The 113,423-nt window shown below is 58.3% G+C and carries 116 protein-coding genes and 6 tRNA genes (2 of these 122 cut by a window edge); 84 read left to right on the top strand and 38 right to left on the bottom strand.

The annotated features are described in order from the left end of the window. Positions 1-93, top strand: the final stretch of a protein-coding gene (locus TR36_RS04420) for a DedA family protein (RefSeq protein WP_045389848.1). Its footprint begins 444 nt before the window's first position; only the last 93 of its 537 coding nucleotides appear in the window; the start codon falls outside the window, past its left edge; the stop codon is at positions 91-93. 65 nt (positions 94-158) lie between these two features. Next, positions 159-1,166: an LLM class flavin-dependent oxidoreductase gene (locus TR36_RS04425; protein WP_045389845.1), complete on the top strand. Its 1,008-nt coding sequence runs from the start codon at positions 159-161 to the stop codon at positions 1,164-1,166. A gap of 19 nt (positions 1,167-1,185) precedes the next feature. Here the strand turns inward: TR36_RS04425 and TR36_RS04430 are convergent, their stop codons facing one another. After that, positions 1,186-2,781, bottom strand: a complete 1,596-nt coding sequence (locus TR36_RS04430; protein ID WP_052362572.1) for a glucan biosynthesis protein — start codon at positions 2,779-2,781, stop codon at positions 1,186-1,188. 168 nt (positions 2,782-2,949) lie between these two features. Here TR36_RS04430 and TR36_RS04435 point away from each other — a divergent pair, with 168 nt between their 5' ends. Continuing rightward, on the top strand, positions 2,950-3,810 hold the full coding sequence (locus TR36_RS04435) for a FliM/FliN family flagellar motor switch protein (RefSeq protein ID WP_192841313.1): 861 nt from the start codon (positions 2,950-2,952) through the stop codon (positions 3,808-3,810). Here TR36_RS04435 and TR36_RS04440 read toward each other — a convergent pair. Then, positions 3,807-4,235: a TIGR01244 family sulfur transferase gene (locus TR36_RS04440; RefSeq protein WP_045389842.1), complete on the bottom strand. Its 429-nt coding sequence runs from the start codon at positions 4,233-4,235 to the stop codon at positions 3,807-3,809. The two genes, TR36_RS04435 and TR36_RS04440, sit on opposite strands and share 4 nt — an antisense overlap. A gap of 57 nt (positions 4,236-4,292) precedes the next feature. Next, a complete protein-coding gene (locus TR36_RS04445) occupies positions 4,293-4,508 on the bottom strand; it encodes a hypothetical protein (protein WP_045389840.1) in 216 nt (71 codons plus the stop codon). Positions 4,509-4,588: 80 nt separating this feature from the next. Here TR36_RS04445 and TR36_RS04450 point away from each other — a divergent pair, with 80 nt between their 5' ends. Next, on the top strand, positions 4,589-5,182 hold the full coding sequence (locus TR36_RS04450) for a malonic semialdehyde reductase (protein ID WP_045389839.1): 594 nt from the start codon (positions 4,589-4,591) through the stop codon (positions 5,180-5,182). Between the two features lie 9 nt (positions 5,183-5,191). Next, the gene (locus TR36_RS04455; protein ID WP_045389838.1) at positions 5,192-5,446 is read left to right on the top strand and encodes a DUF2312 domain-containing protein; all 255 of its coding nucleotides are present in this window, start codon (positions 5,192-5,194) and stop codon (positions 5,444-5,446) included. Positions 5,447-5,449: 3 nt separating this feature from the next. Here the strand turns inward: TR36_RS04455 and TR36_RS04460 are convergent, their stop codons facing one another. Further along, entirely contained in the window at positions 5,450-6,325 is an 876-nt protein-coding gene (locus TR36_RS04460) for a hypothetical protein (protein ID WP_153010491.1), read from the bottom strand. Between the two features lie 121 nt (positions 6,326-6,446). Between TR36_RS04460 and TR36_RS04465 the strand changes: the two genes are divergently transcribed. From TR36_RS04465 to TR36_RS04480, 4 genes are all read left to right on the top strand, one after another. Beyond that, positions 6,447-6,522, top strand: a tRNA-Thr gene (locus tag TR36_RS04465). A 101-nt stretch (positions 6,523-6,623) separates the two neighbouring features. Then, positions 6,624-6,950, top strand: coding sequence for a hypothetical protein (locus TR36_RS04470; protein ID WP_045389836.1), 327 nt, complete (start codon positions 6,624-6,626; stop codon positions 6,948-6,950). Positions 6,951-7,034: 84 nt separating this feature from the next. Next, positions 7,035-7,646, top strand: a complete 612-nt coding sequence (locus TR36_RS04475; RefSeq protein ID WP_045389835.1) for an N-acetylmuramidase family protein — start codon at positions 7,035-7,037, stop codon at positions 7,644-7,646. Continuing rightward, positions 7,643-7,936 (top strand): hypothetical protein, encoded by a 294-nt coding sequence (locus TR36_RS04480; RefSeq protein ID WP_045389834.1) that lies wholly within the window; start codon positions 7,643-7,645, stop codon positions 7,934-7,936. Before TR36_RS04475 ends, TR36_RS04480 begins: the two co-directional genes overlap by 4 nt. A 201-nt stretch (positions 7,937-8,137) precedes the next feature. On the opposite strand, the gene TR36_RS04485 is transcribed toward TR36_RS04480, so the two are convergent. After that, positions 8,138-8,323: a hypothetical protein gene (locus tag TR36_RS04485; RefSeq protein WP_045389833.1), complete on the bottom strand. Its 186-nt coding sequence runs from the start codon at positions 8,321-8,323 to the stop codon at positions 8,138-8,140. 155 nt (positions 8,324-8,478) lie between these two features. Here TR36_RS04485 and TR36_RS04490 point away from each other — a divergent pair, with 155 nt between their 5' ends. The 3 genes from TR36_RS04490 (at position 8,479) to TR36_RS04500 (ending at position 10,161) form a co-directional block, all read left to right on the top strand. Then, on the top strand, positions 8,479-9,891 hold the full coding sequence (locus TR36_RS04490; protein ID WP_045389832.1) for a YdiU family protein: 1,413 nt from the start codon (positions 8,479-8,481) through the stop codon (positions 9,889-9,891). Positions 9,892-9,974: 83 nt separating this feature from the next. Continuing rightward, positions 9,975-10,051: transfer RNA gene (locus TR36_RS04495), tRNA-Asp, on the top strand. 33 nt (positions 10,052-10,084) lie between these two features. Further along, positions 10,085-10,161, top strand: a tRNA-Asp gene (locus TR36_RS04500). Positions 10,162-10,259: 98 nt separating this feature from the next. Here the strand turns inward: TR36_RS04500 and TR36_RS04505 are convergent. Next, positions 10,260-11,633 carry a M20/M25/M40 family metallo-hydrolase gene (locus tag TR36_RS04505; RefSeq protein WP_045390055.1) on the bottom strand — a complete coding sequence of 458 codons (1,374 nt, stop codon included), beginning with the start codon at positions 11,631-11,633 and terminating at the stop codon, positions 10,260-10,262. Between the two features lie 102 nt (positions 11,634-11,735). Here TR36_RS04505 and TR36_RS04510 point away from each other — a divergent pair, with 102 nt between their 5' ends. The 4 genes from TR36_RS04510 (at position 11,736) to ispG (ending at position 16,119) form a co-directional block, all read left to right on the top strand. After that, positions 11,736-12,284, top strand: a complete 549-nt coding sequence (locus TR36_RS04510; RefSeq protein ID WP_045389831.1) for a hypothetical protein — start codon at positions 11,736-11,738, stop codon at positions 12,282-12,284. Positions 12,285-12,419: 135 nt separating this feature from the next. Beyond that, positions 12,420-13,640, top strand: coding sequence for a 5-aminolevulinate synthase (hemA, locus tag TR36_RS04515; protein ID WP_045389830.1), 1,221 nt, complete (start codon positions 12,420-12,422; stop codon positions 13,638-13,640). A 106-nt stretch (positions 13,641-13,746) separates the two neighbouring features. Further along, positions 13,747-14,913: a helix-turn-helix domain-containing protein gene (locus TR36_RS04520; RefSeq protein WP_045389829.1), complete on the top strand. Its 1,167-nt coding sequence runs from the start codon at positions 13,747-13,749 to the stop codon at positions 14,911-14,913. Positions 14,914-14,982: 69 nt separating this feature from the next. Continuing rightward, a complete protein-coding gene (gene ispG, locus TR36_RS04525) occupies positions 14,983-16,119 on the top strand; it encodes a flavodoxin-dependent (E)-4-hydroxy-3-methylbut-2-enyl-diphosphate synthase (RefSeq protein ID WP_045389826.1) in 1,137 nt (378 codons plus the stop codon). On the opposite strand, the gene TR36_RS04530 is transcribed toward ispG, so the two are convergent. Continuing rightward, positions 16,116-16,862 carry a DsbA family protein gene (locus tag TR36_RS04530; RefSeq protein ID WP_045389825.1) on the bottom strand — a complete coding sequence of 249 codons (747 nt, stop codon included), beginning with the start codon at positions 16,860-16,862 and terminating at the stop codon, positions 16,116-16,118. The two genes, ispG and TR36_RS04530, sit on opposite strands and share 4 nt — an antisense overlap. 108 nt (positions 16,863-16,970) lie before the next feature. Here TR36_RS04530 and TR36_RS04535 point away from each other — a divergent pair, with 108 nt between their 5' ends. The 4 genes from TR36_RS04535 (at position 16,971) to prfB (ending at position 23,092) form a co-directional block, all read left to right on the top strand. Continuing rightward, entirely contained in the window at positions 16,971-18,116 is a 1,146-nt protein-coding gene (locus TR36_RS04535) for a pyridoxal phosphate-dependent aminotransferase (protein ID WP_045389824.1), read from the top strand. Then, positions 18,113-19,294, top strand: a complete 1,182-nt coding sequence (locus TR36_RS16405) for an N-acetylmuramoyl-L-alanine amidase (RefSeq protein WP_045389822.1) — start codon at positions 18,113-18,115, stop codon at positions 19,292-19,294. Before TR36_RS04535 ends, TR36_RS16405 begins: the two co-directional genes overlap by 4 nt. Positions 19,295-19,387: 93 nt before the next feature. Beyond that, on the top strand, positions 19,388-21,901 hold the full coding sequence (locus tag TR36_RS04545; protein WP_045389819.1) for a penicillin-binding protein 1A: 2,514 nt from the start codon (positions 19,388-19,390) through the stop codon (positions 21,899-21,901). A gap of 66 nt (positions 21,902-21,967) precedes the next feature. After that, positions 21,968-23,092, top strand: coding sequence for a peptide chain release factor 2 (gene prfB / locus TR36_RS04550; RefSeq protein WP_045389817.1), 1,125 nt, complete (start codon positions 21,968-21,970; stop codon positions 23,090-23,092). Positions 23,093-23,139: 47 nt separating this feature from the next. On the opposite strand, the gene TR36_RS04555 is transcribed toward prfB, so the two are convergent. The 4 genes from TR36_RS04555 to TR36_RS04570 form a co-directional block, all read right to left on the bottom strand. Continuing rightward, the gene (locus tag TR36_RS04555; protein ID WP_045389815.1) at positions 23,140-23,661 is read right to left on the bottom strand and encodes a polymer-forming cytoskeletal protein; all 522 of its coding nucleotides are present in this window, start codon (positions 23,659-23,661) and stop codon (positions 23,140-23,142) included. Further along, entirely contained in the window at positions 23,651-24,973 is a 1,323-nt protein-coding gene (locus TR36_RS04560; protein ID WP_045389813.1) for a M23 family metallopeptidase, read from the bottom strand. The genes TR36_RS04555 and TR36_RS04560 overlap by 11 nt, the downstream gene beginning before the upstream one ends. 198 nt (positions 24,974-25,171) lie before the next feature. Then, a complete protein-coding gene (locus TR36_RS04565; RefSeq protein WP_237763517.1) occupies positions 25,172-25,975 on the bottom strand; it encodes a ferritin-like domain-containing protein in 804 nt (267 codons plus the stop codon). After that, complete coding sequence (locus tag TR36_RS04570; protein WP_045389811.1) at positions 25,972-26,418, bottom strand: peroxiredoxin; 447 nt, start codon at positions 26,416-26,418, stop codon at positions 25,972-25,974. Before TR36_RS04570 ends, TR36_RS04565 begins: the two co-directional genes overlap by 4 nt. Positions 26,419-26,503: 85 nt before the next feature. Here TR36_RS04570 and TR36_RS04575 point away from each other — a divergent pair, with 85 nt between their 5' ends. From TR36_RS04575 to lpdA, 5 genes are read left to right on the top strand one after another with little or no spacing between them, the layout of a single operon-like run. Continuing rightward, the gene (locus TR36_RS04575; protein ID WP_192841314.1) at positions 26,504-29,788 is read left to right on the top strand and encodes a DUF3971 domain-containing protein; all 3,285 of its coding nucleotides are present in this window, start codon (positions 26,504-26,506) and stop codon (positions 29,786-29,788) included. After that, positions 29,785-30,831 carry a tRNA preQ1(34) S-adenosylmethionine ribosyltransferase-isomerase QueA gene (gene queA / locus TR36_RS04580; RefSeq protein WP_062762526.1) on the top strand — a complete coding sequence of 349 codons (1,047 nt, stop codon included), beginning with the start codon at positions 29,785-29,787 and terminating at the stop codon, positions 30,829-30,831. Before TR36_RS04575 ends, queA begins: the two co-directional genes overlap by 4 nt. An 8-nt stretch (positions 30,832-30,839) precedes the next feature. Next, positions 30,840-32,096, top strand: coding sequence for an MFS transporter (locus tag TR36_RS04585; RefSeq protein WP_062762528.1), 1,257 nt, complete (start codon positions 30,840-30,842; stop codon positions 32,094-32,096). A 48-nt stretch (positions 32,097-32,144) separates the two neighbouring features. Beyond that, a complete protein-coding gene (locus tag TR36_RS04590; RefSeq protein ID WP_045389805.1) occupies positions 32,145-32,744 on the top strand; it encodes a DUF924 family protein in 600 nt (199 codons plus the stop codon). A gap of 33 nt (positions 32,745-32,777) precedes the next feature. Next, positions 32,778-34,169: a dihydrolipoyl dehydrogenase gene (lpdA, locus tag TR36_RS04595; protein ID WP_045389803.1), complete on the top strand. Its 1,392-nt coding sequence runs from the start codon at positions 32,778-32,780 to the stop codon at positions 34,167-34,169. 15 nt (positions 34,170-34,184) lie between these two features. Here lpdA and TR36_RS04600 read toward each other — a convergent pair whose 3' ends face one another. Genes TR36_RS04600 through glmU form a run of 3 tightly spaced genes read right to left on the bottom strand, consistent with a single transcriptional unit; the run spans position 34,185 to position 38,002 of the window. Further along, a complete protein-coding gene (locus TR36_RS04600) occupies positions 34,185-34,850 on the bottom strand; it encodes a DNA alkylation repair protein (RefSeq protein ID WP_062762530.1) in 666 nt (221 codons plus the stop codon). Further along, the gene (glmS, locus tag TR36_RS04605) at positions 34,847-36,658 is read right to left on the bottom strand and encodes a glutamine--fructose-6-phosphate transaminase (isomerizing) (RefSeq protein ID WP_062762532.1); all 1,812 of its coding nucleotides are present in this window, start codon (positions 36,656-36,658) and stop codon (positions 34,847-34,849) included. The genes TR36_RS04600 and glmS overlap by 4 nt, the downstream gene beginning before the upstream one ends. Before the next feature lie 3 nt (positions 36,659-36,661). Then, positions 36,662-38,002 carry a bifunctional UDP-N-acetylglucosamine diphosphorylase/glucosamine-1-phosphate N-acetyltransferase GlmU gene (gene glmU, locus TR36_RS04610; protein WP_045389797.1) on the bottom strand — a complete coding sequence of 447 codons (1,341 nt, stop codon included), beginning with the start codon at positions 38,000-38,002 and terminating at the stop codon, positions 36,662-36,664. A 94-nt stretch (positions 38,003-38,096) separates the two neighbouring features. Between glmU and TR36_RS04615 the strand changes: the two genes are divergently transcribed. The 22 genes from TR36_RS04615 to TR36_RS04720 all read left to right on the top strand — a co-directional run bounded on the left by TR36_RS04615 (position 38,097) and on the right by TR36_RS04720 (position 58,419). Next, positions 38,097-38,762, top strand: a complete 666-nt coding sequence (locus tag TR36_RS04615; protein ID WP_045389795.1) for an HAD hydrolase-like protein — start codon at positions 38,097-38,099, stop codon at positions 38,760-38,762. Between the two features lie 175 nt (positions 38,763-38,937). Continuing rightward, a complete protein-coding gene (locus TR36_RS04620; protein ID WP_045389793.1) occupies positions 38,938-39,303 on the top strand; it encodes an NADH-quinone oxidoreductase subunit A in 366 nt (121 codons plus the stop codon). Continuing rightward, complete coding sequence (locus tag TR36_RS04625; protein WP_045389791.1) at positions 39,294-39,827, top strand: NADH-quinone oxidoreductase subunit B family protein; 534 nt, start codon at positions 39,294-39,296, stop codon at positions 39,825-39,827. Before TR36_RS04620 ends, TR36_RS04625 begins: the two co-directional genes overlap by 10 nt. A gap of 11 nt (positions 39,828-39,838) precedes the next feature. Further along, entirely contained in the window at positions 39,839-40,441 is a 603-nt protein-coding gene (locus TR36_RS04630) for an NADH-quinone oxidoreductase subunit C (protein ID WP_045389790.1), read from the top strand. Between the two features lie 6 nt (positions 40,442-40,447). Continuing rightward, complete coding sequence (locus TR36_RS04635) at positions 40,448-41,269, top strand: sulfotransferase (RefSeq protein WP_045389788.1); 822 nt, start codon at positions 40,448-40,450, stop codon at positions 41,267-41,269. 5 nt (positions 41,270-41,274) lie between these two features. Further along, positions 41,275-42,489: an NADH-quinone oxidoreductase subunit D gene (locus TR36_RS04640; protein ID WP_045390046.1), complete on the top strand. Its 1,215-nt coding sequence runs from the start codon at positions 41,275-41,277 to the stop codon at positions 42,487-42,489. Next, positions 42,489-43,391: an NADH-quinone oxidoreductase subunit NuoE gene (gene nuoE, locus TR36_RS04645; RefSeq protein WP_045389786.1), complete on the top strand. Its 903-nt coding sequence runs from the start codon at positions 42,489-42,491 to the stop codon at positions 43,389-43,391. The genes TR36_RS04640 and nuoE overlap by 1 nt, the downstream gene beginning before the upstream one ends. Next, entirely contained in the window at positions 43,388-43,585 is a 198-nt protein-coding gene (locus TR36_RS04650) for a DUF5337 family protein (protein WP_045389784.1), read from the top strand. Before nuoE ends, TR36_RS04650 begins: the two co-directional genes overlap by 4 nt. A 16-nt stretch (positions 43,586-43,601) precedes the next feature. Further along, positions 43,602-44,897 (top strand): NADH-quinone oxidoreductase subunit NuoF, encoded by a 1,296-nt coding sequence (gene nuoF, locus TR36_RS04655; protein ID WP_045389782.1) that lies wholly within the window; start codon positions 43,602-43,604, stop codon positions 44,895-44,897. 23 nt (positions 44,898-44,920) lie between these two features. Then, positions 44,921-45,241, top strand: coding sequence for a hypothetical protein (locus TR36_RS04660; protein WP_153010492.1), 321 nt, complete (start codon positions 44,921-44,923; stop codon positions 45,239-45,241). A gap of 22 nt (positions 45,242-45,263) precedes the next feature. Then, complete coding sequence (nuoG, locus tag TR36_RS04665; RefSeq protein WP_045389779.1) at positions 45,264-47,276, top strand: NADH-quinone oxidoreductase subunit NuoG; 2,013 nt, start codon at positions 45,264-45,266, stop codon at positions 47,274-47,276. A gap of 26 nt (positions 47,277-47,302) precedes the next feature. Beyond that, on the top strand, positions 47,303-47,677 hold the full coding sequence (locus TR36_RS04670) for a hypothetical protein (protein ID WP_153010493.1): 375 nt from the start codon (positions 47,303-47,305) through the stop codon (positions 47,675-47,677). Positions 47,678-47,689: 12 nt separating this feature from the next. Next, positions 47,690-48,727, top strand: a complete 1,038-nt coding sequence (gene nuoH, locus TR36_RS04675) for an NADH-quinone oxidoreductase subunit NuoH (protein ID WP_045389773.1) — start codon at positions 47,690-47,692, stop codon at positions 48,725-48,727. 1 nt (position 48,728) lies between these two features. Then, the gene (nuoI, locus tag TR36_RS04680; RefSeq protein WP_045389770.1) at positions 48,729-49,226 is read left to right on the top strand and encodes an NADH-quinone oxidoreductase subunit NuoI; all 498 of its coding nucleotides are present in this window, start codon (positions 48,729-48,731) and stop codon (positions 49,224-49,226) included. A 79-nt stretch (positions 49,227-49,305) separates the two neighbouring features. Next, complete coding sequence (locus TR36_RS04685) at positions 49,306-49,920, top strand: NADH-quinone oxidoreductase subunit J (RefSeq protein ID WP_045389767.1); 615 nt, start codon at positions 49,306-49,308, stop codon at positions 49,918-49,920. A gap of 39 nt (positions 49,921-49,959) precedes the next feature. Next, positions 49,960-50,265, top strand: coding sequence for an NADH-quinone oxidoreductase subunit NuoK (nuoK, locus tag TR36_RS04690; protein ID WP_062762536.1), 306 nt, complete (start codon positions 49,960-49,962; stop codon positions 50,263-50,265). A gap of 4 nt (positions 50,266-50,269) precedes the next feature. Next, on the top strand, positions 50,270-52,258 hold the full coding sequence (nuoL, locus tag TR36_RS04695; RefSeq protein ID WP_045389763.1) for an NADH-quinone oxidoreductase subunit L: 1,989 nt from the start codon (positions 50,270-50,272) through the stop codon (positions 52,256-52,258). Further along, the gene (locus TR36_RS04700; protein ID WP_045389762.1) at positions 52,258-53,808 is read left to right on the top strand and encodes an NADH-quinone oxidoreductase subunit M; all 1,551 of its coding nucleotides are present in this window, start codon (positions 52,258-52,260) and stop codon (positions 53,806-53,808) included. Before nuoL ends, TR36_RS04700 begins: the two co-directional genes overlap by 1 nt. Next, complete coding sequence (nuoN, locus tag TR36_RS04705) at positions 53,805-55,241, top strand: NADH-quinone oxidoreductase subunit NuoN (protein WP_062762538.1); 1,437 nt, start codon at positions 53,805-53,807, stop codon at positions 55,239-55,241. Before TR36_RS04700 ends, nuoN begins: the two co-directional genes overlap by 4 nt. Then, positions 55,225-55,983: a biotin--[acetyl-CoA-carboxylase] ligase gene (locus TR36_RS04710; protein ID WP_045389758.1), complete on the top strand. Its 759-nt coding sequence runs from the start codon at positions 55,225-55,227 to the stop codon at positions 55,981-55,983. Before nuoN ends, TR36_RS04710 begins: the two co-directional genes overlap by 17 nt. After that, positions 55,967-56,746 carry a type III pantothenate kinase gene (locus tag TR36_RS04715; RefSeq protein WP_045389756.1) on the top strand — a complete coding sequence of 260 codons (780 nt, stop codon included), beginning with the start codon at positions 55,967-55,969 and terminating at the stop codon, positions 56,744-56,746. Before TR36_RS04710 ends, TR36_RS04715 begins: the two co-directional genes overlap by 17 nt. Further along, positions 56,743-58,419: a ribonuclease J gene (locus TR36_RS04720; protein ID WP_045389755.1), complete on the top strand. Its 1,677-nt coding sequence runs from the start codon at positions 56,743-56,745 to the stop codon at positions 58,417-58,419. Before TR36_RS04715 ends, TR36_RS04720 begins: the two co-directional genes overlap by 4 nt. Before the next feature lie 50 nt (positions 58,420-58,469). Here TR36_RS04720 and TR36_RS04725 read toward each other — a convergent pair whose 3' ends face one another. Further along, positions 58,470-59,912: a DEAD/DEAH box helicase gene (locus TR36_RS04725; protein WP_045389753.1), complete on the bottom strand. Its 1,443-nt coding sequence runs from the start codon at positions 59,910-59,912 to the stop codon at positions 58,470-58,472. 142 nt (positions 59,913-60,054) lie between these two features. Then, the gene (locus TR36_RS04730; RefSeq protein ID WP_062762740.1) at positions 60,055-61,653 is read right to left on the bottom strand and encodes a peptide chain release factor 3; all 1,599 of its coding nucleotides are present in this window, start codon (positions 61,651-61,653) and stop codon (positions 60,055-60,057) included. 94 nt (positions 61,654-61,747) lie between these two features. Between TR36_RS04730 and TR36_RS04735 the strand changes: the two genes are divergently transcribed. The 5 genes from TR36_RS04735 (at position 61,748) to TR36_RS04755 (ending at position 65,075) form a co-directional block, all read left to right on the top strand. Then, positions 61,748-62,527: an SDR family oxidoreductase gene (locus TR36_RS04735; protein ID WP_062762540.1), complete on the top strand. Its 780-nt coding sequence runs from the start codon at positions 61,748-61,750 to the stop codon at positions 62,525-62,527. A 100-nt stretch (positions 62,528-62,627) separates the two neighbouring features. Continuing rightward, entirely contained in the window at positions 62,628-62,849 is a 222-nt protein-coding gene (locus tag TR36_RS04740; protein WP_045389749.1) for a twin-arginine translocase TatA/TatE family subunit, read from the top strand. A gap of 14 nt (positions 62,850-62,863) precedes the next feature. Next, entirely contained in the window at positions 62,864-63,367 is a 504-nt protein-coding gene (gene tatB / locus TR36_RS04745) for a Sec-independent protein translocase protein TatB (protein ID WP_062762543.1), read from the top strand. Continuing rightward, a complete protein-coding gene (gene tatC / locus TR36_RS04750) occupies positions 63,364-64,239 on the top strand; it encodes a twin-arginine translocase subunit TatC (protein WP_045389747.1) in 876 nt (291 codons plus the stop codon). Before tatB ends, tatC begins: the two co-directional genes overlap by 4 nt. After that, the gene (locus TR36_RS04755) at positions 64,236-65,075 is read left to right on the top strand and encodes an ATP-binding protein (protein WP_045389745.1); all 840 of its coding nucleotides are present in this window, start codon (positions 64,236-64,238) and stop codon (positions 65,073-65,075) included. The genes tatC and TR36_RS04755 overlap by 4 nt, the downstream gene beginning before the upstream one ends. Positions 65,076-65,083: 8 nt before the next feature. Here the strand turns inward: TR36_RS04755 and TR36_RS04760 are convergent, their stop codons facing one another. From TR36_RS04760 to TR36_RS04775, 4 genes are all read right to left on the bottom strand, one after another. Next, positions 65,084-66,157, bottom strand: coding sequence for a M23 family metallopeptidase (locus TR36_RS04760; RefSeq protein WP_045390036.1), 1,074 nt, complete (start codon positions 66,155-66,157; stop codon positions 65,084-65,086). A 14-nt stretch (positions 66,158-66,171) separates the two neighbouring features. Beyond that, positions 66,172-66,831 carry a protein-L-isoaspartate(D-aspartate) O-methyltransferase gene (locus TR36_RS04765; RefSeq protein WP_045389742.1) on the bottom strand — a complete coding sequence of 220 codons (660 nt, stop codon included), beginning with the start codon at positions 66,829-66,831 and terminating at the stop codon, positions 66,172-66,174. Then, the gene (gene surE, locus TR36_RS04770) at positions 66,828-67,610 is read right to left on the bottom strand and encodes a 5'/3'-nucleotidase SurE (RefSeq protein WP_045389739.1); all 783 of its coding nucleotides are present in this window, start codon (positions 67,608-67,610) and stop codon (positions 66,828-66,830) included. Before surE ends, TR36_RS04765 begins: the two co-directional genes overlap by 4 nt. A gap of 64 nt (positions 67,611-67,674) precedes the next feature. Then, entirely contained in the window at positions 67,675-68,055 is a 381-nt protein-coding gene (locus TR36_RS04775; RefSeq protein ID WP_045389736.1) for a response regulator, read from the bottom strand. 134 nt (positions 68,056-68,189) lie between these two features. Here TR36_RS04775 and paoA point away from each other — a divergent pair, with 134 nt between their 5' ends. The 5 genes from paoA to TR36_RS04800 are packed head-to-tail and all read left to right on the top strand — an operon-like array spanning position 68,190 to position 73,419. Beyond that, positions 68,190-68,852, top strand: a complete 663-nt coding sequence (paoA, locus tag TR36_RS04780) for an aldehyde dehydrogenase iron-sulfur subunit PaoA (protein ID WP_082714856.1) — start codon at positions 68,190-68,192, stop codon at positions 68,850-68,852. Then, on the top strand, positions 68,849-69,799 hold the full coding sequence (locus TR36_RS04785; RefSeq protein ID WP_062762546.1) for a xanthine dehydrogenase family protein subunit M: 951 nt from the start codon (positions 68,849-68,851) through the stop codon (positions 69,797-69,799). The genes paoA and TR36_RS04785 overlap by 4 nt, the downstream gene beginning before the upstream one ends. A 4-nt stretch (positions 69,800-69,803) precedes the next feature. After that, positions 69,804-71,987 carry an aldehyde oxidoreductase molybdenum-binding subunit PaoC gene (paoC, locus tag TR36_RS04790; protein WP_062762548.1) on the top strand — a complete coding sequence of 728 codons (2,184 nt, stop codon included), beginning with the start codon at positions 69,804-69,806 and terminating at the stop codon, positions 71,985-71,987. Beyond that, complete coding sequence (locus TR36_RS04795) at positions 71,984-72,871, top strand: XdhC family protein (protein ID WP_062762550.1); 888 nt, start codon at positions 71,984-71,986, stop codon at positions 72,869-72,871. The genes paoC and TR36_RS04795 overlap by 4 nt, the downstream gene beginning before the upstream one ends. Continuing rightward, on the top strand, positions 72,868-73,419 hold the full coding sequence (locus tag TR36_RS04800; RefSeq protein WP_082714857.1) for an NTP transferase domain-containing protein: 552 nt from the start codon (positions 72,868-72,870) through the stop codon (positions 73,417-73,419). The genes TR36_RS04795 and TR36_RS04800 overlap by 4 nt, the downstream gene beginning before the upstream one ends. 17 nt (positions 73,420-73,436) lie before the next feature. On the opposite strand, the gene TR36_RS04805 is transcribed toward TR36_RS04800, so the two are convergent. Continuing rightward, positions 73,437-75,098, bottom strand: a complete 1,662-nt coding sequence (locus TR36_RS04805) for a BCCT family transporter (RefSeq protein WP_045389725.1) — start codon at positions 75,096-75,098, stop codon at positions 73,437-73,439. A gap of 520 nt (positions 75,099-75,618) precedes the next feature. Here TR36_RS04805 and TR36_RS04810 point away from each other — a divergent pair. From TR36_RS04810 to dusA, 5 genes are all read left to right on the top strand, one after another. After that, positions 75,619-76,593, top strand: a complete 975-nt coding sequence (locus TR36_RS04810; protein ID WP_062762552.1) for a bile acid:sodium symporter family protein — start codon at positions 75,619-75,621, stop codon at positions 76,591-76,593. A gap of 113 nt (positions 76,594-76,706) precedes the next feature. Next, the gene (gene ilvD, locus TR36_RS04815) at positions 76,707-78,542 is read left to right on the top strand and encodes a dihydroxy-acid dehydratase (protein WP_062762555.1); all 1,836 of its coding nucleotides are present in this window, start codon (positions 76,707-76,709) and stop codon (positions 78,540-78,542) included. A gap of 83 nt (positions 78,543-78,625) precedes the next feature. After that, a complete protein-coding gene (gene fdhD / locus TR36_RS04820; RefSeq protein ID WP_045389721.1) occupies positions 78,626-79,405 on the top strand; it encodes a formate dehydrogenase accessory sulfurtransferase FdhD in 780 nt (259 codons plus the stop codon). Between the two features lie 68 nt (positions 79,406-79,473). Further along, complete coding sequence (locus tag TR36_RS04825; RefSeq protein WP_045389719.1) at positions 79,474-81,768, top strand: FdhF/YdeP family oxidoreductase; 2,295 nt, start codon at positions 79,474-79,476, stop codon at positions 81,766-81,768. Between the two features lie 72 nt (positions 81,769-81,840). Continuing rightward, complete coding sequence (dusA, locus tag TR36_RS04830) at positions 81,841-82,875, top strand: tRNA dihydrouridine(20/20a) synthase DusA (RefSeq protein ID WP_082714858.1); 1,035 nt, start codon at positions 81,841-81,843, stop codon at positions 82,873-82,875. Here the strand turns inward: dusA and ruvX are convergent. The 4 genes from ruvX to TR36_RS04850 form a co-directional block, all read right to left on the bottom strand. Beyond that, entirely contained in the window at positions 82,855-83,313 is a 459-nt protein-coding gene (gene ruvX / locus TR36_RS04835; protein WP_062762559.1) for a Holliday junction resolvase RuvX, read from the bottom strand. The two genes, dusA and ruvX, sit on opposite strands and share 21 nt — an antisense overlap. Next, positions 83,306-84,454, bottom strand: a complete 1,149-nt coding sequence (gene ccmI / locus TR36_RS04840) for a c-type cytochrome biogenesis protein CcmI (protein ID WP_082714859.1) — start codon at positions 84,452-84,454, stop codon at positions 83,306-83,308. The genes ruvX and ccmI overlap by 8 nt, the downstream gene beginning before the upstream one ends. A 19-nt stretch (positions 84,455-84,473) precedes the next feature. Further along, positions 84,474-85,163: a ribulose-phosphate 3-epimerase gene (gene rpe, locus TR36_RS04845; RefSeq protein ID WP_045389712.1), complete on the bottom strand. Its 690-nt coding sequence runs from the start codon at positions 85,161-85,163 to the stop codon at positions 84,474-84,476. Between the two features lie 76 nt (positions 85,164-85,239). Continuing rightward, positions 85,240-86,406: an NAD(P)/FAD-dependent oxidoreductase gene (locus tag TR36_RS04850; RefSeq protein WP_045389709.1), complete on the bottom strand. Its 1,167-nt coding sequence runs from the start codon at positions 86,404-86,406 to the stop codon at positions 85,240-85,242. Between the two features lie 104 nt (positions 86,407-86,510). On the opposite strand from TR36_RS04850, the gene TR36_RS04855 reads away from it, so the two are divergent. Then, positions 86,511-86,585, top strand: a tRNA-Gln gene (locus TR36_RS04855). Between the two features lie 148 nt (positions 86,586-86,733). Here TR36_RS04855 and aroB read toward each other — a convergent pair. Together aroB and TR36_RS15455 are read right to left on the bottom strand one after the other, a co-directional pair. Further along, positions 86,734-87,831, bottom strand: coding sequence for a 3-dehydroquinate synthase (gene aroB / locus TR36_RS15450; protein ID WP_062762563.1), 1,098 nt, complete (start codon positions 87,829-87,831; stop codon positions 86,734-86,736). Then, positions 87,832-88,371 (bottom strand): shikimate kinase, encoded by a 540-nt coding sequence (locus TR36_RS15455; protein ID WP_045389702.1) that lies wholly within the window; start codon positions 88,369-88,371, stop codon positions 87,832-87,834. Positions 88,372-88,514: 143 nt separating this feature from the next. Here TR36_RS15455 and TR36_RS16330 point away from each other — a divergent pair, with 143 nt between their 5' ends. The 4 genes from TR36_RS16330 to TR36_RS04880 all read left to right on the top strand — a co-directional run bounded on the left by TR36_RS16330 (position 88,515) and on the right by TR36_RS04880 (position 91,950). Beyond that, positions 88,515-88,649, top strand: a complete 135-nt coding sequence (locus TR36_RS16330; protein WP_255357345.1) for a hypothetical protein — start codon at positions 88,515-88,517, stop codon at positions 88,647-88,649. Then, entirely contained in the window at positions 88,639-90,156 is a 1,518-nt protein-coding gene (locus TR36_RS04870; protein WP_062762565.1) for a hypothetical protein, read from the top strand. The genes TR36_RS16330 and TR36_RS04870 overlap by 11 nt, the downstream gene beginning before the upstream one ends. Before the next feature lie 3 nt (positions 90,157-90,159). Beyond that, entirely contained in the window at positions 90,160-91,095 is a 936-nt protein-coding gene (locus TR36_RS04875; RefSeq protein WP_045389697.1) for a tyrosine recombinase, read from the top strand. A gap of 219 nt (positions 91,096-91,314) precedes the next feature. Further along, positions 91,315-91,950 (top strand): invasion associated locus B family protein, encoded by a 636-nt coding sequence (locus tag TR36_RS04880; RefSeq protein WP_045389694.1) that lies wholly within the window; start codon positions 91,315-91,317, stop codon positions 91,948-91,950. Positions 91,951-91,981: 31 nt separating this feature from the next. On the opposite strand, the gene lpxD is transcribed toward TR36_RS04880, so the two are convergent. Beyond that, positions 91,982-93,076, bottom strand: coding sequence for a UDP-3-O-(3-hydroxymyristoyl)glucosamine N-acyltransferase (gene lpxD, locus TR36_RS04885; protein ID WP_045389691.1), 1,095 nt, complete (start codon positions 93,074-93,076; stop codon positions 91,982-91,984). Positions 93,077-93,352: 276 nt separating this feature from the next. Here lpxD and TR36_RS04890 point away from each other — a divergent pair, with 276 nt between their 5' ends. Further along, positions 93,353-93,922 carry a DUF882 domain-containing protein gene (locus TR36_RS04890; RefSeq protein WP_237763518.1) on the top strand — a complete coding sequence of 190 codons (570 nt, stop codon included), beginning with the start codon at positions 93,353-93,355 and terminating at the stop codon, positions 93,920-93,922. A gap of 6 nt (positions 93,923-93,928) precedes the next feature. Here the strand turns inward: TR36_RS04890 and TR36_RS04895 are convergent, their stop codons facing one another. Together TR36_RS04895 and TR36_RS04900 are read right to left on the bottom strand one after the other, a co-directional pair. Next, positions 93,929-94,651 (bottom strand): RlmE family RNA methyltransferase, encoded by a 723-nt coding sequence (locus TR36_RS04895; RefSeq protein WP_062762567.1) that lies wholly within the window; start codon positions 94,649-94,651, stop codon positions 93,929-93,931. Further along, complete coding sequence (locus tag TR36_RS04900; protein WP_045389682.1) at positions 94,648-95,754, bottom strand: Ppx/GppA phosphatase family protein; 1,107 nt, start codon at positions 95,752-95,754, stop codon at positions 94,648-94,650. The genes TR36_RS04895 and TR36_RS04900 overlap by 4 nt, the downstream gene beginning before the upstream one ends. A gap of 112 nt (positions 95,755-95,866) precedes the next feature. Between TR36_RS04900 and TR36_RS04905 the strand changes: the two genes are divergently transcribed. Both TR36_RS04905 and TR36_RS04910 read left to right on the top strand, forming a co-directional pair. Continuing rightward, positions 95,867-96,343: a fasciclin domain-containing protein gene (locus tag TR36_RS04905; RefSeq protein WP_045389678.1), complete on the top strand. Its 477-nt coding sequence runs from the start codon at positions 95,867-95,869 to the stop codon at positions 96,341-96,343. Between the two features lie 42 nt (positions 96,344-96,385). Continuing rightward, a tRNA-Gly gene (locus TR36_RS04910) sits at positions 96,386-96,459 on the top strand. A 406-nt stretch (positions 96,460-96,865) separates the two neighbouring features. Here TR36_RS04910 and TR36_RS04915 read toward each other — a convergent pair. The 5 genes from TR36_RS04915 to TR36_RS04925 all read right to left on the bottom strand — a co-directional run bounded on the left by TR36_RS04915 (position 96,866) and on the right by TR36_RS04925 (position 98,589). Continuing rightward, positions 96,866-97,096 (bottom strand): hypothetical protein, encoded by a 231-nt coding sequence (locus tag TR36_RS04915; protein WP_045389675.1) that lies wholly within the window; start codon positions 97,094-97,096, stop codon positions 96,866-96,868. A 252-nt stretch (positions 97,097-97,348) separates the two neighbouring features. After that, on the bottom strand, positions 97,349-97,552 hold the full coding sequence (locus TR36_RS15460; protein WP_153010495.1) for a hypothetical protein: 204 nt from the start codon (positions 97,550-97,552) through the stop codon (positions 97,349-97,351). Beyond that, positions 97,549-97,716: a hypothetical protein gene (locus TR36_RS15710; RefSeq protein WP_192841315.1), complete on the bottom strand. Its 168-nt coding sequence runs from the start codon at positions 97,714-97,716 to the stop codon at positions 97,549-97,551. Before TR36_RS15710 ends, TR36_RS15460 begins: the two co-directional genes overlap by 4 nt. A 332-nt stretch (positions 97,717-98,048) precedes the next feature. After that, positions 98,049-98,255 (bottom strand): cold-shock protein, encoded by a 207-nt coding sequence (locus TR36_RS04920; protein WP_045389672.1) that lies wholly within the window; start codon positions 98,253-98,255, stop codon positions 98,049-98,051. 257 nt (positions 98,256-98,512) lie between these two features. Beyond that, positions 98,513-98,589, bottom strand: a tRNA-His gene (locus TR36_RS04925). Between the two features lie 102 nt (positions 98,590-98,691). Here TR36_RS04925 and TR36_RS04930 point away from each other — a divergent pair. Beyond that, the gene (locus tag TR36_RS04930) at positions 98,692-98,916 is read left to right on the top strand and encodes a DUF6324 family protein (protein WP_045389667.1); all 225 of its coding nucleotides are present in this window, start codon (positions 98,692-98,694) and stop codon (positions 98,914-98,916) included. Here TR36_RS04930 and TR36_RS04935 read toward each other — a convergent pair. After that, complete coding sequence (locus tag TR36_RS04935) at positions 98,913-99,383, bottom strand: MmcB family DNA repair protein (protein ID WP_045389664.1); 471 nt, start codon at positions 99,381-99,383, stop codon at positions 98,913-98,915. The two genes, TR36_RS04930 and TR36_RS04935, sit on opposite strands and share 4 nt — an antisense overlap. Before the next feature lie 131 nt (positions 99,384-99,514). Here TR36_RS04935 and TR36_RS04940 point away from each other — a divergent pair, with 131 nt between their 5' ends. Genes TR36_RS04940 through TR36_RS04965 form a run of 6 tightly spaced genes read left to right on the top strand, consistent with a single transcriptional unit; the run spans position 99,515 to position 105,199 of the window. Next, complete coding sequence (locus tag TR36_RS04940; RefSeq protein WP_045389661.1) at positions 99,515-100,165, top strand: paraquat-inducible protein A; 651 nt, start codon at positions 99,515-99,517, stop codon at positions 100,163-100,165. Further along, entirely contained in the window at positions 100,162-100,764 is a 603-nt protein-coding gene (locus TR36_RS04945) for a paraquat-inducible protein A (protein ID WP_045389658.1), read from the top strand. Before TR36_RS04940 ends, TR36_RS04945 begins: the two co-directional genes overlap by 4 nt. A gap of 3 nt (positions 100,765-100,767) precedes the next feature. Then, complete coding sequence (locus TR36_RS04950) at positions 100,768-102,861, top strand: intermembrane transport protein PqiB (protein ID WP_052362556.1); 2,094 nt, start codon at positions 100,768-100,770, stop codon at positions 102,859-102,861. A gap of 11 nt (positions 102,862-102,872) precedes the next feature. Continuing rightward, on the top strand, positions 102,873-103,427 hold the full coding sequence (locus tag TR36_RS04955) for a membrane integrity-associated transporter subunit PqiC (RefSeq protein WP_045389655.1): 555 nt from the start codon (positions 102,873-102,875) through the stop codon (positions 103,425-103,427). A 24-nt stretch (positions 103,428-103,451) separates the two neighbouring features. Further along, complete coding sequence (locus TR36_RS04960; RefSeq protein WP_062762569.1) at positions 103,452-104,309, top strand: DMT family transporter; 858 nt, start codon at positions 103,452-103,454, stop codon at positions 104,307-104,309. Further along, positions 104,309-105,199: a lysophospholipid acyltransferase family protein gene (locus tag TR36_RS04965; RefSeq protein WP_062762572.1), complete on the top strand. Its 891-nt coding sequence runs from the start codon at positions 104,309-104,311 to the stop codon at positions 105,197-105,199. Before TR36_RS04960 ends, TR36_RS04965 begins: the two co-directional genes overlap by 1 nt. Here TR36_RS04965 and TR36_RS04970 read toward each other — a convergent pair. Next, positions 105,196-105,897 carry a thioredoxin family protein gene (locus TR36_RS04970; protein WP_045389647.1) on the bottom strand — a complete coding sequence of 234 codons (702 nt, stop codon included), beginning with the start codon at positions 105,895-105,897 and terminating at the stop codon, positions 105,196-105,198. The genes TR36_RS04965 and TR36_RS04970 overlap by 4 nt on opposite strands. Before the next feature lie 206 nt (positions 105,898-106,103). Here TR36_RS04970 and acnA point away from each other — a divergent pair, with 206 nt between their 5' ends. The 7 genes from acnA (at position 106,104) to TR36_RS05005 (ending at position 111,975) form a co-directional block, all read left to right on the top strand. Beyond that, a complete protein-coding gene (gene acnA, locus TR36_RS04975) occupies positions 106,104-108,809 on the top strand; it encodes an aconitate hydratase AcnA (protein ID WP_045389644.1) in 2,706 nt (901 codons plus the stop codon). Between the two features lie 55 nt (positions 108,810-108,864). After that, complete coding sequence (gene ccmA / locus TR36_RS04980; protein ID WP_045389642.1) at positions 108,865-109,479, top strand: heme ABC exporter ATP-binding protein CcmA; 615 nt, start codon at positions 108,865-108,867, stop codon at positions 109,477-109,479. Beyond that, the gene (gene ccmB, locus TR36_RS04985; RefSeq protein ID WP_062762574.1) at positions 109,476-110,132 is read left to right on the top strand and encodes a heme exporter protein CcmB; all 657 of its coding nucleotides are present in this window, start codon (positions 109,476-109,478) and stop codon (positions 110,130-110,132) included. The genes ccmA and ccmB overlap by 4 nt, the downstream gene beginning before the upstream one ends. Positions 110,133-110,168: 36 nt before the next feature. Next, positions 110,169-110,897 carry a heme ABC transporter permease gene (locus tag TR36_RS04990; protein WP_045389637.1) on the top strand — a complete coding sequence of 243 codons (729 nt, stop codon included), beginning with the start codon at positions 110,169-110,171 and terminating at the stop codon, positions 110,895-110,897. Beyond that, on the top strand, positions 110,898-111,047 hold the full coding sequence (gene ccmD, locus TR36_RS04995; RefSeq protein WP_045389634.1) for a heme exporter protein CcmD: 150 nt from the start codon (positions 110,898-110,900) through the stop codon (positions 111,045-111,047). Further along, a complete protein-coding gene (locus tag TR36_RS05000; protein ID WP_153010496.1) occupies positions 111,044-111,568 on the top strand; it encodes a DsbE family thiol:disulfide interchange protein in 525 nt (174 codons plus the stop codon). The genes ccmD and TR36_RS05000 overlap by 4 nt, the downstream gene beginning before the upstream one ends. Before the next feature lie 62 nt (positions 111,569-111,630). Next, entirely contained in the window at positions 111,631-111,975 is a 345-nt protein-coding gene (locus TR36_RS05005; protein ID WP_045389631.1) for a RidA family protein, read from the top strand. Here TR36_RS05005 and pgi read toward each other — a convergent pair. Continuing rightward, positions 111,972-113,423, bottom strand: the 3' portion of a protein-coding gene (pgi, locus tag TR36_RS05010; RefSeq protein ID WP_062762576.1) for a glucose-6-phosphate isomerase. Its footprint extends 138 nt past the window's final position; only the last 1,452 of its 1,590 coding nucleotides appear in the window; its start codon lies off the right edge, out of view; the stop codon is at positions 111,972-111,974. The two genes, TR36_RS05005 and pgi, sit on opposite strands and share 4 nt — an antisense overlap.

Genomic DNA, 113,423 nt, shown 5'->3' on the forward strand with positions numbered 1-113,423 from the left:
ATCGGTGCCTTGGCATGGGCCTTTGTCATCCCGAAATCCGGTGAAATCGGCGGGAACGTCGTGGCGTGGCTCTGGCAGCTTTTGACCAGCTAGATCTTCCCACCCCTTTAACCGAACGATCGGTTGCTTATATCCGGGCAAAGAAAAAGGGGTCTGCCATGCAGAAGTTTTCAATTCTGGATCTGTCGCCTGTGCCGGAGGGGTCCACGACCGCCGAAGCGCTGGCGCAAACCGTGGACCTTGCGCAGCACGCCGAAACGCTGGGGTACCACCGTTTCTGGTTGGCTGAACATCACAACATGGCAGGAATCGCATCTGCCGCCACCTCGGTCGTGATCGGGCATGTCGCAGCCCATACCTCCAGAATACGCGTCGGCGCGGGGGGTATCATGCTTCCCAATCACGCGCCTTTGATCATCGCCGAGCAGTTCGGTACCCTTGGAACGCTGTTTCCGGGGCGGATTGACCTCGGATTGGGGCGCGCGCCAGGAACGGACATAGGCACGGCGCGGGCATTGCGGCGGAATATGGACGCAGGCGATACCTTCCCCCAGGACGTGGTGGAACTGATCAATTACCTTGATGACCCGCAGTTGGATGCAAAGATCGTTGCCGTTCCCGGTGTGGGTACCAAGGTACCGGTCTGGATATTGGGTTCCAGCCTGTTCGGGGCGCAACTGGCGGCCTATCTGGGGCTGCCTTATGCATTCGCATCACATTTCGCCCCGGCGGCGCTGGAGGCTGCTGCCCATGCCTACCGCAGCACCTTCCAGCCGTCACGTTTTCTGGACAAACCGTATTTCATGATGGCCGCCGGTGTCTTTGCCGCGGATACGGATGAACAGGCGACGTTCCTCAAATCCTCGCAGCTTCAGGCCTTTGCAAACCTGCGTTCGGGCCGCCCGGGGCGCCTGCCGCGACCGGTGCCGGATGTGGCCGAGGTCGTTCCGCGCCCTTATCTGGAAAGTGCCGAGGAAGCACTGATGATTTCCGCCTGCGGATCGCCGGCTACTGTTCGTAGCCAGCTTGAGATATTGCTGGAGGCATATGCCCCTGACGAATTGCTTGTGACCAGCATGATCCATGATCATGGCGCGCGTAAACACAGCTTTGCCTTGGCTGCGGATATCCTGTCTGATCTGGCCCGTCCGGCAAAGGCGGCTTAGGGGGCAAAGCCCCCCAAACCTATTTCTGGCGAAGATAGGCGATCTGGGCGGGGTTTATCTGTCCGATCCATGTCTCGGTCAGGGGCGTCCCGTTCTTGGACGCCAAAAAGACCCTTAAATCAACATTGTCGAGGGTGCTCTTGACATCGAACGTTAGCCGGACCGTGCCATCCTTGCCTACCACCGGTACGACGCCTTCATCAAGAAGTTCGACATCATCCGGGGTATCGATCTTGAAACTGATATCATCGCGTGACAGCCCCTTGAGAATGTCGCCGGTGAATTCGATCTGCATCTTCACCTGATCGGCAGGGCGTGGATTGCCGGGGTATCCACCTTCACCGATGCGCGTAGCACTGGTGCGGGCCACGGTTTCCCGCAACGGCGCATCCTCACCCCAATGCATCGTATAGTTGAAGTCCATTTCCTGCCCGGGTGCGGGCTTCTGGGCCGGGTTCCAGAATGCAACGATGTTGTCAAAAACCTCATCGTTGGTCGGCAGTTCTACCAGGGTCACCGCGCCTTTGCCCCAATTCGATGTCGGTTCGATCCAGACAGAGGCGCGGCGATCGTAGAAGATGCCGTCATCCTGATAGTTTTCAAAGTTCCGGTCACGCTGCATCAGGCCGAACCCCTTGGGGTTGTCGTCACTGAAGCTGGAGGTTTTAACGCGGTCAGGATTCATGAGCGGGCGCCAGATCTGCTCTCCGGTTCCCGTAACCATCATCAGGCCATCCGAATCATGCACTTCCGGGCGCCAGTCCGCAGCGGCAAAACGGTTGGTTTCAGAAAACCAGAACATCGATGTGAGCGGTGCCACACCCAACCGGTCAACCGAATTCCGGAAGAACAGGCGGCTTTGCACATCCATCACCTGACCAAGCCCGTTTTGGTTCGATATTTTCATCCGGTAGACACCAGCGACACTGGGGCTGTCCATCAAGGCAGTCACAATCAGGTCTGCCCCTGTGTCATCGCCACCTTCTAGATAGAATTCGGTAAAGCGGGGGAATTCCTCGGGCTGATCCATGCCGGTATCGATTGCCAGCCCGCGTGCGGACATGCCGTATTGCCGCGCAAATCCGTCCGTCCGGAAATAGGCGCCGCCCAGAAACGAAATCCAGTCGGTTTTCAAATCGGGCCGCATCACACGGAATCCGGCAAACCCCATGTCATCGCCCAATTGCATGGCCGGGCTGTCATCGGGAATCTTGAAGTAATCACGATGATAAAGGATCTCGCGCGCCTGGCCGCTTTCGACCTCGAACATCTTTACCGGCTGGCGGAAATAGGTTCCGGGATGGAAGAACTGCACCGGAGCATCGCCTACATCCACAGTCTTGTTATTGTCGAAAAGGATCTGCCAATGCGCGGTGAAGTCGATCTGGTCCAGAATGTCCGGGTGGCGGACAGGCGCTTCCTCATAAGGGCGGGTCGCCATATCGCGGGCACGTTCTGCCAGCTGGTCGAAGCTGAACGATGCCGCAGGCCCGAAACGTTCCGTGCTTTGGGATTGGGCTGCGGGCGTGGCCGTGGTTTGTGCCTGTGCCATGGGGGAGGCAAGTGCGAGCGATATTGCTGTTGCAGTCAGAAGCCGGAGCGAGCAGGCGGACAAAGCAAACCTCTTGAATTACATATTGTCCCGAAGATCAGTGCGCGGAGCCGTAGGGCAAATCAAGTCACTTTGGTGATTCCAACGGAAATCCGCCTATCCTGTCCATGATAACCCGATGTTAGGGAGTTTGACGTACCCGTCGGATCATAGATGTCAGGGGGTGCTGGGATGCTACGACGCAAACTGGAGGCGAGCCAACGGGAGCGTGGCGGAATCGATCGTGCATGGCCATCTGCCTTCATAAGGGCAATGCGCGACACGACACAGCTTGAAGCGTCTGTTGCCCAAATGACAGCGGAACGTATGCTGATGGGCGAGGGCGGGATTTCTGTTCCTGAAAACACCCTGATCCTGACGGTTGAGGGGGGCGAGGGGACCGGGGCGATCATGCTTTGCCCCGACCTTCTGGCAACATTGGTCGAGGCTATCCTGACCGGCCGACTTGGGAAGTCGCCTGCGGTGCGTATCCCGACGCCTTTGGATGCCGTGCTGGTCGCCGAGTTGCTGGAGCTTGGGCTGCAATATGCGGATGAGGCACTGAAAGATGATCCGGACCAGACCTTCGTCTCGAATTTGAAGATCGGCAAGACGCCTCTGGATGAGGGGTTTTTGCGCGCCTTGCGTATCGGGGGGGATCTGCGCGTTCTGGAGGCGGAAGTTCTCCTAGCCCCGGCACGTGGTGGAAAGGCCTATCTGGTGCTGCCGGCACAGCGCAAGGCGCATAAGACCCCAACGGCAGATGACATGCGCTTTGGCCGCGCGCTGGAAGCGCAGGTTCTCGAAACGGAAGCCCTGATGAATGCGGTTCTGTGCCGGATGACGGTACCGCTTTCGACCATCATGGCGCTGGAGGTCGGTAGCTGCCTGCATCTGCCGCAGGCAGTTCAGCGGGATATCACATTTGAGGGGGTAACCGGAGCCGCCCTTGGTCACGGGCAGCTTGGTCAGAATCGCGGTATGCGGGCGGTCCGCCTCGGGGCCCGCATTGCCGAAGACATTCCCGCTACCACCTTGCAGGTCGTGGGTTAGCTTTCGCCGCGAATACGTTGAATCATCGGCCGAATATGGTTCAGGTCGTATCCATGTCGTGCGGGCAGACCGATCAGGTCATCGACAGGGATGGTTTCAGCGTTGGCCAGCGCCCAGACGATCGAGCTGCGGTTGCCCGAGGCGCAATAGGCCAGAACCGGACCGGTGCTTTGCTCGATAGCGTTGCGCTGCGTCTCGACGTTCTCCAGCGTCAGCGCGCCGCCAATGACTGGGTTGACCACGAATTTCAGCCCGGCAGCTTCGGCCGCGGCCTGCATCGGGTCCGTGTGGAGATGCGGTGGAATTTCAGCATCGGGCCGATTGTCGATCACGGTGGTGTAGCCCGCCTCTCGCAGGGCAGCCAGATCTTCCAGGTCGATCTGGGGGGATACGGCGTAATCGGGGGTTATCGGGCGAATATCCATGGCAAGCTCCACTTCGGGTTGGGATATAGTATTTCTGCAGTCGGGGTGTCGCAACCTTCAGGATAGGATCAGTCCTGTAATGACCGCCATCAATCCGAGGGCGCAAATGCCAAGCGCACTGCTGTTCCACAAGGACAGCTTGCGAAAACGCTCTTGCAGGGCGTCTCCGGTCAGGCCTTCGCGCTGTGCACGCAATGCGGACAGGATGCACATTACCAATCCGCCAAGCCCTGCAACGCATACGATGGCGCCGCCGATCACCAGCCATTCCATGTCCAGCCCCTTCCAATTTTGTCACGTAGCGCGTAACCCGATGCACAGTAGCAAGCAAGCATGGCGCATGGGAGGCCTGTATGTCTAAAACCCTGACGCCGGAAGATCAGACCCTGATTTTCCGTGCAGCCCGTTCCCACAACGGATGGACTGACGAACCTGTTTCGGACGAACTGCTGTTGCAAGTGATGGAGCTTGCCTCGGCCGGGCCGACGGCCTTCAACCAGCAACCGATGCGGGTGATTTTCGTTCGTTCACCAGATGCAAAAGAGCGGCTAAGGCCATGTGTCATGGGTGGAAACCTCGACAAGACCATGGCCGCCCCGGCGACAGCGATCCTGTGTTTCGATCGCGGTTTCTGGAAGCACATGGAAGAGGCCGCCCCGAGCTTCGATGCTGCCAAGATGTACGGCAAGGATGACGATATGGCGCGCCATAGCGCGCTTCAGAACGGCACCTTGCAGGCGGGATATTTTATTCTGGCCGCCCGTGCGCTTGGTCTGGATTGCGGCCCGATGACCGGTTTCTACAAGGATAAGATCGAAGAAGCCTTCCTGCCGGATCACCCGGAGTGGGAAGCGAATATTCTTGTGAACCTTGGCCATGGAGACGATGCAGCGCTTCGCCCCCAACGCCCCCGCCATTCCACCGATTTCACTTCCCAAATTCTATAACGGACGAACATGAGCGATCCACTAGATTCCTACAACGTCACGGCTGACGAACTGCGCCAGTTCATTGAGCGCTTCGAGCAGCTCGAGTCCGAGAAGAAAGACGTGACCGAGCAGCAAAAAGAGCTGATGGCCGAAGCAAAGGGCCGCGGCTATGACACCAAGGTGATGAAAAAAGTCATTGCCCTACGCAAGCGCAAGCCTGACGAGATCGCCGAGGAAGAGGCGATCATCGACATGTATAAGGCCGCGCTTGGTATGCAATAATGCTCAGGGGGTCAGGAATCTGACCCCCGGCAATGCCGCGATGCGGGCCATGTCGTCCTCATAGGTTGCGGTCATATGGTCGACCAGCGCCTGATCCCATCCCGGCATTTCGAATTCCACCTCTACCGCCTCGGGCCGGACAAATTCCCCTAGCAGATTCGAGATGATTTCACGCCGATGCCGTACATCCGGCTGTGGCGGCTCTGCCAAGGTAGAATGCAGACGACGCATTCCCTCATCCTCCATCAGATGTGACAGCAGATCATCCCAACCGGTCAGGGTGCTGCCATCATCTATGCCGCCCACGTGTGCCAGAACCTCCGGCCATATCAGCGGCGCATCTTCATCGGCCCAGATGACAAGGTTTACCCCCGGGTTGCGGGCAACGACGTCGCCGATGGTATCGGACCAGCGCAAGGAGACGGGATCGCATTCGCTCATGACCTCGGCAGGTGTCTTTTGCCGTTGCCGACTGCACAACTCGGGCAGGAATGTAGCCGGATTGCGGATGGCAAGATAGAAGGTCACCTCGGCGGAGGGAAAGATCTGCATCAGGCCCCGGACCCGGTCCGCCGCAGCAGGGTAGAGGCGTCCACGCAATGCCCACTGCGGAAAGGACATGAAGTTGTCCCACGACAGAACGACGACATCCGGAATGTCGGCCTCGTCCAGAATCTGGTCCAGGACCATTTCCTCGGTCTCCGGACTTGCAGGCTTGCCCTGAAGGGCGGCTGCGGTATCGCGTAGCAGGGTGCGGTACAGATCCGGGTCAGGAATGCAGGTTCCCGAATGATCCAACATCTCGGCGTTGTTTCGAAGGCAGCGCAGCAACCGTTCATCGTCGGTACAGTGCGCGCCCAGATGGATGTTGATCCGCATGCTGAAATCTTTCTTTTCCATATGTGGGATATAGCTGTCTGCGGGCCCCAGGTGAACAGTTTTTCCTTTGAGAAAATTTTCTCTTGCCAAGGGCGGCACGGCACAGTACATCGCCCGCAGTGCCTCTATAGCTCAGCTGGTAGAGCGTCTGATTTGTAATCAGAGGGTCGGGAGTTCGAGTCTCTCTGGGGGCACCAAATCACACAATCTGTAACGTACCAGCCTGCGCGCGCAGGTGTTCAGCCCCGTTAATTTTCTTCGCTGCATAGTCTGTCCCGATCCAAGGAGAGGGATAGCGATGGAACGAATGTTGGCCGGTTGCGGCCTGACCCTTTGTGCGTTCGGCGCCGAAGGGACGCGGATGCTGATTGCCAGCGCGCTTGGTGGTTTTACCAGGTGGATCACCACAGACCGGACGCACCTGCGCGATGCTGGCCTTGCGATTGTCGGTGGAGCGCTGGCGGGTCACTACCTATGGCCAATGGTGCTTTGGGTGCTGGGTATGGATACCGATGCGCAGTCCACGATCATGGCGGCCTTCATCGCGGGAACACTGGGTATTTCCGGTGTCCGCTTGCTGGCCGCCGTTGTCGAGGCCCGGACGCGGAGGCTGCAGGATGCCTGAGCCGATCTATCGCTTCTTGTGTGAAGAAAGCCGGAGCTGGGTTCTTGCCCTCGTCGTCACAGCAGTCATCTGGGGAGTCAGCCTATGACACAACGTTTTCAGGGGCGGGCACAACGGCTGGATGATTACGATCTGCCCGAAATCGGCGCGCTGATCGGCGTCGGTGAGGATGAGCTGCACGCCGTGATCGACGTCGAAACGGCAGGCGGGGGATATGATACGCTTGGCCGTCCGCGAATGCTGTTCGAGCCGCATGTTTTCTGGCGCGAACTGCCCGAATCCAAACGGCGCGGTGCCGAGCGGGCCGGGTTGGCCTATGCCGTCTGGGGCACCAAGCCCTATCCGAAGGACAGTTACCCGCGTTTGCAAATGGCCATGTTGCTGGATCCGGGTGCTGCGCTGCGGGCGGCATCATGGGGATTGTGCCAGATCATGGGCTTCAACCACAAGGCGGCAGGCTATCCTACAGTGCAGGCAATGGTTGCAGCATTCATGGATTCGGAGGCTGCCCAACTGGAAGCAATGGTTCGTTTCATCCAGTCCGAAGGTCTGGATGACGAGCTTCGCCGTCATGATTGGTCCGCATTTGCGCGGGGGTATAACGGAGCCGGATATGCCACACATGGCTATCACACGCGCCTGGCTGCAGCCTATGCCAAATGGGCCCGTATTCCGGATACGGTACTACCTGCATGAAGGTATGGGTTTTGTTGGCTGTCTTGGGCAGTGTCGGGCTGGCCGGTATGCAGGGCTGGCGTATGGGGTACCGCGCGGCTGCGACGGAATATGCCCTGTCTGTGGCCGAGGCGCAGCGTAAGTCGATCATGGCTGCCGAACGTGCAGGCCGGGCAGAGACGGCTCGCCTGATTGCCGAAAACGAACGCGCGATACTTGCACAATCTTTGGAGGATGCTGCGAATGCGGACCCTGCTGCTGCTACCCTGTCTTTGCGTGCTGACAGCGTGCGCCGCCTCAACCAGCGTTAAACCACCACCAAGTTTGCTGGCGCCGTGCAGAACGCCCTATGTACTGCCGGATCGTGCATTGCAGCAGTCAGAGGTGGAACTTCTGTGGGGCAGGGATCGTGCAGCGCTGCGGTCATGCGCCGGTCAGATCACAGCACTCGCCGAATGGAGCGACATACAGAACTAGGAAGGCGGGGGCTTATCACCCCCGCCTTTTTCAATTCAGTTCACTGCGCCGATACCGCCACCGATCAGGGCGCCTGCAACCGGCTCATCGGCAATAAGTTCCCCCGCAACCGCGCCACCCAAGGCACCTGTTGCAACGCGCTGACCACGTGTGTTGCCACAGGCGGCAACAGAAACAACCAATGCCAAAGTGGACATGGTAAGAAGGACTTTGCGAGTCATAGCGGTAATCTCCTGATATCATCCGGGAAATCCACCCCAGAACCAATCGCATAACGCGCAGTGCGATCCGCGGGTTCCATGCAATGTGCCATTTTATCCTGCAGGTTCTGGATTTGCACAAGACGCAGCCCCAAGTTCAGACGAAAGGAGACCTTATGACCCTGCCTCTGCACGCCCGCTTTACCGATGAAATGCCAGGTTTCTATGTTGACTGGCAGACGACCCCGGTTCCCGCGCCAGCCACGCTCAAACTGAACGAAGGCATGTGTGCGCAGCTTGGTCTGCCCGATCTTTCCGCTAGGGCTCTGATCGGATTGGACCTTGCACCGGATGCGCATCCGGTGGCCTTGGTTTATGCAGGCCACCAGTTCGGAGGTTTTTCGCCCCGCCTGGGGGATGGCCGGGCGTTGCTTCTGGGGGAAATTAACGGGCCGGATGGGGCGCTTCTGGATGTGGCTCTCAAAGGATCGGGGCCCACCCCGTTTTCGCGCGGGGCGGATGGTAAGGCTGCAATCGGCCCGGTTCTGAGGGAATATCTGATTTCCGAAGCCATGCATGCCTTGGGCATTCCCACGACCCGTGCCCTTGCCGCCGTCGGCACAGGAGAGATGGTGATGCGGGATACAGGGCCGGTGCCCGGCGCTGTTCTGGTGCGCATCGCAGCCAGCCATATCCGTGTCGGCACATTCCAGTATTTTGCTGCCCGGGGGGAACTGGATAAGGTACAGCACCTCGCGGATTATGCGATTGCCCGTCATTATCCTGAATGTGCAGGCAACTATCCTGCGTTTTTTGCGGCGGTGGCCAAACGGCAGGCTCAACTTGTGGCACAATGGATGCTGGTCGGGTTTGTGCATGGGGTGATGAACACCGACAACATGACGATTTCCGGTGAGACGATAGATTACGGTCCCTGTGCCTTCATGGAAGAATATGCACCGGGGACCGTCTTTTCATCCATCGATCGTCAAGGGCGATATGCCTATGCGAATCAACCGCTGATCCTGGGTTGGAACCTCGCGCGATTCGCGGAAACCCTTCTGCCGCTGTTCAACGCGGATGAATCACAGGCGGTAGAGCAGGCGACGGACATGTTGCAGCAGGTAGCTGCAGATTATCAGGAAGCCTGGCTGGCTGGCATGCGTGAAAAATTGGGCCTTGATGGGGCGGAGGAGGGGGATCAGGCACTGGCGGATGATTTTCTGGCCCTGATCACGGGGGCGGACTGGACCATCTGTTTCCGTAGCCTGTCGGCGGCCATCGACGATCCGTCCCGTCTACGGGTGCATCTGGCAGATGATGGGCCGCTGGAGGACTGGCTCATGCGTTGGGCGGCCCGAAGGGGGGTAGACGCGGCAGAGCGCATGGATCGTGCAAACCCTGTATATATCCCGCGGAACGAACGTGTGGAGAGCGCCTTAACCGCTGCAATCGCGGGCGATATGACCGAGTTCGAAGAATTGTTGCAGGCAATTTCGGCCCCTTATGAAGCGAGGAAAGGGCTGGAACGCTTTGCCATTCAGGCCAGTGCCGGCTTTGGCCAATATCGAACATTTTGCGGGACGTGAAAAAAGTTGCGAAACACCGCTTGACGCCACCGACGCCGCTGCGTAGTAACCCCCCACGTTCGGCAGGTCCGGACAACGAAAGTGCGGTTGTAGCTCAGTTGGTTAGAGTACCGGCCTGTCACGCCGGGGGTCGCGGGTTCGAGCCCCGTCAACCGCGCCACTTTCGTTTGTCTTTGCCTGCTACCGTTGGAATGCGGTTGTAGCTCAGTTGGTTAGAGTACCGGCCTGTCACGCCGGGGGTCGCGGGTTCGAGCCCCGTCAACCGCGCCATTCCACGAAAAAGGCGGCCCTTGTGGCCGCCTTTTCGCATTTCCGGGGTTGCATCGGAAAACTGAAAGGAAAGCGCCCTGAACGGGCGCTTCGCTGTCTTATTTGTTCAGGTTTTCCAGAATGCGGGCCCAGGACCTGATTCCCTTATGGAAGCTTTCCAGATCGTATTTCTCGTTCGGAGAGTGGATCTGGTCGTCATCCTTGCCAAAACCGATCAGCATCGCATCCATTCCCAGATAGGTCTGGAAATATCCTGCAATCGGAATGGAGCCACCGCAGCCGACATAGGCGGCAGGCACACCCCATTCGTCCGACAGGGCCGTGCGCGCTTTTTCAAAGGCGGGGTTCTCGATCGACATTTCGCCCGCTGGCGATCCGTTCACTTCCTTGAATTCGACAGTACAGTCGGCAGGCAGCTGTGCCGTGAACCAATCCTCGAACGCATCATGGATGGCATCAGGGTCCTGCTTGGAGACAAGGCGGAAACTGATCTTGGCATGTGCCTCGGCCGGCAGCACCGTCTTGAAGCCCGCGCCGGTATAACCACCCCAGATTCCATTGATCTCGGCGGTGGGGCGTGACCAGATCATTTCCAGCGGCGTACGGTCCTGTTCACCGGCGGGAACGGACAGACCGACATCCCCGAGGAACTGTCCATGATCGAAGGCCAGCGATTGCCACTGCTGACGCATTTCGTCCGGCAGCTCTTCGACGCCGTCATAAAAGCCGGGAACGGCCACATGCCCCTGATCGTCATGCAGACCGCCAAGGATTTTCGTCAGAACGCGGATCGGATTGATTGCAACGCCGCCGAACATGCCCGAATGCAGGTCCTTGTTTGCCGCATGAACCGTAACCTCGCATTTCGACAGGCCGCGCAGCATCGTCACGATGGACGGGGTGCGCGATTCGAACAGCCCGGTATCGCAGATCAGCGCAACATCTGCCCGCAGCTCGTCAGCATGTTCCTGCATGAACGGAATCAGTGATGGTGAGCCGGATTCCTCCTCGCCTTCCATAAAGATGGTGATGCGACCGGGCAGGGTGCCGTGGACTTCTTTCCACGCGCGGCATGCCTCAAGGAACGTCATTAACTGGCCCTTGTCGTCAGAAGAGCCCCGCCCGCGGATCACCTTGCCCTTTGCCGTGGTCTCGATTTGCGGATCGAAGGGATCGCGATCCCATAGCGACAGCGGGTCCACCGGCTGTACATCATAGTGGCCATAGAACAGAACGTGCGGCCCTTCGGTACCATAATGGGCCACGACCATGGGATGTCCGGGGGTGGGGGCCTTGCGTGCCTCGAACCCGAGCGAGGTCAGGTCATCGACAAGCCAGTCTGCGGCGCGGTCGCAATCCGCCTTGAACGCCGGATCGGTGGAAATGGAGGGAATGCGAAGCAGTTCCAGAAGGCGATCCGTCGCCTCGGGAAGAGAGCGGTCGATGGTGTCGAGCACCGTTGAGAGCGACATTTGGATCTCCTTGCTTTTGATCATGCCGAAACCTAACACCGACGCTGCCCCTGTCCAGAGGGCGACGGGCGTACTATCTTCTGCGCAAATCGGAGGTTTTACATGAAATACTGGGTTATCGGCGCGGCAATTCTGGCAGCGGGTGCGGCTACGGCACAAACCACATTGAGCGATGTCCGTGACATGCTGTATTCACGCGATCGTGTTCAGGTGGAGATTCTGCCGAAGCCATATCTTCCGGCGGATCAGGCAGAACTGCTGAAAACGGTAGGTGCAGGACAGGCCTATTACGGTGCGATTGCCATTTCCCCGGATGAGGGGATTATGGTCCAGGCCACTGTGGCGGCGGCGAACTACCACAACGTCGAAGCGGCCTCGACCGCGGCGCTGCGGGATTGCAACGCGGCCCGCAAGGGTGCGACGGCCTGCGAAATTGTTGGCTATATCCGGCCGGTTGGCTGGAAGCCTCAGCCTGTGCAGCTGTCATATGCGGCAACGCAGGCGTTTCTGTCGGATTTCCGTGGGGATGGTCCAAAGGCCTTCGCCATTTCCCCGACAACGGGCGAATGGGGTATCGCAAAGGGGCCGGGGGCTGCGGAAGCCGCTGTGTCTGAGTGCGGTCCCGATTGTCAGGTTCTGATGCAGAACTGATGATATGCGGGGCAAAATGTCCAGTTTTGTACCTTTTGCCTTGGGTATATCGCCTTACATAAAGCACGCGCCGGGTCTTCGGCGCGCGTAACAAGCCCCAGCCAGCCCCATTGCGGGTGTCAGGGAGATGGATTGATGCACTACGACGATGCTCTGGATACGGCGATCAGCCGCCTGCATGATGAAGGACGCTACCGGACCTTTATCGATATCGAACGCCGGCAAGGCGTTTTCCCAAAGGCCGTATGGCGCCGGGATGACGGGACAGAGCGTGATATTACCGTCTGGTGCGGCAACGATTACCTAGGCATGGGGCAGCACCCGGCGGTGCTGACGGCAATGCACGAAGCGCTGGAAGCTACCGGCGCCGGATCTGGCGGTACGCGCAATATCTCTGGCACCACGGTGTACCACAAGCAGCTCGAAGCCGAGATTTCCGACCTTCACGGCAAGGAAGCGGCGCTCTTGTTCACATCGGCCTATGTTGCCAATGATGCCACGCTTTCGACTTTGCCCAAACTGTTTCCGGGGCTGGTAACGGTCTCCGACTCGTTGAACCACGCCTCGATTATTCAGGGCATACGCAACGGTCGTGGCGAGAAACGGATTTTCCGCCACAACGATGTGGCGCACCTGCGCGAAATCCTTGAGGATCTACGGGGTCAGCCGGTTCTGATCGTATTTGAATCGATTTATTCGATGGATGGCGATATCGGCCCCATCAAGGAGATCTGCGATCTGGCCGATGAATTCGGCGCGCTGACCTATATCGACGAGGTGCACGCCGTAGGCATGTACGGCCCACGCGGGGCAGGCGTCGCAGAGCGTGAGGGCCTTATGGGCCGTATCGACATCATCAACGGCACGTTGGGCAAGGCGTTTGGCGTCTTCGGGGGCTATATCGCCGCCAGCGCGCGTATGGTGGATGCGATCCGGTCCTATGCGCCGGGGTTCATCTTTACCACCTCGGTTCCGCCGGTCGTGGCAGCGGGCGCCGCCGCCTCGATCCGGCATCTAAAGCAGGATCAGGGGCTTCGTGCGCGCCACCAGACACAGGCACGTATTCTTAAAATGCGTCTGCGGGGTCTGGGTCTACCGGTCATCGACCATGGAACGCACATTGTTCCGGTGCATGTCGGCAATCCGGTACATTGCAAGATTCTATCCGACATGTTGCTGGAGCGGTTCGGCATATATGCCCAGCCCATCAATTTCCCGACAGTGCCGCGTGGCACGGAACGGCTGCGGTTCACCCCGTCGCCGTTGCACGGTCCGGCCGAAATTGATGCATTGGTCGGCGCGCTCGACTCGCTTTGGGGGCACTGTGCGCTAAATCGTGCCGAAATGTCCGCCTAATCACAACATTACTGTAAAGATCGCTGGTCTGTGATAGGGCTTGAGGGTAGACAGCCGCTGAGTCGACACAAGGCTCGCGCATCTCTGGGGCAGGATAGATTTGAGCATGATCTGGCGGAGGACATCCCCTTCGACGGCTGATAACGACAAACCCCGTGGGTTTGACGATTTCGAATTGCGGCTTGGCGACATGATGCGCGGAGAACGCGCGACCTTGGGCAAATCCCTGCTGGATGTGCAGCGCGAGTTGCGCATCAAGGCGACCTATATTGCCGCTATCGAGAATTGCGATCTGACGGCATTCGAAAGCCAGGGCTTCATTGCGGGCTACATCCGCTCCTATTCCCGGTATCTGGGGATGGACCCGGAGATGGCATATGAAAAGTTCTGTGCCGAAGCCAATTTCACGATGCACCACGGGATGACCACTACGGCATCGCCGAAGCGGCCTGTACCGATGCGTGGCGGGCCGCCGCGGGATCCCTTGGCTGATCCGCACCCGAAATTCCTTCCTCGTGCCGAAAGTTTTGCGTCGCAGATCAACCTGCGCGCCATCGGTTCTGTCGTGGTGCTGGCCGCTCTGATCGGTGGCATCGGTTATGGCGGTTGGTCTGTGTTGCAACAAGTCCAGCGGGTAACATTGGCACCTGTGACCCAATCACCCGATGTCGTGGCTGAAATGGATCCGCTTGCCGCAATCACGGCGGGCGGGTCGCTTGATGCGATTGATCCGACCAGCGATCCCACCCCTGCGGGCAACGATCTGATGGCACGGCTTTATCGACCGCAGGATCAGGCGCTGGATGTTCCGGTGCTTGTGCCACGGGACGGGCCTATCTCCGCAATCGATCCCGATATGGGAAATACGCTTATGGCCTCTGCGGATTCGCAGATGTACGGCCCCGTTGCGCCGGAAAGCGTTACGCCCCGAGTGGCCGAGCCGCAGGCAGCAACTGTAGCGATTCTGGCCGTCCGCCCGTCATGGGTACGGGTGCAATCGGCTGATGGAACGATCCTGTTCGAAAAGATCCTTGGTGCAGGCGAACGCTACGAAGTTCCGCAGATGGAAGAGCCTGCACGTTTGCGCGCCGGAAATTCCGGCTCTGTGTATTTCGCGGTAAATGGCCAGACATATGGGCCTGCGGCTGCTGGGGCGCAGGTTGTCAAGAACGTTTCACTGACGCCTGATGCCCTGACAGAGACCTATGCAGCGGCCGAACCGTCGCGGGATGCCGATCTTGCCCGCTTTCTGACCGCCGACGCCGCGCCGTAACTGTCGCGGCGTGGTTGCCCCCGACATGGGCAACGCCTATGTTACGGGCAACGTAGAGCGGAGTTTTCCATGTCCCTGAACCACGTCCGTCCGTGGCGCAACATCTACCGTCGCAAATCACGTCAGATTATGGTGGGCAATGTACCGGTCGGGGGCGATGCACCGATCTCGGTCCAGACCATGACCAATACGCTGACGCCTGATATCAAGGCGACGCTGGACCAGATCCATGCAGCAGCGGCGGCAGGCGCCGATATCGTACGGGTTTCCGTACCCGATGAAGAATCATCCCGCGCATTGAAGTTCATCACTGCCGAAAGCCCGGTTCCTATCGTGGCCGACATCCATTTCCATTATAAGCGGGCGATTGAATCCGCCGAGGCCGGGGCTGCATGCCTGCGGATCAATCCCGGCAACATCGGTGATGAAAAGCGGGTCAAGGAAGTCATCCGCGCGGCGCGGGACAACAACTGCTCCATCCGGATCGGCGTGAATGCCGGCTCTCTTGAACGACATCTGCTGGAGAAATACGCCGAGCCGTGCCCCGAGGCGATGCTGGAGTCCGGCATGGATCATATCAAGATCCTGCAGGATAACGACTTTCACGAATTCAAGATCAGTGTGAAAGCCTCGGATGTGTTCCTTGCCGCCGCCGCCTATCAGCAGATCGCCGAAGCGACGGATGCCCCGATTCACCTTGGCATCACCGAAGCGGGCGGGCTTGTTTCGGGCACCGTGAAGTCCGCTATAGGCTTAGGTAATCTTCTGTGGATGGGGATCGGGGATACCATCCGCGTCTCGCTTTCTGCCGATCCGGTAGAAGAAGTGAAAATCGGTTACGAGATCCTCAAATCCCTGGGTCTGCGCCACCGCGGCGTCACGATCATCTCGTGCCCGTCCTGTGCGCGTCAGGGGTTCGATGTGATCAAGACGGTCGCCGCCCTCGAGGATCGGTTGTCGCATATCACCACGTCCATGAGCCTGTCGATCATCGGCTGCGTCGTGAACGGGCCGGGAGAGGCGCTGATGACCGACATCGGATTTACCGGCGGCGGAGCTGGCAGCGGCATGGTGTATCTTGCCGGAAAGCAGAGCCACAAGCTGTCGAACGAACAGATGATCGATCATATCGTCGAGCAGGTTGAAACGAAGGCCGCGCAGATCGAGGCGGAAAAGGCAGCCGAGGAGGCTGCCCTGCAAGCTTAACCCTTGCGTTCGGCAGCCACGATCTGGGCCATCGCGTCTTCGGGCACGTAGCCGCGCAGGATCTGGCTGTCGATCACAAAGGTGGGGGTGCCCTGAACACGGAGCGCGGCGGCCAGTTGCTGGTTCGCCGCAATTATATTCGTGATGTCATCACTGTTCATTCCTGCCTTCACGGCGGCCCAATCGGCGCCTACCTCGGCGGCGATCCGTTCCAGCGTGCCGTCGTTGATCTCGCCGCGCAGGGTGAAGAATGCGTCATGCACTGCCTTGTAGGCGTCGTCACCGGCAATGTTCTTGACCGACAGGGCAAATCTCGATGCCGTTACGGATTGCGGCCCGAGGATCGGCAGCTCCTTCAGGACAAACCGGACGTTCCCGTCGGCCTTGACCATGTTGTCCACCTCGGTGAACGCCTGACGGCAGTAGCCGCAGCGGTAATCCATGAATTCGACCAGCGTCACATCGCCATCCGGGTTGCCCCCGACCCAATCTGCAGACGAGCGGTACAGCTCTTCGGCGTTCTGTTCCAGCAGGGTGCTTTCGGCGCTGGCCTGTTCTGCCTGCTGGCGCTGGTCCAGAACCTGGATCGCCTCCATCAGCACCTCGGGGTTCTCCATCAGATAATCGCGCACTTCCTTGCGAAAAACCTGACGCTCCGCATCGGACATGTTCTGTGCGGCGGCTGGCAGCGTCAATGCTGCAAGCATGGTGAGGGTGGCGGCTGAGAGGCGAGTCATGGTCATCTCCTTCTGGTGGGGGCAAGGAACACGGCACAGGGTGGATTGGCAAGTGTTGACCTCTGCGGCCATGTGACCGACAGAAGGTTTGTAGAGGCAGTGTGGGGGGCAGACATGCGGGTATCAAGCCGGGGCGATGTGGACGCATTTCTTGTCATGGATGTGATGGAAACGGCTCGCAAGCTGGAAGATGCGGGGCGCTCTATCATCCATATGGAGGTGGGGCAGCCAAGCACACCCGCACCGAAGGCCGCGCGGCAGGGGCTGGCCGACGCATTGCAGAAGCCGCTGGGGTATACGGTGGCCCTGGGGCTGCCGGAATTGCGTGCAGGTATCGCCCAGCTTTACCAGCGCTGGTACGGCATCAAGATCGACCCTGCACGCGTCGTGGTTACGGCGGGATCGTCGGGGGCATTCGTGCTAGCGTTTACGGCATTGTTCGATGCGGGGGATCGCGTGGCTTTGGGAGAGCCGGGCTACCCGTCCTATCGCCAGATCCTGCGCGCGCTGAGCGTGACACCCGTAGGCATTCCTGCAAAGGTGGAAAACCGCCTTCAGCCCGTGCCCGCCGATTTGCAGGATGTGCCCGATCTGGCAGGGCTGATTGTCGCCTCTCCCGGTAATCCCTCGGGCACGATGCTGGACCACCAAAGCCTGAGCGCGTTGATGCAGCATGCCGAATCCCGCAACATGGCCTTCATTTCTGACGAGATCTATCACGGGCTGCATTACAATGAGCGGGCCGTTTCAGCGCTGGAAGTGTCGAATCAGGCCTACGTCATCAACTCTTTTTCCAAATATTTCTCGATGACCGGGTGGCGGATCGGCTGGATGGTTGTTCCGCCCGATCATGTGCGGCGGGTTGAAAGGTTGGCGCAGAACCTGTTCATCTGTCCGCCCCACGCCAGCCAGATCGCGGCCCTGTCCGCATTGGATGCGGTGGAGGAGCTGGAGGCGAACTGCATGATATACGCGGAAAACCGCCGGCTGATGCTGGAAGGGCTGCCAAAGGCTGGTTTTGATCGCATCGCGCCGCCGGATGGCGCCTTCTACATCTATGCCGATGTGTCCGAAATCACCGACGACAGCGTCGCCCTTGCTGATACGATCCTGCGGGAGGCGGGGGTGGCTGTCACGCCAGGTGTCGATTTCGACCCTGCACGTGGCCATCGATGGCTGCGCTTTTCCTATGCGCGTGCCACGGAGGATATTGTCGAGGGTCTGGACCGTCTTGCGCGCTTCATGCAGGCCCGCGCATGATCTGGCGGGCGCTTCTGATCGTATTGGTCATGGCGTCGGGCGCATATGCCCAGAACCTGGCCCGGCTTGAACCTGACCGCTCCTCGTTGAACGAGCCTTGGCTTGGCGGGGTGGAGTTGACACTGGGGATGTCGCAGGCAGTGCCGTGGCGGACGCGCATGCTGGCTTCTCCGCCCCGGCTCATCCTCGATTTCCGCGACATGTCATTTGACGGGGCCGAGGTGTTGGCCCCGCGCAAACGGGTAACATCCGTCCGGGCAGGAACGGTGCGCCCCGGTTGGTCGCGCTTGGTGATCGGGCTGAACGGCCCCTACATCATCGCATCGGCGGTGATGACGACACATGATGAAACGACAATCTCGCTCCGGTTGCAGAAATCCACGCAAGAGGCGTTCGAGGCCGAGGCCGAACGCCCCGAGCCTGCGGAATGGACCATTACCGATACGCCCGCGGCCCCTGTGGCGCAGGGAAATGGCCCGCTGCTGGTCATGATAGACCCCGGTCATGGCGGGATCGATCCCGGTGCCCGATATAACGGGCTGAGCGAGAAGAACCTGACCTTGGCGTTCGCGCAGGAACTGCGCGATGTCCTGCTGAAGGACGGGACGTTCCGTGTGGCCCTGACCCGCGAAAGCGATGTGTTCATCCCGCTGGAAACCCGGCTGACACTTGCCAAGGCGGCAGGCGCATCGCTGTTTCTGTCGATCCATGCCGACGCCGTGGGCGAGGGTGAGGCGACGGGTGCCACGCTCTACACCTTTGCGCCGGAGGCTTCGGATCGTGCCGCCCGCATCATGGCCGCATGGCACGACAGAACGGATATCCTTTCCGGTGTGGATCTGTCGGACCATGATGACACGATTGCCGAGGTATTGATGGATATGGCGCGAACGAACAACCAGCCCCGGACAAACATGCTGTCCAAGGCGCTGGAAGATGCGATGCACGCGCAGCGGATCCGGATGCATGCCCACCCGCGGCAATCGGCGGATTTCGCGGTTCTCAAATCCCCCGATACGCCGTCGGTTCTGGTTGAATTGGGCTTCATGTCTTCGGAAGGGGACCTGAACCTGATGTTCGATCCGACATGGCGGGCGCGCATGGCGATGGCCGTCCGGGATGGATTGCTGGATTGGGCCGCGAAGGATGCGGTATCGCAGCTGACCATTCGGCAATAGATCGCGCGATTGTCACGGTCGGGCGAGGATGGGTTTTTGACCTTGTGTTCAGGGCGGAGTATATAACCGCACCGACATACGCGAGGATTCCCAGTGTTCAGATTCATAGGCTCCGTCTTCGGCGCCATTTTCACCGCGATCACGCTGGGGATCATATTCGGAGCGCTGGTTATCGGCGCGGTTTTCTGGATGTATTCGCGTGACTTGCCCAGCCACGACAGTCTGGCGCAATACACGCCGCCCACGATCAGCCGCATCTACAACAACGAAGGTCGGGTGATCGACGAATTCGCGCATGAACGCCGGATCTTCGTGCCGGCCGAAGAAATTCCCGATCTGGTGAAGAACGCATTCATTTCAGCCGAGGACAAGAATTACTACAGCCACCACGGATATGATCCACGCGGCATCTTTGCCGCCGCAGTGGAGGCAGTGCAGACGCGCGGGAATGTGGTACGGGGCGCATCGACCATCACGCAGCAGGTCGCAAAGAACTTCCTGTTGTCCTCGGACCGCACGGCCGAGCGCAAGATCAAGGAAATCATCCTTGCCACGCGGCTGGACGACTCGCTGTCGAAGGACAAGGTGCTGGAACTGTACCTCAACGAGATCTTTCTTGGGCAGAACTCCTACGGGGTTGCCGCTGCAGCCCAGACCTATTTCAACAAAAGCCTGTCCGACCTGAACGCAGCCGAGGCGGCTACGCTGGCCTCCATGCCGCAGGCCCCAAGCCGGTATAACCCGGCCACAGCAGGCCCGCGGCTGACCGAGCGTCGCAATTATGTGCTGCGGGAAATGGCGCAGAACGGGTATATCGACGAGGCGACACGCGATGCTTCCATCGCATCGCCGCTGAAATCCGTTCAGCAGGGCGATTACGAACCCTATCGTGAAACGCTGCCGCCGCGCAGCTATTTCACCGATGAGATCCGTCGCCAGCTGTCCAGCGAATTCGGTGAGGAGCAATTCTTCGGCGGGGGCCTTTCGGTTCGCGCCACGGTTGATCCCGAACTGCAGGATGACGCGGCGGCCGCGTTGCGCGACGGTCTGGAAAAGCTGGACCGGTCCAAAGGCGTCTGGCGCGGCACACGTAAATCCATTCCGGTGGATACACTGGATGACGAGGATGCATGGCGCGCGGCGCTGTCGTCCAGCGATGTTCCGCGCGATATTCCGGGCTGGAATGTCGCCGTGGTTCTGACGGCGGGCAGTTCCGCCACGCTGGGGATCGAAGGATTGGCGGAAACGGGCACCGTGCCCGCCAGCGATGCCACCTGGGCACGCAAGCTGGATGACAACGGTCGCCTCGGTCCGCGTGCGAAAGGGGCCTCCGATCTTGTTTCACCGGGCGATATCGTTCTGGTGCGTAAGGAAGGCGACAGCTGGTCGTTGCGGCAGGTGCCGGAGGCGCAGGGCGGCTTCATGGCAATGGATGTGAACACGGGTCGTGTTCTGGCCATGCAGGGCGGCTTCTCGTATCAGGACAGCAGCTTCAACCGTGCGACGCAGGCACAGCGCCAGCCCGGCTCATCCTTCAAGCCGTTCGTCTATGCGGCGGCGCTGGATCGGGGCATGACCCCGGCGACGATCGTGGTGGATGCGCCCATCGAGGTGAATACGCCGCAGGGGCTATGGACGCCGCAGAACTCGTCGGGTCGCTATTACGGTCCGACCCCGATGCGGATCGGCATCGAGCAATCGCGGAACCTGATGACGGTGCGCCTGGCGCAGGAAATCGGGATGGATACCGTGGCGGAATATGCCGAACGGTTCGGGGTTTATTCGCCCATGCGCCCCTTCCTTGCAAACGCCCTCGGCGCGCAGGAAACCACGTTGATGAAGATGGTTTCGGCCTATGCGATGTTTGCCAATGGCGGCACGCGTGTGGATCCCACCCTTGTCGATCGTGTACAGGACCGGTTTGGCCGGACGCTTTATCGTCACGATCAGCGGGAGTGCGTGAATTGTAACGCGCCGACGCTGCCGCAGGGTCAGGGGCTGGAAATCGATACCAACAGCGAACAGGTCATGGATCCGATCACGGCCTACCAGCTGACCTCGATGCTCGAAGGGGTGGTCCAGCGTGGTTCCGGCACCGGTGTGAACCTGCCGGTACCGGTTGCGGGCAAAACGGGGACCACGAATGATGCCAAGGATGTGTGGTTCATCGGTTATACCTCCAACATCGTTGCTGGATGCTACATGGGCTATGATAACCCGCGCTCGCTTGGTTCATCGGCCTATGGCGGCACGCTTTGTGTGCCGGTATTCCAGGAATTCATGAAAAAAGCCGTTGCCCGTTTTGGCGGCACTGCGTTCAAGGTTCCACCGGGCGGGTACTTCCGCAAGATCGACCGTTTCTCCGGTGCGCCGCTTCCGGATGATGCAAGTGGTCCGAATGTCATTTCGGAATACTTCCGCAACGGGGTAGAGCCGCAATTCGGCAATGCGGTTGATGGCGGCTTTGCCGTGGGTTCGAACCTGCCGATGTTCGCTCCAGGCGAAACCGACAATGGTCAGACGGTGACAACCTCTACCGGGGAACAGCGGGTCATTCCGAAGGGCAATGCCAACTTCGGCACGCTGAGTTCGGGCGGGCTCTACTAGCCCGTCCCTTGCTGCTTGCCGACCAAAGGGCTATGACGCCAGCCAGATACAAGTTTCGAGGACTTCATGCGCACCGAGATCCAGAACCATGCAGAGACAATCCGCAAATCGCTGGAGCTTTTGGCGCAGCGGATGGACCGTGAAACCGCTGGCCACAGGCTGGAAGAATTCAACGCCATGATCGAGGCGGGGGATATCTGGAACGATCCTGCCGCCGCGCAAAAGCTGATGCGCGACCGGCAGGCGCTTATGGACCAGATTTCCACGTTCGACCTGATCGAGGCGGGGCTTCGCGACAATATCGAACTGATCGAACTTGGTGAAGCCGAGGGCGATCAGGAGGTTATCGAAGATGCCGAGCAGGCTATTCGCGATCTGGTCGAGCTTGCACGCGCCAAGGAGCTTGAAGCCTTGCTGGACGGGGAAGCCGATGGCAATGACACCTTCCTTGAGGTGAACGCGGGCGCTGGCGGCACCGAAAGCTGCGATTGGGCGTCGATGCTGGCGCGCATGTATGTGCGTTGGGCCGAGAAGAAGGGTTACAAGGTTGAAACCCAATCCCTGTCCGATGGCGAAGAGGCGGGGATCAAATCGGTATCCTACAAGATCTCCGGCCCGAATGCTTATGGCTGGTTGAAATCCGAGTCGGGCGTCCATCGTCTGGTCCGGATCTCTCCTTACGATTCTGCGGCCCGTCGCCATACGTCCTTTAGTTCGGTATGGGTTTATCCGGTGGTTGACGAGAACATCGAAATCGACATTCCGGATCGGGATATCCGTATCGATACCTATCGTTCGTCCGGTGCTGGTGGGCAGCACGTGAACACGACAGATTCGGCTGTTCGGATCACCCACATTCCGACGGGGATCGTCGTGACCAGCTCTGAAAAGTCACAGCACCAGAACCGTGCCAACTGTATGGCCGCACTGAAATCGCGCCTGTACCAACAGGAACTGGACCGCCGGAATGCCGCGATCAACGCGCAGCATGAAAGCAAGGGCGATGCGGGCTGGGGAAACCAGATCCGCTCGTATGTTCTGCAGCCCTACCAGATGGTCAAGGATCTGCGGACCAATGTGGAGACCTCTGACACCCAAGGGGTTCTTGACGGGGATCTGGATCGCTTCATGGCGGCGACGCTTGCACAGGATGTGGCAGGCAAAAGCCGGGCCGAGGCAAACGCCGAGTAACCTTACCCGGCATAGCCCATTAAAAAAGGCGCCAATGGCGCCTTTTCTTATTCCGTAGGGGTGGCAGGCTTTGGCGCAGCGGCGGGCTGTGCTGTCGGCGCGGCCGATTGAGGCGGCGCGATGGCCTTCTTGCCCTGCTGCAGCGGATCGTCCTGACGTTGGACCGAGCCTTCGAAATGCGCACCGGATTCGATTGCGATCGTCTTGTGGATGATGTCGCCCTCGACCCGTGCGGTCGATGTGAGGCGTACTTTCAAACCACGGACCCGGCCGATGACACGACCGTTGACGACGATATCATCCGCAACGATTTCGCCGCGGATCGTCGCGCTTTCGCCGACGGTCAGAAGATGGGCGCGGATATCACCCTCGACTGTGCCTTCAACCTGGATATCACCGGTCGTTTTCAGATTACCGACAACAGTCAGGTCAGATGAAAGGATCGACGCGGCTGCCTTTCCACGGGGGGCTGCGGAAGCGCCCTCGTGTTTTGGCGTATCGGTCCAAGACTTGGCTTCGCCATCGGCTTGTTTCGGACCCGGTTCGTTTACTCTGCTTTTAGAAAACATCATTTCCCGCCTTGATGAAGGTCATGGGGTTTACAGGTTGGCCTCCGACGCGCACTTCGTAATGCAAGTGGCTTCCGGTAGAACGCCCTGAACTGCCCATATCACCGATTATATCGCCGCGCGATACTTTATCGCCAACTTGGACACGGATTCTGGAAAGATGGCCGTAGCGGGTCACAATGCCGAAGTCATGCTGCACCTCGATCAGGCGGCCGTATCCCGAAACCCAGCCTGCCCGCAGAACAACGCCGTCACCGGTTACATGGATATCCGTACCGATGGGGGCTGCAAGATCGACGCCGGAATGAAAACGGCGCCCCGCGCCCTTGGGATCATTACGGTAGCCGAAGGGGGAGGAATAGCGGAACGCTGCATCCAGCGGCATCGCCAGCGGAACATGCATCGCTGCGATTCGGTACATGTTCATCTTTTGCAGGCCTTCGAGGATCGAATTGGCCCGCTGCTCTTCAGGGGTGATCTCACCACTCATCGTGGAAAGGCTGACAGGGTTCAACGGGCCGCCCTGACCGGAATACCCGCGCCGCACTTCACGCAGCAGATCCTCGGTATTCAGCCCGGCAGCCCGGAACATCTTGTCCAGCGGCTCCATCGACATTTCGACGGCATCTTCCAGCTGGGTGAAAATCGCATCATTGCGCGCCTCAAGGGCGGCCTTGGCATTCTCGATATCGGCGCCGGCCTCTTCGGCCTTGCTCGCGGCAAGCGCCATATCGTCACGCTGCCGCGCAGTGGCATCAAGCGCCTCTGTCATCATCTGCAGCGTATCCGTAGCCTCGACGCCATCGGCCTGATCGTCATCTGCAAGGGCGGCTGTCACGGTCCGGGCCTGGTCGCGCGCGGCATCACGCTCGGCCAAGGTCTTGCGCAGGACATCCTGAACTGCGGACAGGCCGCTTTCCAGCTCCCGGCGCTGATCCTCGGATGCCAACAGGCGCGACTGCATTGCCGACACTTCATCAAGCGCAAGGCTGAAGCGTTGCTGGGCGTTCACGGCCTCTTGGGCGCGGGCGTCGCGGTCGTCGGACAGGCTGTTCAGCCGGCTTTCGTAGATCGCCTGCTGGCGGGCCGTGGCCATCTTGCCGCTGCCGGTGGAGATCCCGTCCATCAGAACAACAGCCGAGGCAACCATGGCCCAGCCGATGATCGAAACGCTTCCTGCAAGGGCGGCCAACTGGGTCATCGGGCGGATACGGACGTAGCGGGTCTTCGTTTCTGATTTCAGATAGAGCCGCTGCTCCGGAAGCCAGTTTTCCAATGCAGTGTTGAGCCGGTAGGAGATGCGTTTCAGCACGAGATTCTGTTCCGTCTTGTGTTGCCCATAAAGGGGAGGCGCCCGGCCGGATAAGACCGCACGGATAACATCATTCCTGTTGGTGACAGATATGATATTCCCCGACCCGCGTCCTGATTACGGCACAGGTCGGGTGCAGGGCAACCAATTTGACCGATCGGTTCCCTGCAGATGCCCAATTCGGCGGGATTCTGCCGCTCAATCCCCGGTCAATGGCCAGTAGAAGTCCGGCGGCAACCCGGCTTCGGCACGTTTTTCCTCATTGAAAGGGGGCTTTAGCGTGCTGTGGAAGTATTTGCGAACCAATTCGTGGAAAACGTCTTTGGGGTCCAGATTGTGGCGGCCGCAAAGGAAGTTGAACCATTTGGAGCCATAGGCCACATGGCCGACCTCTTCGGCATAAATCGTTTCCAGCGCCGCCACAGCATCGGTATTTCCGGCCTTCTGGAAAATTTCGATCATGCCGGGCGTCACATCAAGGCCGCGAGCCTCCAGCACCATCGGTACCACGGCAAGGCGGCCCAGCATGTCGGATGCGGTATCCTCGGCTGCCCGCCACATCCCCGCATGCGCCGGCAGGGCCCCGTAACAGGAACCAGCCGCTTCAAGACAGTCAGCCATCAGGTTGAAATGCTTCGATTCCTCGTCGGCGGATTTTACCCAGTCATCATACCAGCCAAGGGGCATTTCCACATCGGCAAACCTCGCGATGATGTCCCAGTGCAAATCTACCGCATTCAGCTCGATATGGGCGACGGCATGCAAAAGTGCGATCCGTCCAGCCTCGTTGCCGGGGCGACGGCGGGGCATGTCCCGTGGGGGCAGCAATTCGGGTTTTGCCGGTCGCGCGGGGCGCATCGGCGGGGATGCGCTGCCGATGGGAAGGGGCGCACCGGCCTTTCGGGCTGCGAACCAGCTGGCTGCATGGCGGCGTGACAAGGCGGTCTTTTCGCGGCCATCTGCGGTGTTCAACACCGCAACCGCCATTTCGGCCAAGGTCATAGGGATTTGGCCTCTGCCAGTACTGCCTCGGCGTGGCCCGCAACCTTGACCTTGCGCCATTCTTTGACGATCTGGCCCTCCGTGTCGATCAAGAAGGTGGCGCGTTCTATTCCCATGCTTTTCTTGCCGTACATGTTCTTTTCGACCCATACGCCATAATCCTCGGCCGTGGTGCCGGTATCAGAGGCGAGGGTGATGCCCAGCCCGTATTTGCCGCAGAACTTTTCATGAGAGGCCATGTCATCCTTGGAGATGCCGATGACGCGAACGTCTGCCGCTTTGAAATCATCGCCCAACCTGTGGAAATCCTGTGCTTCCAACGTGCATCCGGGGGTATTGTCACGGGGATAGAAATACAGAACGATCTTCTGCGGACGCAGGGCGGACAGGGTAATCTCACCATCGGTCGATGGCAGGGTGAAATCTGGCGCAGGGCGGGTCATGGCCTATCCTTTCGGGATGGTGATGGGGCTTGTTGCCTTCGGTCGTGGAAAAAGGCACTCCGGAATGAAGTTAAGGGGGCCGGACGTGGCGGACAAGACAGACGGCGGCACGACGCACAAACGCAGAAGTATTCTGCGTGTGGTGGGGCTTGTGCTGTTGCTGCTGGTCGCCGGGGTCGCCGTCGGCATGACGGTGCTGGCGGTCACGGGGAAAACCTTTCGTCTGCCGCGTGCCGTGCTGGCGATGGCCGAACAGCAGATCGATTTCGGTTTGCGCCGGGCGGGCACCCTCGGGGCGCGCGTCTCGGTGGGCGGCGTCACCATCGCGGTGGAGCCATCGTTCCGGCCACAGATCTCCGTTCAGGACATTCGTGTCGCCGATCGGGACGGGGCACCTGTTCTGGTTCTGCCGGAGGCGCAGGTTGTCCTGACCCGGCCGACCCTGTGGAACCCCATTCCACGGCCGCGCCGCGTGATTCTGACAGGGGCGCGGGTCGATGTGGCGCGTCGGCCCGATGGCCGCTTCGATCTGGCGCTTGGCGTGGCCCCGGGTGGGGCCCCGATAACCGATTACAAAGGCGTGATCGAGGAAATCCGTGCGGCATTGAACGTGCCGATGATATCGCAGCTACAGCTGGTCGAGGTGTCCGATGTGTTTATCGGCGTCAGCGACGAACGTGCCAACCGTCGGTGGGAATTGCAGAACGGCAGCCTGGTGCTGGACCGCCCGGATGGGGCTGTGCGCGGTGTACTGACCGTCGGCCTGTCGGGAACGGAGCGTGGGCGTATCGATCTGACCGTGCTGACCGATCCGGAAAAAGGCACATCGGCGCTTGATTTCAAGGTTGATGATGTCCGCACAACGGATATCGCCGCACAAGCTGCCCCGTTGACGGCGCTGTCGATCCTTGATGCGCCGGTTTCGGGAACGATGTCGGCGGCGCTGGATGGTTCGGGATCATTGTTCCGGTTTCAGGCGGCACTTGATCTGGGGGCCGGCGCGCTATGGCCGCAGGCGGATCTGCCTCCTATTCCGTTCGATGCGGCGAGTATGGCCTTGGCCTATGATCCGCAGGCCGAGCGTGTGGTCATCAGCGATGCCAGCATTTCCGGTCGTACCCTCCGCGCCAAGGTCGAGGGGCAGGCCTATCTGCGCGATCTGGAGCAGGGCATTCCGAACACCGTTCTGGGGCAGATCCATCTGCAGGATGTTGCCATCGATCCACGTGGTCTGTTCACCGAAGCCGTGCACTTCAGCGAAGGCCAGATGGATGCGCGCCTGCACATCAATCCTTTTTCGCTGGAAATCGGGCAGGTGGCGCTGACCGAAGGGGATCGTGTGCTGCGCGGGCATGGCCGTGTCAGCGCTGATTCTGACGGGTGGCGCGTCGCCTTCGATCCGTCGCTGAACCAGATCAAGCGGGACGAGCTGTTGGCCCTCTGGCCGCCCAGGCTGGTTCCCAAAACACGGGAATGGCTGTCGGAAAACGTATTGGGCGGCGATCTTCAGGATGTTCATGCCGCCTTGCGGATCGCCCCGAACGAAGAAGCCCGGCTGGCACTCGGGTACAGTTTTGCCGGGGGGGATGTGCGGTTTCTCCGGACCTTGCCGCCGATCGAAAGCGGTGAGGGATATGCCGCGATTTTTGAAAATCGCTATGCAATGGCCTTGGTCAAGGGGCACCTCAATTCACCCGAGGGTGGTGTCGTCACCGCCGACGGGTCCAGCCTTGTGGTGCCGGATCTGCGGGATCGCCCCATTCGTGTGGAGATCGATCTTGCGGCCCATGGCAGCCTGACCGCCGCACTGTCCTTGCTGGACCAGCCGCCATTCCAGTTTCTGACCAAGGCAAAACGCGATCCGAATATCGGCACTGGAGAGGCGGAGGTCCGTGCCCGCCTGCAGCTTCCCTTGCTGGACAAGATCGAGCCCGATGATGTCAACTTCGATATCAAGGGGACCATCCATGATTTCCGTTCGGGCGTGCTTGTGCCTGACCGGGTGCTGACGGCAGACACACTGCACATGACCGCCGTGCCGGACGCCCTGTCGATCAATGGGTCGGGATATCTGGGGCCGGTGCCCTTCGATGCTGCGTTTACCCTGCCATTGGCACCCGGACCGCAAACAGGTGCGGTTCGTGGCACAGCCCAGATTTCCCGCCAGGCCGCCACCTATTTCGGGATAGATCTGCCGGATGGCCTGATTTCGGGCACGGCCACGGGGCGGTTCGATGTGGAATTGCCTCCGGGCATGCCGCCGCAGCTGTCCCTTACCTCGGATCTGAAGGGGATAACGGCGGGTCTGGCGGCTTTGGGGTGGAGCAAGCCTGCCAATGCCGCCGGCAAACTAGCGGTAGATGTGGATCTGGATACGCCCCCGAAGGTAGAGCGTCTGGAGGTCGAAGGCGGCGGGCTGCGTGCAAGCGGTTCCGTGACGTTGCAGGATGGCGGGCAACTGGAGGCGGCGCGCCTTTCGCGGGTGCGCCTGAACGGTTGGCTTGATGCGCCTGTCGTCCTTCGGGGCAGAGGCAAGGGCGTAGCCCCTGCGGTAGAGGTTGGTCGCGGCAAGATCGATTTGCGCCGGTTGAACCTGGGAACCTCCGGCAGCACCGGCCAGGGAAATGCAACGACCGAGGACATTCCGATCCGCACCGCATTGGCCGAGGTTCGGGTCAGTGACACCCTGGCCCTGACAGATGTCGTCGGCGCGTTCCGGAGCGCGGGCGGCCTTCAGGGCACGTTCCGTGGCCGTGTGAACGGAGGCGCGCCGCTGAGCGGAACCCTGGGGGCCGCAGCCAATGGGACAGAGGTTCGGCTGACCGCAGCAGATGCCGGTGGCGTACTGTCGTCCTCCGGCATTTTCAGCAATGCAACCGGCGGCCCGATGCAGGTCATTCTGACGCCGCGCGTCGCGAAGGGGGAATATGACGGAACGCTTCTGGCTAATGACATACGTATCCATGACCTGCCGCTGCCCGCAAATATGGTGAATGCCCTGTCGGGGGTGGGTGCGGTCGAACAGTTGGCCGGTGGCGGCATCCTGTTTACCAATGTGGATGCCGGCTTTCGCTTGACCCCCGATGCAATCGAGGTCACGAGGAGCGCGGCTGTGGGAAGCTCCTTGGGGGTGACTGCAGAAGGGGTGTACCGGATGGCGGACAAGCGGTTTTTCATGCAGGGCGTTGTGTCTCCGATATATTTCCTGAATGGCGGCGGGCAGCCCGGCGGAGAGGGACTTTTCGGGGTGACCTATCGTCTGCGTGGCACGGCAAGCGATCCGGAGATTTCGGTCAACCCGCTGTCCTTGCTGGCGATCGGCCCGTTCCGTGATTTGATCCAAGGCCCTGCACCAAGGTTGGCAGAATGAAACTTTCAGATTTTGATTTCGATCTTCCCGAAGCGTTGATTGCCACGCGCCCCATGCGGCCCCGCGGTAATGCGCGGCTTCTGGTGGCGGAAGGGGATGCGATCCATGATTTGCATGTCCGTGATCTGCTGGAACAGTTCCGCCCCGGTGACAGGCTGGTCCTGAACAATACACGCGTTATCCCTGCGCGCCTGAACGGCACGCGCAGCCGTATGACCGGGCAGGGTGCAGCCATTGCCAAGGTCGAGGTAACGCTGCTGGAACCCTCGGCCACCGGCTGGCGGGTGTTTGCCAAACCCTTGCGCAAGATTGCAGTGGGCGAGGTCATCCGTTTTTCCGACCGCCTGATGGCGACGGTTATCTCGAAGTCTGAGACCGAGGCGACGCTGGCATTCGAGGCCGATGATTTCGACGCCGCGCTGGCCGAGGCAGGGATGATGCCTCTGCCGCCCTATATCGCGGCCAAGCGTGCGCCGGATGAGCAGGACAATACGGATTATCAGACCGTATTTGCCCGCCATTCGGGTGCGGTTGCGGCGCCCACCGCCAGCCTGCATTTCGATGAGGAATTGCTGGCCGCACTGCGCGCCAAAGGCGTGGGGTTTACCGAGGTCACGCTGCATGTCGGGGCAGGCACATTCCTTCCGGTCAAGGTAGAGGATGTCGCCACCCACAAGATGCATGCGGAATGGGGCGAGGTGACCGCAGAGGCTGCGGCCGAAATCAACGAGACCCGCGCGAAGGGGGGGCGGATCATTCCGGTCGGCACCACTGCCTTGCGCCTGATCGAAAGCGCATCGACGGGTGGGCGGATCGCACCATGGCGCGGCATGACAGACATTTTCATCTATCCCGGTTACAGATTTCAGGTGACCGATGCTTTGATGACAAATTTCCACTTGCCGAAATCAACACTGCTGATGCTCGTTTCCGCCCTGATGGGCGAGGAAACAGTGCGTCGTATCTATGGTCATGCGGTGGCAACGGGCTATCGTTTCTTCTCTTACGGGGATGCATCGCTTTTGATCCCCCACCGCGACTAGGGGGCTTCATGCTATCCGTTCTGAGTTCGACCTGGCCATTGCTGGTTGGTGTCATGTTGCTGATGGTCGGCAACGGCATGCAATCCACGTTGCTGGGCATACGCGGGGGGATCGAGGGGTTCACCACGCTGCAGCTTTCACTGGTAATGTCGGCCTATTTCGCGGGGTTCCTGTTCGGATCGCGGATGGTGCCGGGGATGATCACGCGGGTCGGCCATGTACGGGTGTTTGCCGCGCTCGGCTCGATCATTTCGGCGGTGCTGGTCTGCTATCCGGTATTGCCGGATTGGTTTCTATGGGCATTGATGCGTATCGCCATCGGGTTCAGCTTCTCCGGCGTGTACATCACTGCTGAAAGCTGGCTGAACAATACCTCCACGAATGAAACGCGGGGGCAGGCGCTGTCGCTCTATATGATCGTGCAGATGATCGGCATCATCAGCTCGCAGATGTTGCTGAATGTCGGCGATCCTAATGGATTTGCGATGTTCGTTCTGCCTTCGGTGCTGGTTTCGTTGGCGTTCATTCCCATCCTGCTGACCGTGACACAGGCCCCGACCTTCGAATCCACGGCACGCCTGCCGTTTTCGGAACTCTACGAGGTGTCGCCTCTGGGTGTCGTAGGGATGTTCCTTATCGGCGGTGTCTTTTCGGCCATGTTCGGGATGGCGGCTGTCTGGGGCTCGATTGTCGGTCTGTCGGTTGTGCAGATATCGCTGTTCATTGCGACCATCTATCTGGGCGGCCTGATCTGCCAATATCCCATCGGCTGGATTTCGGACCGTATGGACCGCCGCCTATTGATCGGAATCGTTGCGGCCCTTGGTGCTGTCTGTATGCTGGTCACCAGCCTGATGCCGACAACGATCTGGTTGCTGCTTCCCGCCGCCTTTGTTCTGGGCGGGGTGGCGAACCCGCTGTATGCCCTGTTGATTGCGCATACGAATGACTTTCTGGCCAAGGAGCAGATGGCTGCGGCCAGTGCCGGCCTGCTTTTTGCAAACGGGCTGGGGGCTATGGTCGGACCGCCGGTAACGGGGTGGCTGATGGATCGGGTCGGTCCGAACGGGTTCTTCCTGTTCATCTTCGGCCTGATGGCGATGGTGGCCGGATATTCCGCCTACCGGATGACCCAGCGGACAGCGCCGCGGCCCGAGGATACCGGTGCCTTTGCGGTCCTTGCGCCTAACGCCGCGACGATCGCCGTGACGGGTGCGATGGAAGAAGCAGGACAAGACACTGCCGCCGAGGTCGAATCGCGCTAATATAACCAAACGGGGATCTCTATCGCGGTCCCCGGAAGGAGGTATGAGATGGACGATCCACAAAGTGTACTGGATTTCTGGCTGAACGACTGTGAACCCGAGGATTGGTATTCAGGTACGCCAGAAATCGATGAGGAGGTTCGCGAAAAGTTTCGCGATCTTTGGGAGGCAGCACTTGAGGGCGGGTTGGAGCATTGGATTGACGGGCCGGTCGGCACGCTGGCCTATCTGATTGTCTGCGACCAATTCTCGCGCAATATCTGGCGCGGTCAGGCCCGCGCGTTTGCAACTGATCCGCAGGCACGGGCCGCCGCCCGCCATGCCATCGAAATGGGATGGGATATGGCCGCCCCGGAACCGGAGCGGCAATTTTTCTATCTGCCGTTCGAACATTCCGAGCATGTTGATGATCAGGCGCTGTCTGTTCACCTGTTCCGCGAACGTATGCCGGATACCGGAAACACAACGCTGATCCATGCGCGGGCGCATGAGGCGATCATCCACCGTTTTGGCCGTTTTCCGTTTCGTAACAAAGCACTTGGCCGGACGAACACACCCGAGGAAGACGCGTTCATGGAAGCGGGCGGTTATTCCGGTTTCGTGAAGAAATTCCGGAACGAGGTAACATTGCGCGTCATCGAGGGATAGTTTAGCATTAAACCAGTTTCAGTGGAGGGCTTCATGGCCGACAATTTCGACATGATCGTGATCGGTGCCGGACCTGGTGGCTATGTGGCTGCCATCCGCGGCGCCCAGCTGGGCCAGAAGGTCGCCATCGTAGAGCGCGAGAATCTGGGCGGCATTTGCCTTAACTGGGGATGTATCCCGACCAAGGCGCTATTGCGCTCGGCTGAGGTGTTCCACCTCATGCACCGTGCAAAGGAATTCGGGCTGAGCGTCGAAAAACCTGATTTTGATCTGGATGCCGTTGTCAAACGTTCACGCGGGGTGGCCAAGCAGCTGACCGCGGGCGTCGGACACCTGATGAAGAAGAACAAGATCACCGTCATCATGGGTGAAGCGACCATTCCCGCCAAGGGAAAGGTTTCGGTGAAAACCGACAAAGGCACACAGGATCTGACCGCAAAGTCCATCATCCTTGCGACAGGTGCGCGTGCGCGTACGCTGCCGGGGCTTGAGGCGGACGGAGATCTTGTCTGGACCTATCGCCACGCCCTGCAGCCCAAACGGATGCCGAAGAAGCTTTTGGTCATCGGATCTGGCGCGATCGGCATTGAATTTGCAAGCTTCTTCAACACCTTGGGTGCAGACACAACAGTTGTCGAGGTCATGGACCGCGTTCTGCCCGTTGAGGACGTGGAAATTGCAACGTTTGCCAAGAAGCAGTTCGAAAAGCAGGGGATGAAAATCCTTGAAAAGACGACTGTGAAAAAGCTCGACAAGGCCAATGGCAAGGTCACAGCGCATCTGGAGGCAGGTGGCAAGACCACCACTGCGGAATTTGACACTGTGATTTCTGCCGTAGGGATCGTCGGCAACGTCGAAGGGTTGGGTCTGGAAGATCTGGGCGTGAAGATCGACCGGACGCATGTGGTGGTGGACGAATACTGCCGGACCGGTGTCGAGGGGCTTTATGCGATCGGCGATATTGCGGGCGCACCCTGGCTGGCCCACAAGGCAAGCCACGAAGGGGTTATGGTTGCCGAACTGATCGCAGGTCAGAAAGCGCATCCGATCAAGCCGGGCACAATTGCAGGTTGCACCTATTGCTCGCCACAGATCGCATCGGTCGGGATGACCGAAGCCAAGGCAAAAGAAGCCGGTTTCGACGTGAAGGTCGGCCGCTTCCCGTTCATCGGCAACGGCAAGGCCATCGCGTTGGGCGAAGCTGAAGGTATGGTGAAAACCGTATTCGATGCAAAGACCGGCGAGCTTCTGGGCGCGCATATGGTAGGCGCCGAAGTAACCGAGCTGATCCAAGGCTATGTCATCGGCCGGACATTGGAAACGACCGAAGAAGATCTGATGAATACCGTGTTCCCGCATCCGACGCTGAGCGAGATGATGCATGAATCGGTATTGAACGCCTACGGTCGCACAATCCACATGTAAAAAACGATAGGCGGCTCAGAGATTCTGAGCCGCATCTTTTCTTGTATAGCCCCGCATGACTTCGCCGTATTCAGCGATGAACTGACGGGCCAGCACTGCGTCATGTTTGGCCAGATCCCGTAGCCAACTGGCGATTGCCTTTTGCACGTGCCAGTTACGATCGCCCAATACATCAACCATCAGATCCAGCGCCGCATCACGTGCCTCGCGTTCCGCGGGTTTGATGTGGTTTTTCTTTGCCAGGGGGCGTGAAGCCAGAATGGCAGTGCGGCGCGCCCACGAATTTTTGCTTTGAAGCCAACTTTCCAGTGCTTCAAAGCGCGTGAAATCGGCCATGACACGCTTTTCCGCCGATTTTGCAACAGCATCGGCAATGGCCCAGTTATCCAATTCCTCAACCCAGATGCAGATTGCGTCCCATGCGGAGTCATCCGGGCGCATCCGTGCCTGCAACAGCAGTTTCGCAGCGGCGATACGCGCGTCATGAATATCACTTTCCCAGAGTTCCTGGGCGAGGGATACGCGTTCTTCTATCGTGAGGTTTTCGCGCCATTCCGCGACCAGAGCCTCCAGATCCTCCAGTGCTATGCCAAGATAGACACGCTCCGTTTTATGGTACTCCAAGGCTTCGATAGCTTTGGCATCATTGGCCTTGCTACGAAGGGTTTCGATATAAGTCATTCTACAGTTACCGATTTGGCGAGGTTACGCGGTTGATCGACATCCGTACCCTTAGCGACGGCGGTATGATAGGCCAGAAGTTGCACAGGCACTGCATAAAGAACCGGTGCCAGCAGGGCTGAAACTGTCGGCAGCGTCAAAGTTGCCCATGTATCATGCCCCGCTTCGGCCACACCCGCGGCGTCGGAAATCAGCAGAACCTTGCCGTGCCGCGCCATGACTTCCTGCATGTTCGACACCGTTTTATCAAAAAGCGTGTCTTTGGGGGCCAACACGATTACCGGCACATGCGCGTCAATCAGGGCGATAGGGCCATGCTTCAGCTCACCCGCAGCATAAGCTTCTGCGTGTATATAGCTGATTTCCTTCAGCTTCAGCGCCCCCTCCAAAGCCATGGGATACATCGGCCCACGGCCAAGGAACAGGATATCTTCGGCCTCGGCCAGATTCTCGGATATCTTGCTTATGGGGGCTGCTACCGTCATGGCCTGGTTCATCAGGCTGGGCAGTTTTTCCAGATCGGCCAGATTCTCGTTTATCTGGGCATCGGTCAGGATGCCGCGATCCTGACCAGCCTTTAATGCCATCATCAACAAGACGACCAGCTGACAGCTGAAGGCTTTGGTGGAAGCGACCCCAACCTCGACGCCGGCCATGATGGGGAGTGCAAGGTCTGCATCCCTTGCAATCGACGACGTCGCAACGTTTACCACCGCAACTGTACGGGCAACCTTATCCTTCGCATAACGCAAAGCGGCGAGCGTATCGGCGGTTTCTCCGGATTGGCTGACAAAAACGGCCCATGATTTTTCGGACAGTGGCGGCTCACGGTACCGAAATTCCGATGCGATATCGATGTCCACCGGAAGGCGGGCGATCTGTTCGAACCAGTATTTTGCCACATGACAGGCGTAATGTGCCGTGCCGCAGGCCACCAGGGTCAGCCTGTCCACTGCGCTGAAATCAGCGTCGGGCATATGAATGGCGTTATCACGCACGTAGTGGGAAATGACGTCGGCCAACACGGCAGGCTGCTCTGCAATCTCCTTGGCCATGAAGTGACGATAGCCCGATTTTTCGATCCGTGTCGCACTGGACGCCACCTGCGTCATGGACCTGTTGGCCCGTTGCCCGGCACGATTGTAGATTTCGACACTTGTCCGGGTCAGAACGGCGCGGTCGCCGTCCTCCAGATACGTGACACGCTCGGTCAACGGGGCCAGAGCGATAGCGTCCGAGCCGAAGAACATTTCTCCATCCCCGTGACCGATGGCAAGAGGCGATCCGATGCGCGCACCGATCATGAGATCCGGTTCATCTTCAAACAGGAATGCCAGCGCAAAAGCGCCCTCCAACCGGTCGAGCGCTGCAAAAGCGGCCTGTGTCGGCGGCATGCCCTGCATGAGGTTCCGCGATGTCAGAAGGGCAATAACCTCGGTATCGGTCTGGCTTTCGGGAGTGTGGCCATCCGCTTCAAGCTCTTCCCGCAATGAACGGAAGTTCTCGATGATCCCGTTGTGAACCACTGCCACACGCCCATGCATATGGGGGTGCGCGTTTGCCAGCGTTGCCGCACCATGCGTCGCCCAACGTGTATGGCCAATACCCGCCTTGCCGGCCAAAGGTTCATGCACAAGCAGGTCCGACAGATTGACCAGTTTTCCGGTCGCGCGCCGACGGTCCAGACCGTTGTGGTTCAGCGTGGCGATCCCGGCTGAATCATATCCGCGATATTCCAGCCTACGGAGGGATTCCACCAGCTGTGGTGCAACTTCATTCTTGCCAAGAATTCCAATGATACCGCACATTTGTCAGCCTTTCTTCTTCTTGGACAGGAACAGGTCCATAAGCCGGACAGCAAGGCCTGCCTTATTGACCTGACGGGCGCGGCCGATGGCCAGGGCTTCGGCCGGAACATCCTCGGTAATGACCGAACCGGAGCCTGTCATGGCATCGCGGCCAATTGTGACCGGTGCCACCAACATGGTGCTGGAGCCAATGAAAGACCGCGGTCCGATTTTGGTCCGGTGCTTGTTCACACCGTCATAGTTGCAGGTGATGGTGCCCGCGCCGATATTGGTTTTCTCGCCAACCTCGGCATCTCCAAGATAGGTGAGGTGTCCAACCTTAACTCCCTCATCCAGAATGCTATTTTTGACCTCGACGAAGTTTCCGACATGCACATCCTCGGCCAGTTCGGTGCCGGGGCGCAGGCGGGCAAAGGGGCCGACGGTGGCACCTCGTGAAATGTGGCATCCTTCCAAGTGGCAGAATGCCAGAATTTCGGCACCGCTTTCGATTGTAACCCGCGGGCCAAAAACGACATTGGGGCCAATCAGCGCGTCCCGACCGATAAAGGTGTCCAGCGAGAAGAAGACCGTCTCAGGTGCCGTCAGCGTAACGCCGGTTTCCATCGCTTCGGCGCGCGCATTGGCCTGAAAGGCGCTTTCCGCCGCTGCCAGTTCGGCGCGCGTATTGATCCCGAGGGTTTCCGCCTCGTCACAGACAACCAGACCGGCAGACAATCCCTTGGCCCGTGCCACTGCCACGATATCCGTCAGATAATATTCACCCGATGCGTTATTTGTATCAATGGCTGCAACCAGTTCGGGAAGAACAGCTGAATCCGCGCATATAACGCCAGAGTTGCATAGGGTTATCGCGCGTTCTTCATCTGAGGCATCTTTGTATTCCACGATCCGGCTCAGGTTTTCCCCCTCGGCGACCAAACGGCCATATCGTCCTTCGTCGTCATGATGGAACCCGAGCACGACAACAGAATGTCTGGACCGGGCAGCGCGCATGGCCTCCAGCGTTTCGGCACGGATGAAGGGTGTATCGCCGTAAAGTATGACGGTATCGCCACCTTTGCCCGAAAGGGGCAAGGCCTGCGCGACGGCATGACCCGTGCCCAACTGCTGCTCTTGCCGGACGGTCAGCACGTCCGGATCATAGGCAAGCGCACATTTCTCCACGGCTTCGGCGCCATGGCCTGTCACGATCACGGTGCAGGTCGGATCCAATGCGCGTCCGGTCTGCATTGCATGATGCAGCAATGGCGCGCCTGCCAAGCGATGAAGAACCTTCGGCAGGTCCGAATTCATGCGCGATCCCATGCCGGCGGCCAGGATGATAAGCGAAACTTCGGCCATATGTCCCTCTGGTCTTTGTTTGTCGCAGGTTTTACGTCAGTGGTAGCGAGCCGCAAGGGGCGCGCAATCACACAGTCTTACCGGAGATTTCAGGATGCGTACCGTAGTTTTCGATCTTGACGGCACGCTTGCCGATACGGCTGCGGACCTGATCGCCTCGGCGAATTCCTGTCTGTCGGCACTCGGGCATGGCCACCAGCTTGATCCCGCGCGGGACGGTGCAACCGCATTCAAGGGCGGGCGTGCCATGTTGCAACTGGGATTCGAGCGGGCAGGCGTCGTGTGGGTGGATGAGGATATCGACGGCCAGTATCCAAAACTTCTGGAAGCATATGGCAATGCGATTTCGGTCCACACAAAGCTGTATCCCTATGCCAAAGAGGCGGTGGAAGAGCTGCGTGCCGCCGGGTACGCGACTGCGATCTGCACCAACAAGCCCGAGGCGCTGGCAGAGATCCTGCTGACCGAACTGGGCGTGCGCCATCTGTTCGATTCATTGGTAGGGGCCGACACGCTTCCGACACGCAAACCGGATGCGGCACCCTATGTCGAAAGTGTCCGGCGCGCTGGCGGTACGGTATCGAAATCCATCCTGATCGGGGATACGGCAACTGATCGAAATACAGGCATCGCTGCCGAAATTCCGGTCGTTCTGGTCACTTTTGGTCCGGGCGGGTCCGAAGTTGAGGCTATGGAACCGGAGGCGTTGCTGCATGACTACCGTGATTTGACGGCGATTGTTCGCCAGCAGATCGGCTAGCGATGCGATCACAGCACGCTACTGGTATAAATAATTTATTCGGCCAAGTAGCAAAGCCTTGTTTTATTGGGCGTGATGCCCAGCAGGCTTGGTTGACCACCGGACAATCCGGAGCTACATGGGGGTCAGCAACTTTTCGCGCGGCCTCGGTGGCCACAGGCTGAAGGAGCCACTCGTGGACGATCTTCTTCGAGACTATTTTCCGCTAATCGTGTTTCTCGTGATCACTGTAGCGCTTGGTCTGGTTCTGGTGTTGGCGGCCGTCATTTTGGCCGTTCGCAATCCGGACCCGGAAAAGGTTTCTGCATATGAGTGCGGGTTCAACGCTTTTGACGATGCGCGGATGAAATTCGATGTCCGTTTCTATCTGGTATCGATCCTGTTCATCATCTTCGATCTAGAGGTGGCGTTCCTTTTCCCCTGGGCCGTGGCGCTTGGCGGAATTTCGATGGTGGCCTTCTGGTCCATGCTGGCATTCCTTGCCGTGCTGACCATCGGTTTCATCTATGAGTGGAAGAAGGGAGCCTTGGAATGGGCGTGAGCACATCTGCCAATACGGCTGGCGGCGATCCCGAATTTGCCACCCAGACACTCAACAAGGAGTTGCAGGACAAAGGTTTCCTGCTGACTTCTACCGAGGATATCATCAACTGGGCGCGGACCGGCAGTCTGCACTGGATGACCTTCGGGCTTGCGTGCTGTGCGGTGGAGATGATGCAGACCTCCATGCCACGGTATGATGTGGAGCGTTTCGGTACCGCGCCGCGCGCCAGCCCGCGCCAATCGGATCTGATGATTGTTGCGGGTACGCTGACCAACAAGATGGCACCGGCGCTGCGCAAGGTCTATGACCAGATGCCCGAGCCGCGCTACGTCATATCCATGGGCAGCTGTGCAAACGGCGGCGGTTACTATCACTACAGCTATTCGGTTGTGCGTGGCTGTGACCGTATTGTGCCTGTCGATATTTATGTTCCGGGATGCCCGCCCACGGCCGAGGCGCTTTTGTATGGTATCCTTCAGTTGCAGCGTAAGATTCGCCGCACCGGCACGCTTACTCGCTGAAAGGTGGCATCATGAACGAAGCACTGGACGAACTTTCCGCGCTGATCGAAATGCGCTGTGCCGATTCCATCATCGCGCAGACCGTTGCATTTAATGAACTGACGATCGAAATCGCGGCATCGCAGATCGTGCAGGTCTGTGAAGCGCTGAAGCAGGACGTTGCCTGTCGCTTCAACGTGCTGGTGGATATCACCGCCGTTGACCACCCGGAGCGTCCGAAGCGGTTTGATGTGGTCTATCATCTGTTGTCGATGCATCAGAACCATCGTGTGCGCCTGAAGTGCCAGCTGGACGAGGACGAGATGATGCCATCTCTGACAGCAGTCTTTCCGGCCGCCAATTGGTACGAGCGTGAAGTGTTCGATATGTTCGGGATCCTGTTCTCGGGGCATCCAGATTTACGCCGTCTGCTGACGGATTACGGCTTTCGGGGTCACCCGCTTCGCAAGGATTTCCCGACGACAGGCTATACCGAAGTACGCTATGACGAGACGCAGAAGCGGGTAGTCTATGAACCCGTTCGTCTGGTGCAAGAATACCGTCAGTTCGATTTCATGAGCCCGTGGGAAGGTGCAGAATACATCCTTCCGGGTGATGACAAGGCAAAGGCGTAACAACCGGTGACGCAGCAACCGATCATCCTGATGTGCGTGGGGGCCGCGAAAGCGGGCACCAGCTGGCTGTTCGATCAGCTGGCGGGGCATCCCCAGTGCCATCTGCGGGGTATCAAGGAGCTGCATTATTTCGATACTGCGCATCACGGCCAATGGGCCGCCGAAACGCAGCGGATCGAACGCCGTGTCCTGCGTTCACGCGGTGCGCTTCTTGCGGATCTGGTGGATTGGCTTGCCGTTTTGCAGCGCGGGCGTCTTTCGCTGCGCGCATACCTGGATTACCTGACCGCAGGGCGCGGGGACAAACGGGTGGTCGCGGATTTCACGCCGTCCTATAGCCTTCTGCCGCAACGCATTCTCTCGCGGCTGTTCGCCTTGGGCCAAGTGAAGATGCTATATCTTCTCCGCGATCCGGTAGAGCGGTTGTGGAGCCATGTTCGTATGGATGCACAGCGCATGTCCCGCAGTGCGGCCGATGCGGCACGCATGTTCGGACGGGCGCTGAATGGCCGTGGCGCCGCAATCCAGCGCAGTGACTATGCGCAATCCCTGAGCCGGCTAGACGCGGCAGCGCCCAAGGATGCATTGATGGTCGGGTTCTACGAAGAGCTCATGACGCCCGGAATGATGGATCGCCTTGCGCGTTTTCTGGGGATTTCTCCTATACGCGCGGAGTATGACGTTCGGGTGCATGAAGGGCAGGCGATGGTTTTGCCATCCGATCTGCGTGCACGTGCAATCGAGGTTCTGCGCCCGCAATACGAATTCGTTGCCCGCCGCATGGGGTCTTTGCCCCGGGCGTGGTGTGCACAGATGACAGAGGTCTGAACATGATGGATGGCAGCAACGATCTTCATGGCGGCCCGTCGGGCGAACAGAAGATCCGCAACTTCAACATCAACTTCGGCCCGCAGCACCCTGCGGCGCACGGAGTTTTGCGTCTGGTTCTGGAGCTGGACGGTGAGATCGTCGAGCGTTGTGACCCGCATGTCGGGCTGCTTCACCGCGGCACCGAAAAGCTGATGGAAAGCCGGACATACCTGCAGAATCTGCCGTATTTCGACCGGCTGGACTATGTTTCGCCGATGAATCAGGAACACGCCTGGTGCCTCGCGATCGAGAAGCTGACAGGGACGGTCATCCCACGCCGCGCCTCGATCATCCGAGTGCTGTTCTCCGAAATTGGCCGTCTGCTGAACCACCTGATGAACGTGACGACCGCGGCCATGGATGTCGGTGCGCTGACGCCTCCGCTCTGGGGGTTTACCGCCCGTGAAGAGCTGATGGTCTTTTACGAACGGGCCTGTGGCGCACGTTTGCATGCCGCATACTTCCGTCCGGGCGGCGTCCATCAGGATCTGCCGCCGCAGCTGATCGACGATATCGAGACATGGTGCGAGACGTTCCCGAAGCTTCTGGATGCGCTGAACGAGCTTCTGACCGAAAACCGCGTTTTCAAGCAGCGGACGGTGGATATTGCCGTCGTCTCGCAACAAGAGGTTTTTGACTGGTCCATGAGCGGCGTCATGGCGCGCGGTTCGGGGCTGGCCTGGGATCTGCGTCGGTCGCAGCCCTATGAATGCTATGACGAGTTCGATTTCCAGATTCCGGTCGGCGTGAATGGTGACTGCTTCGATCGTTACCTTTGCCGTATGGCGGAAATGCGTGAATCGATGAAGATCGTTCAGCAGGCCTGCCGGATGCTGCGCGACAATCCGGGCGATGTGCTTGCCCGGGGTAAGCTGACGCCCCCGAAACGCTCGGATATGAAGCGTTCGATGGAGGCGCTGATCCATCACTTCAAGCTTTATACCGAAGGGTTCCACGTACCTGCGGGTGAAGTTTATGCCTCGGTCGAAGCGCCGAAGGGCGAATTCGGTGTATATCTGGTTGCGGATGGTACGAACCGGCCGTATCGCGCCAAGATCCGTGCACCGGGCTTTGCCCACCTGCAGGCGATCGACCAGATGGCACGAGGCCATCAGCTTGCCGATGTTTCCGCGATCATCGGCACTATGGACGTTGTTTTTGGAGAGGTTGACCGCTGATGCTGCGTCGCTTGCATGCCGTACAACCCGACAGTTTTGCCTTTACCGAGGCAAACCTTGCTTGGGCTCAGGGGCAGATCACTAAATATCCCGAAGGGCGTCAGGCCTCTGCAATCATCCCGCTGCTGTTCCGCGCGCAGGAGCAGGTCGGCTGGCTGACCCGTCCTGCCATCGAATATGTTGCAGACATGCTGGGCATGGCCCGCATTCGTGCATTGGAAGTGGCTACATTCTATTTCATGTTCCACCTGTCGCCGGTCGGCAGCGTTGCGCATATCCAGATTTGCGGCACCACGACATGCATGATCTGTGGGGCAGAAGAACTGATTGCAGTTTGCCGTGAAAAGATTGCGCCGAACCCGCATCAACCTTCGGCCGACGGACGCTTCTCCTGGGAAGAGGTCGAATGTCTGGGGGCCTGCACGAATGCGCCCATGGCACAGATCGGCAAGGACAATTACGAAGATCTGACCCCCCAGACGCTTAGCGATCTGATCGACCGCTTTGCGGCGGGGGATGTGCCACAGCCCGGTCCGCAAAATGGCCGCTTTGGTGCCGAAGCCAAGGGAGGTGCAACTGCGCTGACCGAAGGCGAAGGCGAACGTCAGGCGCATAACGCGGCCGTCCAGCGTGCTTTGGATATCGGTGATACCATCCGCCGTATCGATGGTACCGAAGTACCACTCCGGACACCTTGGCAGCCTGCTCCGCAGGTCAATGCAGATGCTGCCGACGCCGATCCGAAGCCCGGTGCCGGGCATCCGGTAGACCAAAGCGGCATCTCGGTCGAAGAAGCGCCGGAACGTCCGGCGGCGCGGGTCAAGGACGACGGTGTGGCGCCAGGGGGCACTGCGAAGGCAGAGCCCGGCCAACCTGTCGATGAAGATGATGACAAGGTATGAACGCACGCGACCTCGCCATAAAGCGGTTGGCCCTGTTACTGGGCGCGCTGGTTCTGGGCTGGTTGCTTGTGCAGGGTTTGGGACGGCAGTTCGGCTGGACGCCAGCCGTGCTTCTTATATTCGATATGCTGACGCTGGCGGGGTTCGTTGCGTTAGCGGTCGCGACGGTGCGCCTTGTGCGCGGTCAGCGGTAAAAGTGAGGGCTGCAGGATGCTGAAGGATCAAGACAGGATCTTCCAGAATATCTACGGAATGTACGACCGCTCGTTGGCGGGCGCACGCAAGCGTGGATTGTGGGACAATACCGCAGGCATTCTGGCCAACGGGCCGGCCTGGATCATTGACCAGGTGAAGGCGTCCGGTCTTCGCGGTCGTGGTGGTGCGGGCTTTCCGACAGGTCTGAAATGGTCCTTCATGCCCAAGCCTTCGGATGAACGGCCGTCGTATCTGGTTGTGAACGCCGATGAATCGGAGCCTGCGACCTGCAAGGATCGCGAAATCATGCGCCACGATCCGCATACGCTGGTCGAAGGCTGTCTGGTTGCCGGTTTCGCCATGGGGGCTGTTGCGGCCTATATCTACATCCGTGGTGAATATATCCGGGAGAAAGAGTCGCTTCAGGCTGCAATCGACGAGGCTTATGATGCGGGTCTGCTGGGCAAGAATGCCTGTGGGTCCGGCTATGACTTCAACGTATTCCTGCACCACGGCGCAGGCGCCTATATCTGTGGTGAGGAAACGGCTCTTCTCGAAAGCCTTGAAGGCCGCAAGGGTATGCCACGCATGAAGCCGCCGTTCCCGGCTGGGGCAGGGCTTTATGGCTGCCCCACCACGGTGAACAACGTGGAATCCATTTCGGTGGTCCCGACAATCCTGCGTCGTGGTGCCGATTGGTATTCCAGCTTCGGTCGTCCCAACAATACCGGCGTAAAGCTGTTCGCGATGACCGGCCATGTAAACACGCCCTGCGTGATCGAGGAATCGATGTCGATTCCGATGCGTGAGCTGATCGAAAAGCACGGTGGCGGCGTCCGTGGCGGCTGGAAAAATCTGAAGGCCGTCATTCCTGGGGGGGCAAGCTGTCCGATCCTGCCGGCACATCTGTGCGATGATGCCCTGATGGATTACGACTGGATGCGCGAAAATCGTTCCAGCTTCGGCACTGCCTGCATGATCGTGATGGATCAATCCACTGATGTCATCAAGGCGATATGGCGTCTTTCGAAATTCTTCAAGCATGAAAGCTGCGGCCAATGCACGCCTTGCCGGGAAGGGACCGGCTGGATGATGCGGGTCATGGATCGGCTCGTGCGTGGTGAGGCAGAGGTCGAGGAAATCGACATGCTGATCAACGTGACCAAGCAGATCGAAGGGCATACGATCTGTGCGCTCGGCGACGCTGCAGCTTGGCCGATCCAAGGGCTGGTTCGTCATTTCCGTGAGGAAATCGAGGACCGGATCAAGGCAAAGCGGACAGGCCGCATGGGGGCAATGGCAGCGGAATGACGAGCGCGCGCGGGGTAATGGTGATGGCAACGCTCGGAGCGCTTGGTGCGTGCACCGGCGAAGCCCCATCCCGTACCCCCGCGCCTTCGTTGACAGATGGCCCCTATGTATCGGTGCTGCGCGAGGCGGGTGTAGGTGAGGTCATCACCGCCGCTGGCGCGGAGCCGATCGAGGGCAATACGCTGACAATTTACAGCCCCACCGATCCTTTGCGATACGATCAGGGCCTTATTGCGAAAAAAGTGGCAATACGGGCCTGTACAGCGCGGATGATGCGGTTCAATCCGGCTGCGGTCGGGATATATGACGCACCGAACTGGGTATTCCCGGGGGCGTGTCGATGACGGAACATGGGAAGGGTGGCAGATGAGCAACCTTAAGAAAATCAGTATCGACGGGCAAGAATACGAAGTCGATGGTGCTATGACCATCCTTCAGGCGGCGGAACTCGCGGGCGTCGAGGTTCCGCGGTTCTGCTATCACGAACGGCTTTCGATCGCTGGCAACTGCCGGATGTGTCTGGTCGAAGTGGTGGGTGGCCCGCCCAAGCCGACCGCGTCCTGTGGTATGCAGGTCAAGGATCTGCGTCCCGGCCCGAACGGAGAGGCGCCGGTCGTCAAGACCAACTCGCCTATGGTCAAGAAGGCCCGCGAGGGCGTGATGGAATTCCTGCTGATCAACCACCCGCTTGATTGCCCGATCTGCGATCAGGGCGGCGAGTGTGATCTGCAGGATCAGGCAATGGCTTATGGTGTGGATTTCAGCCGCTACCGTGAGCCGAAGCGTGCAGCGGAAGAGCTGAACCTGGGACCGCTGGTCAAAACCGCGATGACCCGCTGCATTTCCTGCACCCGCTGCGTTCGCTTTACCACCGAGGTGGCCGGTATTGTCCAGATGGGGCAGACCGGTCGGGGTGAAGACAGCGAGATCACGTCCTATCTGAACCAGACGCTGGATTCGAACCTGCAAGGCAACATCATTGATCTTTGCCCTGTGGGCGCTTTGACGTCGAAACCCTATGCCTTTACCGCGCGTCCATGGGAACTGACGAAGACCGAAAGCATCGACGTGATGGATGCGCTTGGCTCGAATATCCGCGTGGATACCAAGGGGCGCGAAGTGATGCGCATCCTGCCGCGCAACCATGACGGCGTGAACGAGGAATGGATCAGCGACAAGACGCGCTTTATCTGGGACGGCCTTCGCCGTCAGCGTCTCGACACGCCCTATATCCGTGAGAATGGTCGTTTGCGTCGTGCAGATTGGCCCGAGGCACTGGCCGCTGCTGCTGCTGCGATGAAGGGCAAGAAAATTGCTGGCCTTATCGGCGATCTTGCCCCGGTTGAAGCCGCCTATGCACTGAAGCTGCTGGTCGAGGGGCAGGGTGGCCAAGTCGAGTGCCGGACCGATGGCGCACGTCTGCCGGCGGGCAACCGTTCCGCTTATGTCGGGACTGCCGCAATCGAGGATATCGACACGGCTCAGGCGATTACGCTGATCGGGGTGAACCCGCGGATCGAAGCACCGGTGCTGAACGCCCGCATCCGCAAAGCCTGGATCAACGGTGCAACCGTGTCGCTGATCGGGGCAGCTGCGGATCTGACCTATGATTACAATCATCTGGGTACGGACCGTGCCGCGCTGACACGGCTTGCAAGCGAAGAAGCCACCGACAGCAAACCGGGTGTTATCATCGTGGGCCAATCGGCCTTGCTGGAAGCGGATGGCGAAGCTGTTCTTTCCCATGCCATGGCCTTGGCCGAACGGACCGGGGCGGGGCTGCTGGTTCTGCACAGTGCAGCTTCGCGTGTCGGTGCGATGGATATCGGTGCGGTAACCGAAGGCGGAGTGAAAACGGCCATCGATGGTGCCGATGTCGTCTTCAACCTTGGTGCCGACGAGATCGAAATCGCGGCTGGTCCGGTGGTGATCTATCAGGGCAGCCATGGTGATCGTGGTGCCCACCGCGCTGACATCATCCTTCCGGCGGCGGCCTATACCGAAGAAAACGGGCTTTTCGTAAATACCGAAGGCCGTCCGCAGCTGGCATTCCGCGCGGGCTTTGCACCGGGTGAGGCAAAAGAGAACTGGGCTATCCTGCGCGCGCTCTCTGCCGAATTGGGGTCAAAGCTTCCGTTTGATTCTCTTGCCCAGCTTCGCGCAAAGTTGGTTGCCGAAGTGCCGCATCTTGGCCGCGTGGATCAGCTTGCAGAAAACACCTGGACGCCGCTGGAGGTGCGTGAACCTGCACGCGCGGATTTCCGGGCTGTTACGCATGATTTCTATCTGACGAACCCGATTGCCCGCGCATCGGTGCTGATGGGAGAACTTTCTGCACTGGCGTTGGCGCGTTCGGCACCTTCGCTGGCGGCGGAATGAGGGCGGCGGCAATGGTTTTATTGGCCATGTCAGCCTGTACCACATTGCCTCGCGAGGTTCCGCCCGTGATCGAAGGCGAAGAGCCTGTTGCGATGCCCTCCTACTTGGGCGTACAGACCATCAGGATTGATGACGAGCTGGCGGCGTTCAGGGTGGGCATTGACCATCCCCGCGCTTCGGCGGATATCGATGCCTATACGGATTGCGTTGCGGCGCAATATGCTTTGATACGCGGATATGGCTATGCACGCCTTATCCGTACCAATATTGACGAACGGGGGCGTGCATGGGTGGCCGATGCTGTCTATGCCCTGTCCATGAATGCGCCGGACGGCGTACGCGTGATCGAGGCCGCATCGACGGTCGCCGCCTGCAAGGCGCAGTCGATTCCGACGGTGTAACGAGGGAACGTGATGGCTGAATTTTTACAGACGGGTTTCGGGATCACGGTCCTTGTTGCGCTGCAAGCCTTGGGCGTGATCGCTTTCGTGATGATTGCGCTGATCTTCATGGTCTATAGCGACCGGAAGGTCTGGGCTGCGGTTCAGATGCGGCGCGGACCGAACGTGGTCGGGCCTTGGGGTCTTCTGCAGACGTTTGCGGACGCGCTGAAATATGTTGTGAAGGAAATCGTCGTTCCTGCGGGATCCGACAGATTTGTGTTCTTCCTTGCGCCGCTGCTGTCTTTCATTCTGGCGATGCTTGGCTTTGCCGTGATCCCCTTTGCCGATGGCTGGGTTCTGGCAGACCTGAACGTGGCGGTGTTGTTCGTATTCGCGGCATCCTCGCTAGAGGTCTATGGCGTGATCATGGGCGGTTGGGCATCCAACTCCAAGTATCCGTTCCTCGGCTCTCTGCGCTCTGCTGCCCAGATGATCTCCTATGAGGTTTCATTGGGTCTGATCATCATCGGGGTGATCATCTCGACGGGATCCCTGAACTTTTCGGATATTGTCCGGGCGCAGGATGGCAATCTGGGGCTGCTGAACTGGTACTGGTTGCCGCATCTGCCGATGGTTGCCCTGTTCTTCATTTCTGCACTGGCAGAAACGAACCGCCCGCCCTTCGATCTGCCCGAGGCGGAATCGGAACTGGTGGCCGGGTTCATGGTCGAATATTCGTCCACACCTTATCTGCTGTTCATGGCGGGCGAGTACATCGCGATCTTCCTGATGTGCGCACTTATGTCGATCCTGTTCTTCGGCGGCTGGTTGTCTCCCATTCCTGGCTTGCCCGACGGCGCGTTGTGGATGGTCGGCAAGATGTGCTTCTTCTTCTTCATGTTTGCCATGGTGAAGGCGATCACGCCGCGCTACCGCTACGACCAGTTGATGCGTATCGGCTGGAAGGTTTTCCTGCCGCTGTCACTGGGTTGGGTCGTGCTGGTTGCATTCCTTGCAAAATTTGAACTGTTCGGCGGGTTCTGGGCCCGTTGGGCGATAGGAGGCTGATATGACACAATCCATTGATTGGGGCCGCGCAACACGGTACGCGCTGCTGTGGGATTATATTGTCGGCTTCAAGTTGGGATTCCGGTACTTTTTTGCGCCGAAGGAAACCATCAACTATCCGCACGAAAAAGGCCCGCTTTCCCCGCGCTTCCGTGGTGAACATGCATTGCGTCGCTATCCCAACGGGGAGGAGCGTTGCATCGCCTGCAAACTGTGTGAGGCCGTGTGCCCTGCACAGGCGATCACCATCGATGCCGAACCGCGTGAAGACGGCAGCCGCCGTACAACGCGTTACGATATCGACATGACAAAATGCATCTATTGCGGTTTCTGCCAGGAGGCGTGCCCCGTGGATGCAATTGTCGAAGGCCCGAATTTCGAATTCTCGACCGAAACGCGGGAAGAACTTTTCTACGACAAGGCCAAGCTTTTGGACAATGGCGCCCGCTGGGAAGCCGAAATTGCCCGTAACCTTGAACTTGACGCACCTTACCGATGACGCGGGTTGGCTGCTTTACCTGCGCGCCACTGTGGCGTAACGGTGCAGCCAAGACTCGGCCCCCTGAGGAGAGAAACCTATGACGGTTGCGGATTTTGCCTTTTACACCTTTGCGGTGGTCACGATTGTGGCGGGCCTTTCGGTAACGATGGCGCGCAATCCTGTTCATGCCGTTCTATGGCTGATTACGGCATTCCTGTCATCGGCAGGTCTGTTTGTGCTGCTCGGGGCCGAATTTGTCGCGATGCTGATGATCATCGTCTATGTCGGCGCGGTCGCGGTGCTGTTCCTGTTCGTGGTGATGATGCTGGACATCGACTTTGCCGAGCTGAAGTCGGAAATGGTGAAATATGTGCCGATCGCATCGCTGATCGGCGTCATCCTTCTGGTGCAGTTGCTTCTGGGCGTTGGTGCCTGGGTTCAGGCCGATGGCGCCATGGGCCTTCGCCAGTCGGTAACGCCCGACATGACGCAGATCGACAATACGCATGCCATCGGGCTGATCTTGTTTGATCGTTATTTGTTGCTGTTCCAGATGGCTGGTCTGGTTCTGCTGGTTTCGATGATCGGGGCCATTGTGCTGACGTTGCGGCACCGGACCGATGTGAAACGTCAAAACGTACTGCATCAGATGTGGCGCGACCCAGCCAAGTCTATGGAATTGAAAGATGTGAAGCCGGGGCAGGGTCTCTGACCCGAACTCGGAACGGCGCGTAGGCGCGGAGGGACGAATATGGTTGGTGTGGAGCATTACGTTGTGGTTGCGACAATACTTTTTGTCGTAGGCATTTTCGGTATCTTTCTGAACCGAAAGAACGTGATCGTCATTCTGATGTCGATCGAGCTGATGCTGCTCGCGGTCAATATCAATCTGGTCGCGTTTTCCAGCGATCTGAATGATCTGACCGGTCAGATCTTTACGCTTTTCGTATTGACCGTTGCTGCCGCCGAGGCGGCGATCGGACTTGCGATCCTCGTAACCTTCTTCCGCAACAAAGGCTCGATTGACGTTGAAGACGTCAACGTGATGAAAGGCTGAGGTTATGGTGACGGTCATCCTTCTTGCGCCGCTGGTCGGTGCGCTGATCTGTGGCTTCGGCTGGCGATTGATCGGCGAAACGGCAGGGCAGGTCATCGCGACCGGCCTCGTCGTTCTTGCTGCATTGCTGAGCTGGGTCGTGTTCCTGACGCTTGATGGCGGTGCCACGCAGATCGTGCTGATGCGCTGGATCGAAAGCGGCAGCCTCGCCTCTGACTGGGCCATCCGGCTGGATAGGCTGACGGCGATCATGCTTGTGGTTGTGACGACGGTTTCGGCCTTGGTGCATGTCTACAGCTTCGGCTACATGGCCCATGACGAGAATTTCCGTCCGGGCGAACATTACCGGGCCCGTTTCTTTGCCTATCTTTCTCTGTTCAGCTTTGCGATGCTGACTCTGGTCACGGCAGATAACCTCGTGCAGCTCTTTTTCGGCTGGGAAGGGGTCGGTCTTGTTTCCTATCTTCTGATCGGCTTCTATTATCGCAAGCCTTCGGCCAATGCGGCTGCTGTAAAAGCATTCATCGTGAACCGTGTTGGTGATTTCGGGTTCATGCTGGGAATTGCGGCGCTGTTTTTCCTGACGGACTCGGTTCGCCTGGTTGATGTTTTCGCTTCTTCGGCTGATCTGGCCCAGATGCAGATATCCTTCCTGTCGATGAACCTGAACGCAGCCGAGGTTGTTGGTGTTCTGCTGTTCATCGGTGCGATGGGTAAATCGGCCCAGCTTGGCCTGCACACATGGCTGCCGGACGCAATGGAAGGCCCGACACCTGTTTCGGCTCTGATCCACGCCGCGACAATGGTGACTGCCGGGGTCTTCCTCGTCTGCCGCATGTCGCCCATCTACGAAGTAGCGCCGCATGCACAGATGTTGATCGTGGTTGTCGGGGCACTGTCGGCTTTGGTCGCTGCAAGCATCGGCCTCGTTCAGAACGACATCAAACGTGTGATCGCCTATTCGACGATGTCGCAATTGGGTTACATGTTTGTTGCGGCGGGCGTAGGCGTCTATTCTGCAGCAATGTTCCACCTCTTTACACATGCGTTCTTCAAGGCACTCCTGTTCCTTGCGGCAGGTTCGGTTATTCATGGAATGGCGGGAGAGCAGGATCTACGCAACTACGGCGGTCTGCGGCGCAAGATGCCGATGACATTCTGGGCAATGGTCATCGGAACGCTTGCAATCACAGGCGTCGGTATTCCGTTCACGTCCATTGGCTTTGCCGGCTTTGTTTCCAAGGATGCAATCGTAGAGAGTGCCTGGACGGGGTCCGGCTTCGCTTTCTGGATGCTGGTCATCGCAGCTGCCATGACGGCTTTCTACTCATGGCGTCTGATCTTCCTGACCTTCTTCGGCAAACCGCGTGGCAAGGCAGACGTTCATGGCCATGCACATGACTCCGGTCGTAGCATAATGGTCCCTCTGGCCGTGCTGGCGGTTGGTGCGGTATTGGCAGGGACGGTCTTCCACCATAACTTCTTTGGTGAAGAGGAAGCCGTTCGTGCATGGTTCCATGCTGAACCGGCATCGACCCTGTTCGACGGTGGCCTTTATATCTCGGCCGACAACCATGCCCTTCATGAAGCGCATGAGGTGCCTGCGGCTGTTTCTCTTGCCCCGTTCATCGCGATGCTTGTCGGCGTCATCCTTGCTTTTGTCATGTATATCCGCAGCCCTGGTCTGCCGTCCCACATGGCAAAATCGGCAAATGGTCTTTACCGCTTCCTGCTGAACAAATGGTACTTTGACGAATTGTTCGATCGTATCTTCGTGGTTCCGGCCCAACGTCTTGGATCGTTCCTCTGGCGGCGTGGGGATGATCGCGGGATCGATGGTGCCGTGAATGGTCTAGCACTCGGGCTTATTCCTGCACTGACGCGGTTGGCGCAGCGTATGCAGTCCGGTTATATTTTTCACTATGCCTTTGCCATGGTTGTTGGCATCGCGGCCCTCGTAACTTGGGTGACGTTCTTGGGAGGCGCACGCTGATGGACAACCTTCTTTCGATCGTTACTTTCGTTCCCGCGATTGCTGCACTCATCCTGGCGGTGTTTCTCCGCGGCGATGATGCGGCTGCTCGGCGAAATGCCCGTTGGCTGGCCATGCTGGCCACCGGCGCCACGTTCGTGATCTCGCTGTTCCTCTATGCCCAGTTCGATAACGAAACTGCCGGTTTCCAGTTCGTGGAAGAACATCGCTGGATTGCAGGTCTTCATTACAAACTTGGCGTAGACGGCATTTCGATCCTGTTTGTCCTGCTGACAACATTTCTCATGCCGATTGTCATCGCTGCGTGCTGGAAGGTCGAACACCGCGTCAAGGAACTGATGATCGCCTATCTGGTACTGGAAACACTGATGATCGGTGTATTCTCGGCGCTGGATATGGTGCTGTTCTATATGTTCTTTGAAGGAACATTGATCCCTGCATCCCTTATGATCGGGATCTGGGGCGGCAAGCAGCGGTTGTATGCGGCATTCAAGTTTTTCCTTTATACGTTCGCCGGTTCTGTGCTGATGCTGGTTGCGATGATCGCCATGTATTATGATGCCGGCACGACGGATATGGTCGCGCTGCTGCAGCATGATTTCGCCTCTTCTCCCATCACCGTTGGCGGTCTCACGATCGTCGGGGGTGTGCAGACGCTGCTATTCCTGGGCTTCCTTGCCAGTTTTGCGGTGAAACTGCCAATGTGGCCGCTTCATACCTGGCAGCCGGACGCCTACGTTCAGGCACCAACCGCGGCGACCGTCGTGCTGTCCGCAATCCTGGTAAAGATGGGTGGATATGGATTCCTGCGCTTTTCCTTGGGAATGTTTCCGGTTGGCGCGGACACGCTATCTACATTGATGCTGTGGCTGTCTGCGATTGCCATTGTTTACACCTCGCTGGTTGCTTTTGTTCAGCATGATATCAAGCGCCTCATCGCTTATTCCTCGATCGCCCACATGGGCTTCGTGACCCTCGGTGTGTTTTCGGGCAATCAGCAGGGGATCGACGGCGCAGTCTTCCAGATGATCTCTCACGGGTTCATTTCTGCGGGGCTGTTCTTCTGTGCCGGCGTATTGATCGACCGCTTTCGTGCCCAGGACATCGATGCTTTCGGCGGCCTTGCCGCACGGATGCCGACCTATGCGCTGCTTTTCATGTTCTTCACCATGGCGAACGTAGGGCTGCCGGGGACCAGTGGTTTTGTCGGGGAATTCCTGACATTGCTGGGGGCGTTTCAGGCAAATACCTGGGTGGCGCTGGTTTCGACGACGGGGATCATCTTCGCAGCGGCCTATGGGCTTCGGTTCTATCGTCGTGTGATGTTCGGTGACCTGATCAAAGAGGCGCTTAAGGGTGCAAAGGATCTCAGCGGTCGTGAGAAGGCAATTTTTGCCCCTCTGGCCATCATGGTTCTGGTCCTCGGGATCTACCCCGCGCTGATTACCGACGTGATCTCCAGCTCAACTGCCCATCTGACACAGACCTATCAGGCCGCTCTGCCCAGTTCCGAGGGTGTTCAGGCCGCTATGATCGAGGCCGCACGATGACCCATGCCGATTTCGCAGCCATCCTTCCCGAATTTCTGCTTGCGGTCTTTGCGCTCCTCGCGCTTGTGATCGGGGTCTCTGCGGGTAAGGATCGCACGGCACCCATTCTGGTATGGGTCACCGCTGCTGTTTTTGTATTCCTCGCCATCATGATCAGCATGCCGGGCGGACCGGATCGTATCGCATTCCATGGAATGTTCGTGGATGATGCGTTTGCTCGCTTCACGAAGGTCATTATCCTGCTATCTGCCGCTGCCGTACTGGTCATCAGCCAGGAATATATGGCAAAGCTGGGGCTTCTCCGGTTTGAATACCCGGTACTGATCGCTTTGGCGGTAGTCGGAATGATGGTGACGGTCTCTGCGGGGGATCTGATCGCCTTGTATATGGGGATAGAGCTGCAATCCCTTGCACTTTATGTCGTTGCCAGCTTCCGTCGTGATTCCGCCCGTTCTTCCGAAGCCGGGATGAAATATTTTGTCCTTGGTTCGTTGTCCTCGGGCATGTTCCTCTACGGTGCATCGCTGACTTATGGTTTCTCGGGAACGACGCAATTCGCGGGCATCCTCTCGACGCTGGGGCAGAACATGCCTGTTGGCCTGCTGTTTGGTATGGTTTTCATGCTGGCGGGAATTGCATTCAAGATTTCGGCGGCTCCATTCCATATGTGGGCACCCGACGTTTATGAAGGCGCTCCGTCACCTGTCACCGCATTCTTTGCCACTGCGCCCAAGGTTGCAGGTCTGGCGTTTCTGGCACGTGTTCTCTATGACGCATTCGGCGCATTGCCTGGTGATTGGTCACAGATCATTGCCGTGATGTCGGTTCTGTCGATCTTTGTTGGTTCGATCGGTGCTATCGGGCAAAAAGACATCAAGCGTCTTATGGCGTATTCCTCAATCGCCCATATGGGTTTTGCCCTGATGGGGTTGGCAACCGGGACCGCCGGTGGCGTACAGGCCATGCTCGTCTACATTGCCATCTATATCACCATGAGCGTTGGCGTTTTTGCCTTTATCCTGTCCATGCGTCGCGATGGGGTTCCGATTACGCAAATCAACTCGCTAAGCCTTTATTCGAAGGTCGAGCCTTTGAAAGCGCTTGCTTTGCTCGCACTATTCTTCAGCATGGCAGGTATCCCGCCATTCGTCGGGTTTTTCGGTAAATTCTATGTTCTGAAGGCCGCCATCGATGCCGGTATGTTCTGGCTCGCAATCGTTGGTGTTCTGGGATCGGTCATCGGGGCCTATTACTACCTGCGGATCGTTTTCCTGATGTACTTCGGCAAAGACGAAAGTATTCTGGACAAGGGTATGCGCCCAGTTCAGCTGATCGTGCTTCTGGCAACCGCCGCGATCATGGTCGTGGGCATCATCAACCTGTTTGGCATTGATGGCGCCGCAGCACTGGCCGCGAATGCACTTGTACGCTGATTGGCCTGATGGGGTAGGCCGGCACGTTCTGACCGGGGTCGGAAGTACCAACGCCTACGCCATGACGTTGCCGGATCTGCCCGTTTGGGTACGGGCAGATGTGCAAACCGAGGGGAAGGGCCGACGCGGTCGGTCATGGTCCAGCCCGATTGGCAACTTCTATGGAACGTATGCATTCCGCCCGGCTGAGCCGCCGGCGGTTTCCGCACTCTATTCCTTTGTCGCGGCATTGGCATTGCGGGATGCGCTGGTTCAGCTGACAGGGCATGCGCAGGGCTACAAGCTGAAATGGCCTAATGATATCTTGCTAAACGGCGGAAAACTGTCCGGTATCCTGCTGGAATCCCGCGCCGGAATTCTCACGGTCGGTATCGGTGTGAACCTCTCGAATGCGCCTGACCCCGGAAATGTCGAGCCGGGCGCTGTTCTCCCGGTCAGCGTCTTTGGAGAGACCGGCATCAGGATTTCACCTGACCAGCTTTTGTCGGCTTTGGCGCCTGCGTTTACCCGCCGCTCGCAGCAATTGGCATCGGGGTTTGGCGAAATCCGAACGGATTTCTTGCGGTATGCCGCCCGTATTGGCGAACATATCATCGCACGCACGGGGCAAACCAGCCGAAGCGGAGTTTTCCGGACAATCGATGAAACGGGTGCATTGGTGCTGGCCACAAACGAAGGTCCTGTCCTGATCCCCGCAGCAGATATCTTCTTCGGGGAGGGTCCTCATGCTGCTCGCAATTGATTGCGGCAACACTAATACCGTCTTTTCGGTATGGGATGACGGCCGGTTTCTGGGCACATGGCGCATGTCCACCGATCATACCCGAACGGCCGATGAATATTTCGTCTGGTTGACTGCGCTCATGCGGCTTGATGGTGAGGTGATGGCGATTGATGATGCAATCATCTCGTCCACGGCGCCTCGGGTCGTATTCAATTTGCGGGTTCTCTGTAATCGCTACTTCAATTGCCGTCCGCGCGTGGTGGGCAAGGCGGAATGCGCCCTCCCGATTGAGCCACGGGTCGATCCGGGAACAACCGTGGGGCCGGACCGTCTGGTCAACACCGTTGCCGGATTCCATAGGCATGGTGGAGATCTCATTATTGTTGATTTCGGAACCGCGACGACATTTGATGTTGTGGATGCCGATGGGGCCTATATTGGCGGGGCAATCGCACCGGGCGTGAACCTGAGCCTTGAGGCATTGCACATGGCGGCAGCTGCCTTGCCCCATGTCGATGTTTCCAGGCCGGTGCTTGCGATCGGAACTAATACTGTAGCCTGTATGCAATCCGGTGTTTACTGGGGCTATATCGGCCTTGTCGAGGGAATCGTCCGGCAGATCCGCCGTGAACGTGATCGCCCGATGAAGGTAATCGGCACCGGGGGCCTTGCGCCTTTGTTTGACCAGGGTTTCGACCTATTTGACACTGTGGACAGCGACCTGACCATGACCGGTCTGGTTCTCATTCACCAATATAACAAAGAATTGGATAAGGCATGACGAACGAGCGGCTAATCTACCTCCCCCTTGGTGGCGCGGGCGAGATTGGCATGAACTGCTACGTCTATGGGCATGGCGCACCGGGACGTGAGCGGCTGATCGTGATCGATCTTGGTGTGACTTTCCCGGATATGGACACAACGCCGGGTGTCGATCTGATCCTGCCCGACATTAGTTGGCTGGAAGCAAGGGCTGACCGGATTGATGGCATTTTCATCACCCACGCGCATGAGGATCACATCGGCGCCTTGGCGCATCTTTGGCCCAAGCTCAACGCGCCGATCTATGCCCGCAAATTCACTGCGGCAATCGGTCGGCACAAGTTCCAGGACCAAGGCCTACCCAAGGACGCGATCACGGTTGTGGAGCCGCGGCCCGAGACGATCAAGGCCGGCCCATTCTCGGTGCAATTCGTGCCGATCAGCCATTCGGTTCCAGAAAGTTCGGCCCTTGTGATCGACAGCCCGGCTGGCCGGGTCGTGCATTCGGGTGATTTCAAGCTCGATCCGGCCCCGGTCGTGGGCGAGGCGTGGAACCCTGCGTCATTCGAAGCGATTGCTGCGGAACGCCCGGTCAAGGCGCTGATGTGCGATTCCACCAACGTCTTTACGCAGCATCCAGGGCGTTCGGAAAGCACGCTTGCCGGTCCGCTGCGTGAGCTGATCAGCAATGCGAAAGGAATGGTTGTCGCGACCACTTTTGCATCGAACGTTGCGCGTTTGAAAACGCTGGCCGATGCCGCACAAGCGTCGGGCCGCTCGATCTGCTTGCTGGGGCGCGCGATGCGCCGCATGGTCGCCACAGCGCAGGAAACAGGTATCCTCACGGAATTTCCGTCAACGATCAGCCCCGAGCAGGCGTTGGAAATGCCCCGTGATAAGGTCATCCTGATCGTGACCGGATCGCAGGGGGAACGGCGGGCTGCCAGCGCACAGCTTGCCCGTGGCAAGTATCTGGGCATCAGCCTCAAGGAAGGTGATCTGTTCCTGTTCTCGTCGCGGACCATTCCCGGGAACGAGCGTGGCGTTGGCCGGATCATGAACCAGCTTTCTGAAATGGGTGTGATCCTGCAGGATGATGCGGGCGGTCTTTATCACGTGTCCGGGCATGCGAACCGGCCCGATCTGATCGCGATGCATTCGGTTGTAAAGCCGCAGATGCTGATCCCGATGCATGGCGAACACCGACATATGCGCGAACATGCGCGTTTGGGGACGGATGCCGGACTGCGCAGTGCGATTGTCACCAATGGCATGATGGTCGATATCACTGGAAACAGTATCGTCCCTGTTGAAAAGATCGAGGCAAAGCGCGTCTATCTGGATGGTGGCATGCTGATCGGTGCGTTCGACGGTGTGGTTCGTGACCGTATCCGCATGGCATTGAATGGCCATGTCATGGTGACTTTGCTCATTGATGAAAATGATGAGTTGCTGGGTGACGCTTGGGTCGAAGTCATGGGACTTGCCGAGCGGGGCCGGAGCGGAAAATCCTACAGCGAGCTGCTGGAAAACGATCTGACCGAGTGGTTGGAGGGTGCCGGCGCCAAACTGCTGCGCGATGACGGTCGGCTTGAGGAAGGGATCCGGCGGACGGTGCGGAATGTTTCGCAGGCCGAGATCGGGAAAAAACCCGAAGTTACGGTCGTTCTTTCCCGCTTGCAGGACGAATAAGAAAAAGCCCCGCGAAAGCGGGGCTTTTTTAATGGCCCATTGCAGGCCGATCAGTTTTCGTCGGAGATGACCGCAGGTTCGACAGCGAAACTGCGTGTCAGGAAATCGGGAACATGGTCCCCAAGTCCGACAACCGGACCATCCTCACGTGTGTTGCGGTTCCGCGGGCGATGATCCTGCTTCGTCCGCTCTTGCGGAGCAGGTTCTGCAACGACGGGTGGCGGGGCCGCTGCAGTTTCTACCACTGCTGCAGGGGCAGCGTCCTCATTGCGGCGACGGCTCCGGGTGCGGCGGCGACCGCTGCTTTCACCCTCGGCGGTCGGAGTTGCAGGGGCGTCCTTTACAGGCGCAGGTGTTTCCGAACGCGGGATCGGTTGTCCGACCAGAGTTTCGATTGCTGTCACGTATTTCTCATCTGCCGGAGTTGCCAAGGTGTAGGCCTTGCCCTTGCGTCCGGCTCGACCAGTCCGGCCGATACGGTGCACATAATCTTCTGGATGTGTCGGAACGTCGAAATTGAACACATGGCTGACCGATGGAACATCAAGACCACGGGCTGCAACATCGGATGCCACCAGCAACTGCAGGGACCCCTCGCGGAACTGGTCCAACGTGGCCATACGCTGCCGTTGTTCCAGATCCCCATGGATGGGGGCCGCATTGAAACCATGCGATTTCAGCGATTTTGCAACAACATCCACATCGATCTTCCGGTTGCAGAAGATGATGGCATTCGTGCAGGCATCGCCTTCGGACCTGATCAGATCCCGCAGGACATTGCGCTTGTCCGCAAAACTGCGATCCTTGCGGCTTGGCGTTACGCTTACCAATGCCTGCTCGATGGTGGCCGAGGTGGAATTCTGGCGGGCAACTTCGATTTTCACCGCGCTTTGCAGGAACGTATTGGTGATACGCTCGATCTCCGGTGCCATTGTGGCCGAGTAGAAGAACGTCTGGCGTGTGAACGGGGTCAGGCTGAAGATACGTTCGATATCCGGAATAAAGCCCATGTCGAGCATCCGGTCAGCCTCGTCCACGACCATGATCTGCACGCCGGTCAGCAGCAGCTTGCCACGTTCGAAATGGTCAAGCAGCCGGCCCGGGGTCGCGATCAGAACATCGACACCACGGTCGATCAGTTTGTCTTGCTCGCCAAACGATACGCCACCGATAAGCAGCGCCTTTGTCAGCTTTGTATGCTTGGCATAGGTGTCGAAATTCTCGGCCACCTGTGCCGCCAATTCGCGGGTCGGTGCCAGAACGAGCGACCGTGGCATACGCGCACGTGCGCGTCCCTTGCCCAGAAGGGTAATCATCGGAAGGGTAAAGCTGGCAGTCTTTCCGGTACCGGTCTGGGCAATGCCCAGAACGTCCTTGCCCTCAAGAGCGTGGGGAATAGCCTGGGCCTGAATAGGAGTGGGGGACTCATATCCCGCCTCCTGAACGGCCTTTAACACGCGAGGATCCAGCGCGAGATCGGAGAATTTTGTCATTTGCGTCCTGTGAATGCGGTATCGGACCGCAGCAATGTAAGGGACGCAAAATCTGGGCGCCCCAGCGTCTTCGGCAAAAAAAACCTGCCGATGACTTATCCTAAATCATCAGTCAGGTCAAGTTTTGTTGGGAAAACCGGTATCAGACCATCATTTCCTTGGTCGAAGTCAGGCTGATTTCCGGGTGATCGCGTTCAATCCGGTCAATGTCCCATTGAAGGCGGGTAAGAAAAACCATGTCCCCGTCACTGTCATGGGCAATATGCCCCTTGTTCACAGCGGCCATCTTGTCAACCGCGGCCTTCGGCCCCCGGATCCAGCGGGCAGAATTGAACTGCGACCCTTCAAAGCGCACGGGCAGGGAGTATTCCTGCTCGATCCGGCTGGCCAATACTTCGAATTGCAGCGCGCCGACCACACCGACGATGAAGCCGGAGCCGATCGAGGGTTTGAAAACCTTCGCCGCGCCTTCTTCGGCAAACTGCATCAGGGCTTTTTCCAGATGTTTTGCCTTCATCGGATCACCGGCGCGGACACCTTGCAGGAGTTCGGGCGCAAAAGAGGGAATACCCGTGAAATGCAGCGCCTCTCCTTCGGTCAGCGCATCACCGATGCGCAGCTGACCGTGGTTCGGAATGCCGATGATATCACCGGCCCACGCCTCTTCCGCCAGTTCCCGATCCGCTGCAAGGAACAGGACGGGATTGGACACCGCCATCTGCTTTTTGGAGCGGACATGCAGCAGCTTCATTCCGCGCTCGAAATGCCCCGACGCAAGGCGCACGAATGCCACGCGGTCGCGGTGTTTCGGGTCCATGTTCGCCTGAACCTTGAACACAAAGCCCGTTACCTTCGATTCTTCCGATCCGATCTGGCGTTCCTTGGCGTTCTGCGGCTGCGGCTCGGGGCCATATTCGGCCATTCCGTCCATCAATTCCTTCACGCCGAATGAATTGATCGCACTGCCGAACCAGATCGGGGTCATATGCCCCTCCAGAAACGCCTGGCGATCAAACTTCGGCAACAGCTCCCGCGCCATTTCGATTTCTTCACGCAGCTTTTCCAGCAGATCTGCCGGGATGTGTTCGGCCAGCTTTGGATCATCGAGGCCGGTGATCTTGATGGATTCCGCCACCTTGTTCCGGTCGGCGCGATCCATGATCTCCAGCCGGTCATGAAGCAGATCGTAGGCACCCACGAATTCACGGCCCATGCCTATGGGCCAGGACGCAGGCGAGACATCGATGGCCAGATTTTCCTGAATCTCGTCGATGATTTCGAACACATCGCGGGATTCACGGTCCATCTTGTTACAGAATGTCAGGATCGGCAGGTCACGCAAGCGGCAAACCTCGAAAAGCTTACGGGTTTGCGATTCTACACCCTTTGCGCCATCGATCACCATAATGGCAGCGTCAACGGCCGTCAGGGTACGGTAGGTGTCTTCGGAAAAATCGCTGTGTCCGGGTGTATCGACCAGATTGAAGCGATAGTGCCCGAATTCGAACGACATTGCCGATGCGGATACCGAGATGCCGCGATCCTGCTCCATCTTCATGAAGTCCGAGCGGGTACGGCGCGCTTCGCCTTTGGCACGGACCTGTCCGGCCATCTGGATAGCGCCACCGAACAGCAGGAACTTTTCGGTAAGCGTCGTTTTACCTGCGTCGGGGTGCGAGATGATCGCAAACGTCCGGCGGCGGGCGATTTCAGGCGGAAGGGTGGGGCTATTATCCAACATGTGCTGGCTGTAGCGCACCACGCGCGCCGCGTCCATCGGGGTTCCGCTTTGTGACAAGCACTGCTAGCGTCCATCCCAAATTCAGGAGGATGCGATGGATCTGGGAATTAAAGGCAAGCGGGCATTGGTTTGCGCCTCATCCAAGGGGCTCGGGCTTGGCTGTGCAACGGCCCTGGCCGAGGCCGGAGTGGATCTTGTGATGAACGCACGGGGGGCGGATGCTCTGGAATCTGCCGCTGCGGACCTGCGAGAGCGATTCGGCGTCGATATCGTGACCATTGCGGCCGACATTGCGACCCCCGAAGGCCAGCGCGCCGTGATCGAGGCTGCCGGTGATGTCGATATCCTCGTGAACAACGCCGGCGGGCCACCCCCCGGTATCTGGAGCGATTGGGACCGTGAGGATTTCATCAAGGCACTGGATGCCAACATGCTGGCCCCAATTGCCCTGATGTCCGCACTGATGCCGAAAATGGCGGCGCGCGGCTGGGGGCGGGTGGTCAACATCACTTCGCAATCCGTAAAGGCGCCCATTCCGCAGCTGGGGCTGTCCAATGCCGCACGGGCAGGGCTGACGGGCTATGTCGCGGGCACGTCGCGCCAAGTGGCCGCGGATGGCGTCGTAATCAACAACCTGCTGCCGGGCATCCATGAAACAGCGCGGTCTGCCGCGCTGGACCGGAACACGGCCGATAATTCGAACATCACGCCGGATCAGGCGCGCGCGCAACGCGAAGCCACAATTCCGACAGGCACCTACGGCACGGCCGAGGATTTCGGCGCGATGTGTGCCTTTTTGTGTTCGCAGCATGCCCGGTTCATCGTGGGGCAGAATATCCTGCTGGACGGCGGGGCGACCAATCTCAGCCTCTGAAAAGTGAGCGGGTTCGGCGCGAAAGGGCTATGAACCGGGCGTCGAACCGCATAGACATAACGCAATATTTTCGGTCGTTTTGGGCCACAGGAGTTTCGACATGCTCAACAATATCGGTCTTCCCGGTCTTCTGCTGATCGCCGTGGTTCTTCTCGTTCTGTTCGGCAGGGGCAAGGTTTCCTCGCTGATGGGCGAAGTGGGCAAGGGCATCACCGCGTTCAAGAAAGGTGTGAACGAAGAAGACAAAGAGCTGGAAGCAAAACGCGCAACGGAAGCGCGCGATGTGACCCCCGAAGAGCAGCGCAAGCACGAGAATATCTGAGCGGCGGCTGACCAATGCTTGATATCGGTTGGAGCGAACTCATCCTCATGGGCGCGGTGGCGCTGATCGTGGTCGGACCAAAGGATCTGCCGGATATGTTCCGCCAGATCGGCAGGTTCACCGCCAAGGCCAAATCGATGGCCCGTGAATTTTCCAATGCCATGGAGGATGCGGCCAAGGAATCCGGCGTACAGGATGTGGCCAAGGATCTGCGCAACGTCACCTCGGCCAAAAGCATGGGACTGGACGCTGTCCGCAATGCGGCCACCAAGTTCGAGACTTGGGACCCGTTGAAAGGCAGCCGGAACACGCCGCCAAAGGCTGTGGTAGAGGCCGAGGATGTGAAACACAGCGCAGCCGCCGTTTCCGCCACGCCGCGCGTTCATGAAACGCCGCCAAAGCCCGCACCCGTTGTGCGTGCGCGGCCAGATCCGGTGCGCCGCCGCCCCGTGACCACCCCCGTTGAACAACGGAAAAAGCCTGTTCGGCGCAAGCCCGCCCCTAAAAAGCCTGAATGATGACCAGCAACGCCGACGATATCGACGACAGCAGCGCCCCCCTGATCGAGCATCTCAAGGAGCTGCGAACCCGCATCATGTGGGCTCTGGGTACTTATATCGCGGCAGTTTGCGTGGTTTTTCCGTTCGCAAATTATGTGTTCAACTTCCTGTCCTATCCGGTCTGCAATGCACTGGCAGGGCGCGGGCAGGATTGCGGACTGGTCATGATCAAGCTGCAGGAAGGCTTTTTCGTTTCCGTAAACATCGCGTTCTTCGGGGGCCTTGTTCTGGCATTTCCAGTTATCGCCTTCCAGATGTGGCGGTTTGTGGCGCCAGGGTTGTACAAGTCCGAAAAATCGGCGTTTCTGCCGTTTTTGATCGCCTCTCCGGTCATGTTCTTCATCGGGGCAGCGTTCAGCTATTTCATCGTGCTGCCTATGGCATTCGACTTCTTCCTCAGTTTCCAGCAGGCACAGTCGGCCCCGGCCACACCTGCGGTGGGGGAGGTTGTGGACCGTGCCGCCCATGCGGGGATCGTGTTTCAGGGATCGGCGCAGGAATATCTGGGCCTGACCATGAAGTTCATTCTGGCCTTCGGCTTGTGTTTCCAGTTGCCTGTTCTTTTGACCCTTATGGGAAAGGCGGGGCTGATTTCCGCCGCGGCGCTTGTATCGGTCCGGAAATACGCAATCGTCGCCATTCTGGCGCTTTCGGCCTTTGCCACACCACCGGATATGATGAGTCAGGTCATCCTGTTCTTCGCAGTTTACCCGCTATATGAAGTTTCGATCTTCCTGATCCGGCGCATCGAAAAGCGTCGGGAGGCAGAACTCAAAGCCGAAGGGCTATGGTTCGAAGAAGATGAGGTAGAGGACTCCAGCAAGAAATGAACGACCCGCTTATCCGTATTGCCGAAGCATTGGAGCGATTGTCTCCCCCACCACCACCAGCGCCGGATATGACAATTGCCCATGCATTCGCCTGGCAGACCAGCCCGGATCGTCTGGTTCCGGTGGCGGATGTTTCGCGGATAGACTTGGCGCTGTTGATCGGCGTGAACCGTGCCCGTGATATCCTGCTGGAAAACACGCGTCATTTTGCCAAAGGGTTGCCCGCGAACAACGCATTGCTGTGGGGTTCGCGCGGCATGGGGAAATCCTCGCTGGTGAAGGCGGTACATGCCCAGATCCTGTCCGAAGGGCTCCCCCTGAAGCTGGTAGAACTTTCGCGGGAAGATCTGCCTACGGTCCAGCGCCTGCTGGCCCATCTGCGGGCTTCCGACGAACGGTTCGTTCTGTTCTGCGATGACCTGTCTTTCAGCCATGATGACCAGCATTACAAATCGTTGAAGGCGGTTCTGGACGGAGGCATCGAAGGCCGCCCGTCGAATGTTATTCTTTATGCCACATCGAACCGTCGACACCTGATGCCGCGGGATATGATCGAGAATGAACGCTCAACCGCCATCTCTCCGTCCGAAGCCGTAGAGGAAAAGGTTTCCCTTTCGGACCGTTTTGGTCTGTGGCTGGGATTCCATCCGTGTTCGCAGGATGATTACCTGGATATGATACGCGGATATTGCGCCGCCTATAACGTCATGGTGGCCGAGGACGAGTGGCGGCCCGAAGCGATCGAATGGCAGGCGACACGCGGCGCCCGTTCGGGCCGCGTGGCATGGCAGTTCTTTACGGACCTTGCCGCACGCAAGAACGTGCGGATCTCCTGAAAGGGCCGTTATTGCAGATAGGGTGCGGGATCGACGCTCTCGAACCCTTTGCGAACCTCAAAATGCAAGAAGGCCGGGCTGGCCGCACGCACGGTGGCAATTTTTTGCCCCTTGCTGACAGTAGCACCTTTTTCGACAGCCACATTGTCAATACCTGCATAAACAGTCAGCAGGTCACCGGCATGGCGCAGCACCAGGATTGGTACCTGATCCGTATCGCGCGTGATGGCGGCAACGGTGCCTGAGGCCGCAGCAACAACCGAGGAACCCGCTCCAGCGCCGATATCAATCCCCTCGTTCTTGCCTTTGGCGTAGGGGCGTATGATGCTGCCGCTGGCGGGCATTGCGAATTGTGCGCCGGATGTGGCGGTTGCAGCAGGTGCTGCCGTTGCGGGTGCCACCGCAGCCGGGGCGGAGGTGGCCGTGGTCGTCTGGGCTGGCGGGGTACCCGCAGCGGTCGGGATCAACAGAACCTGGCCTTCGCGCAGGGACAGATTGGCATCCAGCCCGTTCCATTCCGCCAGATCCTTGGGGGATACATTGTAGGTCCGCGCAATCGAATAGGCCGTTTCACCACGTGTCACCCGATGCTGTGCGGGCTGCGCGCCAGAGGATTGTGTGCTGGCCACGGGAGCCGTGGTGGAATAACCGCCAGAGTCCAGCGTTGTTGTCTGGATGCCGCCCGTCTGGATGCTGGTGGCCATGGGGGGCATCGTTGCATCCACGTTGTTGACCGGCGAGGCTGTATTCGCGCCTTGGGGCAGGGCAATTACCTCACCGCCACGAAGCTGGGCATTTGGATCGATCGCGTTGAACTGCGCCAGTTGGGCAGGGTTAACACCAACCCGATTGGCCAATGTGGTCACTGTATCGCCATTCTGCGCCACGGCCACCTGATAGGTCGGGTAGGTAATGACACCACGTGCATCGGGCTGAGGACGTGCACTGGAGGCACTGAGGGCCGCATCGCTCGTGTTCAGATTGGACCGCATATCGAAATCCATGGGCTGGCTACATGCCGCTGTCAGGACAACGCCGGACAGAACACCCAATGTACGCAACTTTGGTACCGACAATTTCATATGACCCCCTTTGATCATTCCGTGGCGACCCCTTCGATCAGAGGGACGAACCGCACCGAGCGTAGTTCTTCATATTCAAAACCGTCTTCGGTTCGAAGAACTTTTATTAATGTTTGTACTGCATCTGTCTGGCCTACCGGCACAACCATGATACCGCCGATTTTCAGCTGCGCCATAAGGGGGCCGGGCGGGTCTTCGGCCGCAGCCGTAACCAGAATACGGTCGAACGGGGCCTGATCCGGCAGACCATGGCTGCCATCACCGGCAAATGCGGTGATATTTGACAGGTTCAGACTGCGAAAGGTCTCCTCCGCCTCGCGCACCAGGCGACGATGACGGTCGATCGTATAGACACGGCGGGCAAGCTGGCTGAGGATTGCGGCCTGATATCCGGAGCCTGTGCCGATCTCCAGAACTCTGTCGCGTGGCGCAATGGCAAGGGCCTGCGTCATCAGGCCGACCACCGACGGTTGGCTGATGGTCTGGCCGCAGGCAATGGGCAGGGGCGTATCTTCATAGGCCCGTTCGGAAAACAGCCCTTTGACGAATGCCCCGCGATCCACCTTTTCCATTGCCGTCAGCACGCGCCCGTCTGTCACCCCTCGTGATCGCAAGGAGTAAAGAAAGCGCATCTGGCGCTCGGCCTTATCATGCTCGACAGCGTCGTCATTCATGCCAGCGCTGCCTCCAGATCCCGAAGACGGTCATGCGCGGTCAGATCACAGCGCATCGGGGTGACCGAGATATATCCTTCAAGGTTCAGGTTTACATCGCTGCCAGCCATGGCAGGCCCCTGACTGCTACCCTGCACCCATAGAAAGCGTTTACCCGAAGGCGACATATGCGGCTTGGTCGAAAAGGAGGTGTTTTGGCGAAAACCCTGCGGCGCTGCGCGTGTACCCAAGACATCCTTGGCCGCGACCGGGGGAAAGTTGACGCTGTAGAACAGACGGTAATCAGCCTCGTCCCAAGGCGCAGTCTCTACAATCGCTCGGACAACGCGGGCCCCGTGGATACGGGCCGTCTCGAAGGGATCATCCAGCACCCGCGTCTGCGGGCCTAGATATTGCGACAGCGCAATCGACCGGACACCCTGCAATGCACCTTCGATCGCGGCACCTATCGTGCCGGAATACATCGCATTTTCGCCCGAATTGTTGCCCCGGTTTACGCCGGACAGGATCAAGTCCGGCTTTTCACCCTGAAAAACCTCATAGATGGCGGCAAGCACGCAATCGGCCGGACTCCCCTCGGCCGCGAACTGACGTTCGCCCATCTGGGTGAACAACGTCGGATGAGTGTAGCTGATGGCATGCCCCACGCCCGATTGTTCAAATGCGGGGGCAACGGTCCAGACCTCACCGGACGGGCCGGCAATTTCTGCCGCAATCTCACTCAGGACAGCAAGGCCCGGTGCGTTGATGCCATCGTCGTTCGTGATGAGAATGCGCATGGGAAACCTCTCGTTTCCCCATGCTTAGACGACACACGCTTGCGCGACAACCCGCGCACTAGGCTTAGACCATATGCAGGTCAGCCGTGCCTAATACACGCTCAAGATCCGACAGTGCGAACGGTTTACTGAGCAGCGGTGCGTTACCATGTGGCGCTGCAAGGGTGCTTCGGTCATTCGCGGTGGCAAAGATGAATGGAATACCACGTGCATGGAGCCGGTCAGCAATAGGAAAGGAGACCTGGCCTGCCAGATTGATGTCCAGCACCGCAAAGTCGAAATCATTCCGTTCGATCCGGTCCAGCCCCTGATCCAGACGTCGTGCGATGTCGACGACCTCCACACCCAGCTCTCGCAGGTAATCCTCGATCAACATGGCGACCAGAAACTCATCCTCGACAACCAAGGCTCTGCGCACCGGCAAGCCGATTGGGGCGTGTATCATCTGGTTCTCTCCACTCGCTGTCACATCGACGCCTGAAATGGCGTCAGCGGGACCCGTCCTCATTCTGCCCAACGACCGATTTGCATCTGATTAACACCGCCGGATCATTTCGTATCGCATGAACGCCCAAGGCCATGGATGGTTCCCACAAGAATTATTGCCCAAGGCAAATAAGAGGCTTTTCGCCTGCGGGTGCAGCCCTAAATGCCTCATATATCAAATGCCAGACAAGCGCAGGTGACCCTGCCACCCCCGCGAGGAGTCCAGCCATGACCGATACGACCCGATCCAGATCCTCTGTCACCATGACGGTGAACGGAACAGAACAGCAGCTTGATATCGACAACCGCGTCACCCTTCTGGATGCCCTGCGTGAGCATCTGAAGCTGACCGGAACCAAAAAGGGCTGTGACCACGGTCAATGCGGTGCCTGTACGGTCATGGTAAACGGACGGCGGGTAAACTCCTGCCTGTCGTTGGCGGTCATGCACCAGGGGGATGAGGTGACGACGGTCGAGGGCCTAGGCTCTCCCGAAGATCTGCATCCCATGCAGGCGGCGTTCATCGAACATGACGGGTACCAGTGCGGCTATTGTACACCGGGCCAGATCTGTTCGGCGAAATCGGTTCTGGAGGAAATACGGGCGGGTATCCCAAGCCACGTTACCCGTGACCTGGCGAACGTCGTGATGAATGATGACGAACTGCGTGAACGGATGAGCGGAAATATCTGCCGCTGCGGGGCATATGCCAATATTCTTGCCGCGATGAAGCAGGTTGCGGAGGAAACGGCATGAAATCCTTCAGCTACGAACGCGTCGCAACAGCCGCCGAAGCTGCCAGTGCGCTCGGCCGAACCAAAGGGGCCAAAATCATTGCCGGGGGGACGAATCTTCTGGACCTGATGAAGCTGGGCATAGAGGCCCCGGACCATCTGGTGGATGTCAACGGCCTAGGCCTGGACAAGATCGAGGAAACTGCCGAGGGCGGGCTGCGCATCGGCACCCTTGTCCGCAATACGGATATGGCCGCCGATGCGCGGATCCGGGCGGATTATCCGCTGTTGACACGTGCAGTGCTGGCAGGGGCCTCGGGTCAGTTGCGCAACAAGGCGACAACGGGCGGCAATCTGCTGCAACGGACGCGTTGCCCCTATTTCTATGACACTGCAATGCCCTGCAACAAGCGCAAGCCAGGGTCCGGCTGTGCGGCCCTCTCGGGGGCGAGCCGGCAATTGGCGGTGATCGGGGGCAGCGAGGCCTGCATCGCCACCTATCCGGGTGATATGGCTGTGGCCATGCGGGCGCTGGACGCAGCCGTAGAAACCGTGAGGGCAGATGGAACCACCCGCTCCATTCCTCTGGATCAGTTCTACCATCTGCCCGGAACCTCTCCGGATGTAGAGAACGACCTTGCTGCGGATGAATTGATCACCCACGTCACGTTGCCCGCACCTGTGGGCGGAGAGCAGACGTATACGAAAATCCGGGATCGTGCCTCCTATGCCTTTGCATTGGTGTCTGTTGCCGTGATCCGGCATTCAGACGGTAGCGGTCGCGTCGCATTCGGAGGAATGGCCCCCAAGCCTTGGCGTGCCGAGGAGGCCGATGCCGCGATGGCCAAAGGGGCAGAGGCCGTAACCGAAATTGCCTTTGCCGGTGCCAATCCGACCGAAGACAATGCGTTCAAACTGCCACTTGCCCAACGTGCACTGGCAAAAATCCTGCATGGAAAGGGGGAGTAATCCGATGAAATTCGATCATCCCGCCACCGATGGCCCCGCTGACCGCCAGAACGTTCTGGGCAAACCCCACAAACGGATTGAGGGGCCGCTAAAGGTCACCGGTCGTGCGCCATATGCCTATGAACGCCACGATGTGGCCCCGAACCAGCTTGTTGGCTATCCGCTTGGGGCCGGTATTGCCAAAGGTCGGATTGTTGCCATGGATCTGGAGGCGGCCAAGGCTGCTCCCGGTGTTGTCGATATCCTTTCCACGCTGGATATGGAAACGCTGCCGGTTGCCGCAACAAATGTTGCCCCGCTGTTTGGCGGGGATGAGGTGCGGCATTACCATCAGGCCATCGCCCTTGTCATTGCCGAAACCTTTGAGCAGGCGCGCGCAGCAGCCCAGATGATCCGTGTGGAATATGCGGAGACCGTCGGTCGCTTCGATATGGCCACTGCCGATACGGAAGACGCGGATATTCCCAATATCGGTGATTTCGATACGGCTTTTGCCGAGGCCGAGGTCACGTCCGATCACACCTATACCACACCTGCGCAAAGCCATGCCATGATGGAGCCCCATGCCAGCATCGCACAGTGGCAGGGGGAAAAGCTGGTTGTCTGGACCTCTAACCAGATGATCAACTGGGCAAAGAAGGCTCTGGTCACCACGCTTTCGCTGGACCCTGAAAACGTACGGGTGGATTCGCCCTATATCGGCGGCGGTTTTGGCAGCAAGCTGTTCTTGCGGTCCGATGCCGTCATGGCCGCCCTGGCAGCAAAGAAGGTGGGGCAAGCCGTAAAGGTCAGCCTGCCGCGTCCCTTCATCTTCAACAATACGACGCACCGCTCTGCCACCGTGCAGCGCATCCGTATCGGCATGGCAAAGGACGGGCGGATCAAGGCCATCAGCCATGAAAACCTGTCGGGAACCCTGCCCGGCGGCGCAGGCGAGGACGCTACAAACCAGACGCGATATTTCTATGCCGGAGATCACCGCAAGTTCCTGAACAGGATTGCGACCATGGATTTGCCCGAGTCAAACGCCATGCGCGCACCGGGTGAGGCGTCTGGCCTCATGGCGCTTGAAATTGCTATGGATGAAGCGGCCGAGGCTGCCGGTATCGATCCGGTGCGGTTCCGCATCATCAATGACACGCAGGTGGATCCGGAAAACCCCGAACGCCGCTTTTCGCAACGTCATTTCATCGAATGTCTGGAACGTGGCGCCGCCGAGTTCGGCTGGGCGCCCACAGCACCTGCAATGCGGCGCGAAGGGCGCTGGCTGGTCGGGCAGGGCGTTGCGGGCGGATATCGCGGATCACCCGTCATGCCATCGGGCGCTCGGGTGCGTCTGCAACCCGATGGCCGCCTGATCGTGGAAACCGATATGACCGACATCGGCACCGGTAGCTATACCGTGTTGGGCCAGACTGCCGCCGAAATGCTGGGGCTTTCACTGGACAAGATCGAGGTCCTTCTCGGAGACTCGGCATTTCCCGTATCGGCGGGGTCGGGCGGGCAGTGGGGGGCAACATCCTCTACGGGAGGTGTCTATGCCGCCTGCATGGCGCTGCGTGAGCAGATCTCCAAGCAGATCGGGGCTGATGCCGATACGGTCGATTTCCGTGACGGGCTGGTCACCGCAGGCAACCGCACGATGACCCTGTCGGAGATTGCCGCGGGCAAGGAAATCATTGCCGAAGACAAGATGGAATTCGGCGAGTTTCGCAAGGAAGCCTATGAAGTTGCGACCTTCGCCTCTCATTTCGTGGAGGTGGCGGTGGATGCCTATACCGGCGAGGTCCGGCTGCGAAGGATGCTGGCCGTCTGTGATGCGGGACGCATCCTGAACCCGATCACGGCACGTAGTCAGGTGATCGGCGCCATGACAATGGGGGTCGGGGCCGCATTGATGGAACATATGGAACTGGACGCGACACGCGGCTTCTTCGCGAACCATGACCTTGCAGGGTATGAGGTGCCGGTTCACGCGGACATTCCGGATCAGGAGGTGATTTTCCTTGATACCGCGGATGCCGCATCATCCCCGCTAAAGGCAAAGGGCGTGGGGGAATTGGGTCTGTGCGGCGTTGCAGCGGCAATTGCCAATGCGGTGTATAATGCCACCGGCGTCCGTGTTCGTGATTATCCTGTAACTCTGGATAAAGTCATCGATCGCCTGCCCATGCCCGATGCCGGATGAACACCCGTTTTACAGCGGGCGTCGTTACTGTCGCCCAAGATGATTTTCCGATAGTGGCCCTTGCCAAAGGCGGGGCCGCTTTGGCCGTGATTGTCGGGATCGAGGGGACATCCTATCGCCCCCTGGGTGCGGCAATGGCAGTCGAGGCGGATGGACGTCGTACCGGCTCGCTTTCGTCCGGGTGCATTGATGGGGATGTTGCAGTGCATGCCCTTGCCGCCATGGCCGAAAACACGGTCCAGGTGCTCAGGTATGGGGCGGGATCACCGTTTCCGGATCTGCAATTGCCGTGCGGGGGTGGTCTGGATATTGCCATTATTCCCGCGCCGGATATGGCATCATTGCATAAAGTGGCAGATATTCTGAAGCAGCGAGAACCGGCGGATTTTATCTTACCGGACGCGGCTGGCGGATTGGCCCTTCGCATCGTTCCCGAATTGCGGTTCCTGGTGTTCGGCAAAGGGCCGGAGGCTGCCACCTTTGCGAACCTCGCCGATGCTGCCGGTTATTCAGTCAACTTGTTTTCACCGGATGCGGATATGGATGTGCCGTCTCGCCTGACACCTCGGGGGCTGAAACGGGCAGCTTGGCCCGAAGGTGTCCCGATCGATGACAGGACGGCGGTTCTGCTTTTTTTCCATGACCATGAATGGGAACCTGCCATTCTGGCACATGCCCTGTCATCACCGGCATTTTACATCGGGGCACAAGGAAGCTATGCTGCGCGTGAAAATCGGCGCATTGCCCTTATGGAAATTGGACTGTCGCAACAGCAGCTTGTACGGCTTGCCGATCCGTTCGGCATGATCCCCTCGGCGCGGGACCCGAGAACTCTGGCGGTCAGCGTCCTTGCGGATGTGTTGTCCAAAGCGCGCGAAGCATGAGGATAGGCGGACTGCTTTTGGCAGCAGGGGCCTCCAGACGGTTCGGGCGTGATGACAAGTTGCTGGCAAGGGTAAATGGCCAACCACTAGTGATGCATGCCGCGCGTCATCTGCTTGCACTAGGGCTGGAGCGGAGTATCGCGGTGGTTTCATCCGAAGCGGTGGCCAAGGTGGTAGCAGGCGTAATGCCCGTCATGCAGATCGCGCCGAACAAGGGACAGGGTGACAGTATTGCGGCCGGCATTACGGAATTGCAGTCAATGGACCGGGTTCTGATCGTTTTGGGTGATATGCCGTTTGTCACGGTACATGATATGCAGGCGGTATTGGCCTGCGACCCTGCGGCGCCATCATGTGTTATTGCGGGGAATATTATGATGCCACCGGCGGCATTTCCGGCGTCAAACTTTGATTATCTGGCGGGGCTTACGGGGGATAAAGGGGCCGGTTCGTTGCTGAAGAAGCTGCCGGCATCGTCTTTGGTATCTCTGCCATCCGAGCGGACGCGCGATATAGACCGCCCTTCCGATATAAAAGGCCCGGTATGAACCGGGCCTTTTCTGTATCAGCGTGGCTCTGACCGAAGCCCTTTGACCAGTGATACACATGCGATCAACAGGACGATCGTGAACGGGAACCCTGTTGAAACGGCCATGGCCTGCAAGGCAATCAGCCCGCCACCAAGCAACAGCGCGATCGCTACCAGTCCTTCGAACGTGGCCCAGAACACGCGCTGCGGTGTGGGCGCATTCATCTTGCCCCCGGCAGCAATCGTATCGATCACCAACGAGCCGGAATCGGACGAGGTGACGAAGAATACGATGACGAGGATAATCCCGACCAGCGATGTAATCGACGTCAGCGGCAATTGCGCCAGCATCTGGAACAACTGGATCTCAAGATCTGCATCCTGAACCTTGCTGATACCATCGACGACAACCTGGCTGATGGCAGTGCCGCCCAATGCTGTCATCCACAATGTCGAGACAATCGACGGGATCAGCAGCACAGCTATCAGGAACTCACGTACGGTCCGCCCGCGGCTAACGCGTGCGATGAACATGCCCACGAAGGGTGACCAGCTGATCCACCACGCCCAATAGAACGCGGTCCAGCCCTGACGGAAGTTATCGTCGGTCCGGCCGATGGGGTTCGACAGTTCCGGCAGATATTCGACATAGGCAAGCAGGTTGAGGAAGAAGCCGCGGAAGATTTGCAGCGTCGGCCCCACGATGATGATGAACGCGAGCAGGACCAATGCCAGGATCATATTGACCTCTGACAGCAGCTTTACGCCCTTATCCATACCAGCCATGACCGAGGCTGCCGCGATACCTGTGATGATGATGATCAGGAAGATGATCGTCGCCGTCGTGGAGGGGATTCCGAAAAGGAACTCCAATCCTGCCGATGCCTGCCGTGCCCCGACACCCAGCGAGGTGGACAGACCGAAGATCGTCGCGAAGATTGCCAGGATATCGATGATATGACCCGGCCAGCCCCAGACACGCTCTCCGATCAGGGGATAGAAGACGGAACGCAGCGTAAGCGGCAGACCCTTGTTATAGGCAAAGAGGGCCAGCGAAAGCGCAACGATCGCGTAGATCGACCAAGGGTGAATGGCCCAGTGGAAAATCGTAGCGGCCATGGCCAGCCGGCGCGAGCCTTCGGCATCGCCCACGGCACCGCCAAGCGGCGACCAGTCGGTCCGGACGCCATCGGCATTGAAAACCTCACCGCCAAATGCAGCGGTATAGTTCCCCAGCGGTTCGGATACACCATAGAACATGAGGCCAATGCCCATGCCAGCGGCAAACAACATCGCGAACCATGACAGATAGCTGTAATCGGGTCGGGCGTCAGGGCCACCAAGGCGGATCTTGCCCAGTGGCAATACAATCAACGCGATGCAGAGCAGCACGAAGATATTGGCCGAGGAAATGAAGAACCATGCAAGATTGCTGGTCAGAAAGTCCCTCAGGTTTGCGAATACCGGACCAAGAGTGGTCTGGAACGCCAGGGTCAGGAACGTGAACGCGACGATCCCGATGGCCGAGACGCTGAACACGACGTTGTGGATATCCATTTCGAAAACGAAACGGCGGCGGTAGCTGATATTGTCTTGACCGATATTATAATCGGTCTCGATAACTTCGGTTGGACCCTCGGGAGCCGGAACAGCGTCCGGCGACGGTGGCTCGACGGCGGTTTCGTTGTTTTCTGTCAAAAAAAGGTCCTTCTATGGTTTACGTCCCGTTCATGCTGCGGTGCGCGCATGTGACGCCTTGTGCGCGTGTTGTAGACTAATTTCGCCTATTTTCCAATAAGGCTTGGGAATTTCATAAGGTGGCTCGTAATCGGCAGCACTGAAAGCGGGCTTGAGAGGGTCCGGAAAAGCGTAGATTTTTCGGCGGAAAATGGCCGATGTTTGCGAGTGATGCTGCCCGCGGAAATCAATGATATTCTACAAATAATATTAAATAGTTACAGTTATATATACGATTATATTGATAGCTTGATACAACCGCGCATCGTCGTGCGGCCCGAAACAATTTCAAGTGCCGGATTCCGGGGGCAATATGTCGAAGATCAGGCATCGGAATAGTTGCCTTCAAGCCCCTCGTCGGTCCCGGATCCGGTGTCTTGCAGTGTCGTTCTGCAGGGTATTTTATCGGCGCAGGCCTATACAGGCGTAAATGTCGCCGTTATGGCAGTTCAGATAGATTTTTCCCTGACAAGAGGATCATATGGCGTTTTTGAAGCGGTTTGGCATCGACGGTTATATGATGCTGCTGATCCTAACCGTCATTCTGGGGGCCGTTCTTCCGGTCAGCGGGGTCGGGGCTGATATTCTGGGATACGTCAGCATTTTTGCCATCGCCCTGCTGTTTTTCCTTTACGGCGTACGAATGGATGCGTCCGAGGTGATGTCGGGCATGACGAACTGGCGCCTGCAGGGGTTGAGTTTCATCGCCACCTATCTGTTTTTTCCGATCATCGGGTTTGCCATCGCTGCCGTGATGCGCCCTGTTTTGGGCAATGAACTGGCTGTCGGCATTTTGTTTTTGTCGGTGCTGCCTTCGACCATCAATTCGTCAATCGCCTTTACGGGCATGGCAGGGGGGAATGTTTCGGGGGCTATATGTTCCGCCTCGGTATCGAACCTGATCGGGGTGGTCCTGACGCCAGCCTTGGCGGCGCTGGTATTGCATCAGGGTGGCGGCGTGGTAACGGCCGGGGCCGTGCTGAAAATCGCGGTCCAGATCCTGCTTCCCTTTGTGTTGGGGCAGTTGCTCCGTCCGGTCTTTGGCAGTTTCGTCAGAAAGCACAAGGTCATCACGATGGTCGTTGACCGCGGGGCGATCCTGCTGATTGTCTATGCTGCTTTCAGCGCTGGTACGGTTGCGGGCATCTGGTCATTGATCCCGCCGCTGACGCTCGTCCTGCTGTTTGCAACCATTGCGGTGTTTCTGGCAATCGCGATGCTGGCCATGCGGTTCATTGGTCGGGCGACCGGACTTCCTGCGCCCGATCGTGCCGCGCTGTTCTTCTGCGGGTCGACCAAAAGCCTTGCAAGTGGCCTGCCGATTGCGGCGGCATTGTTCGCGCCCGAGGTTATCGGCGTGACAATTCTGCCCGTCATGATGTTTCACCTGACCCAGCTGTTTGTCTGCGCGATGATCGCGCAGGGGGCGTCACGCAGGCTTGCGGCCGCCCAATGACATGTTCCGCTACGTTTTTCATCCTGAGGGACTGGAATATCGATAGCAGAGAATGCTAGCTCTGCCGCGTCGAAGGGCCACATGCGACCCCGACGCAGCAGAGGATCTTCATAATGCCAGCCTATCGCTCTCGTACGACGACGCACGGACGCAACATGGCCGGGGCCCGTGGCCTTTGGCGCGCGACCGGCATGAAGGACGGGGATTTCGGCAAGCCGATTATTGCCGTGGTCAACTCATTCACGCAATTTGTGCCGGGCCACGTGCATCTGAAGGATCTGGGCCAGCTGGTCGCGCGGGAGATCGAGGCCGCAGGCGGTGTGGCCAAGGAGTTCAATACCATCGCCGTGGATGATGGCATTGCCATGGGCCATGACGGGATGCTGTATTCGCTGCCCTCGCGAGAGATCATTGCGGATTCTGTGGAATATATGGTCAACGCGCATTGCGCGGATGCCATGGTCTGCATCTCCAACTGCGACAAGATCACCCCGGGTATGCTGAATGCGGCGATGCGGCTCAACATTCCGGCAGTTTTCGTATCCGGCGGGCCGATGGAGGCCGGCAAGGTTACGCTGAACGGCAAGACTCAGGTGCTGGATCTGGTCGATGCCATGGTCGCGGCGGCAGATGACCGCGTATCGGATGAGGATGTACAGACGATCGAGCGTTCCGCCTGTCCGACCTGCGGGTCCTGCTCGGGGATGTTTACCGCCAACTCCATGAACTGCCTGACCGAGGCGCTTGGTCTGTCACTCCCTGGCAACGGATCAACTCTGGCGACCCATTCGGACCGCAAGCAGCTGTTCCTGAACGCCGGACGCGTGGTGGTCGATATTGCCAAGCGGTACTACGAAAAAGAAGACACATCGGTATTGCCGCGCAACGTTGCCAACAAGCGTGCGTTCGAAAATGCGATGTCGCTGGATATTGCGATGGGCGGGTCCACGAACACCGTGTTGCATATCCTCGCCGCGGCACATGAAGGCGGGATCGATTTCGACATGTCCGATATCGATCGGCTGTCCCGGCGCGTTCCGTGTCTTTCCAAGGTGGCCCCTGCAAAAAGCGATGTGCATATGGAAGATGTGCACCGCGCCGGCGGGATCATGGCCATCCTTGGCCAGATGGAGCGTGGCGGTCTGATCCATCGCGATACCCCGACCGTCCATGCCCCGACACTGGGGGATGCGATCGATGAATGGGACATCAGCCGCACAACCAGCGAGAGCGTGCGCGAATTTTTCCGTGCAGCGCCCGGTGGCGTTCCGACCCAGGTTGCCTTCAGCCAAAGCGCACGTTGGGACGAGCTGGATCTGGACCGCACAGGCGGCGTCATCCGCTCGGTCGAGCATCCGTTTTCCCAAGACGGCGGTTTGGCGGTACTGAACGGCAATATCGCCTTGGACGGATGTATCGTCAAAACCGCCGGCGTTGACGATTCCATTCTGAAATTCACCGGCCCGGCAGTTGTGTATGAAAGCCAGGATGATGCAGTCAAAGGCATCCTCTCCAACAAGGTGAAAGCGGGCGATGTGGTCGTTATCCGCTATGAGGGGCCAAAGGGTGGGCCGGGAATGCAAGAAATGCTGTATCCGACCAGCTACCTGAAATCGAAAGGTCTGGGGAAGGACTGCGCCCTGATCACTGACGGCCGTTTTTCGGGCGGAACATCGGGGCTGTCCATCGGGCATGCCTCGCCCGAGGCGGCACAGGGCGGCATGATCGGCCTGGTCCGGGACGGGGATATCATCGAGATCGACATTCCGAACCGGACCATCAATCTGGCCGTCGATGCTGCCGAGCTGGAGTCGCGTCGCAAGGCGCAGGACGCGGCCGGTTGGAAGCCTGCCGCTCCGCGTAAACGCAATGTGACCACGGCGCTGAAGGCCTATGCCGCCTTTGCATCCTCGGCCGACCGGGGCGCTGTACGTATCTTGCCGGAATGAGGCCATGCACGGGGCGGGTTTTTGCCGGGCCCCGTGCTATTCTTCTGCGGGTATGAATGGCCCAGCTGCGAGGATTATCGACCATGCCCACACGAATTGATGATCCTGCCCATTCCGCCACCAAGGTGATTGCAGGGCGCTGCCTGGCACAAGAGGTGGCCGTGGCCATCAGCTATAATGCGACAACGCAGGCGGTGATGATGGCATCACCGATCGATCTGGAAGATTTTGCCTATGGCTTCTCGCTGACCGAAGGGTTGGCGGGCAGGGACGAGATTGAGGCCGTCGAGACCGTTAAGGTTCCGCGTGGAATTGATCTGCGCATATGGGTGACGCCCGCCGCCAACGCCCGACTGGCCGCGCGCCGCCGGATGATGACCGGTCCCGTCGGATGCGGCCTGTGCGGTATCGACACGTTGGAACAGGCGATGCGCAGCATGCCCCCGGTAACGGCTGATGTACGTATTACCCCGGAACAGATACATCAGGCGATGCGGGATCTGCCAAAACATCAGCCTTTGCATGATGCAACGCGCGCAGCCCATGCCGCAGGTGCATGGGATCCGGAGCGTGGGATTATTGCCGTGCGTGAGGATGTTGGCCGGCATAATGCGTTGGACAAACTGGCAGGGGCTTTGTCGCTTGGACAAACTCCGCCGTCTGCAATCCTGTTGACCAGCCGTCTGTCGCTGGACCTGATCCAGAAGGTGGCGGCTATCGGTGCGCCGGTGGTGGTTGCCGTATCCTCACCCACCGAACACGCCGTCACATTGGCGAATGAATTGGGCATAACGCTTATCGGGCAGGCGCGTCGGGATGGCTTTCACTGCTTTACCCATCCTACACGTCTCGTTGAACGATGAAGATTGTCTTTCTTGCCTTGGTTGCCGACCTATATGCCTGACAGAGCATAGTGCGCCGGAGAATACATATGACCGATCACAGCAACCGCGAGCAGGACCCGAACACCCCGTTTTACGATCAGCCGACAGGCGGCTGGGGGTCTGTTACCAGTGTATTGCGTCAGTTCGGGACCGGAAATGTCGGTCTGACAGCGCTTGATACCCTTTGGCGGCAGAACAAGCCGCGCGGACATATGTGTACCTCCTGTGCGTGGGCCAAGCCTGCCTCTCCCCACTTGGCTGAATTCTGTGAAAACGGGGCCAAGGCCACTGTCTGGGATCATACGAAGGACCGCTGCGGTCCGGACTTTTTTGCCACGCATACAGTGACCGAACTGCGCAGCTGGCGGGACCACGATCTGGAGAAAACAGGCCGCCTGACCCATCCCATGCGTTTTGACGCGGCAACCGATAGATACGTGGAAACCACATGGGATGAGGCGTTTACGGCGATCGGTTCATCCCTGCGCGCAATGGACCCGAAGAAAACCGTTTTCTATGCTTCCGGCCGGGCCAGCCTCGAGACCTCATATCTATGGGCATTATTTGCGCGCCTTTACGGACACAATAACCTGCCCGACAGTTCCAACATGTGCCACGAGACAACGAGTGTCGCGTTGAAGCAGAAAATCGGTTCACCGGTCGGTACCTGTATTCTGGATGATTTCGAGCATTGTGACATGATCATGTTCTTTGGTCAGAACACCGGATCGAACAGCCCGCGCTTTCTGCATCCCTTGCAGCAGGCGAAAAAGCGTGGTTGCAAGGTGGTGACCTTCAACCCTGTTCGTGAACGTGGTCTGATCGAATTCGCCAACCCCCAAAGCCCGACCGAGATGCTCAGCGGAAGCGGGACCAAAATTTCCGATATCTATCTGCAGGTGAAACCGGGCGGTGACATAGCGGCGATTGCCGGTATCGCCAAACATCTGTTCGATCTGCAGGACCGTTCTGGCAATATTCTGGATCAGGGTTTTCTGGCCGAACACACCCACGGGCTGGCCGAGTTCGAAGAATGGGCGCGGCAGATGGACTGGGATACGATTGAAAGCGTATCCGGCCTGACACGTGCCGAACTGGTGGAGGTGGCGGATATGTACGCAGCCTCCAACAAGGTGATCGGCGTTTATGGGATGGGTCTGACGCAGCACGTCCATGGGTCGCAATCCATCGGAATGCTGGTCAACCTGCTGCTGATGCGCGGCAATATCGGGCGGACAGGGGCCGGCATCTGCCCAGTTCGCGGCCATTCGAACGTGCAGGGTCAGAGGACCGTCGGTATCTCCGAAAAGCCGGAACTCGTGCCGCTGGACAAGATTGCCGAACAGTTCAGTTTTGAGCCGCCGCGCGATCATGGCATGACGACGGTCGATGTCGTGCAGGGTATATTGGATGGGGAGGTCACAGGTTTCCTGAGCCTTGGTGGCAACTTTGCGCGTGCTATCCCAGAACAGGGCTTGGCGGATCCGGCATGGGCCGGGCTGGGGCTGAACGTCCAGATCGCAACGAAGTTGAACCATTCGCATGTCCTTGTCGGCGATGGCGCGTGGTTGTTGCCCTGCCTTGTTCGTGGTGAGGTCGACAAACAAGCCGGCGGGCCACAAGCCGTGACGATGGAAGACAGCCTTAGCCACATTCATGGCTCAATCGGACGCAGGCCGCCGGCATCAGATGCATTGCTATCGGAAATTGCGATAATCGCCGGAATTGCAAAGGCTACCGTTGCGCCGAACCCAAAGGTGAAATGGGACGAATGGCAGGCCGATTACGGATTGATACGGGATCTGATTGCCGAAACCTATTCCGAGCAATTCTACGATTTCAATGATCGTATGTTCCAGCCAGGCGGTTTCTACCGTGGAAATTCAGCAAGAGAGCGAAACTGGAAGACGGAAACCGGCAAGGCTGAGTTTACCACACCCCCATCGGCAAGTGCCTTGGGCGAAATGGCTGGGAATGGTGTTTATACCCTGATTACAATGCGCTCCAACGATCAGTTCAACACAACTGTTTACGGTTATCGCGACCGTTTGCGTGGATTGAATACAGATCGCATGATCCTGCTGATGTCGCACAAGGATATTGAAGCGGAGGGTTTGACTGAAGGTCAGCGTGTAACGCTGGTTTCAACCTATGCCGATGGTGCATCGCGCAAATTGGGCGGGTTGAAGCTGACGGCATATGATCTGCCGTCCGGGTGCGTTGGCGCATATTATCCCGAAGCCAATGTTCTCGTTCCGCTTGGGCTATGCGACGAAGCGTCAAAAACACCGGCGTATAAAGGTGCGCCGGTACGTATTGAAGCAGATATGGCTGCTGCATAACGCGAAAACGGCTTATGGGGCCGAAATCTTCGGCGTGGACCTTTTGGCTATGGTCAATTAACACGGCCACCGATGACAGGAAGGTTCGGCCCCGTGAGCAGCGATAAACCGGAATTGGAACGCGTATCCAAATTATCAGTCGCGCCGATGATCGATTGGACAGATAGGCATTGCCGTGTCTTTCATCGGCAGCTGACACGACGTACGCGCCTGTTCACCGAAATGGTTGTTGATAAGGCAATCATTCATGGGCCTCGTGAACGGCTTTTGTCTTTCGATCCGGTGGAGCATCCTGTTGCCCTGCAGCTTGGCGGATCGGATCCCGAAACGTTGGCGCAAGCTACCGCATTCGCCAAACCTTTCGGCTATGACGAAATAAACCTGAATGTCGGATGCCCCTCTGATCGGGTTCAATCCGGCCTGTTCGGCGCTGTTCTGATGAAAGACCCTATGCGCGTGGCCGATTGCCTGCGCGCGATGACCGAAGCATCTGATGTGCCTGTCAGCGTAAAATGCCGGATTGGCGTTGACGATCAGGATCCAGAGGTCGTTCTGCCGGATTTTCTACGCCATGTTTCGGATGCCGGTATCACGCAGGTGACCATTCATGCCCGCAAAGCATGGTTGCAGGGATTGTCGCCCAAGGAAAATCGCGAAATCCCACCACTGGATTATGATATTGTTTTCAGGATGAAACAGGAATTCCCGCATCTTTCCATTGCGTTGAATGGGGGAGTAAAGACACTGGACGAAGCAAAAGCGCTGATCGATCGCGGTTTGGATGGTGTGATGATCGGTCGGGCCGCATATCAGGATCCGTCTATCCTGTCAGGGGCCGATGCCCTGTGGGGGGATGATCTTGCACCTGATACGGACGAGGTTCTTGCGTCAATGCGCCCTTACATTTCCAAACATTTGGCGCAAGGCGGGCGATTGAATCAAATTACGCGCCATATGCTTGGGTTGTTCAACGGACAGCCGGGTGCACGCCAATGGCGCAGGATATTGTCTGAAAATGCAACGCGGCCCGGCGCAGGCCTGGATATTCTGGATGAGGCCCAGGCCGCCGTGACCTCTGCCGCGCAATCAATTCCGCAGGACGTGTAGACGATCCAAGGCGCCCTGCAGAATATAACCTGCGGCGACATGGTCAATCACTTCGGCCCTTCGGCGGCGTGAGGTATCTGCCTCCAGAAGGGCGCGTTCAGCCGCAACCGTCGACAAACGCTCATCCCAAAAGCCGATTGGAAGGGGGGTCAGACGCGACAGGTTTCGGGCAAATGCGCGGGTTTTTTGTACCCGGGGGCCTTCGCTTCCATCCATGTTCAATGGCAAACCCAATATCAATCCGACAATGGATCGCTGCTTGGTGATGGCCAGCAGCTCTTCGGCGTCCACTGTGAATTTGGTACGACGGATCGTCAGAAGGGGCGATGCAATTTGCCGAAATGTGTCGGATACAGCAATCCCGATCGTTTTATCCCCGAAATCAAGGCCCGCGATTGCACCCATGGGGGGGAGGGATGCGGCAAAATCGTCAATCATTTTCGGCCTCTCTGATGGCTTCTTGTAGTTGTTCGTTATCGGGGTAGGCCACACTTGCCTTGTCGTATGCAAGGCGTGCATCCGAAGGACGGTCCAGTACACCATAAGAATGGATCAAGCGCGCCCACTCCTTTGCGCTTCCACCCGTATCATTCAGGCGCGCGGCGAGGCTCGCCACCATGCCCTCAATGGCTTCGGCCTGGCCATTGTTAGCCACAGCATCGTTTGCTGGCGGCGTCCAACGCTGACCTGCATGTGCTGCGATGGCGGGTAGGGCGGCCAATACGGATGCCCTCCATGGCGCATCACTTGATGCCACGTCCAGCGCATGGGTCCAGTCGCGAAATGCAAGGTCGTCACGGCCGCCCTGTGCCATTGCCAATCCGTGCAGATAGAGTGCTGTGGAATTGTCAGGATTGCGGCCAAGCGATTGTTTCAAAACATCTTCTGCTTCGGGAGAGATATATCCGCCTGCGGCCCGCGCCAACAGTTCAGCCAATGTACTATAGCTTGCGGCATCTGGCTCTGATTGCAGTCGGATAACATCCCGCTGTGCCTTGGCTGCTTCGGAAAAATGGCCAAGGGCCGCCTCATTTCGTGCCAAAAGCCGCTGTCCTTGCAGATCATCGGGGGAGTTTCGAACCGCAATGCGCAACTGATCGACAAGGGCCATCAACTGAGGATCAACATCTGGCGGGGAAGGGCGCGGGGCCTGGCTTTCCGCTTGGGCCTGAGTAGGGCGGTCGGCCCGCGACTGCTCTATCTGGGCAATCCGGTCGGTCAACGCCTCATCCGGATATCCCGGAACGCCGATACGAAGATATAGCGAAAACGCTCCGACAAGCCCAAGCACGGCAAGGGTTATGCCGATAAGAACGCCGCTTTTGCTGGAAACCGTTCCAACAGGCCGTACCTTGTCGGCATCAAGCAATCGACGGGAGATCTCGATCCGAATCCGCTCACCTTCGTCAACCGGGATCTTGCCAAGCGAGATATCCCGTTCAAGCTCGCTAAGCTGCTGGTGATAAACATCGATCGATGAAACATCGGATCTGGGTTGCGACATCAATGCCCGGATCAATGTCATGGTCACTACAAGGCCGATCAGACCTGCAATACTCCAGAACAGCCACATTGTCATGCCGCACCTCGATATTCGTTCACATAGTGCCGCTTACAGCATTACGAATTGTCATGATGTTTTCCCCATAAGCTTCTGGCTTATCGAAAGATCCACCTTTGAATACGGCCGACCCGGCGACCAGAACATCAGCTCCGGCTGCTGTTACCAAGGGTGCCGTGACGGGCGTAACGCCGCCATCGATCTCGATATGGATCGGACGATCACCAATCATCTTTCTCAGGTCGGAAACTTTTTGGACTTGCGACTGGATAAAGCTCTGTCCGCCAAAGCCCGGATTGACCGTCATCACGCAGACCAGATCAACCATGTCGAGCAGGTGGGATACTGCATCCAAACCCGTGCCGGGATTCAGGGCCAGACCGGCCTTGCAGCCGGCGTTACGAATGGCCTGTAGTGTGCGGTGGATATGCGGGCCGGCTTCGACATGGGCGGTGATGATATCGGCGCCAGCTTTGGCAAAGGCGTCAATATAAGGATCCACAGGCGCGATCATCAGGTGAACGTCCATGATGCCTTTGATATGTGGCCGCAGCGCGGCACAGGTCGCGGGGCCGAACGTGATGTTCGGCACGAAATGTCCGTCCATTACATCAACGTGGATCCAGTCAGCACCTTGTGCTTCCACAGCACGACATTCCGCACCAAAGGCGGAAAAGTCAGCTGCAAGAATGGAAGGCGCAATCTTTAATGAACGATCAAAACTCATGAAAAAATCTTCCCGCTATAGTCGGATATGATCCGATATGTCACATAATACAGATTACAGGATTTATATATCGGCATTACACGGCTTGCCCTGCAGCCCAGCCGGATGACCAGGCCCATTGAAAGTTATACCCGCCAAGCCAACCGGTTACGTCTACAACTTCACCTATGAAATATAGACCTGCGACATTGCGTGCTTCCAGCGTACGGGCGTCGAGATCATCGGTGTCGACGCCACCAAGCGTCACTTCTGCGGTGCGGTAGCCTTCGGTTCCCACGGGCTTCAGCGCCAGATCATGCACAAGTGTCGTAACATCGGCCAAGGCAGCGTTTGAAAGCGCCCCGATAGAGCTGGTAATCCCTAATCTTGCGTCAATATATCGTGCCAGCTTTTCCGGCAAATAGCGTGCCAAGGCCGTTCTTATGGCGATGCGCGGCTCTGACTGGCGCAAGGCGCGCAATGCAGCCTCCATGCCGCCAGCGGGCAGCAGATCAAGGCGCAGCACCTCTCCCTCACGCCAGTAGCTGCTGGCCTGCAGAATTGCTGGCCCGGATAGCCCGCGGTGTGTGAACAGCACAGGTTCCTGAAAGGTTGCGCCTGTCCGAACTTTTGCCTCCACAGCCACACCCGCCAAGGGGCGCAGATGTTCCAGCTCCTGTTCGGCAAAGGTCAGCGGCACAAGGCCTGGCCGAGTTTCGACGATCCGCAACCCGAACTGTTCCGCTATCTGGTATCCGAAGCCGGTGGCACCCATTTTGGGAATGGATTTTCCGCCCGTTGCCACCACGACTTTTTCTGCACGCACCAAACCGCGTGAGGTTTCAACCTCGAACCCTGCCCGGACATGCCGTATCTGCGTGTTCAGCCACAGCTGGGCGCCAGCTTCGTGCATTTCACGTGTCAGCATATTCACGATCTGGATTGCGGAGCCGTCGCAGAACAATTGCCCCAGCGTCTTTTCATGCCAGGAGATTCCCGCCTGATCCATCCGTTCGATGAAATCCCATTGCGTATAGCGCTTCAGGGCAGACAGGGCGAACCGAGGATTTCGCGAAATGAACCGTTCGGCCGTGATTCCAAGATTCGTGAAATTGCAACGCCCGCCCCCGGAGATACGGATCTTCTCACCCGGGGACTTGGCCTGATCGATAACCAGAACACTCCGGCCCCTGCGCGCAGCTTCGATGGCGCAGAACATGCCCGCAGCGCCCGCACCAAGAATGACGACATCCACTTTTTCCATGTCTTGGTCCTATATCTGCCGGACACTTTGGACAACGCGTGTTTTTTTTGCATTTTATCTCTTGCGGCCACCGAACAACCTGATTAGAAGCCGCTTCACAGAGTTGGGGCGTCGCCAAGTGGTAAGGCAGCGGTTTTTGGTACCGCCATTCGCAGGTTCGAATCCTGCCGCCCCAGCCAGTATTACCTAGATAATACTGACAAAAATATTTCCCAAATCAGTTATATGCGCCTCTTGTATCCGCTGTGGCTGCATGATCGAAAATGGCCGAACCCTTCGGCTCGGCCATGTGTTTCCATCCAGGCGGTGGTAGTGGCTTGAAAGGCTTCAGCGCCCCTCCAGAACCTCCAGCACCTTGTCACCGGGCACATCACCGGCAACGAAGGCATCGCCGATTCCGCGTGTCAGTATGAACCGCAGCTGGCCGTCGACCACCTTCTTGTCCTGTCCCATCAAGGACAGAAGTTCGTCCGCGTCGGGCAGATCGCCGTCGATGTCAGCCAATTTTGCCTTCATGCCCATAGCGTCCAGATGCGCGGCAAATCGCGACGGCGCTTCCTGAGGGCCGTAACCGAGCTTCCGGCTCAGCTCCAATGCCATCAGGCAGCCGATTGCGACCCCCTCCCCGTGCAGCAGCCTGTTGGAATAGCCTGTGGCCTTTTCCAGAGCATGGCAAAAGGTGTGCCCGAGGTTTAGCAGCGCACGATCCCCCTCTTCGGTTTCATCACGCGCAACGATCTCGGCCTTCATTTCCACGGAGCGACGCACGGCGTAGGTACGGCTGTCAGCATTACCGGCAAGTATCTCCGGCCCATGGGCCTCCAGCCATTCGAAGAATGCGGCATCTCCCAGCAGCCCGTATTTTACGACCTCACCATAGCCTGCCCGCAGTTCCCGCAGCGAAAGGCTTTGAAGCGCATCGATATCGGCCAGAACCAGGCTTGGTTGATGGAAGGCCCCCACTAGGTTCTTGCCTTGGGTGGTATTGATACCTGTTTTGCCGCCGACCGAACTGTCAACCATCGCCAACAAGGAGGTCGGGATTTGTACGAATCGCACACCACGACGCAAAACAGACGCGGCAAAACCCACCAGATCGCCGATCACGCCGCCGCCAAGGGCGATGACGACATCGCGCCGCTCTACCTTCCGGTCCAGCAGCCATTCGACGGTACGGGTGAATTCGGGCCAGCTCTTGGTTGATTCACCATGGGGCAGGATCAGCGTTTCATGGGCAATGCCCTGAGCCTCCAACCCGGCCTGCAATCGGGGAAGCTGGTTTCGGGCAACATTGTCGTCCGTAACGATCACTACACGCTGGCGCCGCAGCAGCGGCGCGATATGCACGCCTGCCGTGTCGATCAGGCCACTGCCGATCCTCACCTCATAGCTGCGGGAACCAAGAGCTACGGGGATGATATGCATTCAACTCTCCAAAACGTCGGGGCGCGTCTGCAGTGCCTCACGCACGCGGCGCGCCATCATATCGATTGACATGTCGGGCGCGGACGCCACGACAAGCGAAGCCTCGCTATAGGCCCCTTCCCGCGATGCCAGCAGATCAGCCAGCGTCTGACGCGGGTTTTCCGTCCGAAGCAAGGGGCGCGTATTCTTGTGGCGCACCCTTTGCCACAACAGTTCCAGATCTGCCTGCAGCCATACGGACACGCCGTTTTCGGCGATCAGCGCGCGGTTGGTTTCCGATAGAAAGGCACCGCCGCCTGTTGACAGGACCACCGGTGAACCACGCAGCAGACGCGCCAGAACCTGGCTTTCCTTGGCGCGAAAGAATTCCTCGCCGTGCCGGGCAAATATATCGGCAATGGTCGTATTGGCCGCGCGCACAATTTCGTCATCGGTATCAACGAACGGTACTCGTAACTGCCGTGCAAGTTGCGTTCCAACGGCAGTTTTCCCTGCCCCCATCATGCCCACAAGCACGACCGTCTTTTTCAGTCGGCCCACGTCCCAGTGCCTCCCCTGCAACTGTTTTGATGCCGCATCGCTGGCCGAGTGCGGCAATATAGGGTAATGGCGTGATCCTAAGGCAAATGCCATATATAATCGCAATTTCGCCATAATGGCGCATGACGGCTGAGGGACAGGCAATGGGGTTCATTCTTAAATTGGTGCTGGTTCTTGTAATTCTGGCTTTTGCCGCGCTGGTTGCCTTTGCCTATGTGGGCGATCTTCGCGCGCCGCAGGCCGAAGTGACGCAGCCGGTGACGCTGGATGCGCAATAGCGCCAGCTTGGCCCTTGTTCTATTTCTGGTTCCGGCGCGGCTGTTCGCCGAATCGCCGCTGTCGGCCATTGACTGGCTGACGCAAAGCCCGCCCACCCCGTCACAGGCTGAACAGCCGCAGCCGGGGCTCAGTGCCATGCCCGGCAATGTGGCGACCGCACCGCTTGATACGGCGGATGTGGATGCGGCGGGCCTGTTGACCCCGCGACAGACGGGCTTGCCACAGAACCTGTGGGGCCCGGGCCGGGCCGATGACATTGCGGAACGCGTCGCCACGGCCCCTGCAAATTCCCTGCCCGCAGTACATGAATTGACGATGTCGCTGCTTCTGGCAGAAGCCTGGCCGCCCGGAGATCAGGGACGGCCCGGTACGCTATTTTTTGCCCGCGTCGACAAACTGGTCCAGCTGGGCGCCCTGGATCAGGCTCAAGCCCTGCTTGACGTGTCCGGCGCACGCGGGGCCGAGGCCTTCCGCAGGCGCTTTGACATTGCTCTGCTGCAAGGCACCGAAACGCGGGCCTGCGGTGTTCTGAATGCCGCACCACAATTGGCGCCGGGATATCCGGCCCGCATTTATTGTCTCGCCCGCTCCGGGGATTGGCAGGCCGCCGCGACAATACTCCATTCGGCGCGGACGCTTGGGATCATTGATTCCAGCGAATCCGATCTGATTGCGCGCTTTCTGGACCCCGACCTTTTTGAGGGGGAGCCATCTCTGTCCCCGCCACAGCGTCCGACGCCGATAGACTGGCGGATGTTCGAGGCAATCGGAGAACCGTTGCCCACATTCACCCTGCCGATCGCATTCGCCCATGCCGAACTGCGCGATACCGCCGGATGGAAAGCGCAAATAGAAGCGGCAGAGCGTTTGGCCCATGCCGGCGTTCTGGATCCGAACCAGCTGCTTGATTTCTACACCCGCCAGTCACCGGCAGCATCGGGCGGATTATGGGATCGTGTGGCGGCCATACAGGCACTAGATTCCGCAATTGCGGCCAAGGATACGCGCCTAGTGGCACAGGCCTTGCCCATTGCCTTCAGCCAGATGCAGCGCGCCGAGCTGGAAGTGACACTTGCACGCATCTATGCCGAGGCGCTGGTCGATCTGCCGTTGACAGGAGAAGCGGCCTCGTTTGCGTTCAGGCTCGGGTTGATCGCGGATCTTGATCCGTCCGCTCTGCAACACATTCAGCCTCGCGATGCCGAAGAGCGTTTCCTGTGGGCCTTGTTTCAGGGAAACCCGGGCAGCGTACCATCAATTGACGGTCTGTCGCGCGCGATAACCGCAGCAACCACCGGCAAGGGCCTATCGGACGAGGCGGCCGACCTTTTGGCGCGTCATCGCCAAGGCGAGGCCATTCTCTATGCAGTGGACCGGATCTCTCGTGGCATACAGGGGGATCTGCGTGGTGTTACCGAAGGCTTGGCGACCTTGCATGCCTTGGGGATGGAGCCTGCGGTGCGGAAGATCGCGCTGCAGATGATGATTCTCGATCGGCGGGGCTGAAAAATGGACGAACGCTGGATCTCGGTTTTTCTGGATGCGCAGGCTGCCGAGGCAGGTGCTGCCCGCAATACCCTGCTGGCCTATGGCCGGGACTTGCGGGATTTCGCGGGGTGGCTCGCCCGCCGCAACAGCGATTTCGCCTGCGCCACACGGGAGATGATAGAGGATTACCTGATTTTCTGCGATGCACAGGGGCTGTCCGTGTCTACCCGCGCCCGCCGTCTTGTCGCGATACGGCAACTTTACCGTTTTGCCCATGAGGACGGATTAAGGGCGGATGACCCCTCACTTCGCCTCAAGGGGCCGGGCCAGTCCAAACGCTTGCCTGGAACCCTATCGCTTGACGAGGTGGAGCGCCTTCTGGAGGTCGCCCGCGATACGGGCCGAAGCGATGCCGTACAGATGCGGAACCGCTGCTTGATGGAGCTGCTCTATGCCACGGGTATGCGGGTATCGGAACTTGTGGAACTGACGCTGACCGCTGCAAAGGGTAATCCGGAAATGCTGCTGGTGCGTGGCAAAGGCGGGAAAGAACGCCTTGTCCCCCTTTCACCCCCGGCAAAAGAGGCTTTGACAGTCTGGGTTGCAGAGCGCGAGGCCGAGGACGCACGCTTGCTCAGGGACGGGAACAGCCCATCACGGTTTCTGTTTCCGGGTGGCGGTGTCACCGGCCACCTCACGCGTGAGCATTTCTTTCGTATGGTTCAGAAGATGGCGGTGGCGGCCGGCATATCACCCAGTCGTGTGACGCCGCACAAGTTGCGACACGCCTTTGCCACGCATCTGTTGGCAGGCGGCGCGGATCTGCGCAGTATTCAGACCATGCTTGGCCACGCTGATATCGGCACGGTGGAAATATATACGCATGTGGTGGATCAGCAAATGCGCGATCTTGTCCTGAACCACCATCCCTTGGCAAAACCCGAGGATGATCTGTGATTTGTGATAAGAGTTGACGTCTGCGCAGCAATTGAGTAATTTTCAAGCAATAAGTCGGCCAGTCCGACAGGGAGATAATAAATAGAGAAAGGGATCAGCTGGTGCTGGTCCCTTTTTCTATCTTGGGGCCGGACGTATGGTGCAGGTGAAAGATTAACCCTGACAGGGGTCATCTTGCGTGATAAACACGCCGCGAAACCAGTCCGAGGACCGATACTAATGTCCAAACCGCTTTCCCACCTTATGGCGCTGACCTTGGCAGTTGGCCTTGCCCAAGGCGCCAGCGCACAAACGACCCCTGCCCCGGAATCACCCGTGGCACCTGCGGCCCCCGCAGCGCCGACGGCGGATGGAGACGCAGCCACTGCCCAAGGATTGAGCATGGGCCAAGCGCCCGCCGAAGATCCGATGCGCATCGTTGCGAAATTCGAAAAATGGGAACAGCGCTGCATTTCGGACGGAAGCGGTAAGGAACGCTGCCAGCTGTACCAATTGCTGCAGGATAATCAGAACAACAGCGTAGCTGAATTCAGCCTGTTCAACCTGCCTGCCGGCAGCCAGGCCGCAGCGGGCGCGACCATCATCGTACCGTTGGAAACGCTGCTGACAGCAAACCTGACAATGAAGATCGATAGCGCGCCGCCGAAGGTCTATCCCTTCACCTGGTGCAGCGAAATCGGTTGCGTAGCCCGCATCGGCTTTACCCAGGCTGAAGTGGACAGCCTGAAGCGTGGCTCCAAGGTATTGCTGACTATCGTTCCGGTGGTTGCACCCGACCAGAAGGTGGAACTTGACGTGTCGCTGACAGGCTTTACCGCCGGGTACGAAGCGGTAATCGCGGCCAACGCCCAATAAAGGCAAAGCCCCGGAAAATCCGGGGCTTTGTTCATTTCGGGGTATCTGTATCCAGAACCTTGCGCTTCAGTTCCTGCACTGTCGCTGCGGTTCTGGGCAACCGGCGCAGCGCCTTCTGCATCTCGACATGGTTCTCCATTTTTACGGCAGGATACCCGAGCAGGACCCGCCCCGCAGGGGCATTCGACAGGATCTTGGTGCCGCCCCCGGCAATGACATCGTCGCCGATAAAGATGTTGTCGGAAACACCGACCTGGCCGGCAAGTACGACACGGTTCCCAACCTGAACCGAGCCGGCAATGCCAACCATACCGCATAGCAGACAATCCTCACCCACGTTTACGTTGTGGCCGATGTGAACAAGATTGTCGATTTTGGTTCCATTGCCGACAGTCGTATCCCGCACGGTTCCGCGGTCGATACAGCTGTTGCAGCCGATTTCCACATCGTCACCGATCCTGACCGATCCCAGAGAATGGATGCGAACCCATTTCTGTTTGCGAATCTCTTCACGCGTTCCAAGCGTGTGGCGGATTTCTTCAATACCCGAGGTTTCCGGCGTCACGAATGACAGTCCGTCACCGCCGATTGCTGCCCCCGGCTGCGCGATGAACCGGTCCCCGATATGCACACGCGCTCCGATCTTTACCCCGTTCATGATCAGCGCATCTTCACCGATCACAACGCCTTCGGCGATGGAGGTATGCGAGGCAATACGCGCCCGTGGACCGATCCTGGCACCCGCACCAACGGTTACGAATGGTCCTATTGCGGCCCCCTCACCAATTTCGGCTGTGGGATCGATAACTGTCATGGGGTGGATGCCCGGCGCGATATCCGGCCCTACGTCCATCATACGCGACAGACCCGCCATGGCCAGCCGGCCACGCGGTGCAAAGATCGCAGCTTTCAGGCCCAATGCCTGCCAATCAGCCCCCTGCCATACAACCGCTGCCTCCGCCTGCCCTGCAGCCAGCCCTTCAGCGTATTTCGGGCTCATGGCCAAGGCGAGTTGTCCTTGGCTTGCGCCACCCGGTTCCGAAATCGAAGAAACGATCAGATCGAGATCCCCTGCCGCTTCGGCATCAAGGGCATTTGCGATGTCGCGGATAGTATGTTGTGGCATCAAGGACTCCTTCAGTCCTTATTTACCTAGCTATCTTGAGGCGTTGAATCCAGTGCTCCGGATACGCGATCGCTCCATGCATTTTTGCAACAGTATGTTGCTTTGTCGTCCAATTTGCAGAACGCAGGCAACTTTCCGCCGAAAGCGAGTGTTGTGCCGGAACCTCGCGGAGGTTTTGCTTGGCTAAAGGCCACCTGCGCGAGATACATTAATGAACCAGACACGAAGCTGCAGCGATAATGCGGCCGTGGCAAATAAAATGGGACAGGCAGAACGATGGCAGGACAAGCGTTTTCAGGCATGACGCGGCGTGGGCTTTTGGGTGCTTTTGCAGCGACGATGGTTACCGCGGCCCCGACAACCTCACATGCATTCGGATTTCTACGCGGCGCAGGTGATATCCGCCGAATCAACATGTACAACGGTCGGACGGGCGAAACCCTCGATACGATCTATTGGATTGACGGAAATTACATTCCCGAAGCCCTGACCGACGTGAATCGCTTTGTTCGTGATTGGCGCACCGGCCAGATCATCAACTTCGATCCTCGTACCCTGGATATTCTGGCAGCCTCGCATGCCCTGCTTGATGTCAGCGAACCCTATATGCTGCTGTCGGGCTACCGCTCCCCACAGACAAACGCAATGTTGGCCTCGCAGACCGAGGGTGTTGCCCGCAATTCCTTGCACATGCGCGGTCAGGCCGCCGATGTCCGCCTGAAATCCCGCTCCGTCAACCAGATGGCCCGCGCAGCCGAAGCCTGCTCCTCGGGTGGTGTCGGCCGTTACAGCCGATCCAACTTCGTTCACATGGATTGTGGTGCCGTGCGGCACTGGGGCGCCTAAGGCGCCCTAGCCGAAATCTGCGCGTTTGCCGCGGAAGCCCATCGCAACGACGAATTTTTCCGAAGAGTCCGAACGTGAAGCCGGCGGTTTCACGTTGGCAACCTTGGTGAAGTTCTTCTTCAGAATGCTTTGAAGCTCGTTTTCGGCACCACCGGCCAGAACCTTGGCAACAAAGGTTCCCCCTTCTTCCAGCACATCAAAAGCAAACTGCGCCGCAGCCTCGCACAGCATGATGATGCGCAGGTGGTCGGTATTCTTATGCCCGGATGATGCTGCGGCCATATCGCTCATCACGACGTCAGCCGGACCGCCAAGCCAACCTTTCACCAGTTCGTCCGCGTCATCCGCCAGAAAGTCCAGCTGGTGAACCTCTGCGCCCGAGATGGCATCGACTTCTTGCAGGTCAACGCCGAGTACCGTGCCGACCTTCTTGTCGGTACGCTGCCCAAGGGCATTCACCCGCTCAACCGCGACCTGACACCATCCACCTGGAGCGCAGCCGAGATCGACCACCCGACAACCCGGCTTCAGGAAACCGAACTTGTCATCCAGCTCCCGGATCTTGAAGGCGGCGCGCCCACGATAGCCTTCCCGCTTGGCCCGCTGAACGTAGGGATCGTTCAATTGCCGCTCCAACCACAATGTGGAGGACAGCTTGCGCCCCTTGGCCGTTTTAACACGTACGCGCAGGTCACGCTGTCCGCGACCCGAAGTATTTTTTTCCGTCATCTGAGCGGTCCGTCTTCCAGAACGCCATCCGCGTTCATTTGTTGATAAAGTAGCCCCTCACGCAGGCCACGATCAGCTACCGAAAGCCGATCTGTCGGCCATACACGCATCAGCGCCTGCAGGATTGCGGCCCCCGACATGATCAGGCTGTGACGATCCCGTCCGATCTGCGGATCGATACGGCGCCCTTCGGGGCCCAAGGCAAGATAGTTGCGAATGACGGTATCAATCTGCGACGAGGTCATCCGTAGCCCATCCACCTTGGTTCGATCATAGCGCCGAAGACCAAGAAAAGATGCAGCAACTGTGGTGATCGTGCCCGAGGTCCCTATGATCTGGAAACCTTCACGTGTGTTATCCGCATTATAGGGCGAAAACGTTGCAAGGTTCTCCTCAAAAAACCAGCTCATGAGCGCAAAGCGGGCAGCGTCATTCTCGACGTCGATGAACTGATCCTTGAGCGTTGCCACACCAAGGGGAACGGAGATCCAGTCCACAACACGTGCGGCACCCAGTTCGGACCGGAATCCGGCGTGCAAGGCCATGATGGCCCTTGCACGCTGCGATGGCTCGACATCAGACAGGTCGATCCAGACAAGCTCGGTGGAGCCGCCGCCAATGTCGATAACCAGAAGCTGTTCGGTCTTGGGGCTTACCAGTGGCGCGCAGGAAATAACGGCAAGGCGTGCTTCTTCCTCCGGCTTGATAATTTCAAGCTGCAACCCGGTTTCGCGACGAACAGTGCGGATAAAATCACGTGCATTACGGGCGCGGCGGCATGCCTCGGTCGCAACCAGCCGCATGTGACGGACGTGGTGCTTCTCAATCTTTTTCTGGCAGATCCGCAGGGCCTGTATCGTACGTGAGATCGACGCACGCGAAAGCCGTCCGGATGCTTCCAGACCTAGACCAAGCTGCACGGTCTTGGAAAAGCTATCCACGACCTGAAAATGACTGCCCTTTGGTTCGGCAATCAACATGCGACAACTATTAGTACCTAAATCCAGCGCCGCATAAAGCGTTGGATCAGGAAGGGTGACAGACGGTTCTACCCGTATCAGATCGGGGATCGCGTCCACACCCTTGGGACGCTCGGGCGCCATAATTCGCCCTCCATTCGGTTACCCCCAGAATAAGGTGGCGGTGGAATAAGCGCAAGGGTAGCGGAACCGTCCGGACATACCCACGTTACACTAAAGAACGCGGGAGGTGGTTATGCGGAAAGCGATTGCTCTTGTCTGTGCCATGATGGCTGCAACACCGGTTGCTGCTGCGAATGTCTATGAATTTGCCGCAGGTACGCCCCAGCTTTCACAGTTTGCATCCGCCATGCGATCAACCGGAATTGATAAGGCATTGGCAAATCCTGGACCCTATACGATCTTTGCGCCTACTGACGCCGCCTTTGCCAAAATGCCCCGCTCTGCCCTGTCGTCGAATGGCCGTGAAGAGCTGGTCCAGATCTTGACGTGCCACATGGCTCCGACTGCTTTGGTCGAGAACGTACTTGCGACGGGCAAACCGGTAGCAATCCGGACCGTTGGTGGATGTAATCTTGTCCTGTATCGTAGCGGATCACAATTGGTGGTCAGAGATGATACAGGCCGTGATCATCGCGTCGAGGCGGCCAATCTCAGTCAATCCAACGGTACTGTGAACATCGTCGATTCATTGATACTTCCGGCATCGTGACTGCTTGACGATGCTCTGCTTGCCGAATATTGGAGTGGCAATGCGGGTGTAGCTCAATGGTAGAGCAGAAGCTTCCCAAGCTTACGACGAGGGTTCGATTCCCTTCACCCGCTCCATTTTTCTCATCCTAGACATCCGAAATGCATGCGCTGTCGCGCGTATCGCATTTCGTGCCCTGCTTGAAACAGGCAGCGGAAATTTTATCATGCTTTGCAATGCCAACGTTATTAGAAGTGGTATTTCATTATTCCGTCGCTTTTTTATTTTCAAAAAACTTTATAAGCGATGTTTTTCCTATTTTATTATTACGCAAGCAAAATGCTGCCGGTATCTGCCATGGCAATTGTGAATACTGTTGCAAGGAACTTTGAAATACCCAAAACCGTTATTCTGTTTGTTGATGTAATACAGCCGTTACGCATTACATGAACAGCTCAAGAATTATGGAAGCCAAACATGAGATCGACCATCATCCGCCCTGTCGTTCTGGCAATCGCAGCATTGGCCATAACGTCGCCGTCCCTACAGGCGCAGCAGCATGACAACCGCCAGCAAGGATGCTCGGAGCAACATGATCGCAACTGCAACCCGCGTGGAAATGACCGGGATGACGGACGCGCCGATCAGCGGCATGATTCCCATCAGCGCGATCATCGGGATGCAAATAATCGGCGTCACGATAACGGCAAGCACAATGGCCCCAAGGTAGGCGACAATGGTCAACGTGGCCGTCCCTACCATCCGAACGACCATAAACGGTTCCCCGAGCCGCCTCATGGCAAGGAATACCGGATTATCGACGACAATGTCGTCTTGGTTGATAAAGATACCTTGAAAATCGTAGCAGTGCTTGGGTTGCTAGCGGCCCTGACGAATTGACCGGCGCGTAAACTCAAGCTAGGCAGATGGACTGCATCGCTGTAAAAATTACAAATGCCCGCTGTTTTAAACAACTAGCGGGCATTAAATTAAAGTGTATCTATATTCAATATTAACGGAAAAAACCTAACCCTTAATATCTCGTCCATCTGGTAAATCATCAACGACGCGGCTATGCCCTTTATCGCGAATAGTTGCATGCGTTTCAGGACGACCAGCTACCTTATCGGCATCGCTGTTTGTGTCGGCACGAGGCTCGTCAGCAAATTCGGTATTCGTTGATGCCGGATCATGTCTCTGCGCCCGCTGATCAATAACTTCACGAGTCATTGCTGTTCCTCCACCTCGGAATTCGGCTTTCCCTTGGTGCGTTCGGGATTCATCACATCAAATTCGCTTGGATCATGCGCTGACCCTTCGTGTTCAGCTTGCGAGTTTTCCAAGCGCTCCGGATCATCACGTTTGGTCTTTGCCGGTTTGGGTTCATTGGCCATTTTTGGTCCTCCTGATTCCCAAACTCCTACCAATCCCGGATGTTCCGATGCATTACCCAAGGGCAGCCGCAATATGGATCAGATCAGCCAATAGGACGCCCTAGCTGACCTTGCATTCGCAGCCGGTCGTCCATTTTCATGCGAACCGAATGACCGGCATCCGCCTTTTCTTGCTTAACGCAAATCTCATGAATCAAGCGACAGGCTCTTTCTTGGAGCTTTGAAACTGCTTCTGCTCAGAAACGCCGTGCAGGGATGATCACCGCATGTAGCTCAAATAAAAAAAGCCGCCCGAATACCGGACGGCTCAACCTCATAGATCTTTGCAGATCTTATGCGAGTGCGATCGACACAGCCGATTCACGACCGTTACGGTCTTTTTCGATGTCGAAGGTAACTGCTTGGCCATCGGCCAGACCACGGATACCAGCGCGCTCAAGAGCGGAGATGTGTACGAACACATCCTTGGAACCGCCTTCAGGCTGAATGAAGCCGAAGCCTTTAGTGTCGTTGAACCATTTCACGGTGCCCTTGGCCATCGTGTATATCCTTAATCAGTATTGACGCCCGCATTATGCGACGACCCGGCACAGAAGATAATCGATAGCTCGTGCCTAGAAGGATCAGAGTCGAAAATGACGATGCAAGAATGTTCTACAACACTGGAAAGAACTTAGCAACCATTGTGATCCGCGCAGCAGAAAAACCCGGCTTGCCCGGTTAACGCGAGATAAACATGGAAAAAACCGCTCGGAGGAGCGGCCTTAAATTTTTTAACACTCGAAAATAGTTTCGATGGTACCGGCTACTTGATTCGAACAAGTGACCCCCAGATCCACAATCTGGTGCTCTAACCTACTGAGCTAAGCCGGCACTGGGGGCCATTTACCCCCCTTGTTTGGCGATTGCAAGGGGTCATGCTATTGCATACCCAACTTTCCGGCAGTACGCCGGATTTACAAAGGAGTGTTGGTCATGGGCATCGATAAACAAAGCGAAATTGCGGCAAATATGCAGATCGGACCGACCGACATGGGCATGGTCCGAATCTATATCGAAGCAGAAGGGGTCGAACTGCCCCTGGATTTCGACCCGGAAGAAGCAGAAGAAATCGCGGAAGAGTTGATGGCAGCGGCGGAACGTGCACGCGCTGTCGAATCTGCTCCGGCACCGAAACCCAAAGGCAAGCCGAAGCGCTAGATTCGCCCTGCCCTCGCAAAATGCGGGTCACGCAGCGCCTGAAGCCTCAGCGCTGCGTGGCGGGCAAAGCATTGGGCCATTGCCTTGCGCCGTGCGGCAGATAGCCTGGTTTCCGGCGCGCTCCGGATGATTTCCGCATCATAGGCGTCAGCCAGAATCAGCCCCGTATCTTCCGGCAGCAGTTCCTGCGGAAAATCAGAATCAACTGCCCAGAAGAACCGGTCGCACCATTCCAGATAATTCTGCCATTTGTGATCCGTCAGAAAATCGGCAGGGCCTGATTTGCACTCGATAATCCAGACCTCTCCTTTCGGGCCAAGCGCCATGACATCCACGCGCAATCCGGGGCTTGGCACCAGTTCGTGCACGGATACGAAGTTATGGGTCAGGAGATGTCTTGAAACACCACGTGCCAGCTTCACCCCCGGCAATGCGTGCTCTAACGGATCGGGATCATGTTCTTCCATGAGGGCATTATGAACATAGCAGGAACATTTGCAATGACATCTCCGGCACAGCCTTCTGCATTGCATCCCCGCTTCGTTGACGCGGCGCTGTTCCCCTATACAATAGGGCAGGTAAAAAGGGGCGTCGCACCATGAAACTGGCTGATACGCCACTGACCGAGCTTCGGGCTTGTCCGCATTGCGATGCGCTGTACCGTCTGGTGCCGCTCCGCTCGCGAGAGCGGGGAACCTGCCCCCAATGCAACCACGTGCTGGTTTCCCCGCGATCCAATGCCTTCCGGCGGGTTATTGCCCTGTCGACCGCGGCCTTGGTGATGCTGGCGGTGGCGCTGTTCACGCCATTTCTTGACCTGAGCGCGGCGGGCCTCCATTCCGACGCCTCGATCTGGGATACGGCGATGACCTTTTCCAGCGGCTATCTGACGCCCTTGGCGGTGGCTGTGGTGGCGTTCATCATTATCATCCCGGCGTTGCGACTGTCGCTCATCCTGTACACGCTTGTTCCCTTGTCCCTCAATCTGCCTGCCGCAAGACATGCCGCCGGCGCATACCGTCTGTCCGAGATCCTGCACCCTTGGTCGATGGCCGAAATTTTCGTCATCGGCGTGGCGGTCGCCCTCGTCAAGATTGCCGGTATGGCCTCTGTGGCACCCGGCATCGCATTCTGGACGTTTGCCGCCCTGGTGATCGTAATCATCTGGCAGGAATCATTCCTGGATTCCGAACAGATCTGGAGTGCGATCGATTCCAGTGCCCCCCGTGTCGATGAAGGCGCCGCATGAAAGAGCCTATCCTGACAGCCCGCAAAGCCGGCCTTGTCGCCTGCACCAGATGTACGCGCGTCTATCCACCGGACGTGGACAAATGCAAACGATGCGGCGCGCCCCTTTCCTCGCGCAACCCCGATGCATTGCAGCGTGTCTGGGCGTGGTGGATCGCCGGGCTGATCGCCTATATTCCTGCCAACATATACCCCATGCTCAAAACCAGCAGTCTCGGCTCCGAGACCGCCTCCAGCATCATGGGCGGTGTGATAGAGCTTTGGGCCCATGGCGACCCGCCGATCGCGATCATCGTGTTTGTGGCGTCCATCGTCATTCCGGTCGGAAAGTTCCTGTCGATCGCCTTTCTGGCCTATTCGCTGAAGCGCCCCACCTCGATGGGCCGTCATGCCCGGCACCGCCTGTACCAGGTTGTTGAATTCATCGGCCGCTGGTCCATGATCGACGTCTTTGTGGTGGCGATTACGGCATCGCTGGTACAGTTCAACCTTGTAGCCAGCGTTAACCCCGGTATTGCTGCGATTTGTTTTGCCGCGTCCGTTGCATTCACCATGCAGGCCGCACTCGCTTTTGATCCTCGAACCATTTGGGATGACTGACCTGTGACCGACACCCCAGACTCCGGCCCGTCCGAAATGAACATCCGCCCCGCGCATAAACGCATCTGGAAACGCATCTCTCCGGTGTGGATCGTGCCTGTTCTGGCATTGATCGTGGCAGTGGTCGTGGCAATCAACAGCTATACCGAGCGTGGAACCCTGATCAAGATCAGCTTCCTGAACGCCAGCGGGATCGAGGCGGGCCAGACGGCCCTGCGCTACCGGGATGTGAACATCGGCACGGTCGAGGCGGTCAACTTCTCGCCCGACCTTGGCCGTGTTGTCGTTTCGGCCCGCGTCGCGGATGATATTGCAAAATACATAGATACCGAGGCGCAATTCTGGGTTGTTCGCCCCGAAGTTTCCGTCCGCGGCATCACGGGGCTGAGCACTGTCCTGTCCGGCGCCTATATCTCGGGTCAGTGGGATAACACCACCTCGGCCGAAAGGCGGGATTTCGAAGGGCTGGAAACTCCGCCGCTTGAAACACAACGCGGCACGACGGTCACGCTTCGCCTGAAGGATGGAAACCAGATCGCGGCAGGTGCGCCCATCATCCACAAAGGGATCGAGGTCGGCGCGGTCGGCTCCCCCCGCCTGACGGATGATGGCAGCGGAGTGCTGCTGGATGCGGTTATCGAAGCACCCTATGACAAGCTGCTGACCACAGATTCGCGTTTCTGGGATGCTTCGGGTTTCGACGTCACCCTGGGTGCCAGCGGCATCGATCTGGATGTGCGCTCTCTGGCGGCCCTGATCGAAGGTGGGATCAATTTCGACACCATCGTATCGGGTGGCGGCGCGGTCGAGGCTGGTCAGGAATTTCAGGTATTCCCCAATGAATCGCAGGCGCGCAGTTCCGTCTTCACATCGGATTCGCAGGTGGAGCTTTACCTCTCGATCCTCTTTGACGGATCCGTGTCCGGTCTGGCCGAAAACGCCGAGGTCCGCTATCACGGGTTGACCGTGGGTCGTGTCACCGATCTGGGGGCCGTGGCCGAAACGGATGCCGATGGCAGCCCGCATGTTCGCATGCTCGCGAACCTTGCCATCGATGTATCGCAGCTTGGCCTGCCGAACTCCACCACCGCAGATGAGGCGCAGGAATTCATTGCACGGCTGGTGGCCGAAGACAGCCTTCGCGCCCGCCTTGCCACGGCGTCACTGTTCACGGGCTCGCTCATGGTCGAACTGGTGGAACAGCCGGATACCCCGGCCACCACATTGGATACAGAGCATCATCCCTTTGCACTGTTGCCGGTCGGTAACGCCGATATCACCGAATTCCAGACGACGGCACAGGGTGTCATCAATCGCATCGGCGGCCTGCCGATCGAGGATCTGATGCAATCGGCCATCGGCGCGCTGAATAGCGTCCAGACCCTTGCCGGTGATCCGGAAACACGCCGCGTTCCTTCGGCAGCGGCAGATCTACTTTCCGAAGCACGCTCGCTGATCAGCGGTGAGAATGTCGCGAACATTCTGGTGAACTTGCGCCAGACTACCGACGGGCTGCGCCGGATGTCCGAACAGCTTGAGGGTGGTCAGGCCGTCAACAACCTGATTGCGGCCATTGATAAGGCCAATACCACGCTGGACGGTGTACAGAATGCCTCGTCCGATTTCCCCGAAATTGCCACCCAACTGCGCGAGCTTGCCGCAAAGGCCAACACCCTGCCGCTGGAACAGCTGGCAACCTCTGCCGACGGGCTGGTGCAAAGCGCAAACCGTCTGCTGGATAATCCCGATACGCAGCGCGTTCCGGGCGCAGTATCCGATGCCCTGTCCGAAGTGTCCCGCGTTCTGGCAGAAATCCGCGAAGGCGGTGCCATCACCAACGCCAATGATGCGATTGCTGCGGCCAAAGAAGCTGCGGATAACGTCAGCGAGGCGGTCCAGGGCCTGCCGGATCTGGCAAACCGCGCGGCGCAGCTGATCGAGGAGGCTGGAACCACCGTATCCGGTTATGGCAGCGATTCTCGCTTCAATGTGGAACTTGTCACCGCGCTACGTAACCTGCAGGTTGCGTCCGAGGCTGTCACATCGCTTGCGCGGACAATCCAGCGCAATCCTAATTCCATCCTTCTTGGCCGGTAAGGAAATATCCCATGCGCCCTCTTCCCCTTGTCCTGGTTTTGGCGGCACTGGCCGGTTGCGGCACCGCCCCGGGCTATGAACTGCAAACGGCACCCGCCACCGCCCGCCTGAACACGGCAGCACAATCGATCATGGTGCGTGAGGTATCCCTGCCCGATTATGCAGCCGACGACACTATGGCACGCCAGAACGCCAACGGCTCGGTAGAGTTGCTGAGCCGTGTGCGGTGGGCCGACCTGCAGCCCCGGGCCATCACACTGGCTCTGGCAAAACAACTGAACGGTTCGCTCAGTGCAACTGTTGCCCCGGAACCATGGCCGCTTTCCGGGCTGCCGGATGGTGAGGTTGATGTACGCATCGACCGTATTCTGGCGGGTGCCGATGGCATGTTCCATCTTGATGGGGTGTATTACGTGCGGGCCGAAGGCGTCTCGTTGGGTGCAACATCCCGCGACTTTGCCATCTCGGTGCCATTGTCCGGCACGGATGGCGCACAGATCGCTGCGGCACAGTCAACCGCCGTGTCCCAGCTGGCTGCACAGATCGCCCGCTCGGTCGCGCGCTGATACCTACGGAAGACAGACACCCCGATGGCAAATGACGTGAACAAGGCTATCGGGTTCATCCTGATCGGCGTCCTCTGTTTTACCCTGATGGATGCCACGGCAAAGGCTCTGGTCGAGAGCGGATACCCTACGATCCAGGTCGTATGGGTCCGCTACGCCGGACAATTCATCGTGGTACTGGCGCTGCTCGGTCGGGGAGCCTGGGCTGCCTGCCGGACAAACCACCCCAGGGTGCAGATCCTGCGATCCGTTTTCCAGTTCGGATCTACTGTGTTTTTCTTTGCGGCCCTCGGGTACATCGGGCTGTCGGAGGCCACGGCTGTGGCCGACACCAATCCCGTTCTGATCACCCTTGGCGCCGCCCTATTTCTGGGGGAAAGGCTGGGACCGCGGCGAATTCTCGGGATCACCATTACTCTGGCGGGGGCCCTCATCGTCGTGCGTCCCGGTACAGCCGTATTCACGCCAGCCGCACTTTTGCCTTTGGGATGCGCCATCAGTTATGCAGGTCATGCCCTTGCAACCCGCTGGATTGGCGAACGTGACAGCCGCGGCACCTCCATGATCTATTCCGCCCTATTGGGGGCAATCGTCACATCGGCCGTGCTGCCGTTTCATGCCGTGCCCGTGGCGCTTGGCGATATCTGGCTTTTTGTAGCACTTGCCCTTCTGGGGTCTGCCGCGCAGCTGGCGTTGCTCTATGCCTTCAGCCGGGGCGAAGCATCGATCATCGCCCCGTTCGGATATCTGGGCATTGTTCTTGCGACCATCTGGGGTGCTGCGTTCTTTGGGGAATTGCCGGATCGGTGGACGGTGATCGGTGCCCTTGTGATCGTATCAGGCGGACTTTATGTCTGGCATCGTGAAACTCGGACAGGTTGATGGCAAAGAAAAAACGAAGCGTTGTGCGTGACTGGCTGGAAAACGCAGCCCTGCGCACATTGATCGGGGGCCTGCTGGTGCTGCCTTATCGCTGGCGCGTGCCGCTGTGCGGATGGGTCATGTCGGCGGTCATTTCACCCATCGCGGGCTACAGGAAACGGATACGGGACAACCTTGCGCTCGTGATGCCTGAACTTCCCGCAGACGAGGTTGAACGTCTGGTGCGCCAGGTTCCGAACAATGTCGGCCGCAGCATCATCGAGGATTACTCTACGGATGAATTCATGGAGCGCGCAGGCCGTAGCCCGGTGGTCGGCGAAGGTCTGGCCGCCGTCGATCAGGCCCATATCGACAAGCGCCCTGTCATCTTTGTCGCCGCACATTTCGGCAACTATGAGGCGAGCCGCGCAGCAATGACTGCCCGGGGTTATACCGTGGGTGTCCTGTACCGCCCCATGAACAACCGCTATTTCAACAAGCACTATGTTTCGGCGATGGAGATGCTTGGAAAGCCCGCGTTCCCGCGTGGGCGGCAGGGCTTGGGCGATATGCTTCGTTTTCTGCGCAAAGGCGGCAAGATCGGCATGCTGATCGATCTGCATATCGGCGACGGGGAATCCCTGACATTTTTCGACCATCCTGCAATGACGGCGCTGTCTGCTGCCGAACTGGCCCTGAAATACAATGCCCTGCTGATTCCGACCTATTCCGTTCGCCAGCCGAATGGTCTGGATTTCGAAATCGTCATGGAAGCCCCTATTCCGCATACGGATGCCCGCGAGATGACGCAGGCGCTCAATGATTCATTGGAGGCATTGGTACGGCAGCATCTGGAACAATGGTTCTGGATACACCGCCGCTGGAAAAACCGTCGCTGGTTAAAGTCTTAATGCACTTGGGCCACGGCGGTTACCGCGCCTGGCCCTTCTTCCTGCAAAACCACGACGGTTTGTTCGTCGCCCGTGATCGGAGCCGTCATATCAAGTGGCGTTTTTCCGTCCCAGTTGCGCAATACAGACCATGACGTCACGATGTTATGATAGGAAATGGTCATCCCCGCGTTTTCACCGCGTTTGATCTCCGACATCAGGTGCGGGCGATAGCGGACGACGTTGACGACCACAGGCTCGGACAAGGGTTCGTTCGCCTCGGCCAGAATATGCAGGTTATCTGCGTCCCGGCTAAGGGTCAGGACAACCGGATGCCCCTGGGCCGCATGTTCGGATATCAGGGTTCGCACACGTTCGGGCAAGGCCCCTTCTACGCGATCCACGCCATTGATCACGAATTGCGGTGTATAAAGCATACGGCTTCCGACATCGCGGGCATATGATTTCTGGCGCGAAGTGAAACCGGCCTGGCCGAATTCATCCTTCCAGCCGATATAATCCCAATAGTCGACATGCAGGGCCAAGGCTATGACCCGCGGGTCCTGGACCAGTTCGGCCATTTGCGCATCCGCAGGCGGACAGGCCGAGCATCCTTGCGACGTGAAAAGCTCCACCAGTACCGGCGATACCGTTTCTGCCGACGCATTGCCGGCAATACCGATAGTCAGGCCAACCACGGCACCAATGAAACCTCGCATATTTCCCTCCAAGTTTAACGTTTTATTTAACGCGTAATTGGCCTCCATGCCAATCAACCAATTGCGAGAACCACTATCTGTGTTTTCCACTTCCATTTCGGCATACTATCGCATACAAACACCTCATCCCTTGCGTGCCGCCTTTTTGGCTGGCATCACAACGCAGGCGAAGCCAAAAAACCCGAGCCAGTGCCAGGAGGCCCGTTATGACTGTCACCGTTGGCCACGATAGCCAAAAAACCCGCAAGACCCTGACCGTCAATGGTCAGAGCGTTGCCTATTACTCCATCCCTGCTGCCCAAAGTGCGGGCCTTGGCGATTTTGCCAAGCTGCCGGCTGCCTTGAAGGTCGTGTTGGAAAACATGCTCCGTTTCGAGGATGGCAAGACGGTAACGGTCGATGACATCAAGGCCTTTTCCGACTGGGGCAAAATGGGTGGCAAGAACCCACGCGAGATTGCCTATCGCCCTGCCCGCGTTCTGATGCAGGATTTCACCGGCGTTCCTGCGGTGGTTGACCTTGCTGCAATGCGCGACGGCATTCTGGGTCTGGGCGGCGACGCACAGAAAATCAACCCGCTGAACCCGGTCGATCTGGTCATCGACCATTCGGTCATGATCGACGAATTCGGCAACCCCCGCGCCTTCCAGATGAACGTGGATCTGGAATACGAGCGCAACATGGAGCGTTATACGTTCCTGAAATGGGGCCAGAAGGCATTCAACAACTTCCGCGTTGTTCCGCCCGGAACCGGCATCTGCCACCAGGTCAACCTTGAGTACCTTGCCCAGACCGTCTGGACCGACGAGGACCAGAACGGTGAGCAGGTTGCCTATCCTGACACGCTGGTTGGTACGGACAGCCACACGACCATGGTCAACGGCCTTGCCGTTCTGGGCTGGGGCGTCGGCGGTATCGAGGCCGAGGCCGCGATGCTGGGCCAGCCCGTATCGATGCTGATCCCCGAAGTTATCGGCTTCGAGCTGACAGGCAAGATGATGGAAGGCACGACCGGTACGGATCTTGTGCTGAAAGTCGTCCAGATGCTGCGCAAAAAAGGCGTGGTCGGCAAATTCGTCGAATTCTATGGCGAAGGCCTTGATCACCTGCCGCTTGCGGACCGTGCGACGATCGCCAACATGGCACCGGAATACGGCGCAACCTGTGGCTTCTTCCCGATCGACGGCGAAACGCTGCGCTATCTGGAACAGACCGGACGCTCGCAGGACCGCATCGCGCTGGTCGAGGCTTATGCCAAGGAAAACGGCTTCTGGCGCGACGCATCCTACAGCCCGATCTACACTGACACGCTGCACCTCGACATGGGTGAAATCGTTCCGGCCATCTCCGGCCCGAAACGCCCGCAGGACTATACCCCGCTGACGCAATCCGTCGAAGGTTTCCACAAGACCTTGGGCGAATACCGCAAGACCGAAGGCGACGTGCTGGATCTTGTGAAATCCGTTCAGGTTGAGGGCAAGGATTACAAGATCAACGACGGTTCGGTCGTGATTGCGGCAATCACCTCCTGCACCAACACGTCCAACCCCTATGTGATGATCGGCGCCGGTCTGGTTGCCCGCAAGGCACGTGCGCTTGGCCTGACACGCAAACCATGGGTGAAAACGTCACTCGCCCCCGGGTCGCAGGTGGTTCAGCAGTATCTCGAGGCGGCCAACCTGCAAGAAGATCTGGACGCGCTCGGCTTCAACCTTGTCGGTTTCGGCTGCACGACCTGTATCGGCAACTCCGGTCCGCTGGGGGATCCCGCGATCTCCAAGGCGATCCACGAGAACGATCTAGTGGCAACCGCTGTACTGTCGGGCAACCGTAACTTCGAGGGACGTATTTCCCCCGACGTGCGCGCCAACTATCTGGCATCCCCGCCGCTGGTCGTTGCCTATGCCATCGCCGGTGACATGAACATCGACCTGACCTCCGAGCCTCTGGGCAAGGATCAGAACGGCAATGATGTGTTCCTGAAAGACATCTGGCCCACGAACGAAGAAATTGCAGACCTCGTACACCAGACCGTCACGCGTGAAGCATTCCAGTCCAAATATGCGGATGTGTTCAAGGGTGATGAGCGTTGGCAAGCTGTCGAGACGACGGACAGCGAAACCTACGACTGGCCGCCCACCTCGACCTACATCCAGAACCCTCCCTACTTCCAGGGGATGGCAAAGGAGCCGGGCGTGATTTCGGACATCAAGGGCGCCAAGGTTCTGGCGATCCTGGGTGACATGATCACAACCGACCACATCAGCCCCGCCGGGTCCTTCAAGCCGACGACACCGGCCGGTCAGTACCTGACAGAGCGTCAGGTGCCGCAGAAAGATTTCAACTCCTACGGTTCGCGCCGCGGGAACCACGAGATCATGATGCGCGGTACATTCGCCAACATCCGCATCAAGAACGAGATGCTGGACGGTGTCGAAGGTGGTTACACCAAAGGCCCGGATGGTGAACAGACGTCGATCTTCGACGCGTCCATGGCCTATCAGGAAGCCGGCACGCCGCTGGTTATCTTCGGTGGCATCGAATACGGCGCAGGATCCTCGCGTGACTGGGCTGCCAAAGGTACGGCCCTGCTGGGCGTCAAAGCGGTCATCGCCGAGTCGTTCGAGCGTATCCACCGGTCCAACCTCGTTGGCATGGGCGTTGTACCTTTCGAGTTCACGAATGGCGACACGCGCAAATCCCTCGGCCTGACGGGTGAGGAAACGGTCAGCATCGAAGGGCTCGCCGGCGATCTGAAGCCGCTGAGCAACCTGCCTTGCACCATCACCTACGCGGATGGTTCGGTGAAAGAGATCCAGCTCAAGTGCCGGATCGATACGGCGATCGAAATCGAATACGTCGAAAATGGCGGCGTGCTGCACTATGTGCTGCGCGATCTGGCCAAACGCTAAGCAAATCGGCCCCGGAGAAATCCGGGGCCTTTTTCATTTCCGGACATCGAACTGCATGGAACTCAGCGTTACCGATCTTGCCTGTCAACGCGGCGGTGCCCTTGTTCTGCAAAATCTGAATTTTGTCATTCCGTCAGGTCGCGCTTTGATCCTGCGGGGCCGGAACGGGGCTGGAAAGACGACATTGCTCCGGACGCTGGCAGGACTTCAGCCCCCGTCTTGCGGTCATATCAAAGTCCCACCCGATTCAATCATCTACTCAAGCCATTCCGATGGTGTAAAGGATATGCTGACGGTTGCAGAAAATCTGATGTTCTGGGGGAATGTATTCCAGAAGCCTTATGCAAACGCGGCGCGCCAGATGAATCTGGATGGCCTTCTGTCCCGGCCCGCCCATTCGTTGTCCGCAGGGCAGAAACGACGCTTGGGCCTTGCGCGTCTGTGCATCAGTGATCGCCCGATATGGTTGCTTGATGAACCGACCATCTCCCTTGATGCCGCGTCGGTTGCCTTGTTTGAAATCATGCTGCGTCTCCATCTTCAGAACGGTGGAATGGCAATTATCGCAACCCATGTGGATTGCGGCGTTGATGACATGATCTTGGATCTCGGCCCGTTCCGCCCCGTCAAGCAGTTGCTTCCCGATGGCTTTGACGAGGCTTTCCTATGATTGCCGTCCTGACCCGGGATCTGAAGCTGGCGATCCGCTCTGGCGGTGGCTTTGGTCTGGGCCTTGCATTTTTTCTTCTGATCGCAGTCCTGACGCCCTTGGCTGTTGGAGCCCAATCCGATCTGCATGCACGTATGGCACCCGGCATATTGTGGCTCGGCGCGCTGCTGTCCTGTCTGCTGTCACTGGACCGGATTTTTGCGCTGGATTACGAGGATGGTTCGCTGGAGCTTCTGGCAACCTCACCCGTCCCGATGGAGGGTCTGGTTGCCATGAAATCCCTCGCCCACTGGATCGTAACCGGCCTGCCGCTGACGTTGCTCGCGCCTGTTCTGGGCATCATTCTGGCCCTGCCGGCAGAGGGTTATTTCTGGCTGGTCGTCTCCCTTGCCTTGGGAACGCCCGCCCTATCCCTGATCGGGGCATTCGGGGCAGCATTGACCGTTGGCCTGAAACGCGGCGGATTATTGCTGAGCCTTCTCGTATTGCCCCTCTACGTCCCCACCCTGATTTTCGGGGCAGAGGCTGTCAGGGCGGGCACCAGCGGCCAGCCGGCAACGACCGCGCTCATGTTCTTGGCGGCGATTTCCGCTGGATCGGCGGCCCTGCTTCCTTTTGCCTCGGCGTACGCGCTGCGGATCAACTTAAGATAGGTTGCAAGGCCTCTCCAAAAGGATCATCACCACCTCATGTCGATCTGGCGCTATGCAAATCCTAGGCAGTTCATGCATCTTTCAGGGCGTTTTCTGCCTTGGGTCGCAGCAATTGCCGCGATCACCCTTGTTGCAGGACTGTTCTGGGGTTTCTTCCTGACGCCTGATGATTACCGCCAAGGTTCCACGGTCAAGATCATCTACCTCCACGTCCCGACCGCTTTGATGGCCATCAACGGCTGGTTCATGATGCTGGTCGCATCGCTCATCTGGCTGATCCGGCGCCATCATGTGTCGGCCTTGGTGGCAAAAGCTGCTGCGCCCGTCGGGATGACCATGACCCTGATCGCACTTGCAACAGGGGCAATCTGGGGGGAACCGATGTGGGGTACCTGGTGGGCCTGGGACCCCCGATTGACGTCATTCCTCATCCTGTTTCTGTTCTACCTCGGATATCAGGCTTTGTGGCATGCCATTGATGATCCGGACACGGCGGCGGATCTTACATCCGTCCTGTGCATTGTCGGGTCCGTTTTTGCCCTGCTGTCCCGATATGCCGTGCTGTTCTGGAACCAGGGGCTTCATCAGGGTGCCAGTCTTTCGCTGGATAGCCAGCAGCATGTGGACAATGTCTTTTGGGTGCCGCTGGTCATATGTATGTGCGGCTTCGGCCTCGCATTTCTGGCTCTGGTTCTTGTTCGCACCCGTACGGAAATACGCTCTCGCCGTCTTCAGGCGCTGTTGCTTCGGGAAAGGATGGCGTGAATGCCCGATTTGGGAAAATATGCAGACGCCGTACTGGCCGCATACGGAATATCCCTTTGTCTGCTGGCGGCCGTGATCGCACTGTCGTGGATACAATCCACAAGAATGCGCCGCCGCCTTGAAGAGGTAGAAGGGCGATCTTCGGAATGAAGCCGCTTGTGTTTTTGCCCCCCCTGATTTTTGCGGCACTCGCAGGACTTTTTTATGCGGGAATGATGCGCAATGATCCCGAAGGTTTGCCAACGGCTTTTGCCGGAAAAGCATCTCCCGAGATCGTCGTAGATCCATTGGGCAATTATCCGACCCCCGAAACTGCGACCTTTGACGATGGCCATGTGAAACTTGTCAATTTCTGGGCAAGCTGGTGTGCGCCTTGCCGATCAGAGCATCCGCTTCTGGAAAAACTGGCAGCAGAAGGCATGACTATTGTTGGAGTAAACTATAAAGATCAGCCGGCAAATGCATTGAATTTTCTAGATGAACTGGGAAATCCATTTTCCTCTGTCGTATCGGACACAACTGGTCGAACGGGCGTCAACTGGGGCCTTTATGGTGTGCCGGAAACGTTCATTCTGAATGGAAACGGCCAGATCATTGCCCGGATGGCAGGCCCTATCACGCCGGAAAATATTGAAACCGTTCTACGCCCGGCCTTGGCAAAGGCGCAGTAACCCTTTTCGACCACCGCCAAACTGGTTACCCTTTGCTGATATACCAACAAGGGGAAAATTCCATGAGCGATATCACACGTATCGATTGCGGCCACCGGATGAGCGAAGTCGTTATCCATAACGGCACCGCATGGCTGGCAGGTCAGGTCGGAAGCGGTGCAACAGTTGCCGAGCAGACTCAGGACGCATTGGCTGAAATCGACGCACTGCTCGGGCGTATCGGCACGGATAAATCCCGGCTTCTCATGGCACAGATATGGCTGGCGGATATCGCAGACTTCGAAGAAATGAACGCAGTCTGGGATGCATGGGTTGCGCCCGATGCCGCACCGGCGCGTGCGACGGGAGAGTCCAAACTCGCCTCGCCGCACTACCGTGTCGAGATAATCGTTACAGCTGCGGTTTAACGCAGATATTCGACCAGCTGGCGTGTCGATCCGTCTTTATCATCGGGTGATGCGCCTTCCAGGATCGGCTGCAGGGCAAGGGCCAATTCCTTGCCCAGCTCAACGCCCCATTGATCGTAGGAGTTGATGCCTAGAATGACCCCCTCCACAAACACCCGATGTTCATATAGCGCCACGATCTGACCCAAAACAAACGGCGTCAGCTTGGGGTAGCACAGCGTGGTCGAAGGACGATTTCCCGGAAATACCCGGTGCCTTGCCTGACGGTCCAGCTCTGCACCCTCAAGCCCCTTTTTCTTCATGATTGCCGTGGTTTCGGCCAGCGACCGCCCCCGCATCAACGCTTCGGACTGTGCAAGGCAGTTGGCAACCAGCAGCAAATGCTGATGTGCCAGTTCGGGTTCATGACCTTCACGCCCCACAAGGAATTCACACGGAACAATCCGCGTACCCTGATGGATAAGCTGGTAGAAGGCGTGTTGACCGTTCGTGCCCGGCTCTCCCCATACAACAGGGCCGGATGGAATGGTCAGATCAGCGCCATCCATGGAAACGCGTTTTCCGTTCGACTCCATCTCCAGCTGTTGAAGATAGGCAGGCAAACGCGCCAGACGCTGTTCGTAAGGCAAAACGGCACGGGTTGCATAATCGCAGATCTGGTTGTGCCAGATACCCACCAGCGCAAGCAGGATCGGCAGGTTCTCTTCGGGCTTTGCATTGCGGAAATGGGCATCCATTGCCGCAGCACCAGCTAGGAATTGATCAAAATCATCGGCACCGATGGCCAGCATGATCGACAGCCCGATCGGGCCCCAAAGCGAATACCGCCCTCCGACCCAATCCTCGAAACCAAATACGCGTTCCGCATCGATGCCAAAGGCTGCCGTCTTTTCCAGCGACGTGGATACAGCGGCGAACTGCGTTGCCGGTTCGGCAACCTCTTTTGCCATCCATGCCTTTGCCGTTTCGGCATTCGTCATCGTCTCGATAGTCGTAAAGGTTTTGGAAGCGACGATGACCAGCGTGCTTTTCGGGTCCAAACCGGCCAGAACATCGGCGATATGTGCGCCATCGACGTTTGACACAAAATGGCACCGCAGCTTTTCCGCATAAGGCGATAGCGCGATGCAGGCCATGGCCGGACCAAGGTCAGACCCCCCGATCCCGATATTCACGACATCGGTAATCTGGCCGCCTGCGCCTTGGAAGCGCCCGGAGCGGACATCCTCGGTAAAGGATTTCATCCGTCCGTAAACTTCGCGCAGGGCCGGTGTGACATCCTCGTTATCAACCAGAACCTGATCGTTCATATTGCGCAGGGCCGTATGCAGCACCGCACGATTTTCAGTCTCGTTGATCCGCGCGCCCGAGAACATGGCAGCTCGTTTCGCATCCAGATCGGATGTTTCGACCAGTTTCAGCAGCAGCGACAGGCCGGTTTCGCAGAT

The organism is Falsirhodobacter sp. alg1, assembly GCF_000739715.2.
In the GTDB taxonomy this organism is placed as follows: domain Bacteria; phylum Pseudomonadota; class Alphaproteobacteria; order Rhodobacterales; family Rhodobacteraceae; genus Falsirhodobacter.

Coding starts and splice junctions, on each gene's coding strand:
- TR36_RS04425 (WP_045389845.1), top strand. CDS start 159: ATGCAGAAGTTTTCAATTCTGGATCTGTCGCCTGTGCCGGAGGGGTCC.
- TR36_RS04435 (WP_192841313.1), top strand. CDS start 2,950: ATGCTACGACGCAAACTGGAGGCGAGCCAACGGGAGCGTGGCGGAATC.
- TR36_RS04440 (WP_045389842.1), bottom strand. CDS start 4,235: ATGGATATTCGCCCGATAACCCCCGATTACGCCGTATCCCCCCAGATC.
- TR36_RS04445 (WP_045389840.1), bottom strand. CDS start 4,508: ATGGAATGGCTGGTGATCGGCGGCGCCATCGTATGCGTTGCAGGGCTT.
- TR36_RS04450 (WP_045389839.1), top strand. CDS start 4,589: ATGTCTAAAACCCTGACGCCGGAAGATCAGACCCTGATTTTCCGTGCA.
- TR36_RS04455 (WP_045389838.1), top strand. CDS start 5,192: ATGAGCGATCCACTAGATTCCTACAACGTCACGGCTGACGAACTGCGC.
- TR36_RS04460 (WP_153010491.1), bottom strand. CDS start 6,325: ATGCGGATCAACATCCATCTGGGCGCGCACTGTACCGACGATGAACGG.
- TR36_RS04470 (WP_045389836.1), top strand. CDS start 6,624: ATGGAACGAATGTTGGCCGGTTGCGGCCTGACCCTTTGTGCGTTCGGC.
- TR36_RS04475 (WP_045389835.1), top strand. CDS start 7,035: ATGACACAACGTTTTCAGGGGCGGGCACAACGGCTGGATGATTACGAT.
- TR36_RS04480 (WP_045389834.1), top strand. CDS start 7,643: ATGAAGGTATGGGTTTTGTTGGCTGTCTTGGGCAGTGTCGGGCTGGCC.
- TR36_RS04485 (WP_045389833.1), bottom strand. CDS start 8,323: ATGACTCGCAAAGTCCTTCTTACCATGTCCACTTTGGCATTGGTTGTT.
- TR36_RS04490 (WP_045389832.1), top strand. CDS start 8,479: ATGACCCTGCCTCTGCACGCCCGCTTTACCGATGAAATGCCAGGTTTC.
- TR36_RS04505 (WP_045390055.1), bottom strand. CDS start 11,633: ATGTCGCTCTCAACGGTGCTCGACACCATCGACCGCTCTCTTCCCGAG.
- TR36_RS04510 (WP_045389831.1), top strand. CDS start 11,736: ATGAAATACTGGGTTATCGGCGCGGCAATTCTGGCAGCGGGTGCGGCT.
- hemA (WP_045389830.1), top strand. CDS start 12,420: ATGCACTACGACGATGCTCTGGATACGGCGATCAGCCGCCTGCATGAT.
- TR36_RS04520 (WP_045389829.1), top strand. CDS start 13,747: ATGATCTGGCGGAGGACATCCCCTTCGACGGCTGATAACGACAAACCC.
- ispG (WP_045389826.1), top strand. CDS start 14,983: ATGTCCCTGAACCACGTCCGTCCGTGGCGCAACATCTACCGTCGCAAA.
- TR36_RS04530 (WP_045389825.1), bottom strand. CDS start 16,862: ATGACCATGACTCGCCTCTCAGCCGCCACCCTCACCATGCTTGCAGCA.
- TR36_RS04535 (WP_045389824.1), top strand. CDS start 16,971: ATGCGGGTATCAAGCCGGGGCGATGTGGACGCATTTCTTGTCATGGAT.
- TR36_RS16405 (WP_045389822.1), top strand. CDS start 18,113: ATGATCTGGCGGGCGCTTCTGATCGTATTGGTCATGGCGTCGGGCGCA.
- prfB (WP_045389817.1), top strand. CDS start 21,968: ATGCGCACCGAGATCCAGAACCATGCAGAGACAATCCGCAAATCGCTG.
- TR36_RS04555 (WP_045389815.1), bottom strand. CDS start 23,661: ATGTTTTCTAAAAGCAGAGTAAACGAACCGGGTCCGAAACAAGCCGAT.
- TR36_RS04565 (WP_237763517.1), bottom strand. CDS start 25,975: ATGACCTTGGCCGAAATGGCGGTTGCGGTGTTGAACACCGCAGATGGC.
- TR36_RS04570 (WP_045389811.1), bottom strand. CDS start 26,418: ATGACCCGCCCTGCGCCAGATTTCACCCTGCCATCGACCGATGGTGAG.
- queA (WP_062762526.1), top strand. CDS start 29,785: ATGAAACTTTCAGATTTTGATTTCGATCTTCCCGAAGCGTTGATTGCC.
- TR36_RS04585 (WP_062762528.1), top strand. CDS start 30,840: ATGCTATCCGTTCTGAGTTCGACCTGGCCATTGCTGGTTGGTGTCATG.
- TR36_RS04590 (WP_045389805.1), top strand. CDS start 32,145: ATGGACGATCCACAAAGTGTACTGGATTTCTGGCTGAACGACTGTGAA.
- lpdA (WP_045389803.1), top strand. CDS start 32,778: ATGGCCGACAATTTCGACATGATCGTGATCGGTGCCGGACCTGGTGGC.
- TR36_RS04600 (WP_062762530.1), bottom strand. CDS start 34,850: ATGACTTATATCGAAACCCTTCGTAGCAAGGCCAATGATGCCAAAGCT.
- glmS (WP_062762532.1), bottom strand. CDS start 36,658: ATGTGCGGTATCATTGGAATTCTTGGCAAGAATGAAGTTGCACCACAG.
- glmU (WP_045389797.1), bottom strand. CDS start 38,002: ATGGCCGAAGTTTCGCTTATCATCCTGGCCGCCGGCATGGGATCGCGC.
- TR36_RS04615 (WP_045389795.1), top strand. CDS start 38,097: ATGCGTACCGTAGTTTTCGATCTTGACGGCACGCTTGCCGATACGGCT.
- TR36_RS04625 (WP_045389791.1), top strand. CDS start 39,294: ATGGGCGTGAGCACATCTGCCAATACGGCTGGCGGCGATCCCGAATTT.
- TR36_RS04630 (WP_045389790.1), top strand. CDS start 39,839: ATGAACGAAGCACTGGACGAACTTTCCGCGCTGATCGAAATGCGCTGT.
- TR36_RS04640 (WP_045390046.1), top strand. CDS start 41,275: ATGGATGGCAGCAACGATCTTCATGGCGGCCCGTCGGGCGAACAGAAG.
- nuoE (WP_045389786.1), top strand. CDS start 42,489: ATGCTGCGTCGCTTGCATGCCGTACAACCCGACAGTTTTGCCTTTACC.
- TR36_RS04650 (WP_045389784.1), top strand. CDS start 43,388: ATGAACGCACGCGACCTCGCCATAAAGCGGTTGGCCCTGTTACTGGGC.
- nuoF (WP_045389782.1), top strand. CDS start 43,602: ATGCTGAAGGATCAAGACAGGATCTTCCAGAATATCTACGGAATGTAC.
- TR36_RS04660 (WP_153010492.1), top strand. CDS start 44,921: ATGGCAACGCTCGGAGCGCTTGGTGCGTGCACCGGCGAAGCCCCATCC.
- nuoG (WP_045389779.1), top strand. CDS start 45,264: ATGAGCAACCTTAAGAAAATCAGTATCGACGGGCAAGAATACGAAGTC.
- TR36_RS04670 (WP_153010493.1), top strand. CDS start 47,303: ATGTCAGCCTGTACCACATTGCCTCGCGAGGTTCCGCCCGTGATCGAA.
- nuoH (WP_045389773.1), top strand. CDS start 47,690: ATGGCTGAATTTTTACAGACGGGTTTCGGGATCACGGTCCTTGTTGCG.
- nuoI (WP_045389770.1), top strand. CDS start 48,729: ATGACACAATCCATTGATTGGGGCCGCGCAACACGGTACGCGCTGCTG.
- TR36_RS04685 (WP_045389767.1), top strand. CDS start 49,306: ATGACGGTTGCGGATTTTGCCTTTTACACCTTTGCGGTGGTCACGATT.
- nuoK (WP_062762536.1), top strand. CDS start 49,960: ATGGTTGGTGTGGAGCATTACGTTGTGGTTGCGACAATACTTTTTGTC.
- nuoL (WP_045389763.1), top strand. CDS start 50,270: ATGGTGACGGTCATCCTTCTTGCGCCGCTGGTCGGTGCGCTGATCTGT.
- TR36_RS04700 (WP_045389762.1), top strand. CDS start 52,258: ATGGACAACCTTCTTTCGATCGTTACTTTCGTTCCCGCGATTGCTGCA.
- nuoN (WP_062762538.1), top strand. CDS start 53,805: ATGACCCATGCCGATTTCGCAGCCATCCTTCCCGAATTTCTGCTTGCG.
- TR36_RS04710 (WP_045389758.1), top strand. CDS start 55,225: ATGCACTTGTACGCTGATTGGCCTGATGGGGTAGGCCGGCACGTTCTG.
- TR36_RS04715 (WP_045389756.1), top strand. CDS start 55,967: ATGCTGCTCGCAATTGATTGCGGCAACACTAATACCGTCTTTTCGGTA.
- TR36_RS04720 (WP_045389755.1), top strand. CDS start 56,743: ATGACGAACGAGCGGCTAATCTACCTCCCCCTTGGTGGCGCGGGCGAG.
- TR36_RS04725 (WP_045389753.1), bottom strand. CDS start 59,912: ATGACAAAATTCTCCGATCTCGCGCTGGATCCTCGCGTGTTAAAGGCC.
- TR36_RS04730 (WP_062762740.1), bottom strand. CDS start 61,653: ATGTTGGATAATAGCCCCACCCTTCCGCCTGAAATCGCCCGCCGCCGG.
- TR36_RS04735 (WP_062762540.1), top strand. CDS start 61,748: ATGGATCTGGGAATTAAAGGCAAGCGGGCATTGGTTTGCGCCTCATCC.
- TR36_RS04740 (WP_045389749.1), top strand. CDS start 62,628: ATGCTCAACAATATCGGTCTTCCCGGTCTTCTGCTGATCGCCGTGGTT.
- tatB (WP_062762543.1), top strand. CDS start 62,864: ATGCTTGATATCGGTTGGAGCGAACTCATCCTCATGGGCGCGGTGGCG.
- tatC (WP_045389747.1), top strand. CDS start 63,364: ATGATGACCAGCAACGCCGACGATATCGACGACAGCAGCGCCCCCCTG.
- TR36_RS04755 (WP_045389745.1), top strand. CDS start 64,236: ATGAACGACCCGCTTATCCGTATTGCCGAAGCATTGGAGCGATTGTCT.
- TR36_RS04760 (WP_045390036.1), bottom strand. CDS start 66,157: ATGAAATTGTCGGTACCAAAGTTGCGTACATTGGGTGTTCTGTCCGGC.
- TR36_RS04765 (WP_045389742.1), bottom strand. CDS start 66,831: ATGAATGACGACGCTGTCGAGCATGATAAGGCCGAGCGCCAGATGCGC.
- surE (WP_045389739.1), bottom strand. CDS start 67,610: ATGCGCATTCTCATCACGAACGACGATGGCATCAACGCACCGGGCCTT.
- TR36_RS04775 (WP_045389736.1), bottom strand. CDS start 68,055: ATGATACACGCCCCAATCGGCTTGCCGGTGCGCAGAGCCTTGGTTGTC.
- paoA (WP_082714856.1), top strand. CDS start 68,190: ATGGATGGTTCCCACAAGAATTATTGCCCAAGGCAAATAAGAGGCTTT.
- TR36_RS04785 (WP_062762546.1), top strand. CDS start 68,849: ATGAAATCCTTCAGCTACGAACGCGTCGCAACAGCCGCCGAAGCTGCC.
- paoC (WP_062762548.1), top strand. CDS start 69,804: ATGAAATTCGATCATCCCGCCACCGATGGCCCCGCTGACCGCCAGAAC.
- TR36_RS04795 (WP_062762550.1), top strand. CDS start 71,984: ATGAACACCCGTTTTACAGCGGGCGTCGTTACTGTCGCCCAAGATGAT.
- TR36_RS04800 (WP_082714857.1), top strand. CDS start 72,868: ATGAGGATAGGCGGACTGCTTTTGGCAGCAGGGGCCTCCAGACGGTTC.
- TR36_RS04810 (WP_062762552.1), top strand. CDS start 75,619: ATGGCGTTTTTGAAGCGGTTTGGCATCGACGGTTATATGATGCTGCTG.
- ilvD (WP_062762555.1), top strand. CDS start 76,707: ATGCCAGCCTATCGCTCTCGTACGACGACGCACGGACGCAACATGGCC.
- fdhD (WP_045389721.1), top strand. CDS start 78,626: ATGCCCACACGAATTGATGATCCTGCCCATTCCGCCACCAAGGTGATT.
- TR36_RS04825 (WP_045389719.1), top strand. CDS start 79,474: ATGACCGATCACAGCAACCGCGAGCAGGACCCGAACACCCCGTTTTAC.
- dusA (WP_082714858.1), top strand. CDS start 81,841: ATGACAGGAAGGTTCGGCCCCGTGAGCAGCGATAAACCGGAATTGGAA.
- ruvX (WP_062762559.1), bottom strand. CDS start 83,313: ATGATTGACGATTTTGCCGCATCCCTCCCCCCCATGGGTGCAATCGCG.
- ccmI (WP_082714859.1), bottom strand. CDS start 84,454: ATGACAATGTGGCTGTTCTGGAGTATTGCAGGTCTGATCGGCCTTGTA.
- rpe (WP_045389712.1), bottom strand. CDS start 85,163: ATGAGTTTTGATCGTTCATTAAAGATTGCGCCTTCCATTCTTGCAGCT.
- TR36_RS04850 (WP_045389709.1), bottom strand. CDS start 86,406: ATGGAAAAAGTGGATGTCGTCATTCTTGGTGCGGGCGCTGCGGGCATG.
- aroB (WP_062762563.1), bottom strand. CDS start 87,831: ATGCATATCATCCCCGTAGCTCTTGGTTCCCGCAGCTATGAGGTGAGG.
- TR36_RS16330 (WP_255357345.1), top strand. CDS start 88,515: ATGGGGTTCATTCTTAAATTGGTGCTGGTTCTTGTAATTCTGGCTTTT.
- TR36_RS04870 (WP_062762565.1), top strand. CDS start 88,639: ATGCGCAATAGCGCCAGCTTGGCCCTTGTTCTATTTCTGGTTCCGGCG.
- TR36_RS04875 (WP_045389697.1), top strand. CDS start 90,160: ATGGACGAACGCTGGATCTCGGTTTTTCTGGATGCGCAGGCTGCCGAG.
- TR36_RS04880 (WP_045389694.1), top strand. CDS start 91,315: ATGTCCAAACCGCTTTCCCACCTTATGGCGCTGACCTTGGCAGTTGGC.
- lpxD (WP_045389691.1), bottom strand. CDS start 93,076: ATGCCACAACATACTATCCGCGACATCGCAAATGCCCTTGATGCCGAA.
- TR36_RS04890 (WP_237763518.1), top strand. CDS start 93,353: ATGGCAGGACAAGCGTTTTCAGGCATGACGCGGCGTGGGCTTTTGGGT.
- TR36_RS04895 (WP_062762567.1), bottom strand. CDS start 94,651: ATGACGGAAAAAAATACTTCGGGTCGCGGACAGCGTGACCTGCGCGTA.
- TR36_RS04900 (WP_045389682.1), bottom strand. CDS start 95,754: ATGGCGCCCGAGCGTCCCAAGGGTGTGGACGCGATCCCCGATCTGATA.
- TR36_RS04905 (WP_045389678.1), top strand. CDS start 95,867: ATGCGGAAAGCGATTGCTCTTGTCTGTGCCATGATGGCTGCAACACCG.
- TR36_RS04915 (WP_045389675.1), bottom strand. CDS start 97,096: ATGGTCGTTCGGATGGTAGGGACGGCCACGTTGACCATTGTCGCCTAC.
- TR36_RS15460 (WP_153010495.1), bottom strand. CDS start 97,552: ATGACTCGTGAAGTTATTGATCAGCGGGCGCAGAGACATGATCCGGCA.
- TR36_RS15710 (WP_192841315.1), bottom strand. CDS start 97,716: ATGGCCAATGAACCCAAACCGGCAAAGACCAAACGTGATGATCCGGAG.
- TR36_RS04920 (WP_045389672.1), bottom strand. CDS start 98,255: ATGGCCAAGGGCACCGTGAAATGGTTCAACGACACTAAAGGCTTCGGC.
- TR36_RS04930 (WP_045389667.1), top strand. CDS start 98,692: ATGGGCATCGATAAACAAAGCGAAATTGCGGCAAATATGCAGATCGGA.
- TR36_RS04935 (WP_045389664.1), bottom strand. CDS start 99,383: ATGGAAGAACATGATCCCGATCCGTTAGAGCACGCATTGCCGGGGGTG.
- TR36_RS04940 (WP_045389661.1), top strand. CDS start 99,515: ATGAAACTGGCTGATACGCCACTGACCGAGCTTCGGGCTTGTCCGCAT.
- TR36_RS04945 (WP_045389658.1), top strand. CDS start 100,162: ATGAAAGAGCCTATCCTGACAGCCCGCAAAGCCGGCCTTGTCGCCTGC.
- TR36_RS04955 (WP_045389655.1), top strand. CDS start 102,873: ATGCGCCCTCTTCCCCTTGTCCTGGTTTTGGCGGCACTGGCCGGTTGC.
- TR36_RS04960 (WP_062762569.1), top strand. CDS start 103,452: ATGGCAAATGACGTGAACAAGGCTATCGGGTTCATCCTGATCGGCGTC.
- TR36_RS04965 (WP_062762572.1), top strand. CDS start 104,309: ATGGCAAAGAAAAAACGAAGCGTTGTGCGTGACTGGCTGGAAAACGCA.
- TR36_RS04970 (WP_045389647.1), bottom strand. CDS start 105,897: ATGCGAGGTTTCATTGGTGCCGTGGTTGGCCTGACTATCGGTATTGCC.
- acnA (WP_045389644.1), top strand. CDS start 106,104: ATGACTGTCACCGTTGGCCACGATAGCCAAAAAACCCGCAAGACCCTG.
- ccmA (WP_045389642.1), top strand. CDS start 108,865: ATGGAACTCAGCGTTACCGATCTTGCCTGTCAACGCGGCGGTGCCCTT.
- ccmB (WP_062762574.1), top strand. CDS start 109,476: ATGATTGCCGTCCTGACCCGGGATCTGAAGCTGGCGATCCGCTCTGGC.
- TR36_RS04990 (WP_045389637.1), top strand. CDS start 110,169: ATGTCGATCTGGCGCTATGCAAATCCTAGGCAGTTCATGCATCTTTCA.
- ccmD (WP_045389634.1), top strand. CDS start 110,898: ATGCCCGATTTGGGAAAATATGCAGACGCCGTACTGGCCGCATACGGA.
- TR36_RS05000 (WP_153010496.1), top strand. CDS start 111,044: ATGAAGCCGCTTGTGTTTTTGCCCCCCCTGATTTTTGCGGCACTCGCA.
- TR36_RS05005 (WP_045389631.1), top strand. CDS start 111,631: ATGAGCGATATCACACGTATCGATTGCGGCCACCGGATGAGCGAAGTC.